The following is a 112,913-nucleotide window of genomic DNA, read 5'->3' as shown; positions in this document are numbered from 1 at the left end:
GACGTCGTCGCCTCCAAGCTGCGCGACGGCGAGCGGCTGGTGTACCCGAAGAAGCGGGGCGCGCTGCTCGCGGCCCTCGGCCTCGACCCGATGCTGTCGCGGCGCGGCCCCGTCCGGGACAAGGTCCTGGTCATCGCGTACGACACCTCAGGCTCCATGCCGGACCACGTCGTCACCTGGCTGACCGAACTGGTCGGCGGGATCGACGGCGTGGAGGCCCACTGGCTCTCCTTCGACGCCGTCGTCATGCCGTTCCGCCCCGGCGAGAGGGTGTATGGAGGCGGCGGTACGAGCTTCCAGTCCGTCGCCGACCACGTGGAAGGGCGCACGCTCGTCGACGGGCGCCCCTTCGACCAGACCCCGGACGCCGTCGTGGTGCTCACCGACGGGTACGCACCGCGGATCACCCCGGCCGAGCCCGACAAGTGGATCTGGCTCATCACCGAGGGCGGCGACGACTGGCCCGAAGCCCACACACCCGCGATGGCCTGCCATCGCGTCACGACAGGATCGAGATGACCACGCCCCGCACCGCCCCATGGCGGCCCAACGCCACCTACCCGCAGCCGCCGGAGGGCTGGACCGGGGTGTCGCGTCTGGAGGCCTTCATCGACGCCATGATCGACATGGGGCAGACCGGTCAGGTCTTCGGCGAGCACGGCATCGGCAAGACGGCGACGTTCTTCTCGCACATCACCGAGGCCTACCCGGACACCGAGCTCGTCCTCGTCCCTGCCGCCAACCTCACCCCCGACGACCTGTTGGCCAACGCGCCGGTACGGGACGAGGAGACCGGCCGGCTCGTGCTGCGGCAGCTGATGATGAGCCGGCTCAAGCCGGGCAAGCCGTTCGTGCTGCTCATCGACGACTCGCTGCAGGCCGGGGAGTCGATCCAGTCGCAGCTGATGCAGATCGCCTGCGACTGGACGCTCGGCGGATACGACCTCCGCGCGCTGGGGTGCGTCGGCGTCTTCCTGACCGACAACGAATCCCTCGCCGAGACCGCCGCCCGCCGCAGCGACCTGGCCATCCTGGACCGCATGGTCACCATCCGTATCACCGCGAACGACACGGCCTGGCGGCACAAGCTCGCGGCCACGTACCGCGGCTGGGACCTCGGCGGGGTCTACTCCCTGTGGGCCTCGCTGAGCCCGGGACTGCGCGAGCTGCTCTCGCCGCGCACGGTGGACCACATCCTCGCCAACGCCCAGGAGGGCTTTCCGCTGAGCTGGGGCCTGCCCCTCGTCAACGGAGAGCGGCTGCGGCTCGCCGAGCAGCGCCCCGACGGCCGCCCGGGGCCCAACCGGACCCAGGAGATCCTGGACCGGATCGCGCACGCGCTGGGCGTGACGAACCCGTCCCGGATCGCCGACCCCGTCCGCAGCGTGGTGCGGGCGGCCCTGCGCAACCGGTGGACCGTGCTGCTCCAGGGCCCGCCCGGCTGCGGCAAGACCCAGCTGGTCCGGCAGACGGTCCGCGAGGGCCTCGGCGGGCGGGAGCCCCTGTACTTCTCGCTGCCCGTGACCAACGTCGAGGACCTCTGCGCACCGATCCCGACGCCCGACGGGTCCCTCGACAACCTGCTCGCGGCCGCGTTCACCGGCTCGGAGCCCAAGGCGATCGTCTGGGACGAGTACAACCGCCCCAAGGACAAGGCGGCGTTCGCCAAGCTGATGGAGATCACGCAGGAGTGGTCGCTCGCGGGCCGCCCCATCGAGGGGCTGAAGGCACAGATCGCCGTGCAGAACCCGCCGTACCACCTCGGCCGCAAGCTGCTCGTGGCACGGAACAACATCGCCCAGGCGTCGCGGTTCACGGCCTCGCTGACGGTGGAGCCCGGGGACATCCCGGCCAACGAATGGCTGATCAAGACGTACGGACCGGTCGCCGAGACCGTGCTCGACTGGTGGAAGCACGACATCGACGACGACGGCCGCGCCTGGATCACGAAGCGGACCATCGAGCGGCTCGTGAAGCTCCACCAGCGGGGCCTGCCACTGGAGATGGGGACCGTCTACCTGGGCGACGGCGAGTACGCCCCCGTGCAGCTGACCAGCCTCGTCGACCGGCTGAACAACCGGCCGGTGACGGGCCTGCGCGACCTGGCCCGGCAGGTCGAGGCCTGGGAGACGCGGCTGCGGCGAGCGGCCGACCAGTCCTCCGAGGGCGGCGACGACAGCGACGTGGTGCACCAGATCATCGCCAACGCCGAGCTCTCGCAACTGAAGAAGCACCGCAAGGCGGTGACCCGGCTGGTCGCGCTGCTGCCGCCGAAGCTGCGCTCGACGTACCTCGTCGGCGCCTCGGAGCAGCACCAGCGGTTCTGGATCGAGGTGTTCGCCGCGATGCCGCGCCGGAACGATGCCGACCGCCAGGGCACGGCCGTCTCCTAGGACGTGCCCCGGCGGTCCCGGTTCGGCCGCACCGGATGCCACGGACCTTCTAGTGCGGCGGGGCCGTGCGGTGGACGCTCCGTACCGCCTCGACATCGGCGGAGACCGCCGGCATCGGCAGATGTGCGCTGAAGGCGTCGAGCCGGCGCCGGACGCTGGTCGCGACGCCCTTGCCGAGGACGAACCGCGTCGGCGTGACGGCCCGGGGCGCGGCGTCCAGGATGCGGTGCGCCTCTCGGCTGCGCACGCCCGTGTGGGCGAGGACCAGGTGCGTGAGACGGTGCTCGCGGGCGGCCAGGCTCTCCCCGATCGCCGTCGTCGCGGCCAGGTCGAGGCGGTTGTCCGGCGCGCCCAGGGTCCCGGCGGCCCGGACCCGGCCGAGATCGAGGAGTTCGACGCCCGCGCCGGCCGCCGCCGCGACGAGCCGGGCCGCGGCCTCGGGCCCGATGCCGTTGCTGGCGACGGAGAGCCGGGCCGTACGGCCGTACGGCGCGCGCTCCAGGGCGGCGGCGAGGAGCAGCGCCCCGTCGTCACCCAGCCGGGCGGCCGAGGCGTACAACTCGCCGACCGCACCGGCCGAGAGCAGCGCGGCGAGCGGAGCGGCGCCGGTGCGGCCGAGGGGGTTGCCGCCGACGAAGAGCCGTTCGACGCGGCGCCCGGCGGCCGCGGCCACGAGCAGGGCCTCGGCGAGGACGGCGAGACCCGCCGGGTCGAGGCCGGTCTGCACGAGGTCGAGGGTGCGCAGACCGGACGCCGCGGCCACCAGGTCCGCCGCGGCTCGCCCGCCGGCCGTGCCCAGCGGGTTGCGCTTGAGCCAGACGCCGCTGACGACGTGCTCGGAGGCCCGCAGACTGTCGGCGATCCGGCAGGCGCCGCCCGCCGTGATGCCGTTGCACCCCAGATAGAGCGTCTCGACCCCGGCGCCGACCGTCTTCCCGGCGACGTCCACCGCGCCGTCGTCGCCGAGCCCGTCGGTCCCGAGGAGCAGATGCCGCACCCGGGGCGTGCCCCCGGTGTCGCCGAGGGCCTCGGCGATCAGCGCGGCGCCCTCGGGGCCGAGGGCCTGCTTGCACAGGTCGAGGCGGCCGTCGGGCATCGCCGTACCCGCCGGGAAGTCGATCCTCCGCTCGGCGGCCGCGCCGCCGCGCAACCAGTCGAGCAGTGGACCGAGCTCGGCGATCGACCGGGGCAGCACGGGCGGCACGCCCGCGAAGGCCGGTGCCGGTACGTTCTCCGGCTCTGGCTCCGTCACCATTCCGCCTCTTGGTAGTCCTTGAGGAAGACGCCGGCCACGGGCGCCCCGGCCTCCCCGCGCACGATCGGGTCGTACACCCGGGCCGCCCCGTCCACGATGTCCAGCGGCGTACGGAACCCCTCGGCGGCGAGGCGGTCCTTCTTCGGCAGCGGGTTCTCGTCGGTGATCCAGCCGGTGTCGACGCTGCACATGTGCACGCCCTGGGCGGCGAGTTCGGGCCCGCTGGTCCGGGTGAGCATGTTGAGGGCGGCCTTCGCCATGTTGGTGTGCGGGTGGCCCGCCGTCTTGCGCCGGACGGCGAAGCGGCCCTCCACGGCCGTCACGTTGACGACGTAACGGTTCGGCCGGGGCGAGGCGAGCAGCAGCGGCAGCAGCCGGTCCACCAGGAGCGCGGGCGCGAGGGCGTTGACGAGCTGGGTCTCCAGGAGCTCGGCCGGGTCGAGCGAGCCGATCCGGGCCGACCAGGAGTTCACCGGAGCGTGGTCGGGCAGCAGCCCCGCCTCGTCGGCCTCCGCGAGGACCAGCGCGAGCGCGCCGCCCGCGGAGGGGGCCTCCAGCGTCCGCGTCGGCGCGTATCCGGGCGCGGCCCAGGCACCACCGGGGAGTACCGCCCTCTCTCCTGCGGCGAGCAGCGCGTACGACTCCGGCGGGCGGCGCACGGTCTGGGCGGCGTTGTTGACGAGGATGTCGAGCGGTTCCCCGTCCGCGCGGAGCCGTTCGCACAGCCCGAGCACCTGGCGCGGGTCGCGCAGGTCGACGGCGACGACGGTCAGCCGGTCGAGCCAGGCCTCGCTGCCGGGCGCGGCCCGGAACCGGCGGAGCGTGTCGTGCGGGAAGCGGGAGGTGACGAGGAGGTCGACGCCGTCCCGGAGCATCATCAGCGCCAGCTGGAAGCCGATCTTCACCCGGCCCCCGGTGAGCAGCGCCCGCCGCCCCGAGAGGTCGGTGGACAGGCCCCGTCGGGCGGTGTTGTCGGCCGCGCACTGCGGACAGAGCGCGTGGTAGAACGCGTCGGCCTGGTGGTAGGGGGACTTGCAGACGTAGCAGCGCCGGGGCCGCCGGAAGACCCCGACCGCCCCCGCATGCTCGGCGGCCAGCGGGGCGTCCTCGCGCCGGGCGGCCGCGCCGGTCGCCGTCGCGGCCATGACAGCGGCGTCGGCCGCGCCACGGGCCTCCTGACGGGACTTACGGCGCCGGACCCGGCCGTCGCGGGCGAAGGACTCGGCGACCTGCTCGGCGCGGAGCCGTACGGGATCGTCGACGGGCAGGGCGCGGAGCCTGCCGACCGTACGGTGGAAGGCGGCCAACTCCTCGTCGCCGAGCGGCTCGCCGACGCCGGGGCGGTGCTCGCCGGCGGCAGGGCGTTGCTCGCCTTCGAGCCGCTGACCGCCGTCGAGCTGTCGCCCGTCGCCGGTCCGCTGCTCGTCGCCGATCCGCGCCATGTCCGTACCGCCCCCGCAGTCGTTCGTCCGGTGGTCCCGGCCGGATTCGAACCGGCGTGTCCCCTCCGAGCAGGAGGGCGCGACTGCCTCTGCGCTACAGGACCGGGCTGCCCGGACGGTCGGATTCGAACCGACGTGTTCTCGACCTGAGAAGTCGGTGCGACTGCCTCTGCGCTACGTCCGGACAGTCTGCCGATCATACCGGCGACGCGCCGGCCGGCCCGCGCCCGGTACCCCGTACAGTGGGGGCGGGCGCGGCGTGATCACGAGGAGTACGAGTGACCGCGGTGAGTCTTGAGCACGCCACCGTCCCCGCCGACACCGGCGAGGTGACCCTGCTGATAGCCCGCCGGGTGGAGCCCGGCCATGAAGCCGCCTTCGAGCGGTGGGCGAAAGGCATCCTCGACAGCGCGGCCGCCTTTCCCGGCCATCTCGGGTACGGGCTCTTCCGTTCTTCCGGAGGCGACGCCCCCTGGTTCCTCGTCCACCGGTTCCGGGACGCGGAGGCCTGCAGGATCTGGCAGGAGTCGCCGGAGCGCGCGGCGTGGTTCGCCGACTGCCAGGGACATCACCACACCGAGATCGCCCGGCGGAAGCTGACCGGCATGGAGACCTGGTTCGCTAAGCCGGGCTCGACACGGCCCGCGCCGCCTCGCTGGAAGATGGCGATCAGCGCCACGCTGGCGATCTATCCGATCTCTCTCCTCGGCAGCTACCTCCTGGTGCCCCGGCTGACCGCGCTGCCGGTCGTGCTGAGCAGCGCGGTCATCGCCTGTGTCTTCAACGTCCTGATGACGTACGTGGCGATGCCGGCCGTGAGCAGGCTCCTGAGGGGCTGGCTCACCCGCTAGGCGTTCCCGCGTTCAGCCGGCCGTGACCCGTGCCTGGTGGACGCGCAGGTGGAGGGTGGCCAGATCGAGGAGTGGAGTGGGTACGGACAGGGCACGCGCGCGTGCCACCAGGTCGCCGAAGAGGTGCTCGACCTCCGTCGGCCGTCCGGCGACCAGGTCCCGGTAGAGCGAGGGCACCATGGACGAGCCGCTCGCGGTCACGATGCCCAGCGTCGCCGCCCGCTCCGGCTCCGGTACGGGATGCCCGGCCGCGGCCGACACCGCCGCCGCCTCCGCCAGGACGGCCGGGCCCAGCTCCGCACCGCCCGGCACGGCGTTGACCTCCCCGACCGTGCCGCGCATCAGGCTCGTCACCGCGCCGAACGTGGTGATGAAGACCCATTTGTGCCACATGGACCTCACCACGTCCTCCGGCACCAGTACGTCGATGCCGGCCTCGGCCAGTACGGACCGGAACTTCTCCACGCGCGCCGTGGGACCCCCGTCCTGCTCGCCGATCGTCAGATGGGCGAGCGGCGCGAGGCGGACGATGTCCCCGTCGTCGTCGAGGGTGGTGACCACCTTGGCGACACCGCCGAGGACCCGCGCGGCGCCGAAGCGGGCGTTCAGGGCGTCGAGATGGGCGAGACCGTTGAGCAGCGGCACGATCGCCGTGTCCGGTCCGACGGCCGGCGCGACGTCCTCCATCGCCTGCTCCAGGGCGGTGGACTTCACCGAGAGCAGGACGAGGTCGTACGGCGTGGTCAGCGCGTCGGCCGTGACGAGCCGCGGTGCGAAGGACCACTCCTCGTCCCGGCCGACGAGACGCAGACCGCGCTCGCGCAGCACGGCGGCGCGGCGCGGACGGGCCAGGAAGGTGACGTCCTGCCCGGAGCGCGCCAGCAGGGCGCCGAAATAGCCTCCGGTGGCTCCGGCGCCGACGACCAGGATCTTCATGAGTGCGGACCTCTCGGGGAGCGTTGCGCGGTGGATGGTACGAGCAGGGGGCGGAGCAGCCGGTGCGGGCGGGCGAGGGCCGCCGTCACCGGGTCGTCGTCCTCGGCCGCGGGGGCGAGGCCGGGGCCGGGTGCCACGAGGATGTCGCCGACGGGGACCGGTGCCCCGCACCCCGTACAGCGGCCGTCCTCGGCGATCGGCGCGTCGTCGGCGGCGTGGCGGAAGACGCGGCGCGGGCCGCCGCCCGCCCCGTAGAACGCGTCGCCCCAGGACGTGAGCGCGCGGACGGCGGGCCAGAGCGCGACGCCCTTGGGCGTGAGGCCGTAGACCTCGCGCCGTCCGGTGTCCGGCAGCCGGGTGAGGACGCCCGCCTCCGTGAGCATGGCGAGCCGGTCGGCGAGGACGGCGCGGGGGAGGCGGAGATGGGCGGCGAACTCGCCGAACCGACGGACCCCGAAGAAGGCGTCCCGCACGATCAGCAGGGTCCTGCGCTCTCCGACGACCTCCATGGAGCGCGAGAGGGCGCAGGTCTGGCCGCCGTAGTCGCGGGGGAGGGGCATGCGGCGACAGTAGTGCAGAGAGTTCGGTGGTTGAACTCTTTTCCGGGAAAGGGGATGACGGAGAAGGGAGCGGAGGGGGATTAGGCTCGGCGCACGATGAAGACGACCCCACCGACCCGGGAGCCGAAGGCCGACAAGGCGAGCGTGCGACGGCACAATCTGAGCCTCGTCCTGCGCACCGTCCATGACGCGGGCGAGACGACCCGCGCGGCCGTCGCGGCGCGCGTCGGCCTCACCCGCGCCGCCGTCTCCTCCCTGGTCGAACAGCTCCTGGAGCAGGGCTTCCTGATCGAGTCGGGCAAGACCTTCAGCGGACAGGCGGGGCGGCCGGGGACGGTCCTCAAGCCGGCCGACACCGGGCCGGCCGGGCTCGGGGTCGAGATCAACGTCGACTACGTGTCCGTGTGCGTCGTCGACCTGGCGGGAGCCGACCGCGTCCGGGTCACCGAACCCCTCGACAACCGCGCGGCCGAGCCGGCCGAGGTCCTGGCGCGCGCCGCCGCTCTCGCGGCCGAGGCCCTGCGCAGCGCGGCGGAGCGCAACCTGCGCCCGGCCGGGGTACGGCTCGCCCTGCCGGGCCTGGTCTCGCACGGAACGGTCCACCAGGCCCCGAACCTCGGCTGGAACCGCGTGCCCGCCGACCGCCTGTTCGGCGAGGCGCTCGCCGCACTGCGGGCTGCCGGGGCGGCCGACGGGCACGAGCCTGCCGGTACGGCCGGGACGCCGCCCGAACTCGCGGTCACCTCGGACAACGAGGCGAACGCCGCGGCGCTTGCGGAGCTGTGGTGCGGCGCCCTCGACGACGTACGGAGCTTCCTGTACCTCACCGGCGAGATCGGCGTGGGCGGCGCGATCGTCGTGGACGGGGAACTGCTGCGCGGCGCCCACGGCTTCGCCGGCGAGATCGGCCACCTGCCCGTGGACGCCGACGGCCCGCTGTGCCGGTGCGGCTCGCGCGGGTGCCTGGAGCAGTACGCGGGCCAGTCGGCGCTGCTGCGGGCGTCGGGAGCCGCCGGGGTGGAGGAGCTGGCGCGCGCCGCCGACGCGGGGGAGCCCCGGGCGGTGGCCGCCGTGGAGGAGGCGGGCCGGATGCTCGGCCTCGCGCTCTCCGGCGCGGTGAACCTGCTCGATCCCGAGGCCGTCGTCCTGGGCGGGATCTACCCCCGCCTGATGGCCCGTCTCGGCCCGGCCGTCGAGGCCGAACTCGCCCGCCGCGTGGTCTCCGGCCTCTGGACCCCGGACGCGGGACGCCTCCGCACCGCCTCCCCCGCGACTCCGGCGTCCCGGGGCGCGGCCACCTTCGTCATCCGCCAGGTCCTCATGGACCCCTCGACGTACACGGCCTGACGCGCGGCCCGACTCTCATCCCACTCTCACGTGGGACTTATCCAGCCATCACCGCGCGCCCCTAGCTTCGCGCACATGTTCTTCACCTACCTCCGGCGCGAGCTGCGCCGTCGCAGAAAGGCGGCGCTCGTCGTCGCCTCCGGCCTCGCGCTCGGCATCGCGTTGGTCATCGTCGTCAACTCCGTGGCCTCCGGCATGAAGCAGGCCCAGGCCCAGGTCCTCGAGTCCCTCTACGGGCTCGGCACCGATCTGACCGTCACCAAGGCCCGCGAGGAGCCCAAGGCCGGGGAGCAGGCGCAGCGGCCACGGTTCCAGTTCGACGCGAAGGAGGACGGCGAGGAGCAGAGCAGCGACCGGCTGATGGTCCAGGGCTTCGAGACCCTGCCCGCCTCCACCGTCACCACCGTCGCGAAGCAGGACGGTGTCGCCCAGGCCGTCGGCGGCCTCAGCCTCACCAACCTCAAGATCGACGGCGAGTTCAAGCGCGGCGAGTTCAAGCAGGTTCAGCCCGCCCGGCCCGGCGGCCCCGGCGGCGGGAACGGGGGCGGCGCCAACGGGGGCGGCGGCCGCGTCGAGGGCGGAGGCGCCGCCTTCGACGTCAACTCCTTCAGCCTCTACGGCACGGACGTCACCGCCCCCGACCTCGGCCCCCTCACCACCTCCACGATCTCCAAGGGCCGTACCTTCACCCCCACCGAGACCGACGCCAAGGCCGTCGTCGTCGACAGCGCCTACGCCCAGCAGGAAGGCCTCGACGTCGGCGAGACGCTCACGGTCAAGGCGGTGAAGTTCGAGGTCATCGGCATCGCCACCGCCGACAGCGGTCAGGCGGCCGCACAGGTCTACCTGCCGCTCCAGCAGGCGCAGACCCTGTCCGACTCCAAGGACAGGATCACCACCGTCTACGTCAAGGCGACCGACTCGACGCGGATCGAGGCCGTCAAGTCGGCCATCCAGAAGAACGTCACCGGCACCACGGTCACCACCTCCGCCGACCTCGCCGAGACCGTCTCCGGCTCCCTCGACACCGCCGCCAACCTGGCCACCAACGTGGGCAAGTGGCTCTCGTACGCCGTCCTGGTCGCCGCCGTCCTCGTCGCCGGGCTGCTCACCTCCTCGGCCGTCAGCCGCCGGGTGCGCGAGTTCGGCACGCTCAAGGCGCTCGGCTGGAAGAGCGGCCGGGTCACCCGGCAGGTCATGGGCGAGGCGCTCGTCAACGGCCTGATCGGAGGCGCCCTCGGCATCGCCGTCGGCCTCGCCGGCGCGTACCTGGTCACCGCCGTCAGCCCCACCCTGACCGCCGAGCTCGGCGGCGGCGCGCTGACGGGCGGCGGCCGGATGCTCGGCGGCCCCGGCATGAGCGCGGTCCGCGGCGGCGCGGGCAACACCCTCGACATCGCCCTCACCGCCCCCGTGAGCGTCACGACCGTCGGCCTCGCCGTCCTCCTCGCCCTCGGCGGCGGGCTCGTCGCCGGCGGCTTCGGCGCCTGGCGCGCCTCGCGCCTGCGGCCCGCGGACGCGCTGCGCCGCGTCGAGTAGCGGTCGCCGGAAGCCCGAACCCCCTTCACGTATCGCAGGAGTTGCACCATGTACGAACTCACCGGCGTCACCAAGCAGTACCGCAGGGGCCAGGAGAGAGTCGACGCGCTCGACGGCATCGACCTGACCATCAGGGACGGCGACCGCCTGGTCATCCAGGGACCCACCGGCGGCGGCAAGTCGACGCTGCTGCAGATGCTAGGCGGCCTGGACCGGCCCACCTCCGGAAGCGTGGTCCTCGACGGCGTCGATCTGGCCAAACTGCCGGAGAGCCGGCTGACGGCCGTCCGCAGCCAGAACATCGGCTTCGTCTTCCAGTCCTTCAACCTCATCCCCACGCTCACCGCCCAGGAGAACGTGGAGACCGCGCTCGTCCCCCTGGGCATCAAGGCGGGCGAGCGGCGCCAACTCGCGGCGGAGGCCCTGGAGTCCGTCGGTCTCGGCGAGCGCCGGGCGCATCTGCCGTCCGAGCTCTCCGGCGGCCAGCAGCAGCGCGTGGCGATCGCCCGCGCCCTGGTGAAGCGGCCCAAGGTGCTCCTCGCCGACGAGCCGACCGGCAACCTCGACGAGTCGATGCGCGACGAGATCGTGGACCTCCTCGAAGGGCTCTGGAAGGAGCACGGCCTGACCTTCGTGATGGTCACCCACGACAGCGCCATCGCCCGCCGCGCCCCGCGCCTGGCGACGATCCGCAAGGGCCGGATCGCGATCAAGGAAAACCGCCACGCGGAGACGGTGGAGGCGTAGGACCGGCCACCCCGGACCCCCCGGTGATGCCAAGATGTGCGCCATCGCGTACGCACGTACGACTCGCACAACGACCCGGGGGGGTTCGTGGGAACGGGAACGATCGGCACCGCGCTGACCGAGTTGAGATCGGCCCAGAAGTCCGCGAAGGGGGTTTCGCTCTACTCCCGGTTCGTCAACCGTCCGGTAGGACGACTGCTCGCGGCCGGCTCGTACGCGGCCGGACTGACGCCCAATCAAGTAACCCTGATCAGCGCGGCGTTCAGCTTCGCCGCCGTCGCGGGCCTGGCCCTCGGCACTCCGTCCTGGACGCTCGGTCTGCTGGTCTGGCTCGGTCTCGCCGTCGGCTTCGCCTTCGACTCCGCCGACGGGCAGCTCGCCCGGCTGCGCGGCGGCGGCAGCCCGGCGGGGGAGTGGCTCGACCACGTCGTGGACTGCGGCAAGATCACCGCCCTGCACATCGCCGTACTGATCGCCTTCTACCGCCACCCCGACCACTTCGGCACGGACGCCGACGGCTGGCTCCTCGTCCCCCTCGGCTTCCAACTCGCCGCCGTGGTCACCTTCTTCGGCGGACTGCTGACCGAGAAACTCAAGCCCCGCCCGGCGCCCGGCACCCCGGCGGCGGGGCCCTCGACCCTCCGGGCGGTGGCCCTGCTCCCCGTCGACCACGGCGTCTTCTGCCTGGTCTTCCTGCTGCTCGGCGGCGGAACCGCGTTCCGCTGGAGCTACACGGCGCTCGGCGCCGCGAGCACCCTGTTCCTCCTCGCCTTCCTCGCCAAGTGGTTCCGTGAACTCAGCGCAGCCCCTCGCTGATCCCACCCGGCCCACCGGCGGCCGTCTCCGATTCCTGCGTCAGGAGGTCGAGCGCCCGCCGGAGCTGGGTGCTGGAGGTGTGCATCGTGTACGGGAAGTAGACGATCTCCACTCCCACCCCCGCGAAGTCCCGCTCCAGCCGTTCCCCCTTGGGCGTACCGCGCCAGTCGTCACCCTTGAACAGCACGTCGAACCGGACCTGTTTCCAGGTCTCCAGCTTGTCCGGAACCGTCTCCACGAAGGCCGCGTCGACGTACTTCACGTTGCGCACGATCTCGAGCCGCTCGACCAGCGGGATCACCGGCCGACGTCCCTTGGCCAGCTCCGCCATCTCGTCCGAGACCACCCCCGCCACCAGGTAGTCGCACTGACTGCGCGCGTGGCGAAGGATGTTGAGGTGTCCGATGTGGAAGAGGTCGTATGCCCCCGGTGCGTAGCCGACGCGATACGGCCTGCCTGCGGTCATGTGTGAATCCCCCCAGGTGCGTTCGCACTCCCCAGCGCGAAGGAGTTCCGACGATAGCGTGCACGTTCCGTTGAGAGTGGGTGAACGACTAGGGTGAAGTCCGATTCGCGCACGGGGGAGAGGGGCGGTCGCGAATGGCTGAAGTGACTTCCGAGGAGAGCGACTTGGGGATGCCGACAGGACGCAGACGCCTGCTTCTGGTCTCCACCAACTACGCTCCGGAGCACGCCGGGATAGGCCCCTACGCCACCCAGATAGCCGAGCACTGGGCGGCGAGCGGCCACGAGACCCACGTCCTCGCGGGGATGCCGCACTACCCCTCCTGGACCCTCGACCCGGCCTACGCCAGGGTCTGGCGCCGCACCGAGGAGCGTGCCGGAGTCGTCGTCCACCGTCGGCGCCACACCGTTCCCGCCCGCCAAACCGCCCTGAAACGTGCCACGTTCGAGGCGAGCGTGCTCGCTCACGGACTCCTCGCGCCGCCCTCCATGGCCCGGCCGCACGCCGTCCTCGCCCAGATGCCCAGCCTCGCCGGGGGCATCATCGGCGCCCGGCTCGCGGCCCGTTGGCGCGTTCCGTACGTTCCCGTCGTCCAGGACCTGATGGGCGCGGCCGCCGCGCAGAGCGGCATCCGGGGCGGAGACCGCGCCGCCGCGCTCGCCGCTCGCGCGGAGACGTACGCCCTGAGCCGCGCCGCGCTGGTCGGCGTCATCCACGAGACCTTCGTCGACAAGGTCGCCGCCATGGGAGTCGACCGGCGTCGTATCCGGCTCGTCCCCAACTGGTCCCACGTGCCCCGACCTTCCGGCTCCCGCGTCGAGACCCGTCGGCGGCTCGGCTGGGGCGACGGCGAGACCGTGGTCCTGCACTCGGGCAACATGGGCCTCAAGCAGGGGCTCGACGTCCTGGTCGAAGCGGCCCGGCGCGACCCGAAGATCCGGGTCGTCCTGCTCGGCGACGGCAACCAGCGCGCCCACCTGGAGCAGTTGGGCGCCGGCATCCCCAACCTCGACTTCCTGGCGCCCGTCGGCGACGACACGTTCCCCGACACCCTCGCCGCGGCGGACGTCCTCGCCGTCACCCAGCGCGCCTCCGTCCTCGACATGAGCGTGCCGTCCAAGCTGACCTCGTACTTCGCCGCCGGACGCCCTGTCGTCGCCTCCGTGGCCGCCGAGGGCGGCACCGCCCAGGAAGTCCTCCGCTCCGGCGCCGGAGTGCTCGTACCTCCGGAAGATCCCGACGCGCTGCTGGCCGAGATCCGTAGACTCGGCGAGGATCCGGCGGCCGCCGAAGCGCTCGGCGCCCAGGGGCCCCGCCACGTCGAGGCCCATCTGACCCGAGCGGCCGGTCTCGCCCGGATCGACGCACTGATCGACGAGGCTCTGGGGGGTCCGGGCACGTGACACACACGCACGTCACCGCGGTCGAGGACGACGAACCGGAGCTGCTGCGCGACCAGTTCCGCCAACTCCTGCGCTACCGCGCGATCATCGGCGCCGGCATCGGCATCGGACTGCTCGGCGGCGTCTGGTTCGGGATGTCGAACGCCGACACCTACGTGGCCACCAGCCAGGTCGTCCTGCGCGCCCCTGTCAACGACCCCTTCAACCCCAGCATCTCCCAGGAAAAGACCCTCAACATGGGGTCCGAGCGGCAGACCGCCCTCAGCAGCAGCGTCGCCGAACAGGCCGCGAAGAAGCTCGGCTGGACCGGCACCGTCGGCCGGCTGCAGAAGGACCTCCAGGTCACCAACCCGCCCCAGAGCCAGGTCCTGCAGTTCACCTACACCGCCGACTCGCCCCAGGCCGCCGCCGACCGTGCCAACGCCGTCACCCAGGCCTATCTCACCCTGCGCGAGAAGCAGTGGACGGACCTGCGAGCCACCATGCTCGCCGGGCAGCAGCGGCAGCTCGACGAGGTGGCCAAGAAACACGACCAGAAGACCAAGGAACTCGACCGGATGCCCGACGGGGCGGCCCGCGACGCCGAGTACGGCGTCAAGACCAACCTGCTCAACCGCATCAACGAACTCGACGCCCGGATCAGCCAGCTCAAGTCGCTCGACATGTCGCCCGGCACCGTCATCCGCGTGGCCACCGCCCCCGGCTACTCCGACGGCCCCGGACTGCCCATGAGCCTCGGCCTCGGCGCCCTCGTCGGCGTGGCGCTCGGCCTGCTCGCCGCCTGGGTCCGGCTCGTCTTCGACCCCGCGCCGCGCTCCGCCGGCGACGTGGCCCGCGCGGTCCGCGCCCCCGTCCTCGGCACCCTGCCCCGAGGCGCCACCGACGTCCTCCTCGCCGACGACCACACCGACGCCCGGGTCGCAGAGGAGTACCGCTCCGTCGCCTTCCGGCTCGCCTACGACCAGCGGTTCGCCGACCGCAGACGCCTGCTCGTCGTCGCCCCGCGCGGCTCCAACGAGGCCGCCGTCGCCGTCGCCTCCCACCTCGCCGCCTCCTTCGCCGAGACCGGCAAGGACGTCCTGCTCATCGAGGCCGACCTGCGCGACCCCACCCTCAAGGGCCGCCTCCGCGCCCACGCGGCTTCCGCGCCGCGCTGGAGCAGCCCGGTGGAGAGCGGGGAGAGCGAGGAGAGCGGCTGGCCCAGCAGGCGCCAACTCTCCGTCGACGCGGGCGAGTCGGGCTCCTTCGGCCTCGTGCCGGGCGAGCGGGTACGGAACGTGGCCCGCGCCCTGACCGGCCCCCGCGTGACCCGGCTCATCGCCGAGGCCGACTCGCCGAACGCCACCGTCGTCGTCCTCGCCCCGCCCGTCCTCAACTACGCGGACGCCCTCGCGCTCGTCGACCGCGTCGACGGCGTCCTCGTCGTCTGCGACCCGCGCTGCGTCCACCGTACGGACCTCCAGCGCATCCGGGAGCTGATAGCGGGCGCGGGCGGTACCGTCCTCGGCGCCGTCGTGCACACCTCGGGCCGACGCCGCCGCGCCGCCAGGCAGGCCGGCCGTCGCGGGTCCGGCAGGGGCGAACGGTACGCGCCCCCGCCCGGTACCGAGGAGTTCGCCGCCGAACCCGAGCAGATCCTTCTCGGCGACGGCAGCGACACCGTGGCCCTGCGCTCGCTCCGCGCGGAGGACCTACGCGGCCGCGACATCCGCGCGGGCGACCGTTGAGACGTGCCGTGACCGTCGCCGCCTCGGTCCTGGACCAGGCGGCGGCCAGTCTCACGAACATCGCCGTCCTGGTGATCGCGGCGCGGGCCTCCAGCGCGGACGGCTTCGCCGCCTTCTCCATGGTGTACATCGTCTTCACCGTGCTCCTCGGCCTCTGTGCGGCCTTCGTCGGCCAGAGCGTCGTCCTGGAGAAGGGCGAGGACCACGAGGTCGGCGCGGCGGTCCGCTCCGCCGTCACGTTCACCGCCGCCGCCTCCACGGCCACCGGGCTCCCCCTCCTGGCGGTCGGCGCCCTCATCGGCGGCCCCACGGGCCTCGCCGTGCTCGCCCTCGGCGCGGTCCTTCCGGTCGTCCTCGTCCAGGACGGCCTGCGCTACGGCTTCTCCGCACTGCGTCGGCCGCACCGGGCCCTCGCGGCCGACCTGCTCCGCCTCGCCTGCGTCGTACCGGCGCTGCTGCTCCAGCCGCACGGCAGCTCACCGGCTCGCCTGGTCCTCGTCTGGGGCCTCTCCGCGCTGCCCGCCGCCCTCCTCGGGCTCGCCCTGCTGTACCCGTCCGTACGCAACCGGCCCGGGGCACCCCGCCGGTATCTGCGCGGGGACCACCTCGGCCGGCGGTTCGCCGTCGAGTTCGCCGTCGGCAGCGGCTCCAGCCAGCTCGCGGTCCTCGGCCTCGGGCTCTTCGCGAGCCCGCTCGTCGTCGGCGCGCTGCGCGGCGCGACCACCCTCTTCGGCCCCCTCAACACGCTCTTCACCTCGGTCAACGCCTTCGGACCGCCACTGCTCGGCCGGACCGGCTCCCCTCGCGCGACGGTACGGGCCGCTGCCGCGCTCGCCGCCGTCCTCGCCCTCGTCGCACTCGGCTGGGCGGCCGTCCTGTACGCCCTCCCCGACCGCGTCGGCCGCCAACTCCTCGGCGCCACCTGGCAGTCCACCGCCGCCCTGCTGCCCGCCACCGGCAGCCAGTACGCGGTGATGGCGGCGGGCACCTGCGCCCTGGTCACCCTGCGCGTCCTCAGCCCCCGCGCCACCCTGTCCGTACAGGTCGTCTTCTCGCTGCTGTCCGTCGCCCTGATGCTCGCCGGACACGCCCTCGCCGGCGCCCCCGGCGCGGCCTGGGGCCTGGCGGCCGGCTCGGCGCTGAAGGCCCTCGCCGCCTGGACCCGTGTGGCGCGCACCCGTCCCGAGCCCGCCGCGCCCAGGCCGGAGGATCAGAGCAGCGCCGCGCCCTTGTCCTGACGCCACGTGGTCACCAGGGCGATGCAGATCAGCGCGATCGCCACCCGGCCGGAGGCCTGGAGCAGCGGGCCGCGCAGCAGGATGAAGGAGTAGCCCGCCACCAGCGGCACCACCAGGGAGATCAGACTGCCCGGCGGAGCCCTGCGGGTGCCCCGGCGGGCGAACCGCCCGTCGACCCGGGCCGCCGCGTAGCCGAGCCCGGTCATCCCGGCGGCCATGCCCACGGCCCCGAAGTCGATCCACAGCTCTGCCCAGACGGGGGAGGAGAGATTGGTGTTCACCGTCCCCATCCACTGGCCCACCATCACCCCGGTGTCGCGCGGCTTGCCCGGCCACACGGAGCGCGGGACCGCGAAGAACACGGACCCGGCCAGCTGACGGCCGTACCGGTGCCGGCTTCCCGAGTTCACGAGCGTGATGGTGTTGGCGAACATGCCCACCTGGTCGTAGTCCTTGAGGGCCAGCGGCTCCAGGACCGAGGTCGTCTCGACCGGCCGGTAGTTCTTCTCGTCGTACCGGAAGCGGTCGGAGAACGGGAAGACGATCAGCGCCATGACCACGCCCAGGCTCAGCGCCGACCGGTACATCGCGGCGCTCACCGGGAAGAGGGTGAAGAGCAGCGAGAACATGACCGTGAGGAACCAGTACCGGGGATTGGAAATGGAGTTGTTCACCACCAGGTTGAGCAGAACCAGGGCCAGGAACACCGCGACCACCAGGGGGCGGCGCCTGGCCCGGCGTGAGGTCACCAGCCAGCGGCAGTACACCAGCAGCGCGAAGAGCGCGGGCACGGTCCCGAAGCCCCGCAGGAACGCCTGGCCGGCCTGCGAGTCCGCCTGGGAGACGCCCGCCTCCTCGATCCCCGCGATGATCTCCTGACGGCTGGAGAAGAACACGGCGGGCCCGCCGAGCTTGACGACGAACAGACCGCTGCACACGAACGCGAGCAGCACGAGCAGATACAGCCGCCGACGGTGCACCAACGCGGGCCGCGCCTCGCTGCGTCGGGACATTCCCGCGCGGCCGCGGGCCAGCAGGGTCCCCACGTCGAACGCGGCGCAGCCGACCAGGACCAGGGCGACCGCCATGGTCAGATCGGAACGCGGACCCACCACCGGTGTCGGCACGCGGCCCAGGACGGCCTGGGCGAGCGGCGCCACCCCCATCGCCATGTAGACGAAGAGCCAGAACGACCCTTGCAGCAGCTTGCGCCGGGTGGTGAGGATCATCGCCGACAGCCGGGCCCCGGCGTACATCGTCAGCGCGATCTGGAGGTAGTACGCGGCGTCGTGCACGCCCGCACCGGGCTGAATCGCCACCAGCAGCGGAAGGAACACCGTGAAGCCGAGCACCAGCGGGATCGACAGGGCTCGCGACAGCAGCGTGCGCGGGGAGACGGCGGGCGCCAGCAGCAACGGCGCCGGCGCGGCGGGTTCCGGTCGTGCCGGGGTCCGCGAACCGTGTACGTCGGTCGTCATCGCGCCCCCTGAAGCCCGGGAGCCACGGCTCCGCGGACGTCGAAGTCCCCACCCCGGCCCATCACTTCGCGCCAGTCTAGCGACGCCCCCCTGTCATCTCCTGTCAACCGATAGTCTGAACGCCGGGCGTCCGGGGAGGCGCCGGTGGGGGTGAACTCATGCGGAATCTACCGGCCTTCACACTGGCCGGATACGACAAGGGCCGCGGCAGACTCGTGCAGGCCCTCTGGTTCGCGGTGATGAACACGCTCTTCATGGCCTGGTTCTGCCCGGCCCGGCTGCGGGTCGCCCTGCTCCGGGCCTTCGGCGCGACCATAGGCGACGGCGTGCTCATACGGCATCGGGTCAGGGTCCTGTGGCCCTGGAAGCTGACGGTCGGCGACCACACCTGGATCGGCGAGGGCGCCTGGCTGCTCAACCTGGAGCCCATCACCCTCGGCGCCCATGTCTGCGTCTCCCAGGAGGCGTTGCTCTGCACCGGGAGCCACGACCACCGGGCCGCCGACTTCCGCTATCGCAACGCCCCGATCACGGTCGAGGACGGCGCCTGGGTCGCGGCCCGCGCCACGGTCCTCGCCGGTGTCACCGTCGGCCGGCACGCGGTCGTCGCCGCCGGTACGACGGTGCACAAGGACCTCCCGGAGCTGACCCTGCACACGGCCGAGGGCCGCCGGCCGGTTCCGGTGCCCGCGTGAGTGGCCTCAGGGTCCTGCACGCGGTCACGCTGCACAGCCCCACCCACGCCTTCGGCGGACCGGTCAGGGTCGCCGTGAATCTCGGCCGGGGCCTCGCCGCCCGCGGCCACCAGGTCCGCCTCACCGCCCTCGGCGACGGCTTCCCAGGCCCCCTGCCCACCGAGGTCGACGGTGTGCCCGCCCGGCTCTACCAGGCCCGCTCCGTCCTTCCGCTGGGCTTCAGCGGCATCACCTCGCCCGCCCTGCTCGCCGGAGCCGGCGCGCTGGTCAAGGACGCCGACGTGGTCCACGTCCACCTCGCCCGGGACCTCGTGACCCTGCCCGTCGCCCTGGCCGCGCTCCGCGCCGGCCGCCCGCTCGTGCTCCAGACGCACGGCATGGTCGACCCGAGCGACAAGCCCCTCGCCAAGCTCCTGGACGCGGTAGCCGTCCGGCGCGTCCTGCGCGGGGCCGCCGCCGTCCTGTACCTGACCGACCACGAGCGGCGCGACCTGGACGCGGTCGTGGGCGGCCCGCTCACCGCAGCCGTACGCCTGGTCAACGGCGTACCGGCCCAGGAGCCGCGTCCCGCCCCGACCGGGCCGCCGCGGATCCTGTACGCGGCCCGGCTCCAGTCCCGTAAGCGGCCGACCGACTTCGTGGCGGCCGTCCCGGAGATCCTGCGCCACCATCCCGACGCCACGTTCGTCCTCGCCGGCCCCGACGAGGGCGAGCGGGCGGCCGTGGACGCGCTCGTCGCCGCACTGGGCGTCGGCGACCGGGTGAGCCTGCCCGGGCCGCTGACCTCCGCGCGGATGCTCGACGAGCTGCGCCGGGCGAACGTGTACGTCCTGCCGTCGGTCGACGAGCCCTTCCCGATGTCGGTCCTGGAGGCCCTGTCGGTCGGCACCCCGGCCGTCGTCACGACCTCCAACGGCCTGGCCCGCGACATCGCGGCGGCGGGCGCAGGCCGGGTGGTGGAGGACGCGGCGGGCCTGGCCCCGGCCGTCTGCGCGCTCCTGGAGCCGGGCGAGAACGACAACGCGTCGGTGGCGGCCCGGAAGCTGGCCGCGGAGGCGTTCTCGATGGACGCGGTCCTGGACACGCTGCTCGGGGTCTACGAGCGGGCGACGGCGACCGCCGCCCGCACGTAGACCCCGTACGCACCGCTACGCGGGCAGCCAGGCGTAGCACCCGCTGGAGGTGAACTCCCGCGCCCCGGCGGGCACGCGGGCCCGCACCGGGCCTTCGGACCCGGTCGTGGGACCGGAGGCGAGGACCGCGCCGTCCGCGCCGAGCGCCTGCCAGGTGCAGGCGGGGTTGGTGGTGAGGGCGCGGTAGCTCCCGGCCTTCGGCGCCTTGACCGTCCCCTCGCCGAAGCCGGTCCTCGCCGCCGTGAGCAGGGGCTGCTGATCGGTGCAGAGATGGGTGATCACCGCCTCGGCGTCAGGGATGTCCCCGGCGAGGATCGCGCCGACGGCCGCGTCCTTGTCCCTCTTGGCGGTGCGCTCCAGACGCTGACAGGACTCCTGGCCGGTCTGGAGCACGGCGGCCGGGTCCGTGTTCTGCGGGACCCGCCCGCTGAGGTACTTCTTCTCCTTCTCCGTGAACGAACCCGTGACCGGCTTGAGCGCCGAGTCGGGGACGACCGGCCCCTTGGTGGCGGACGGTGTGGGACCGGTCGGCACGGCTTCGGCCTGCCGGTCGGGCACGGCCGCCGACCGGGTGGGACCGCCGGCCTTCGGCGCCCCGTCCGCATTCCCGCCCTTGCCCTCGGAGGAGCAGGCGGTCAGGGCGAGCAGCGCGGTGAGTACGGCCACCGCCGCGGCGGGGCGCCGGTGATGAGGTCGACGCATGAGGGAACTCCCGTGGTACGTCGGATGCGGGGCCCGGCCGACCGGGCCCCGCATCCGTGATGGAGGAACGGCGACCGGTTACGGTGCGCCGAAGGTCAGCACCAGCTGCGGAGTGCCCTCCGCCGCCGTCGCCTCGGACGACCAGAGCCACAGCGGGTCGGTCCCGGTGCTGGTCAGCGCCAGGCTGTAGGAGCTGCCGAGCGCCGCCGAGACCGCCGAGGTGTCCAGCGGGGCCGAGTAGAGGGTCGAGCCGTCCACGGCCCCTTGAAGCGTCCCGACCGGATCCGGGCCGAGGGCCGGCCGGTTGTTGTACGTCACCGAGTCCTCGGTCCAGGCCCCCGTGACGGGTACGACCGACGTGGAGTCGGCCGAGCCCGCGCCGGTCATCGTGGTCGTCTTCACCGCGAGCCGGACGCTCTTGAGGACCTTGCCCGCCGGAGCGGCGGGCAGCGGGAACCGCAGGTACGACGCGTACGCCGAGGTGCCGCGGACGGCGAGCGAGCTGGACGTGCCGTAGTTCGTGCCGGGCGCACCCGCGTTGGCGTAGGTGTCCTCCGAGGCCGTGACGGTGGTGACCGTGTCGGCCGGGGCGGAGGCCAGGCTGTAGTGCTGAGCCACCTGCGTGCCGGTGAGCGCCGACGGGTAGACGGCGGCCTCGTCGAGCTGGCCGGCGAAGAAGGTGCTCGTCGGACGCAGTGGCCACCCGCTGAGGTTGTCGGAGCCGACGTGCCAGTAGCCGTCGAACTGCTGGTTGGTGGAGACGCTGTTGGAGCCGACCAGCTTGCCGTCGACGTACAGCCGCATGCCTTCCGGGCCCTGGGTGCCCACGGCGTGGTGCCAGGCGCCGTTGTTGAACGAGCCGAACGAGGTCAGCGTGCGGGCAGAGCCGTTGTACACGCCGAACACGATGTTGCCGGTGTTGGTCATGTAGAGGTGCTTGTCGTAACTGCTGCTGTTACGCGTGGTGTTGTTGCCGAAGCCGATCAGCTTCCCGCCGCGGTTCGTGGTGGTCTTGAACCAGGTCTCGACGGTGAAGGGGCCGGTGACGGTCTGCCGCCGGTCGCTGTGGATCTGCTCGTCCGTGCCGTTGAGCGCGACGGCCGTGGAGGCGCCGGAGACGGCGCCCGGGGTCTGGCGCAGCGCGGGGGCGTTGACGTACAGACCGCTGTTGTTGCTGGAGTGGGAGGAGTCCGCCGCGTACGGCGTGGTCGACTCGTCGAAGCGCCAGTACAGCGAGGCCCCGTCGGCGATCACGCGCGAGGCGTAGGGCTCGGGGGAGGTCGGCACGGTCACGGTGGCCGTCGCGGAGAGCGCGCTGGTGTTGCCGGCCGCGTCACCGGCGGTCACCCGGTAGCTGTACGTCTGGCCCGGGGTGACGTCCGTGTCCTTGATCGACACCTGGGGGCGCGCCCAGTGCAGCGAGTCGCCCTGGACAGTCGCGATCGGTGTCGCGGCACCGTTGCGGTAGACCTTGTACGTCAGCTTCGAGTCGTCCAGGTCAAGGCTCGAACGCCAGCGGACCTGCACCGAGTTCGGGCCGACGGCGGCGGCGCTCGCGACCGGGACGGTCGGCGCGCCGGTGTCGGGGCCGGAGGCGAAACGGGTCAGACCCTGCGCCGGTGCTCCGTTGGTGGTGGTGAACTCGCCGCCCACCCACAGGTACTTGGTGGAGCCGGTGCCCGAGATGGTGAAGGCGCGCGGACCGATGCCCTCGCCGATGCCGTCGTTGGTGTCGGGGAACCAGCCGAGCTTGCCGGTCGACGTCGTCGGCTGGGCGAGCAGGTGGTAGCGGCGGCCGTCGGGGAACTCGCCGACGCTGGCGCAGTCGTGGGCGTGCGAGGCGCTGTAGAGCACGCCCTCGTAGGAGCGGACGGCCTGGGTGGCGCCCAGGCAGGTGTCGCGCCAGCGCTGCTCGAAGTTCGAGAGGTTCAGGGCGATCCGGCCGTCGAAGCCGCCGGTGCCCTCGTTGGCGGTGTAGAAGCCGGTGGCGTCCGTCTCGATGTCCTTGACGACGGAGCTCGACTGGATGAAGCCGGGGTACGCCTTGGCCACGGCGCCGGTCGTGGCGTTCACCACGGCCAGGGCGTGCGAGCTGGCGCCGTTGACGGTGAAGAAGTCGCCCCCGAGCAGGACGTGCTGTCCGTCCGGGGTCACCTCGACGGCGCGGCCCGGCTCGTCGGCGTTGGCGGTGAACGGCAGCAGCTCCCCGGCGGTGGTGATCGCCGCGAACCGCTGCCGGGTCTGCCCCTCGACGGTGCCGAAGTCGCCGGCCGCGTAGATGGTCGAGTCGGTGACGGCGAGCGCCCGCACGGTCGCGGGGAAGCTCGGGGTGAAGGATGCCCTCGGCGTGCAGGTGGCGATGTCGATGGCGGCGAGGCTGGAGACCGGAGTGCCGTTGACGGCGCCGAAGTAGCCACCCGCGTACAGCGTCTTCTTGTCCGGCGAGACCACGAGGGTCCGCACGGTCGCGGTGCCGCTGCCGACGGTGAAGGAGAGGGTGCAGTTGGTGGGCGCGCCCGTGGCCGCGTCCATCGCCGCGAAGTTGACGGCGCTCCGTGGAGTGCCGGCGCCGCCGTCGGGCGGGCGCACCTCGGAGAAGGTGCCGCCGACGAAGACGGTGTCGTTCGCCTCGGCCAGTGCCCAGACGACACCGTTGGTCTGCCAGGTCGGCAGATCGTCCGCGGTGAAGGCCACCGGCGGCGTCAGGGCCGCGGCCGTCGGGGCCAACGAGCCTCCGGCCCCGGCCGCGACGGTCAGCACGAGGGCAGCAGTGAGCCCCCAGGATCTACGCATGTTCCCCCCAGGCGTGATAGCCCAGTCAATGTGGCGTGAAGTGGTGCAACTGCCATGTGATGAATGCGAACTGTACGACGAAGTGACAACCAGAAAAGGCCACTTGGTGAATCTCGTACCGTCAGGCCTCGCGGTCGCCCGGGTCGCCACCGCCCCGAGGGACCCTGCCGCGCCGGAAGCCGCAGCTCAGCGGTCGATGCGCACCGTGACCCCGGCCAACTGCTCCTCCACGAGCCGGACATCGGCGTCGACCATGATCCGGGCCAGCTCCTCCACCTGGACGGTGGGCTGCCAGCCGAGCAGCTCCCGCGCGCGGCTCGCGTCCCCGATCAGCGCGTCCACCTCGCTGGGCCGCTCGTACTTGGGGTCGTACCGGACGTGCTCGGACCAGTCGAGCCCCGCGTGTGCGAACGCCGTCTCCACGAACTGGCGTACGGTCGAGGGGACTCCGGTCGCCACCACGTAGTCGGTCGGCTCGTCCCGCTGGAGCATGCGCCACATCGCGTCGACGTACTCGGGGGCGTACCCCCAGTCGCGTACGGCGTCGAGGTTGCCCAGGTAGAGCCGGTCCTGCAGGCCGGCCTTGATCCGGGCGACGGCCCGCGTCACCTTGCGGGTCACGAAGGTCTCACCCCGGCGCGGGGACTCGTGGTTGAACAGCACTCCGTTCACGGCGAACATGCCGTACGCCTCGCGGTAGTTGACCGTCGTCCAGTACGCGAAGACCTTCGCGGCGCCGTACGGGCTGCGCGGATGGAAGGGGGTCTGCTCGTTCTGCGGCGGCGGGGTCGCGCCGAACATCTCGGAGGAGGACGCCTGGTAGATCCGCGTGTCGATGCCGCTCGCCCGGATCGCCTCCAGGAGCCGCAGCGCGCCCAGGCCGGTCACGTCACCCGTGTACAGCGGGGCGTCGAAGGAGACCCGCACATGCGACTGCGCGCCGAGGTTGTAGACCTCGGCGGGGCGGATGTCGCGGAGCAGGTTCACCAGCGCCACACCGTCCGAGAGGTCCGCGTGGTGCAGGACGAACGAGCGGTTCGCCTGCTGCGGGTCCTGGTAGATGTGGTCGATCCGCTCGGTGTTGAAGCTCGACGAGCGGCGGACCAGTCCGTGCACGGTGTAGCCCTTGGACATCAGCAGTTCGGCCAGGTACGAGCCGTCCTGCCCGGTGACGCCGGTGATGAGCGCGGTCTTGCCCATACGTGCTCCCCCTCTCTGACGGGCCGGCCCTCAGCCGGTCCGTGTCATGCGGATATGGTGCGTTACAGGCCTGAATTCCCGATCTGGTGTACTGCGGCGCCGGTCGGCCTGGCATGATCCGGGCCATGACTGAATCGACGAGCGCCTCCCTGAGCGCATCGATGTCGTACCTGCCCGAGCGGGCCCGGATATTCGTCGCGGGACACCGCGGCCTCGTGGGTTCCGCGATCGCCCGCCGGCTCACCGCCGACGGGCACGAGGTGATCACCAGGACCCGCACCGAGCTCGATCTGCGCGACGCCGAGCGGACCGCCGCCTTCCTCGCGGCGACCCGCCCCGACGCCGTCGTGCTGGCCGCCGCGAAGGTCGGCGGGATCATGGCGAACAGCACCTACCCGGTGCAGTTCCTGGAGGAGAACCTCCGGATCCAGCTGTCCGTCGTCGCCGGCGCGCACGCCGCGGGCGTCCGCCGCCTGCTCTTCCTCGGCTCCTCCTGCATCTACCCACGGCTCGCCCCCCAGCCGATCACCGAGGACGCCCTGCTCACCGGGCCGCTGGAGCCCACGAACGAGGCCTACGCGCTGGCGAAGATCGCCGGGATCGTGCAGATCCAGGCCTACCGGAAGCAGTACGGAGCGCAGTACGTCTCCGCCATGCCGACCAACCTCTACGGCCCCGGCGACAACTTCGACCTGGAGAGCTCGCACGTCCTGCCCGCCCTGATCCGCCGCTTCCACGAGGCCCGCGAGGAAGGCCGGGAGGAGATCACCCTCTGGGGCTCGGGCACCCCCCGCCGCGAGTTCCTGCACGTCGACGACCTCGCCGCCGCCTGCGCCGTCCTGCTGCGCGGCTACGACGGCGACGAACCGGTCAACATCGGCTGCGGTGAGGACCTCACCATCCGCGAACTGGCCGAGGCTGTCGCTGACGTGACGGGCTATCAGGGCAGGATCTCCTGGGACACGAGCAAGCCCGACGGCACCCCGCGCAAACTCCTCGACGTGTCCCGGCTCACCGGCCTCGGATGGAAGCCGGCCGTCGCGCTGCCGGACGGGATCGCCGCCACCTATGCCTGGTGGCGGGAACAGCACTGATCTCATGCGGCGGCCGGCCCGTCAGTACGCTCCGCGACCGTCGACGACGGCGCGGAACGTACGGGCCATGACATCCACGTCGCTGGTGAACGACCAGTTGTCCACGTAGTGCAGATCGAGCTCCACCGTCTCGTCCCACGACAGGTCCGAACGCCCGCTGATCTGCCACAGCCCGGTCATCCCCGGCCGCACGGCGAGCCGGCGCAGTTCCACGTCCCCGTACCGCTCCACCTCCTCCGGCAGTGGCGGACGCGGCCCGACCAGCGACATCGAACCGAGCAGGACGTTGATCAGCTGGGGCAGCTCGTCGAGCGAGGTGCGGCGCAGCAGCCGGCCCACCCGGGTCACCCGCGGATCGCGGCGCATCTTGAACATCAGCCCGTCGTGCTCGTTGGCCCGCTCCAGCTCCGCCCTGCGGGCGTCGGCGTCAAGGAACATCGTGCGGAACTTCCACATCACGAACGGCACCCGGCCCTGGCCGATCCGCACCTGCCGGTAGAACACCGGACCCTGCGAGCCGAGCCGCACGGCGGCGCCGATGACCAGAAACACCGGCGACAGCAGGAGCAGACCGAGCGCCGCGCCCGCCCGGTCCATCACGGACTTCAGGACGGTCTGGACCCCGCTGCGCAGCGGCGGAGCGACCCGCAGCAGCGCGAGCCCGGCGGCCGATGTGGTCTCCAGACGTTTGACCGCGCACTCCACCAGGCCCGGGGCCAGGGCGAGTTCGGTACCGGCGTCGTGCAGCCCCCAGGACAGACGGCGCAGCCGTTCGCCCGCCATGCGGGGGCCGGCCGCGACGAGAACGATGTCCGCCTCCAGCTCACGGGCGGCGGTGAGGACGTGGCAGGTGTCGCCGTCGGCGGTCTCCGGCGGCTCGGTCCCCAGGCGCGCCGCGACCGGAGCGCCGGTACGGACCGGTCCCTCGCCGATCGCGACCACGCCGACCACCACGTACGGGTGATCGGTCCGTCCCGCGAGATGCTCGGCGACGTCCCCGGCCGCCGTGGGTTCGCCGAGGACCAAGACACGGGTGACCACCTGCGCCTCCCGGCGAGCGGCCACCAGGTGATGCCACGTCAATTTCACGCAGGCAAGCGTGAGTACGGGCGCCGGAAGCAGTACGGCGAGGCAGAGCAGAGCCGGGTGGTGCAGATCGGCGGCGGCCCGCAGGACGGCGAGGACGCCGAGCAGGATCAGCCAGTCGTGCAGCACGGGCAGACTGCCCCGTGACTCGCCCAGTTCGCGCCGCGCGTACCTCCGGCGCAGCGCCCGCACCGCCACCCAGGACAGGGCGGCGACGGCAGCGCCGGCGTAGGCGTACGGCTGGTGCTCGATCCGGAGGATCAGCGCCACCGGCGCGCCCGCCCCCAGGACGTCGACGGTCAGCGCGACGACCGGGTACCAGCTCGCCTTCGTGCGAGAACGCGGCGCGGATTCCGGTGAACCGTCTCTGGATTCGGTGGAGTTGGTCTCAGTGGTGCGGGCATGCCACATGTACCCCCCAGGCACGTGTCGACGTTCGCCATCCTGTTCATCGACCCCCAGATCGACGAACAAGCGTCGCAACGCCGGAACAGTACGACATACACGCGCACGTCCGCTGCAGTTCACGCGAACGACCGCAGAAGGTGATGGCGTATTCATCTCGTGACATCGAGGCCGGTGTGGACGCGGCCGCCCGCATGATACGTCTGTGCACAGGGAGTTGGCGCACGTGAGGCCGTGGAAGGAAGGGACGGGGACGTGTCGCAGGGGGACGAGAACGCGATGGGGGAGAGCCCCACGGATGTGGCGGAAAGCACACCATCTGTCACGCCGCGTAAGCGCCGAGTGAGCCCGAAACGCGTCCTGTTGGCCGCGCTCGCCCTCCTCGGCATCGGAATCCTGCTGGCCGGCGGCGCCGGCTGGTGGGCGGTCGAGCACTACACCGGCAAGGTCGACCGCATCCCTGGCGCCTTCCCCACCCATGTCCCGCCCGCCGAACAGCCCGCCCCCTCCAAGGGCGGGCAGACCTTCCTCCTCGTCGGCGTCGACAGCCGCTCCGACCTGCCCACCACCGGACGCGACGCCAAGGCGCCGACCTGGACGTACGGAGCCCAGCGCAGCGACACGATGATGCTGGTCCAGCTCCCGGCCGACCACTCGGGCGCCTACGTGGTCTCGCTCCCCCGTGACTCGTGGGTCGACGTCCCCAGACACGGCAGGGCCAAGCTCAACGCCGCCTTCTCCTGGGGCGGCCCACCCCTGCTCATCGACACCGTCCAACGCCTCACCGACGTTCGCGTCGACCACCTCGCGGTCATCGACTGGGAGGGGTTCAAGCAGCTCACCGACACCGTCGGAGGGGTCGACCTCCGGGTCGACGGCACGGTCCGGCACATGAACGGCGAACAGGCCCTGGCCTACGTGCGCGAGCGCAAGAACCTGCCGCGCGGCGACCTCGACCGCACCCACCGCCAGCAGAACTTCCTGCGCGCCGTCCTCACCAAGGCCATGACCACCCGGAACCTGACCAACCCGGTACGGACCGCCGAACTGCTCGACGACCTCACCGCGAGCGTCAGCGTCGACGACCGCCTCAGCGACGGCGATCTGCGTGAACTCCTCTGGGACAACAAGTCGGTACGCCCCGCCGACATGGTCTTCATGAACGCGCCCGTCGCCCGGACCGACACGATCAAGGGGCAGTCCGTCGTCCTCCTCGACGCCAAGAAATCCGGCGCGCTGTGGGCGGCGATGCGGAACGACACCATGGCCGCGTACACCGCCGCTCACCGCACCGACCGGCTCGGAAGCGGTACGCGGTAGGCAGGCCGGACCCGCCCGCCACACGCCCGACGGTGGTTGTTCCACCGCCGGTCATCGGCTGTACTACAGCCAGCCCGCACGGACGAGAACCCGTTCGCGGGACCGGCGAAAGATCCGAACGACCCTAAGGACGCCCATGGCTGACAGGTCCTCAGACCCGGCCCACCGGGCGCCCGGACGGCGCAGACTCGTCCCGGGAATCGCCCTCGGCCTCCTGCTCCTCGGTGCCTGGGCCGGCATCGGCACGGCGGGCGCTCTGCGCGCCGACGCCCCCGCCGACACGGCCTCGGCGCCCCCGAAGGCGTACAGCACCGCCCTCCCCTTCGACCTGCCGCCGACCGCCACGCTGCGCCGCTCGGACAAGCTGGTCCTCGCCCACTACTTCACGCCGTACCCCCTCTCCCTCGACAACGAGCCCGCCGACCGCGACTACTACACGCGCAACTACCTGACCCCGGACGGCGAGAAGGGCAAGCACCGCGCCTACGGAGGACTGCTCCGCGACCGCCCGCTCCCCGCCGCGCCCGAGACCGGGAACTGGGAACTCGCCCACCTCCGCCAGGAGATCCGCACCGCCCGCGACGCCGGACTCGACGGCTTCACCCTCGACCTGCTCTCCGCCGGCGGACGCCACCGGGACCGCGCCGAACTGCTGCTCCGGGCCGCGCACGAGGAGGACCCCGGCTTCCGGATCCAGCTCATGCCGGACATGACCGCCCTCACCGGCGCCACCCCCGTGACCCTCGCGGACACGCTCGCGGATCTCGCCCGGCACCCCTCGGCGCACCGGCTGCCCGACGGCCGGCTCGTCGTCTCCCCGTTCAAGGCCGAGGAGAAGGAACCGGAGTGGTGGCGCACGATGATGCGCGAACTGGAGACCCGGCACGGCATCAGGACCGCACTCGTCCCGCTCTTCCTCGACTTCACCCCCGACCGGGAACGGTACGCGGCGATCAGCCACGGGCTCTCCGAGTGGGGCGCCCGCAGCCCCGACCGGCAGGCCGGCGCCGCGGCCGACGCCGAACGGGCCCACGCCCTCGGCAAGATCTGGATGCACCCGGTCTCCGTCCAGGACGCCCGCCCGAACCAGGGCGTCTTCGACGAGGCCGGCAACACCGAGACCCTGCGGGCGAGCTGGGAGGCGGCCCTGACGGCCGACGCCGACTGGGTCCAGCTCACCACCTGGAACGACTACTCCGAGGGCACCCACATCGCGCCCTCACTCCACAACGGCCACGCCTACCTCGACCTCTCCTCCTACTACCTGACCCGGTTCAAGACCGGCGCCTGGCCGAAGATCCTGCGCGACACGCTCTACCTCACCGCGCGCGTCCAGTTCGTCGACGACGTCCCGCCGGCCACGCGCCAGCCCCAGGTGATACGGCCCCGCCCGGGCACGGCCACACCCCGCGACGCCGTCGAGGTGCTCTCCTTCCTCACGGCCCCGGCGGACGTCCGTACCAGAACGGGGTCCACGTCGGGCGGCTATCGCGCGCCGTCCGGGGTCCACGCGCGGCTGCTGCCCCTGCGCACCGGCCACAGCTCCGCGAGCGTCGTACGCGGCGGGACGACCACGACGACGGTCAACAGCCGCCATCCGGTCCGGCGGCCGGTCGACCGGCAGGACCTGCAGTACTACGCGGTGACGAGCGGTCGCGCCCAGCGCTGAGTCGAGTGGGTTTTCGTCCCCCGGACGGTTGTCGGTGGCGGGTCCTACCGTGGGGACATGACGACGAACCGGGGGACCTTCGAGGCGGCGACGGGAGACGACCCGCCGCTGCCGGAGACAGACAGGGAGCAGCGATCGCGTGAGGTACGGGCAGCTGTCGAAGGCCTGCTCCAGATCCGGCGGCTGACCGGCGGCGAAGGCGCCGGCGACGCACGGCGGCGGCCCGCCGAGTGGGAGCGAAGGCGGCCCGTCCGGGCGGTGGCGCTCGCCCTGGAGGCGGCGGGCCTCACGCCCTCCGCCCTCGACGCCTCGGGCGCGCGGGTGGCCACGGGGTACCGGGTCACGGCCGGGGAGCGGCCCGGCACGGCCGTCGTGGAGTGGGTGGGGCCGCCCGGAAGCGGGGCCGCCCAGGAGGAGGAGTCCGCCCTGGGAGCGTGCGTGCCCGCGCTGGAGCGGCTCGGCTGGGAGGCGCTGCTCTACCGCGGGCCGCGCCGCAGACGGTTCCTGGAGGTGGAGCCACTGAACGCGTAGCGGCGGGAGCCTCGGTCAGGCGATGGAGGCGGAGACGATCGCGGAGACCGCGATGTTGCAGGAGGCCGTCACCCAGACCGCCGGGTGCGGCTGCGGGTCGACGAGGGTGGCGCCCAGCTTGCCCGGCGTGACCAGGTCCACGACCAGGAAGGCCACGGCCATCATGGCCAGGCCGAGCAGACCGAAGGCGGCCGTCGAGGCGAGACCCTTGCCGAAGTCGTCGTACGTCGTCCAGATGGAGGTGAAGACGATGCCGCCGATACCGAGCAGAGCGGAGCTCAGCAGCGTCGCGGCGTTGCGGTTGCGCTCCTCCCAGATCTGGCGCCCGAGCTTGCCCGGCGTGAGCACGTCCACCAGGACGATGCCGAGTATCAGCAGCACCACGCCGAGGGCGCCGTAGGCGGAGGCCCGGCCGAGGCCGTTGACGATGTCGCTCATGTGTTGCCGGCTCCGAGAAGTGAGGGATCGTGAGTGATCGCGGTCAAGGACCGGCAAAATGTAGCGCATGCGCCGAAGGCCCCGGCCGGGTGGCCGGGGCCCAGGGGTGGGGGAGGCGGTTCAGAGGCCTGGCGGCAGGGCCTTCGCACGCGAGCGCACCTGGATCGCGGTGCCGATCTCGACGGCCCCCACGACGAGCAGCCACACGCCGCCCAGGACGGTGAGGACGGTCGCCGATTCGAGCGGTGAGACGATCAGGACCGCGCCGGCGAGGGCGTTGACGACCCCGAGGAAGACCTGCCAACCACGCGCGGGCATCCCCGGATCGGAGGCGGCCGCCACGGTCTGGGTGATCCCGCGGAACAGCCAGCCGATGCCGATCCAGAGCGCGAGCAGCAGGATCGACTGCGTCGCGCCCTTGAAGCAGAACAGGCCCAGCAGGATCGACAGCGCGCCGCTGATGAACGCCATCACCCGCAGCGCGGTCGACGCGTGCGTGCCGAAGGCGGCCACCAGTTGCATGACACCGCTGAACAGCAGGTACAGGCCGAACAGCACGCCCGCCACGAACAGCGAGGCACCCGGCCAGACCAGCACCAGAACGCCGAGGACGAGTGAGGCGAGACCGGCGACGAGGAGTGCCTGCCAGGCCGCCCCGGCGAGGACGCCGAGGGGCCCGGGTGGCGCGTCCCGGTCCCTGTCCCGGCTCCCGAAGGGGTCGGACTCGTCGGACGGCGGTGAAGGGGTCTGCGTCATGGAGAACTCCCGTCCGCTCAGAGCGGTGTCGCGTACGTGCTGAGGAAGAGCGCCTCCGCCGGCGCCAGGTGCTCGATCTCGCCCGGGTCCACGCCCTCCGACTCCTGGGTCCCGGCGGACATGCGCACCACGCACCCACGTCCTTGCGGCCTGCCCCCGAGCGGCAGAAGCCCTCCCACTCAAGCAGTAGGGAACAAAGGCCGCAAAACATCCCCATGTGGAGCAACAACACCGAGGCTCCGGGGCCCTCGGCGGCGACAGTGGAGAACGTACGCCTTCGACCCTGCGCAGGGAGACCCCAGATGACCACCTTCAACCGCCGCGACCTCGGGCTACTCGTCCTCCGGGTCGGCGCCGGCGCCGTCCTCGCCGCGCACGGTACGCAGAAGCTCTTCGGCTGGTTCGGGGGCGGGGGCGTGGAGGCCACCGCGAAGGGGATGGAGGCGATGGGGTTCCACCCGCCTCGCGAGAGCGCGATCGCCGCCGGACTCGGCGAGGCGGGCGGCGGGGTCCTGCTGGCCCTCGGCCTGGCCACCCCGGCGGCCGGCGCCGCCGCTGCCGGAGCGATGGCGGGCGCGGTGGCCGTCCACGTCCCGGCGGGCTTCTTCGCCGCGAAAGGCGGCTACGAGTACCCGGCGTTCCTCGGCTTCACGGCGGCCGCCATCGGCATCACGGGCGCCGGCCGCTACTCCCTCGACCACGCCACCCACCACGTCGTGGACCGCCCCTGGGTCGTGGCCACCGCCTTCCTCGGCAGCGCCCTGGCGGCCGCCGCCGTCGTGGGCCGCCGAGCCCAGGGCCGTGCGCAGGCGGCGCACGAGGCGGCGACGGCCGAGGCCCAGGAGAGCACCACCTGACGAGGCTCGCGACCGGGGGAGGAACGCGGTCAGCGGCCGTAGGCGCTCCGGCACAGTTCGAGGACGCCGGCAGGGACGGCACCGGACCCTTCGGCCTGCCGGCACAGCGCGCGCATCCCGGTGGGCGACTCGGTACGTGGGGGCTTCCTCGGCCCGCGCGTGCGCACCGAGTCCTTGCGGCGAGGGGGTGGTTCGGGGGAGGCCTTGCGACGGGGGGAGGGCGACGGTGGCACCGACGCCTTCGCCTGGGGACGACTCCGTGGAGGTACGGGGTCGGGCTCGGTGGCCGCGAGTGTCTCCCGGGGCGCGGCCTCCTGCGGCACCGGCCACTCGGGCAGCGGCGTGGGCGGCCGCACGGCGGCGGGCGTGACCTCACCGCCCCGGGCGGAGGGCCCCGGGGCGGAAGGCGGCGGGACGGCGACGCAGCCACTCGTGAGCAGCGCGGCGAGCAGGACGAGAGTCGTTCGGCGGTCCATGCGGCCCACGTTGCCCGAACCCGGCCACCGAAGCCGTGCGCACGGCCCCCGGCCACCATGACGAGTGAACGCCGGTGGCCCGCGCGGACCGTGTGAGGCTCCGGACGCCGACGCCGACGCCGACGCCGACGCCGACGCCCCGACCCGCTACGCCCGCCGACCCAGTGCCCACACGCTCAGGCCGAACATCAGGACCCCCAGGGGGACATGGAGCGCCGTCATGTGCGCTATGCCCAGGACCACCTGCGCCGAGGCGAGGACGAGGAGGCCGGACGCGTACAGGACGGGCCGGGGCGAACCGCCGCCCGGTCGCCACGCGAGGACCGCGGCGAGCACGTACAGCATCGACGCGCCGTACATCACGCGCGATCCGACGTCGTGCAGCACGTGGCCGTGGGACGAGGAGAGCAACAGTCCGGCGGTGACCGCCTGGAAGAAGAGCGACGCGGTCTGCAGAACGACCGCGATCTGGAGGGACGTGACGTTGCTGCGGACTTCCGTCGTCGATGTGGCCATGACGAGATCCTTTCTCTCGGTATCGTCTCGGAAGTCCGACGACGCAGACCTCTGAAATGTCAGGCGCGGTGTTTCGGCGAAGTGGCGAGCGGCGCGTGCCGAGAGGCGGGCGCCGGGAGCCGTGGCGGGACGGGACGAGCCAGGAGACGGGGTCACGACCATGAACAGCCCGACCGAGCCGGGCCTCGGCGTGCTGGTCGCCGAGCGGCGTCAGCTGACGAATCTCGCCTACCGGCTGCTCGGTTCGCTCGCCGAGGCCGAGGACGCCGTACAGGAGACCTACACCCGCTGGTACGCGATGTCGCCCCGGCAGCGCGAGGCCGTGGAGTCGCCCGGCGCATGGCTGACGACGGTGGCCGGTCGCATCTGCCTGGACGTGCTCGGCTCGGCGAGGGCCAGGCGCGAGCGCTACGTCGGCGCGTGGATACCGGAGCCGCTCCCCGACCGTACGGAGTGGAACGACGGCCGGCCGTGGGGCGGGCGCGCCGAGCCGACCGACCCCGCCGACCGGATCACGCTGGACGAGTCGGTGAGCATGGCCTTCCTCGTCGTACTGGAATCCATGACGCCGGCCGAACGTGTGGCCTTCGTCCTGCACGACGTCTTCCAGTACCCCTTCGCCGAGATCGCCGCGATCGTCGACCGGACGCCTGCGGCCTGCCGGCAGCTGGCGTCCTCCGCCCGGCGGCGGATGCGCGCCGCGCGGGACCAGCCTCCTCCGGCGGCCGGACAGGCCGCGCTGGTACGGCACTTCAAGGAGGCCTGGGAGCGCCGTGACATCGAGGCTCTCGTCGGCCTCCTGGACCCCGACGCCGCGATGGTCGCCGACGGCGGCGGCCAGGTCGGAGCCGTCCTGCGCCCGGTCGAGGGCAGCGAGCGCATCGCCCAGTACGTGATCCACATCGCCGACAAGGCCCCAGGGCTCAAGCTCCTGGAACGCACGGTCAACGGCCGCCCCGGCCTGGTCGCCCAACGCGCCGACGTCACGGTCACCGTGGCCGCGTTCGACATCACCGGCGCCCGCATCACCCGCATCTGGGCGGTCCGCAACCCGGCGAAGCTCCGCTCATGGAACGAGATCCCGGCAGCCGCGTGCCCAGAGGATGCCGTGCGGCGGCGCTGACCGCAGCATGGGCGTATGGATGAGCGACATGACACCGCACGGGCCCTTTGGCGGCAGACGGACTCCGAGCACGGGCAGGCACCCGCCGGCAGGCCCCTGCTGGAGAAGGCGCGCGAGGCTGTCAGCTCGGACGGCTGGCATCTGATGGCCCCGGAAGCCGTGTGTGCGTGTCTGGGAGCCGACCCCGACGTGTGGCGGCGTCTTGCCGCCCACTGGGAGGACCTGGCGCTCGACCCGTACGCGGCCCAGACGGGTACACGCCGCTTTCGGCGCTACGGGCACTTCCTGTTGTCCAGGTCCGGGGAGATCACGGCGATGCCGCACGAGGTGTTCGTACAGCCGCAGGAGAGCAACCCCCTCTACGTGGATGTCGAGCGGCGCTTCGAGCCGCTGACCGAGGCGTTCGAGGCCGAGCCTGTGCTGGGGGCTCTCATCCGGATGCTGGGCGAGGTCGCCGCCGACCTGGACGACGCGGAGGAGTGGAACGTCAAGGTCCACCCCTTCCGAGTCGTGGCGCAGGCGGACAGCCTGGGGCAGCCCACCCCTGAAGGCCGGCACAAGGACGGCGTCACCCTCGTCTCCTCGTTGCTGATCGGCCGCGAGGGCGTCACCGGCGGGCAGAGCACGGTCTACGACGCGGACGGCCAGGAGGTCGCGGCCACGACCCTCGGCGAGCCCGGGGCCCTTCTGCTGAGCGACGACCGGGCGACCTGGCACGCCGTCTCGCCGCTCCACCCGCGGGACGCCGACCGCCCCGGTCACCGGGACGTCCTGGTCACCACCCTGGCGGCTCGCTGACCTCAGCCCTGGACGCCGCGGCCCCGGGCGGTGGCGAGCACGAGCCGGTCGACGACGGCCCCCGGTCCGCCCCGCCCGGCCCAGGCCCGCTGCCGGACCGCTCCGTCACCGCGGTCGGCCAGCCGCCGCAGCAGCGCGGCGACCTCCTCCAGGTCGCCGGCCTCCTCCAGTGCCGGGCGCAGGAGAGCCGGCAACTCGGCCCCGAGTTCGGCGACCGGCCGGGACCGGCCCGTCGCCGGATCGAAGCCGTCCCCGCTCCAGCCGTCGCGTGCGGCGCGCCAGCACGCGGCCCGGAGCACTTCTCCCTGCCAGGCCGGGCCGGGATCACCGCCGCGTGCCGCGGCGGCCGCGGTCACGACGAGGGCGCGCAGGAGCACGGCGACCGCGACGGTGTCCTCCACGTCCTGCAGCACGTCCATCGCCCGGATCTCCAGGGTGGGCAGCTTCGGGTTGGGGCGCAGGTCCCAGAACGGCATGCCGGCGTCCAGCATCGCCTCGGTGTCGGCGATGGCGACGGCCAGCCGCTCGTGGTCCTCCAGCGTGGCGGCGAACGGCGGCGGGCCCAGGCACGGGAAGCGGCTGCGGATGACCGAGCGCCAGCTGGCGTAGCCGGTGTCGATCCCCCGGTGGAACGGCGAATTGGCGCTCAACGCGATCAACAGGGGCAGCCACGGCCGCAGATGGTTCGCCGTCAGGACGGCGAGTTCGCGATCGGGCAGGTGCACATGGACATGGAGGGCGCTGATGGCGAAGTCGTCCATCATGGTCCGGTACTGGAGGCGGCCCGCCTGGTAGCGCGGATGGTCGGCCACCTGCGCGGGGCCGTCCTCCTGCAGCACCGCCGTCCCCGACGCGCACAGATGCACCCCCTCCGCCCGGGCGGCCGCGACGAGCGCCCCGCGCACCCTCTCCAACTCCCTCCGCAGCTCGCCCGCCGACCGGCACGGCGGCGTGCGCCCCTCGACCTGGCACAGGGCGAACTCCGTCGTCGCGAGATCCCCCACCTCGGCTGCGGCGCGGGCGGCCACCGCGGGCCCGGCGGGAACGATGAGACGCGTGTGCGGGTCGACGAGAAAGAACTCCTCCTCCACCCCGATCGTCGGAATGTCCCGGGCGGTGGCGGGGCGGGAGGGGGAGTCATGGACCGTCATCCCTCCAGCATGCCCGCGGCCCGGGGTGGCCGCTGGAGGCTCGTCGCGGCGTGTTGCGCGGGCCGACTCGTCGAAGAGGGAGGCGTACGCACATCAGATCGTGAAGGGTCTCCTGCTACCCGGGGTCGGGCTGGGTGAACGCTCGGCGGCTGTGCACGAGCAGCTCACGCACCGCGGGGCTGTGCGTGCTCCTCCAGACCAGGGCGAGCAGGGCGGGTGTGTCGACGTCGTCGATGGTGCGGGCGGTGATCCGGTCGCGACAGCTCGCGGCCATCGACTCGCTGAGGACGGCGACGCCGAGTCCGCGGGCGGCGAGGTCGGCAATGGCATCGGCGGCGCTGGCCTGCAACGCGATCGCGGGGTGGAGGCCCTGCGCGGCGCAAGCACGGTCGAACACCGTGCGCAGCCCGGTGCCGGGCGGCATGCACACGATCGGGTGGGCGACCAGGTCGCGCAGGGTGACCCGTCGCTGTGTCGCCAGAGGGTGCCCTTCCGGAACCGCTGCGACGAGCCGCTCACGAATGATCGTCAGCGCCTCCAGCCCGTCGGGGGTGGCGGTTGCGGTCCCGATGAGAGCCAGGTCGAGGGTGCCCGCGCGCACCCCCTCGACGAGCCGGTCGGAATTGTCCTCCAACAGGGAGATCTCCACCCCGGGATGCGCCCGGTGGAACACGGAGAGTGCGTCGAACAGAGGCGTGAGAGCGCAGCCGATGACCATCCCGACCGTGAGTCGCCCCCGGATCAGGTCGGTCACCTCACTCACCGCCTGGCCCACCGACCCAGCCGCGGCGAGCGCCGCGCGGGCGTGTTCGAGTGCGGCCTTGCCCGCCACGGTGAGGGTGGCGGTGCGGGCCGACCGGTCGAACAGCTCGGCACCCAGCTCACGTTCCAACTGGCGGATCTGAGCGCTGACGCCGGACTGGCTGATGTGCACCCGCTCGGCCGCCCGGGTGAAGTTCTGCTCTTCGGCGACCGCGACGAAGTACTCCAACTGCCTCAGTTCCATGAGTGGAAATTCTAGCTTCCATCAGAATCATCTGTTGGACTTCTGATTGCCGGGCGACGACGCTGGAACCACCGAAGCCCGACAACAGGAGGAACCCGTGGCGGAATACGAGAAGGCCAAGCGCCCCGAAGACATCACCCGCTTGTTCGTGGAACGGTCCAACGCCGGTGACGCGGCTGGGGTTGCCGCGCTCTACGAGGAGGACGCGGTCGTCGCCTACCCGCCCGGGGAGCAGACGGTGGGTCGGGAAGCGATCCGTGCGCTATGGGAGAAGGTTCTGGCCAACCGCCCCCGTTTCGAACCGGAACAACCACTGCCGACGCTGGTCACCGGCGACATCGCCCTCACCTCGACCCCGCCGAAGGACGGGTCCGGCGCCCGGGCACAGGTTGCCCGGCGCCAGCCCGACGGAAGCTGGCTGCGCGTGCTCGACCAGCCGGAGTTCATCCGACGCGACTCGGCCACCACGGCACAGGCGACCTAGCTCGTGTCAGGAAGCGTGGCCCGGATCGCCCGCCCGGCTTGCCGGCCCGGATCGAGGTGGCGGCGAGCCGTGCGGCCGAGCGTCACGACGTACCACGCGACGCGTAGGCGCGGATGTCGGCGTCCGGGTCCGTTGTGGCCGTGGCGAGGGCGGTGCGCGCTTCCGGGTCGGTGCGGTGGGCGAGGAGGGAGAGGACGGCGGCCTTGCGGACGTCCGCGTTGGGGTCGCGCAGGGTGCCGGCGAGGGCCGGGACGGCCTGGGCGAGCGGGGCGGCGCGGAGGGCGGTCGCGGCACCGACACGGACCTGCCAGGCCGGGTCGTCCAGGGCGGCTGCCGCCTGCCCGGCGTAGCGGGGCGGGCAGCCGGTGGCGGCCAGGGCGGCCAACGCGGCGCCGCGGACGAGCGGGTCCGGGTCGTCCAGCAGCGGGGCGAGCGGAGCGGGCGCAGGGGCGTGCACCGCCGCGAGACCGCGGGCCACCGCGACCCGGACCTCGCGGGCCGGGTCGGCGGCGGCCACCGACAGTTCCGCGACCGCGTCCACCGAGACGAGGGCACGGACGGCGGTGATGCGCACCTCGATGTCGGTGTCGTCGAGCGCGGCGGCATACACCCCGGCGTCGCCCAGCCGCAGGGCGCGCAGCACGTCCAGCGCGGCCGCCCGGACCGTGGCGTCCGTGACGGTCAGCGCCTCACGTAGCCCGGCCCCCAGCTCCGCCTCGGCGGGCAGCACTTCGACGAGCTCGCGCAGCACCGCCGCGGCGGCGGCCCGGACCTGCGGTGCGGCGTCCCGCAGACGCCGGGCGAGCGCTGGCCCGGCGCCGGCCGGCACCGTCTCGCCGAGTGCGGCCACGGCCGCCGCCCGCACCGCCGGGTCGGTGTCGGCCAGGTAGGGCAGGAGCGCCTCCAGGTCGGGGGACTCCTCGGCGAGGGCGAGGAGGCGCAGGAGAGCGGGGCTGTGCGTGGAGGTTTCCGGGGTCCCGGCAGCCGCCGTATCCGCCGCCGGTGCGCCCCGGCGGGCGGCCGGGGAGGCGTCCCGCGGGCCGGCCGTGGCCACCGGGACCAGCGTGACCTCGCCCAGCCGCCGCTCCGGCCCCGGCGTGGGCTCGAACTCCGGCACCGGCACCACGTACGGCTCGACCGGCCGCGCGGTGAACTCCATCGCCCCGGAGGCGGACTTGCGCAGGTCGAGGTGGAACAGCCAGCCCGCGTCGTCCCGCCCCGGATGGTCCAGCCGCTCGTGGTACAGGCCCCATCGGGACTCGGTGCGCGCCAACGAGGACCGGGCGGCCATCTCCGCGCAGTCCCGGATGAAACTGACCTCGGCGCAGCGCATCAGTTCGTGCGCGGTGCGCGCCCCCATCCCGGCGATCTCCCCCGACATCCGCGTGAACGCCTCGACGGCGAGGGAGAGTTTCGCCCCCGTCTTCGGAGGCGCCACGTAGTCGTTGACGAAACGACGCAGCTTGTACTCGACCTGCGGCTGCGGTGCCCCGTCGGGGTTGCGCAGCGGCCGGTAGACGAGCTCGTGGGCGGCGGTCAGCTGGTCGTGGGGCAGTTCGCCTTCGTACGCCCGGTACTGCGCGGCGTCCTCGCCGGCCAGATCGCCGAAGACGAACGCGCCGATCATGTAGTTGTGCGGTACGCAGGCCAGGTCGCCGGCCGCGTACAGCCGGGGCACGGTGGTACGGGCGTGCGCGTCCACCCGTACCCCGGAGGCGGAGTGGCCGCCGCAGAGCCCGATCTCGGAGATGTGCATCTCGATGTCGTGGGTGCGGTAGTCGTGGCCGCGGTTGGCGTGGAAGGTGCCGCGGGTGGGCCGTTCCGTCGAGTGCAGGATCGACTCGACGGCACCGATCGTCTCCTCGGGCAGGTGGCTGAGCTTGAGGTACACCGGGCCACGGTCGGAGGCGAGTTCGGCCGCGAACTCGGCCATCATCTGCCCCGACCAGTAGTCCGACTCCACGAACCGCTCGCCGTGCCGGTTGACCTGGTAGCCGCCGAACGGGTTGGCGACGTACGCGCAGGCGGGCCCGTTGTAGTCCTTGATCAGCGGATTGATCTGGAAGCACTCGATACCGGTGAGCGCCGCCCCCGCGTGGTAGGCCATGGCATAACCGTCGCCCGCGTTCGTCGGGTTCTCGTACGTCCCGTACAGATAGCCGGAGGCGGGGAGGCCGAGCCGGCCGCAGGCCCCGGTGGCCAGGATCACCGCGCCCGCCCGGACGGTGACGAACGCCCCCGTGCGGGTGTTGAACCCCGCCGCGCCGACGGCCCTGCCGTCCTCTGGGTGGGTGAGCACGCGGACCGGCATGACCCGGTTCTCGATGCGGATCCGCTCCCGCATCTCGCGCCGCCTCAACTGGCGGTAGAGGACCTTCTTGACGTCCTTGCCCTCGGGCATCGGCAGGACGTACGAGCCGGACCGGTGCACCTGGCGGACCGCGTACGCGCCGTGCTCGTCCTTCTCGAACTTCACCCCGTACGACTCCAGCCGTTCGACCATGGCGAAGCCACGGGTCGCGGTCTGCCGGACCGTGGACTGGTCGACGATGCCGTCGTTGGCGCGGGTGATCTCGGCGACGTAGTCGTCGGGTTCGGCGCGGCCCGGGATGACGGCGTTGTTGACCCCGTCCATGCCCATGGCCAGGGCGCCGGAGTGCCGCACGTGCGCCTTCTCCAGCAGGAGCACGTTCGCGCCGCGTCCGGCGGCCGTCAGCGCGGCCATGGTGCCGGCGGTCCCGCCGCCGATGACCAGGACGTCGCAGGACAGTTCGGTCGCGTCGGCGAGGGCGGGGATCGCCAGGGGGGTGTCCACCAGGGTGTCCACGGGGTGCCTTTCGGGTGGCTGTCAGAGGGATTCGAGGATGCGGCGGCGCAGGGCGACCGTGGCGGGGGCGTGCAGGGCTTCGCGCTCACGTGGGTGCGGCACGTCCAGCACCTGCCCGGCGCCGAGCAGGAAGACCCGGTCGCCGAGGTGCAGGGCCTCGTCCACGTCGTGGGTGACGAAGACGACGGTGGCTCCGGTGCCCTGCAGGATCTCCACCAGCAGGTCCTGCATCCCGGCGCGGGTGTGCGCGTCCAGCGCGCCGAAGGGCTCGTCCATCAGGACCGCGCGGGGCCGTCCGGCCAGCGCGCGGGCCAGTTGCACGCGTTGCCGCTGTCCGCCGGACAACTGGTGCGGCAGCTTGTGGGCATGCCCGGCCAGGCCGACCCGCTCCAGCCAGTCGGCCGCGGAGCGGCGCCGTTCGGCCCGGGGGACCCGGCGGATCGCCAGCGGCAGCTCCATGTTGGCGCGGACCGTCCGCCAGGGCAGCAGGGCGTCGTGCTGGAACACCAGCGCCCGGTCGGCGGCGGGCCGGCCGATCGGCTCCCCGTCGTGGGTGACCCGTCCGTCCAGCGGGGGCAGCAGCCCGGCGAGGGTGCGCAGCAGGGTCGACTTGCCGCAGCCGGAAGGCCCGACCACCGCCATCAGTTCGCCCGGTGCGATCCGCAGCGTGACCGAGCCGGGTACGGCGGCGCCGTCCGGATGGCCGAGCCGTACGCCGTCCAGGGCGAGTTCGGCGCCGGCCGGCGCGGGCGCGGTCGGCACGGACGTGGCGCTCATCGGACCGGTTCCTTCCGGGCAGTGGCAGTGGCAGTGGCGGTGGGGGTCGGGGCGGCGGGTTCGTCGGGGTGGGCCGCGGTGCGGGCGGGGGCCGGGTCCGTGGGGCGGAGCACAGGGGCACCCCTGCGGAACAGCGGGCGCGTGGCGCCGGAGGCAGCCCCCGCCGGGCGGGGCAGCCACGAGGTGGCGTGACGGCCCATGACCTCCACCGCGGTCGAGGTGAGCCATCCCAGGGCGCCGATCGTGGCCATCCCGACGAACACCCCGGGGTAGTCGACGATCGTGTAGTCCTGCCAGGTGCGGTAGCCCACCCCGTACTCCCCGGAGATCATCTCCGCGGAGATCACACAGATCCACGAGACGCCGATGCCCACCGACAGGCCGCCGAAGACACCCGGCAGGGCGCCCGGCAGCACCACCGAGAACAACACCCGCAGCCGGCCGCCGCCCATGGTGAGCACGGCCTCCTCCCAGACGGGGGTGAGCGCCCGGACGGCGTGCCGCGTCGACACGAGGACCGGGAAGAAGGCGGCGGTGAAGGTGATGAACGCGATGCCCTGCTCGTTGGTGGGCAGCAGCAGGATGGCGACCGGGACCAGGGCGATGGCGGGCACCGGCCGTACCACCTCCACCAGCGGGCCCAGCAGGTCCGCGACCCACCGGGACCGGGCGACGGCCGTGCCGGCCGCCACCCCCAGCACCGCGGCGAGCAGGAAGCCCACCAGGATCCGGCGCAGGCTGTGGCCGAGGTCCTGCCAGTAGGGGCTCGTGCCGACCCGGTCGGCGAAGGCGGAGGCCACCTCGCCGACCGTGGGAAACTGCTCGAACCGCAGCCACAGGTTGATGTCCAGAGAGGTCAGCAGTTGCCACAGCCCGAGAGCTGCGGCCAACGAGGCCACGCGGAGCAGCCGGCGGCCCACGCTCATGACGCCAGCCTCAAGGCGTCCGAGTATCCGACGATCCGGGCATCGGGGCGCCCACCGGCGTACTTCTCGGCGGCTGCCCGCGTGACGAACGCACGCAGCTGGGCGCCGTCCGCGACCCACACCGCCTTGTCGGCGAACCAGAGGGTGCCGGTCAGCGCGTCCGGGACGTAGGCGGCCCGGACATCCGCGTTCTTGGCGGCCTTCAGCAGTTCCTCGGGGCTGTCGAAGACGCGCGTGGTGGTCGCGCCTCGCAGCCACAGTTCGGGCTTGGCGGCGGTCGCCACGGGGTAGGCGGGGGAGTTCACGGCCCGCTTCAGCGGCGCCGGGTCGACGAACGCGTCCACGTCGACGTCGCGCACCAGCCCGGCGGACTTCAGCACCGGCACATCCTCCTTCAGCGCGGCGATCAGCTCCGGGCGCAGCTCCGGGTCGAAGGTGGCGATGCCGTGGGCGCCGTTGTAGAGGTAGACCACCTCCGCCGGCAGCCCGGTCACCTTTGCCACCGACTCGGCGGCGGTGACCGGGTGGGCGCGCAGATGGTCGGTGGCCCGCCGCTGCGCCCTGAGGAAGTCGTCGAGGACCCCGGCCTGTTCCTTGGCGAACTTCTCCCGGACGGTGACCCCGTGGAACGTCGGCAGGTTCAGTTCCGCCCCGTCGTACAGAGCCGTGGCCTTGCCCTCGAACGCCAGCTTGCCGGGCCAGGCGACGAACTGGGAGAGCGCGTCGACGCTGCCTGCGGCGAGGGCCGAAGCGCCCACGGTGGGCTGCTGGTTGAGCTTGCGGACGTCTTTGTCCGGGTCGATGCCGGCCTGCTGGAGCGCCCGCACCAGGTTGCCGTCGGCGGCCGAACCGACGCTCGTGGACACCTTCTTGCCGCGCAGGTCGGAGAGCGACCGCAAGGGCGAATCGGGGCTGGTGACCACGGTGTTCAGCCCGCCGCGGAGGTTGTACCCGGTGACCGCGACCAGTCGCGTCGGCTGCTTGAGCTCCTTGCCGCGGGCCGCGTTGACGAGCAGCGGGAAGTCGCCCATCGAGCCGATGTCGATCTTCCCGGCCGTCATCTGGGCGGTGATGGGGGCGCCGGTGGCGTAGTCCTGCCACTCGACCTTGTAGGTGACGCCGTTCTTCTTCCCGCGGGCCGCGAGCGCCTCCTCGAAGTAGCCCAGGGAGCGCAGCAGCGTGCCGGCGGTGACGGTGTTGATGGTCTTGGACTGGTAGCCGACGGTCACCGTGACGGTCCTGGCGTCGTCGCCCTCGGCACCTGCCGTACCGCCGCACGCCGTGGCCAGGGGGAGCAGCAGCGCGGCCGGAAGCAGTGGAAGGAGGTGGATTCTCTTGCGGATCACGGGAGTTCGGCCTTTCACCGGAGCAGGTAGGGCATGTTGACGGTCACCGCGCCGGTGGGGCAGCGCGCCGCGCACGGGCCGCAGTACCAGCACTCGTCCACGTGCATGTACGCCTTGCCGTCGTCCTCGCGGATGGCGAGTGAGTCGAGCGGGCACATGTCGACGCAGAGGGTGCAGCCGTCGATGCACTTGGACTCGTCGATGGTCACGGGCACGTCGGTGCGCTGCGGAACTAGAGGCATGGCTGTCTCCAAAGGCCCGGAAGGGCGGGGAACTGGAACGGTGGAAGGAAGGGAGCCCCGGTGAGCTCCGGCGAGACGGTCAGAGGGTGCGGCGCAGGACGCCGCTCATGGTGATGCGGTCGCCGCGGAACCGGATGAACTCCAGGTCCACCGGGCGTCCGTCGGGCAGACAGGTCAGCCGCTCCAGCATCAGGACGGCCGCCCCGCGCGGGGCTTGGAGCACCGCGGCGGAGTGCGCGTCGGCGTTGACCGCCTCCAGGGTGATCTCGGCATGGCCCAGCGGACCGCCGGTCAGCGACTCCAGGAGCCGGAAGACATCCGTGTTCTCCAGGTCGCAGCCGAGCAGTTGACCCCCCACGTCCATGGGGAGGTACGACAGGTCCAGCGACAGCGGCAGTCCGTTCAGGCGGCGCAGCCGCTCGATACAGAGCACGTCGGTGTGGTCGGGCAGGCCCAGCCGGTGGGCCACCGGGCCGGGGGCCGTGACCGGCCCGACGGTGCGGACCTCGTTGGTGACCCGGCCGTGCTCGTGCAGGGTCTCGGCCAGGCCCTGGAGGCGGTCCAGGCCGTGCGGGTACTTCTCGCACACCACCACGGTGCCGACGCCGGGCTGCCGGTCGACGATCCGCTCGCCGCGCAGCAGGTCCAGAGCCTGCCGCACGGTGTTGCGGCTGGTGCGGTAGTCGGCGGCGATGACGTCCTCAAGGGGCAGGACACCGCCGGGGAAGCCACCCGCCAGGACCTGGTGACGCAGCACGTCGGCGAGCTGCCGGGCCCGGTCCGCACGCAGCCGTCGACGGCGCGCGGCGGCGACGGGGCGGGCTGCGGGAGTGGGTTCGGCTGGCATGGCAGGGAACGTACCGGGGGAGCCCTTCCGGTGGTGTTGCCGCTACATTGCGCCACCTGACGATCCGTATGAACCGCTCTGACCTGTGTCTTTCCGTGCAAGGGAGGCGAGATCCGCCACTTGGGCGTCCACATGGTGGACGAAGGGCGCTCACCATACGAGCGGGTCGGCCTTGGGCGCCGGCCGGGGCGACGAGGGAATGTCCCGGTGGGAGGGCCTGCGGGTAGATGTGAGGCCTCAGCCCGTCTGCAGCGGCGACGGCATCGACGTCAGGGGGGCCACGGTCACCGTCCGGCGCACGTCGGTCAGCGGTCCCACCGCCGCCACCACCGGGCAGAAGGCCACCGTCGGCTGCGGCGAGGGCGACGGGAAGCTGGTCGGCGGCGGCGCCATGGGGCTTACGGCTTCTGGAAGCCGGCGTCCTGGAGGATCTTCTGGCCCTCGGGCGAGGACAGCCAGGCGACGAACGCGGCGGCGGCCGCGGTGTTCTTCGAGTCCTTCAGCGTGGCGGCCGGGTACTGGGCGACGGCGTTCTGCGCGTCAGGGATCTCGACGGCGTCGACCTTGTCCTTCGCGCTCTCGGCGTCCGTCTTGTAGACCAGGCCGGCGTCCGCCTCGCCGAGCTCGACCTTGCTGAGCACGGCGCGCACGTTGGGCTCCTGGGAGACCGGCTTGACCGTGATCTTCTGGGCCTCGAGGATCTGCTTGCTGTACTTGCCGGCCGGGACCTCGGGCGCGGCGAGGACGACCTTGAGCTTGGCGTCCGCGAGGTCCTTCAGGTCGCCGACCTTGTGCGGGTTGCCCTCGCCGGTGGCGACGACGAGCCGGTTCTTCGCGATGATCGTCGGCGCGCTCGTGTCGGCCTTCACCTTGTCCATGCTCTTGGTGTCGGCGGTGACCAGGACGTCGGCGGGCGAGCCCTGCGACACCTGGGCGACGAGCTCCTGGGAACCGGCGAAGGAGAAGGTGATCTTCGTGCCCGGGTGGGACTTCTCGTAAGCGGCGCCCGCGGTCTTGAACACGTCGGAGAGTGAGGCGGCAGCGAGGACCGTGAGGTCGGCCTTCGACGCGGCGCTCGCGGATCCCGAGGCCTTGGACGCGCCGGCGTCGTCGTTGCCGCAGGCGGCGAGCGGGACGAGCAGGGCCGCGGTGAGGGCGGCAGCGGCGGCACGACGTCTGGTGCACGTGAGGGACATGGTGTAGGGCGGCATATGCGACACCGTAGGGCTCCTACGCGCGCATCTGCAACAACGTGGTCGGACTCTCCATGGCGAATGCGAGGTTGGTCGTAGGAAGGGACGAGCGGAGCCGCCCGGCGGTCTCAGTCCTCGGACGGAGGGGTTCCAGGAAAGCGGTGGGCGCTGATCCAGATCCCGGTGACCGTGCTGACACTGCGGGCGCCGCAGCGGCCCGACGAAGGTGTGGTGCCGCTGTCCCGCCGTGGCGCAGTCGAAGACCACTTCGGTCGTGGGTCACCGGCAGCTCCGTGAAGCGGCCGCGCCCCGGGAACGGTCCTGCACGCCGGTGCGAACAACGGGGTCGCCGCCAGCCCCGCGGCGTTGAACGCGGTGCTCGCCGAGGCCCGTTACGCGCCGGCGGCCGCCCGCACCGCGACACCGTCGTCACCCGCCGTCGCCGGCCTCGGCGACCCCCGACGGGCTGGGCCTGCTGATGGCGGGCATCCCCGCCCGCGTACGGAACGCGTACCGCCACAAGGAGTTCCGGACGGAGGTCGGCACGTCGTCCTCCAAGACGGCGTGGAGTCCGGCGCCCCGCTCCTGCGCGAAGGGGGCCAGGGCCGTTCCCTCGATGACCCGCTTGCCGGACCTGTCCCGCTCCATGGCCGGCTTGCCGCCGTCCGCCCACCGGCGAACGGTCTTAGAACTCACTCCGAGTAACTGCGCGGCCTCCCCATGCTGTACGAAGGCACACCCGCACTCTAGGCCACGCCCGCACCACGACGAGTCGGCAGGAGGTCGGTGTGAGTCCTGGCGCACTGCGCGTCGAGCGCCCGCAGCAGTGCCCGGGCGACCGCGTCGTTCTGGCGGAAGGCGGGGGCGTTGGTGCGGGGACGGGCGAACGCGGCCACGGCACGGTTGTCGGTGGGGGCGCCGAGGGCGAGGCGGCGGGGGTGAGGGCCGCCGAGTCCCGGGTCGATGATGTGGGCGTCCGCGGGGGCGACGGCGAACCGGCCGGAGCGGTGGGCATGGTCCGGATCGGTGATGACCTCCTCCGCGAGCGCGCCCACGCCGTGCAGATGCCGCAGCAGCGGATCCTCGGTGCGTGCGAGCTCCGGGCCGGGCAGGTACGCCTCGATCAGTGCCGTGGCGCGGACCTTGTGGCCGGGCACCGTGGGGCTCGTCGCGGTGAAGGTGCCCGTGGCCTCGTCGGTGTCGACGCGGAGGTCGCCGCCGAGGAAACGGACGATCCCCGCACGGGAGAGGGCGAGGAGCTGGCGCAGTCGGAAGCCGGGCGGGCCGGAGGCGAGGAAGCTGAAGAAGCCGTGCCACCAGCCGTCGAGGCCGTCGCCGAGCGAGCGGGCCGTGAGGCGGCCCGTGGCGACCAGCCGCGGCAGCTGCCCGTACACCGACAGCAGAGCGAGGAACGCCCCGAGGTCGGCGCTGAACGCGGCGTCCTGGCGGCGGGCGACGTCCTGGGAGACGCGGTCGCGCAGATGGGCCTGGAAGGCGTCCGTCGTCGGGAAGGCGAGGCCGTCCAGGGGACGGTCCAGGGCCTCGAAGTCCAGGCGGTCGGCCACGTCGGGGACCGCGGTGGCGACCAGGTCCGTCATCGCGTCGGAGTACCAGTCGAGCCGACCGTACGCGGTCAGGAACTCGTCCCAGGGCATCGCCGTCCGCTCCGGGTGGGCGTGGAACAGCTCGTGGTAGTGCCCGAAGCCGATCTCCTTGGCCACCAGTGGCCAGACATCGCGGCGGAGGTCCAGCGGACGCTCTTCGGCCCCGAGCGCGTCGATCACGCCGAGGGCATCGATCTCCTCGGGGCCGAAGAACCGGGGCAGCGGCGGCCGGGGGCCCTGGAGCCGGTAGCCGGTCTTGGCGTGGTACGGCACTCCGCGCCGCGACCCGACGTGCAGGATGGGCTCGCGGCCGGAGGGGAGGTAATGCAGCGTGCCGTCAGGCTCCGTGCGGTAGGAGCCGCCCCGGCCCTCGGTGAGCAGGACCATCAGGTCGATGAAGGCAAGACCGAACCCCCGCAGGACGACGTGCTCGCCGGGCCGCAGTGCGGACAGGTCGGTGTCGGCGGAGAAGTCCGGCGGGAGATGGAAGAGGCCGTGCCGGCGGGCGAAGGCCGCGCGGGCGCGGTGCGAGGGGCTCGGCGCGGATGCCAGGTGGCCCTGGGCGAGGACCACGAGGTCCGCGCTCAGCGGCGTGGCGCGGTCCGCCAGGTGCACCTGCTGGGGGCCGTCCGGGAGGCCCGTGACGGCGGTCGCGGTCGTGCGGTGCCACTCGACGGTGACCGACGGCGGGAGTTCGGCCAGCACCCGTCGGAACACCCAGTCGAGGTAGGCGCCCTGGGCCCGGCGGCTGGGGAAGTCGGTCCCGGCGAGCGTGCGCAGCTCGGCCAGGACCTGCGGGTCGGCCGGTTCCGCGTACGGCGCGAAGCGAGGGGTGCCCGCGTCGGCGAACTGGGTGGCCCACTCCGCCAGGGAGGGTCCCGGCCGTACGGGGCCGGCGACGGTGGACGTCTCGTCGGTGAACATGGTGACGTCCTCGGCCATCGAGTTCATCCGCAGCAGTGGGGACTGCTCGTGCCGCCAGATCCGCCCCGGGCCTGGGGGATGAGGGTCGACGAGATGGATGTGCAACTCCTTGTCGCCCTGCCACAGCTCCGGGGCGTTGGCGGCGACACGTTCCAGCAGCCCGGTGGCGCGCGGTCCCGCGCCGACGACGACCAGGGTGGCCGTGGACCTCGCGCTCACCGGTCACCGCCGGCTGCGGGCCGGTCATCGTCGGCGGTCGCCCGGCGCGACCGCCGACGCAGGGCGGTCGGACGGGTACGCAGCCGCTCCAGCGGCGTGGGCGGAAGTCTGCGCGCCGAGCCCCGTGCGTAGTACCGCTCCACGTAGTACTGGCCGACGCCGAGCACGGAGGTCACCGCGACGTACCAGAGCGTGGCGACCATCAGCAGGGGGATCACCTGGTACGTCTGGTTGTAGACCAGTTGCACCGAGTACAGCAGGTCGTGCACGGCCAGGACACTGACGATGCTGGTGCCCTTGAGTGTGCCGATCAGCATGTTCCCGGCGGTCGGGACGATGGAGCGCATCGCCTGCGGGATGACGATCCGGCGCAGCGTACGGGGCCTGCTCAGGCCGAGTGCCTGGGCGGCCTCGGTCTGGCCCGATTCCACGGAGAGGATGCCGCCGCGCACCACCTCGGCGGCGTACGCGGCCTCGTGCAGGGTCAGGCCGATGACGGCGGTGAAGGTGGGACCGAGCATGTTCACCGTCTGGACGGTGAGGAACTGCGGCCCGAACGGGATGCCGAGACCGAGCGTCGGATAGAGGGCACCGATGTTGAACCAGAACAGCAGCTGCACCAGCAGCGGCGTGGACCGGAAGATCCACACGTAACCCCAACTGAGCGTGCGCAGTACCAGGTTGCCCGACAGTCGCATCACCGCGAGCGGGATGCCGAGCAGAAAACCGAGCACCATCACCACGGCGGTCAGCCACAGGGTCAGCAGTAGTCCGTCGAGCACGGCGGCGGTGGTGAAGTACCGGCCGACCACGTCCCATTGGAACGCGTCGTTGCGGACGACGGAGTTCGCCACCATGGCGAAGAGCGACAACGCCACGGTGGCGGTCGCCCAGCGGCCGACGCGGCGGCGCGGCACGATCCGCGGCAGGTCGGCGCCGGGCGGGCCGCCGGCCTTCGGAGGGTTCTGAGGGGGAGTGCTCAGGGGTGTGACGACGGTGGGCGTGACCATGGTGAGGTACTCCGGGGAAGGGAGGTGCGTGCGTGGGCGATCATGCGGGCACTCGTACGCGGGTACGGTGCGCCGGGGGCGGTGTCGTCACGCTCGCCGCGTCCCTCAACGCGGCCGGACAGGGCCACGCGCACAGCGGGAGCCCGTCCTGCGTCCATCGTATGTGTGGACGGCTCGCGAACTGTCAACCACGTATGACGGGCCTGTGAACACCGTTGCGACGTACGGCCGTTGGTTGACGAGACGCACGATGTACTGCTCAAGTACATGCATGGATGTCCTTCAGTGCCTGGTCTCGCGCGACCACATCGACTTCGGTCGGGTGTGGTCCGCCTCCTGTTGCGCCTGACGCGGCAGCGGGCCGTCCGACCGGCCCTTCCCTCCCTCGGTGACCCCGTCGCGGGCCGAGTCCTCTCTTCACGCGCGCTGCCGCAACTCCGGTGATCCCGACGCCCTGCGTCGTCACGCTCGCTCACCGTTTCCTCCGTCTTTACTGACGGACCCTCACTCCTGCCTCGCGCCATGCCGCTTCGCCCTGCCCGCGTCCTGCAACGCCTCCGAAAGGCTTCTTCTGTCATGCCCGTGGAGTTCCTCGGCATCGCCGCCACCAACGATGGATCCGAAACCACCCCGCGCTCCGGCGCCGCCTTCGACAAGGAGTACACGCTCCGGCTCGCCCGGGCACACGAGGACCACGGCTGGGACCGGGTGCTGTTCGCCTACGGCTCCGGTTCCCCGGACCCCGCGCCGGCCGCCGCGTACGTCGCGAGCCGGACCGAGCGGCTGCAGATCCTGCTCGCTCACCGGCCCAACGTCTCCTACCCCACCTTCGCCGCCAAGACCTTCGCCACCCTCGACCAGCTCAGCGAGGGCCGGCTCACCGTGCACTTCATCACCGGCGGCAACGACCACGAGCAGGGGCGTGAGGGCGACACCCTCACCAAGGACGAGCGGTACTCCCGCACACGCGAGTACATCCAGCTCGTCAAGAAGATCTGGACCACTCACGAACCCTTCGACCACGAGGGCGAGCACTACCGCTTCCACGACTTCGTCAGCGACGTCTTCCCCGTCCAGCAGCCGCGCCCTGGCGTCTCGTTCGGCGGATCCTCACCCGCCGCGTACGCCGCCGGAGGCGCCGAGGCCGACATCTACTGCCTGTGGGGCGAGCCCCTGGCGAAGACCGCCGAGCAGATCGAGGCCGTGAAGGCCGCAGCCCGGGCGGCCGGCCGGATCGACGTGCCGCGCATCCAGGTGGCCTTCCGCCCGATCATCGCCCCGACCGAGGAACTGGCGTGGGAGAAGGCGCATCGCACGGTCGGCGCCATCCGGGAGCGGCGCGGGTCGGCGCTCGTCCGACACCACCGGGGTGACGCACCCGAGGCTGCGTCACCCCAGAACGTCGGATCGCAGCGGCTGATCGCGATAGCCGAGGCGGGGGAGCGCTACGACCGCGCCCTGTGGACCCCGACCGCCGCCGCGACCGGCGGAGCCGGCAACTCCAACGCCCTCGTCGGCACCCCCGAGACGGTCGCCCAGGCGCTCCTCGACTACTACGACCTCGGCGTCGACATCCTCTCCGCCCGCGGCTACGACCTGCTGGACGACGCGATCGACTTCGGTCGGTACGTGATCCCCCTCGTCCGTGACGAAGTCGCCAAGCGCGACGCCGAGCGAGCGGCCCGCGGCCCCCTGACGCTCACGGCGGTGGGCGAGTGAGCTGCGCGGCACCGCTCCCCGAGCTGACGGTCGTCCACGTCCCGGTCTCCGACCCGCGTGTGGAGCCCCTGCTGAGGGAACTCGGCCACGAGTACTCCACCCGCTACGGCAAGGACGCCCACGCCGAGCTGGCCCGTTATCCCGACGAGGAGTTCACCGCTCCGTACGGGGGAGTCCTGCTCCTTCTCCTGGAGCGCGGCCAGGCCGTCGCGGGCGGCGCCTTCCGCCGGTACGACACGACCACGGCCGAGCTGAAGAGGATCTGGACGCACTCCGCCCACCGCCGCCGCGGCCTCGCCCGGCGGGTCGTGGCCGAGCTGGAGCGGGAGGCGACCCTCCGCGGCTACCAGCGGATCTACCTCACCACCGGCCCGCGCCAGCCGGAGGCACGCAGCCTGTACCTGGCCACCGGCTACGCACCGCTGTTCGCCACCGATGCCGACCCGGAGTCCATCGGACCGCTCCCGTTCGAGAAGCACCTCCCCGCCTCGGCACGGACAGGAAAGGCCGCCGACCTGTGAAACCCGCGACCATCAACCGCCTGCGCGCCGCAGCCGCCCTCGCACTGCTGTCGCTCCTGGCCCTGACCGCCTGCGGCACCGACGGCACCGCGACGGTGGGCGCCCAAGCGCCCACCGCACCGGCCGACGACCCGGTCGGCGGCGTACGGAAGGTGGACGCCGTCGCCGCCCTGCTGCCCGCGGACATCCGCGAGGCGGGGACGCTGAAGGTCGGCAGCTCGATCGGATTCCCGCCCGGTGCGTACTACCCCAACGGCACGGACAAGGCACCCGCCGGCCAGGACATCGACCTCGCCGACGCGGTGGCGAAGGTCCTCGGCGTGAAACTGGAACGCCAGGACGCCTCCTTCGAGACGATCCTGCCCGCCCTCGGCAGCGGCAAGTACGACGTCGGCACAGGCAACTTCGGCGTCACCACCGAGCGCCTGAAGACGATCGACTTCGTCACCTACATCAACGACGGCCAGGGCTTCGCCGTGAAGAAGGGCAACACGACACTCGGCGACCGGGTCACCGACCTGACCCAGCTGTGCGGGCTGTCGATCGGTACAGGCGCCGGCACGACCTTCGAGGCCACCCTCACCGCGCGCAAGGGGGTCTGCGCCGAGGCCGGCAAGAAGCCCTACGACGTGAAGGTCTACTCGGAGAACGCAGCCACCCTCACCGCGCTCCAGCAGGGCCGCATCGACGTCGTGATGTCGACCATCAACGGCCTGCGCCACCAGGCGGCGCAGCCCGCCGCCCAGACCGTCTTCCTCGGCGAGTACCACCGGCTCGACGTCGGCTTCGCCTTCAAGAAGGGCTCCCCGCTCACCCCGGCCTTCCAGGCCGCGGTCGACCAGCTGATCAAGGACGGCACCTACGCCCGGATCCTGAAGAAGTGGGGCACCACCGCCTCCGCGATCGACGCGTCGAAGATCAACCCGCCCGAGCACAGGTGACCCATGAGCAGCGACACCATCGTCCCACCGGCCGCGAGAGCGGCCGAAGACCCGGCCACCACCCTCAAGGTCGTGCCCGCCCGCCACTACGCCCGCTGGGTCGCGGCCGCCGCCGTGATCGTGCTGCTCGCGCAGTTCGCGCACGGCCTGGCCACCAATCCCGTCTGGGAATGGCACGTCTTCCGCGACTACGTCCTGTCCGAGACCATCGTCCAGGCCGTCTGGGTGACCCTCCAGCTCACCGCCTACGCCACCGTCCTGGGATTCCTGCTGGGCACCGTCCTGGCCTTCATGCGGCTGTCGCACAGCCCGGTGCTCAGGACCGTCGCCTGGGGATACGTCTGGATCTTCCGGTCCATCCCGATGATCGTCCAGCTGGTGTTCTGGTTCAACCTCAGTGCGCTGTATAAGGAGTTGGGTGTCGGCATCCCCTTCGGGCCGGTTTTCTGGTCCGTCGACAGCAACGCCCTCATCGGCACCATCGGTGCAGCGATCATCGGCCTGACGCTGCATCAGGCGGCCTACGCGGCCGAGATCGTCCGCGGCGGCGTCCTCGCGGTCGACCACGGCCAGCTCGAAGCGGCCGCGGCACTCGGCATCCCCCGGCTGCGGCAGATCCGCCGCATCGTGCTGCCGCAGGCCATGCGCGCCATCCTGCCCACCGCCGGCAACGAGATCATCGGCCTGCTCAAAGGCACCTCGGTGGTCTACGTGATGTCGATCGGTGAGCTGTTCTACCAAGTGCAGGTCGTCTACGGCCGCAACGGCCGGGTGATCCCGCTGCTGCTGGTCGCCACCGCCTGGTACGTCGTCCTCACCACCCTGCTCTCGGTCGCCCAGTACTACGTGGAGCGCCGTTACGCCCGGGGCGCCGACCGCATGCGGCCACCCACCCCCCTCCAGCGCGCGCGGCGCCTCCTCCGCACCCTGTCTCCGGGAGAGAGCCGATGAACACCGACGTGATGGTGGACGTACGCGCCGTCCACAAGAGCTTCGGCACCCTGGAGGTGCTGCGCGGCGTCGACCTCCAGGTGCGCGCCGGCGAGGTCACCGTGATCCTCGGCCCGTCCGGCTCCGGCAAGTCCACCCTGCTGCGCACCATCAACCACCTCGAGAAGGTCGACCAGGGCTGGATCAGCGTCGACGGCGAGCTCATCGGATACCGGCGCCACGGCGACAGGCTGCACGAGCTGAAGGAGAAGGACGTCCTCAAACAGCGCACCCACATCGGGTTCGTCTTCCAGAACTTCAACCTCTTCCCGCACCTGACCGTGCTGGACAACCTGATCGAGGCCCCCGTCTCCGCACTGCGCCGCCCACGCAAGGAAGCCGAGGAGACCGCCCGTCGGCTCCTCGCGCGGGTCGGCCTCGCCGACAAGGCCGACGCCTACCCGCGGCAGCTCTCCGGCGGCCAGCAGCAGCGCGTGGCCATCGCCCGTGCGCTCGCCCTGGAACCGAAGGTGCTGCTCTTCGACGAGCCGACCTCGGCACTCGACCCGGAACTCGTCGGAGAGGTCCTCGACGTCATCAAGGACCTGGCCCGCACCGGCACCACCATGATCGTCGTCACCCACGAGATCGGCTTCGCCCGCGAGGTCGCCGACACGGTCGTCTTCATGGACGGCGGAATCGTCGTGGAACAGGGCTCGCCCGCAGCCGTCTTGGACGACCCGCAGCACGCACGTACCCGCGCCTTCCTCTCCAAGGTCCTCTGACCAGCCCGTACGGCCGCCCACCTTCACGCAACGCAAGGAGAACCACCGTGTCCACCACCCTCGCCGGCCGCGCCGTCGCCGCCGTGCTCGGACTCGCCTCGGCCGTCGTCCTCGCCGCCTGCGCCAACCCCTCCGACGGCGGTACGACCGAAGTCGCGGCCGCGAAGGGCGGCACGAGGAAGATCAACCTCAGCCCGGACCAGGACCGCGTCACCACCGCCAAGGTCGACTCCATCGCCGCCCAGGTACCGGCGGAGATCCGCAAGCGCGGCACCCTGGAGATCGTCGACTCCTCCGGCTCCGCCGCACCGCTCACCTTCCGCGCCACCGACAACAAGACCGTGATCGGTGTCGAGACCGACATCGCCCACCTCGTCGCCGACGTCCTCGGCCTCAAGCCGCACATCAACACCGTCTCCTGGGAGAACATCTTCGTCGGCCTCGACAGCGGCAAGTACGACGTCGGCTTCAGCAACATCACCGTCACCGAGGAACGCAAGGAGAAGTACGACTTCGCCACCTACCGCGAGGACAACCTGGGCTTCGAGGCGAAGAAGGGGAGCGGTCTCACGGTCCGCGGGCCGAAGGACGTGGCGGGCCGGACCGTCGCCGTCAGCAGCGGCACCAACCAGGAGAAGCTGCTCGTCGAGTGGAGCGAGGAGAACGAGAAGGCCGGCCGCAAGCCGGTGGACATCAAGTACTACCAGAACGACAGCGATACCTACCTCGCCCTCCAGTCCGGTCGCATCGACCTCTACCTCGGGCCCAACCCGACCGCCGCCTACCACGCCGCCACCACCGGCAGGACGGAGGTCGTCGGCACCTACTCCGGGGCCGGCGCCACACTCCAGGGCCTCATCGCCGCCACCACGAAGAAGGACAACGGCCTGGCCAAGCCGCTCGCCGAGGCCCTCGACGAGGTCATCGAGAACGGCACGTACGCCAAGGTCCTGGAGCGGTGGGGCCTCTCCGAGGAGGCCGTGACCACGTCGCAGGTCAACCCGCCCGGCCTGCCCAAGACCAACAAGTAGGCACGAGGGAGGTTGCGCATGAGGTTTCAGGTCCTCACGATCGTCGGCCACGCCCCCCACGCGCTGTCCGGTGAACTCGGCTCCGCCGCCGACCGGCTGGCGGAGGTCGTGGAGACCGGTGTCGCCGCCGAGGAGCTCGGCTTCGACGCGTACGCGGTCGGTGAACGGCACGCCGGGGCGTTCCTGTCGTCCAGCCCCACGGCGCTGCTCGGCGCCGTGGCCGCCCGCACGTCCCGCATCCGGCTGCTCACCGGTGTCACTGTCCTGGCCATCGCGGACCCGGTGCGCATCGCCGAGGACTACGCGACTCTCCACCAGCTCTCCCGTGGCCGGCTCGAACTCGTCATCGGCAAGGGCGCGGAGGCGGGCCACTTCGACCTCTTCGGCCTCGACGAGGGCCTCCAGTGGGACTACCAGAGCGAGAAGTACGAGCTGCTGCGCAGGCTCTGGCGCGAGGAGAAGGTCACCTGGCAGGGCAAGTTCCGCCCGCCGCTGTCGGACACGACCACCGTGCCCCGGCCCTACGAAGGACGTCCGCCGCGCGTCTGGCACGGCTCGGCCACCAGTCTCCACTCCATCGAGTTGGCCGCCAGGCACGGCGACCCGTTGTTCAGCGCCAACGCCATCCAGCCCCGCGACGCGTACGCACGGCTGATCGCGCGCTATCGCGAGCGCTTCGAGGCGTACGGGCACGACCCGCGCACCGCCCACGTCGGTGCGGGATCGGGAGGACTGTTCGTCGCCGACACCACCCAGGAGGCGATCGCCCGCTTCAAGGACTTCTACGAGGCCCGGGTACTGCAGACCTACAAGCCGCACCTGGAGGGCAAGCCCGGCTACAACACACCCTTCCGCACCATCGAGGAGGCCGTCGCGGACGGCCCTCATCTCATCGGCAGTCCCCAGCAGATCATCGACAAGACCTGGCCTTCCACCAGGCATACCGCCACGACCTGCAGTCCATCACCGTCGACAGCTCGGGTCTTTCGTCGTCCGAACAGGTCGACCAACTGCGCCGATTCGCCGAGGAGATCGCTCCGGTCGTGCGGCGCGAGGCCCCCACCACTCTGTGGCAGCAGCCGTAGACGCCTTCCGAAATCCCCGCCCGGCACTGAAAGGTCCGCCCATGGCCACCGTCCTGTCCGTCTCCGGAAGTCCCTCCGCCACCTCCCGCACCGCATGCCTCCTGCGCCACCTGGACCGCCGTCTCGCCGCCGAGGGGCACGAGGTGATCCCGCTGGACGTCCGTACTCTGCCCGCCGAGGCCCTGCTCGGCGCCGACGTGCGCCACCCGGCGATCGCCGAGGCCGCCGCGCTCTTCGCACGCGCGGACGGCATCGTGATCGGCACACCCGTCTACAAAGCCGCCTACTCGGGCCTGCTCAAGTCACTGCTCGACGTGCTCCCGCAGTACGCCCTGACCGGCAAGACGTTGCTGCCGCTGGCCACGGGCGGCAGCACGGCCCACGTGCTGGCCATCGACTACGCGCTGCGCCCGGTGCTGAGCTCCATGGGCGCCGCGCACATCGTCCAGGGCTGGTTCACGCTCGACAAGGACCTCCACGTGGGGGACGACGGCATCCTGACCGTCGCGCCGGGCCCGGCCGAGGGGCTCGCCCATGTCACGGACCAGTTCTCCGCCGCCCTCGGCGGGCGTACGGCCCTGCTGGCCGCCGTCGGCTGAGCACGCCGGCCCCGCGTTCCTCCTCACCCTCTTCACCCTCTTCCGACCCCGCTTGAAAGGCAGGACCCCGTCCATGACCTCCACCGCCCCCGCTCCCTCCGTCCCGCAGAGCGCCGGAATCACCGTCGCGAAGGTCGGCGGCCGTATCGGTGCCGTGATATCCGGAGTCCGCCTCGGCGGCCACCTCGACGAGGCGACCGTGGCCGCGATCCGCCGCGCGATCCTCGACCACAAGGTGGTCTTCTTCCGTGACCAGAACCACCTGGACACAGAGAGCCACGAGGCGTTCGCCCGCCTCCTCGGGACCCCGGTCGCGCATCCCACCGTGCCGTCCGTGGACGGCCGTTACGCCCTCGGCATCGACAACGACCACGGCGGCCGCGCCAACCAGTGGCACACGGACGTCACCTTCGTCCCCGCCTATCCGGCCTTCTCCATCCTGCGTGCGGAGGTCGTGCCGCCCTACGGGGGCAACACCCTGTGGGCCAACACCGCCGCCGCGTACGCCGAGCTGCCCAAGCCCCTGCGGGTGCTGGCCGACAGCCTGCGCGGCGTCCACACCAACGACTACGACTACGCGGCGGTACGCCCCGACGCCCCGTCCGAGGCGCTGGAACAGCACCGTCAGGTGTTCACCTCGACCACGTTCCGCACCGAGCACCCCGTCGTGCGCGTCCACCCCGAAACCGGTGAACGCGCCCTGGTCCTCGGCAACTTCCTCCAGCGGCTCACCGGTTTCAACGGCCCGGACTCCCGTGCGTTGACCGGTGTGCTCCAGTCCCACGTGGAGCGCCCGGAGAACACGGTGCGCTGGCAATGGCGCGCGGGCGACGTCTCCATCTGGGACAACCGCGCCACGCAGCACTACGGCGCGGACGACTCCGACGACCACGAGCGGACCCTGCGCCGCGTCACCGTCGACGGAGACGTCCCGATCGGCGTGGACGGCCGACCCTCGGTTCTGCTGTCTCCGGAGACGGTGCCCGAGCCGGCCTACGGCATCGCCTCCGGCGCATCCACCGACGGCGCACTCGTGGAGGTCTGACCCCTACCGCGACCGCCCGGCGCGTACCCGATCCGAGGGCCGCGCCGGGCGGTCGCCTGCGTGGAAACGTGCCTGTGCGGTGCGCTCTTGACGTGGTTGCGGAACGCCCCGACACTGCGGAATGAGATTCCTAGTGACAAGGTGGGAAATCATGGGCTGCTCGGTTCCGAACCCTGCCGCGGGCGCTTGCACTCCGGTCGCTGACCCTGCTGACATCCCGGCGTCACATCGACCTGCTGCGCGTGTGCAGCGCGGCCGATTCGCAGCGCGGCCGGGGTGCGCAATCCCCTTCGACCGGCGGAGCCTGAACTCCACGTCGGAGTCGCTGCATTCTTCGGCCGGAGTCAGAGCCGCACCGGAACTCCCCATCCCTCGCGGAGAGCACACGCCGACGCCGGCGCGCTCCACCGCCGTCCGTCCCCAGCGCGACCACCTCAAGGGAGACGCATGCCCGCCCCGTACCCGACCGTCGTGCCGCCCTTCCGAGGCAGGATCGGCGAAGACGCCCGCAGCGGCTACCCCGCCCAACCGCACCGGTACCGGCTTCACCTCGCGTTGTCCTGTCCGAACTGTCTCCAGATCGCCGTCACGCACAGCCTGATCGGCCTCGACGACACCCTTCCCGTCGTGCTGCTGCCGGCCGTGCCCGACGCACGCGACGGCGGACACCTGGCGCTGCGTCCGCTGTACGACGCGAGCGCGCACCGGCATCCCGGCCCGGCGGCGGCGCCGGTGCTCAGCGACGACTGGACCGGACGGATCGTCAGTACCCGTGCCGCCGACATCCTCAGCGACCTGGCCCGGAGGTTCGCAGGCCACGGGCTCGATCTGCATCCCCACGCGGTCGACGACGAGATCGCGGCCATCGGCCGACTCTGCCGACAGGGGATCAACGGCGCCGCGCAGCGCGCCGGCCGAGTCGACACGGACGCGGGAGCACGGGGGGAGGCGCTACGGACCCTGCTGCACGGCCTGGACGTGCTCGAGCGCCGTCTGTCCCGCCACGATCACGTACTCGGTGACGGCCTCACCCTCGCGGACGTGCAGGTGTGGGTGACACTCGTGCAACTGGACACGGTGCACCGCTGGCACCTGGACGCCGCCGCGGTCCACCGCATCACCGACCACCCTCACGTGTGGGCCTACGCGCGCCGCCTCGCGCGGCACCACGCCTTCGGCGCCCACCTCGACCTGGACGCGATCGTGCTGCGGCACCACCTCCACTGCCGCGGCCAGGAGGCCGCCGGCGCGGCGATCCGGATCGTGGACTGGGAGGCGGGACGGGCCCAGGGAGCGGGCCGACGGGCCGTCGAGCGCCTCGAACCACTCGAAGAGCGCTCCGGTCGCTGAGAACGCGGCCGCAGCCCGGAAACGCCAGTGGGGGTGACGAACGTGTCGTCACCCCCCTACACGTACGTCCCCGACCACCCGTAGCCCTTCAGGAGGTGATGGGCAGGGCAGCGCCTTCGTTGCCCGGGGCGGCGAGGGGCGGGCCGACTGCGAGGCGGGCGCCGGGGGTGCGGCCGCGGCCCCAGCCGATGTCCCGGCGGTAGCTGCCGAGCAGACCGGCATCTACGAGGCGGTGCTCGTCGCGGACGTCGGCTTCGCCGGGCAGCGGCAGGGCCTGCGGGGCCACGTACAGGGCGTCCACGGGGCAGTTGGCCTCGCACTGGAAACAGGTCTGGCAGTCGGACTGCCGGGCGATGACCGGGACGCCGTCGGCGCCCCGGTCGAACACGTCTGTCGGGCAGACCGCGATGCACTTGTCGCAGGTGATGCAGCGGTCGGCGGAGACCAGTTCGATCATCGGGTCACCTCCTGGAACGGGGGTACGGGGTCGTGCCGGGTCCACACGCGGTCCACGCCGCCCGTCACCACGCGGTGGCGCTGCGCCGGGTCCAGCTCGGGATGGTCGAGCCGCTTCGCCATCCCGCGGGTCTCGGTGCGGGCCAGGGCCGCGGTGTACATCCAGCGGGCGTGCGCGGTCATCGCCGCCGCCTCGCGGGCCTTGAGCAAGTCGCGCCCGCTCCCGTGCAGAGTGGCCCGGACCTCGGCCCACACGGCGTCGAGCGCCGCCAGTGAGCTGGTGAGTCCGTCGCCGGTGCGGAAGTAGTTCTTCTCGTACGGCAGCACTTCGCCTTGTACGGCGGAGATGACGTCCCGGAATCCGTCCGCCGGGCCGCGCGCGGAGGTCGGCCGCAGCCCCGCCCCGCCGGCCGGCCGCATCTCGCGCGTGCCGGTCCGTCCGCCGAGCGACAAGGCGTGGCGGGCGGCGCCGGTACCCGCCCAGATGCCGGAGGAGATCGCCCAGGCCGCGTTGTGGCTGCCACCGCCGGTGAAGCCGCCGCAGATCGGCTCGCGCGTCGCTGCGTCCCCCGCCGCGTACAGGCCGGGCACGGTCGTGGCGCAGTCGTCGCCCGTGAGCCGGATGCCGCCGGTGCCGCGCACGGTGCCCTCCGCGAGCAGGGTGATCGCGAACAGCTCGGTGAACGGGTCGATGCCGAGCCGGTCGAAGGGGAGGAAGAAGTTCGGCTGCGCGAGCCGCATGGAGCGCCGGGCGCCGGCATCGGCACGGTCGAGCCGCGCGAAGACCCTGCCGTCGAGGAGCGCACGGGCGATCACCGAACGGGAGGTGACCGACGCTCCCTCCAGGAGCCGTCGGTCCGCGTCGTAGAAGGTCGCGAAGGCGTAGAAGGCGTTCTTGGTGACGGACGTGCCCTCCGGAGCGATGCCGTACGCGTTGGAGAACTCCATCCCCGACAGCTCGGCGCCCGTCTCCGCGGCGAGCAGGGCCCCGTCACCGGTGTTCACGTTGCAGCCGATTGCCCCGCTGAGGAAGGCGCACCCGCCGGTGGCCAGGACCACGGCCCCGGCCTGGACCCGGTACGGCTTCCCGCCCTCCTGGCGCCGCAGCCCCTGGGCCCCGGAGACGGCGCCGGAGGTGTCGGTGAACAGCTCTGTCACCGGGCTGTGGTCCAGGATGCGTATCCCGGCCTTCCGGATCCGGATTCGCATGCGCCGCATGTACTCCGGCCCTTGGAGCCCGTTGCGCAGCGGCGTGCCGTCGGGCGCGGTGGGGAAGGGGTAGCGCCCCTCGTCGGCCAGCTCGTTCATGGCCGCGTACGTCTCGTCGAGGACGCGCTCCTTCCAGTGCCGCTCGGCCAGGTGCCCGCCCAGTGCCTGCCGGCTCGCCATCGCCGCCTCCCGGGCGGCGGGCTCGGGCGGGACGTACCAGACCCCGGTGCCGCCGGCCGCGGTCGCGCCGCTGGTGCCGCAGTACCCCTTGTCGGCGAGGACGACATCGGCTCCGGCCTGCGCGGCCCGCAGCGCCGCCCACGTGGCGGCCGGGCCGCCGCCCACGACCAGGACATCGGTGGTCAGGTCGGTGACGTCATGGCGGAGAGGACCGCCTCCACGTCCGGTCATGCCGGCGCTCCCACGGGCGCGCCGGCGGGCCTCGGTAGCCCATAGTGCTCACGGAGCGTCCGGCCGGTGTACTCGGTGCGGAACAGGCCGCGGGCCTGGAGGATCGGGACGACCTGATCGACGAAGTGGTCGAGCCCGCCCGGCAGATAGGGCGGCATGATGTTGAAGCCATCCGCCGCCCCCTCGGTGAACCACTCCTCGATCTCGGCGGCGATCTGCTCGGGCGTGCCCGCGACCACGCGGTGACCGCGTCCACCGCCGAGCCGGGCGATCAGCCGGCGCAAGGTGAGCCCGTCGCGCCGTGCCAGCTCGGCGACGAGCGTAAAGCGGCTCTTGTTGCCGTTGATGTCCCGCTCGTCGGGCAGGTCGGGCAGCGGCCCGTCCAGCGGCAGGCCGGTGAGGTCGGTGCCGAGCATGCCGGAGAGCTGAGCAAGCCCGTACTCGGGGACCTGGAGATCGGTCAGTTCCTGCTCCAAGGCGCGGGCCTCCTCCTCCGTCGAGCCGATCACGGGGCAGATGCCGGGCAGGATCCTCACGTCCCCCTCCGAACGCCCCTGGCGTACGATGCGCGCCCTGAGGTCCTTGGCGAACGCCTGCGCGTCGGACAGGGTCTGCTGCGCGGTGAACACGGCCTCTGCGTACCGTGCTGCGAACTTCCTTCCGTCCTCCGACGACCCGGCCTGCACCAGCAGCGGTCTGCCCTGCGGCGAGCGGGGCACGTTCAGCGGACCGCGCACCCTGAAGTGCGTCCCCCGGTGGTCGACGGGCCGGACCTTGTCGGTGTCCGCGTAGACGCCGCCCGCGCGGTCGAGCACGATCGCGTCGTCCTGCCAGCTGTCCCACAGCTTCACGGCCACGTCGACGAACTCCCGCGCCCGCTCGTAGCGCAGGCCGTGCTCCAGGTGCTCGTCGCGGCCGAAGTTCCGGGCCTCGTCGACGGTCCCGGACGTCACGATGTTCCAGCCGGCACGGCCTCCGCTGAGATGGTCGAGTGACGCGAACGCGCGGGCCACGGTGAACGGCTCGTGGAACGTGGTGGAGACGGTGGCGATGAGTCCGATGCGCTCGGTGGCGGTGGCCAGCGCCGAGAGCAGCGTGAGAGGTTCGAAGCCGCCGAGCGCGTTGTACCGGGCGTTGCCCCACAGAGCGAGACCGTCGGCGAGGAACACCGAGTCGAGCAGCCCGCGCTCGGCCGTACGGGCCAGCTCCTGGAAGTACGTCACGTCGATGACGCGCTCGGGACTGGTCAGCGGGTGCCGCCAGGCGGCATCGTGATGGCCGGCGTTCATGAGGAAGGCGTTCAGGTGCAAGTGGCGGGGCGGTGCGGCGGGCATGGCGAGTCCTTGATGAGGAGGGCGGGTACGTGAAGGGCGGCCGGTGGACGGAACGGCCGGCGAGGTGACGTGCGGGGAGGAACGGCCCGGGCGGGTCAGCCGTCCGTGGCGGGCCGCCAGGAGCTGAGGCGCCGTTCCAGCGCCACGAGGAGCTGGTTGAAGGCCACACCCACCGCGGAGATCGTGATGATCCCGGCGTACATCTGCGGGATGGCGAAGTTGTACTGAGAGGCGTTGATCAGATGGCCGAGGCCCGCCTTGGCGCCGATCATCTCGGCCGCGACCAGTACCAGGATGGAGACGGCCCCCGCGAGCCGGACGCCGGTGAACACGGCGGGCACGGATGCCGGCAGGATCACCTTCTGGAACAGGCGTAGGGCGGGAAGGTCCAAGGAGCGGGCCAGGCGCAGGAGCGTCGGATCCACGGACCGCACGGCGCTGATCGTGCTGAGCAGCACCGGCCAGGTGCAGGCGTACACGATGATCGAGATCTTGGACGTCTCGCCGATGCCGAGCAGCAGCACGAACACCGGCAGGAGCGCGAGGGCGGCGGTGTTCCGGAAGACCTCGAGGAGCGGGCCCAGGAGGTCCGCCACCCGCCGATACCAGCCGATCAGCAGGCCGAGGGGTACGGCCAGTGCCACCGCGATCCCGAACCCGGTGAACGAACGGGTGAGGCTGGCCCGCGCGTTGTCGGCGAGCTGACCGTCGGCCGCGAGCTGCCACCACGCCTGTGCCACCTCGCTGAACGGTGGCAGGAACGTCCGGTCGACCAGGGCCAGTCGGGGTGCGGACTCCCAGAGCAGCAGCAGTGCGAGGACGGCGACCGACTTGGTGCCCGCCTTGAGCAGTCCGTACGCGAAGGCGCGGGCCGACCACGCGAGGCGCCGGCGGCGCGGCGCGACCGAGGGAGCGACGGGTCCCTGGGCTTGGGCTACCGGGTGCGCGTCGGGAGCGGCCCGATCGCTCAGCGGGAGACGGGCTTCGGCCTCGGTGACCGAACTCGTGGATGTCACGGAACTCACGGGGCGACTCCTTCCCTCTCCTCCTGCTGGGCTCTGGACACCTCGTCGCGCAGCAGGGACCAGATCCGATGCCGGAACCGCGCGAACTCCGGGCTGGAGCGCGGATCGTCCTCGCCCGTCGGCTCCGGAAGTTCGATCGGCACGACCTCCTTGATCCGGCCGGGGCGTGACGTCATCACGGCCACGCGCTGTCCCAGGCGGACGGCCTCGTCGATGCCATGCGTGATGAAGACGACCGTCTTTCCCGTGCGCCGCCAGATGCGCAGCAGCTCGTCCTGGAGGGACTCCCTCGTCTGGGCGTCCAGCGCCGCGAACGGCTCGTCCATCAGCAGCACGTCCGGGTCGTAGGCCAGGCTGCGGGCGATGGCGACCCGCTGACGCATGCCGCCGGACAGCTCGTGCGGATGGTGTCCCTCGAACCCGCTCAGGCCGACCAGGTCGAGGAACTCCCTGGCTCGCGCGGCCCGTTGGCGCCGAGGTGTGCCGACGGCCTCCAGTCCGAACTCCACGTTGCCCAGCGCGGTGCGCCACGGGAGGAGCGCGTACTGCTGGAAGACGATGCTCCGGTCGACACCCGGTCCGGTGACCGGCGCACCGTCGAGGAGTATCCGACCGGCAGTGGGCCGTACCAGGCCGCCGAGCAGGTCGAGGAGGGTCGACTTGCCGCAGCCGCTGGGACCTACGACGACGAGGAACTCGCCGGCGCCGACGGACAGGTCGATCCCGTCGAGCGCGGTGACCACGGACCGTCCGTCCGCTCTCTTCGGGAGAGCGAACTCCTTGCGTACGCCGTCGAACACGATCTTCGCGGTGTGACCCACGCGCTTCACCTCCCGCTCGGCGTCGCGGCGGGGGACGCCACGGCGGCGTTGAACTCGTTGGTGTAGAGGGCTTCGAGCCGGACCTTGCCGTTCGGTATGTCGCCCCGCTCGGTCAACCAGTCGAGCCAGAGCTTGAGTTCGGCGCCCGTGATGCGTCCGCCGGGCTCGCTCACGCCGTACGACTTCCAGTAGCGCAGCGTGTCGACGTCCTCGTTCCGCTTCCGCTTCTTCACGATGTCCGTCATGCGGGCGACCACCTCCTCACGCGGGGTGGTGCGCGTCCAGTCGAGGGCACGCGCGACGCCGGTGACGAACGTGCGCACGGTGTCCGGGTTCTGGCGGATGAACCGTTCCGTCATGACGTACGTCCCCGCGCTGAAGTCCCCGAGAAGCTGGTGGTCGGTGAAGAGCGACCGGATCCCGCCCTTCGCCAGCGCCTTGTCCCGGAGGACCCCGCCCAGCACGGCGACGTCGATCTGTTTCTGGCGCAGGGACTGCTCGGTGTTGACCGGAGGCACGACGAGGGGCTCGACCTTGTCCGCGTCCGCCGACGACAGCCCGCCGCGCTGGAGGTAGATGTCGAGCATGGCCTCGGAGTGCGCGCCCAGGGTGTTCATGCCGACCTTCCTGCCGACGAGGTCGCGGGCGGAGCGGATCGGGCTGGCGGCGAGGACGTAGTAGCCGCTGAACGCGTGCTGATCGGAGCCGTAGTAGCTGATGACGGCCTTGATCGGGGCGCCGCCCGCGGCGAGTTTGACCACGGCGCCGTTGAAGGCACCGCCGAAGTCGGTCTGGCCGGTGGCCGCCGACTGGATGTCCTGCGGGCCGCTGATCGTGTTGCCGACCCACTCCAGCTTCACGTCGTCCAAATACCCCAGATCCGCGGCGAGTTCCGCGGGAAGCACCTGGCCGGCCCACCCCTGGTACCGCAGCGTCTTCGTACCGCCCTTGCCGGCGGAGCCGCCGCCCACGGCGGTGCCGCAGCCGACGGCAACCGCCGAGAGGCCGATCAGTGCGAGGATCTGGCGACGGTTCGCCAGCGGCGAAGTACTCATGAGGATGTCCTGTTCAGAGGGGACGGACGGGTGGCGCGGAGAGGTGGTTCCCGCGGACTGCGGCGAGGACGAACGGGCCTGCTCGCACGGGAGCCGACGGCAGCGCGGGTGAGAACGTCCAGCGTCCGCGAGCGCGCGGATTCCTTCGCGCGTGGTGCGGGGGAGAGTCGGACGGCAGTGGGCGAGGCTGCCGAGGGGTCGCCTAGCAGCCGCAGGAACGGATCACACAGAGGGCGCTGGCTTGCCGTCGAAGATCGACGTGCAACCGCGCGGTGAAGGTCGCTGGCTGGCTCACACCGACGAGGCTGGCAGTGGCGATCAGCCGCGTCAACGCGGGAAACGGACCTGTCTCACATGCTGGGTGTACTGCCATACTCCAGAAGCGAGTCGTTCACAAAGAGCGGCGCAACCTGGCGCGGGCAGCTGGGCAGCGTGCACCGACGGGGCAACGATCGTCGGGATCGGTAGCCGCATGGAGGGCGTTCACCGTGACCCCCGTGAAGAGCGGGGCCGGGCGCGCCGGCCGGCCCCGCTCCTTCGTTCAGCGCAGGTCGAACCGGTCGAGGTTCATCACCTTGTCCCACGCGGCCACGAAGTCACGCGCGAACTTTTCTCCTGCGTCGGCCGACGCGTACACCTCCGCGAGCGCGCGCAGCTGCGAGTGCGAACCGAAGACGAGGTCGACGGGGGTGGCGGTCCACCGGACCTCGCCCGTCGCGCGGTCGCGTCCCTCGAAGACGTTCTCGTCGGACGTCGACGCCTTCCACTCCGTGCCCATGTCGAGGAGCTGGACGAAGAAGTCGTTGGTCAGCGACTCCGGCCGGTCGGTGAAGACCCCGTGCCGCGACCGCCCGAACCCGGTGTCCAGCACCCGCATCCCCCCGACGAGCACCGTCATCTCCGGCGCCGTCAGCGTCAACAGGTTGGCACGGTCGAGGAGAAGGGTCTCGGGCGACAGCTTCTCCCCGGCCCTGAGGTAGTTGCGGAACCCGTCCGCGCGGGGTTCGAGCACCGCGAACGCCTCCACGTCCGTCTGCTCCTGAGAGGCGTCCGTGCGGCCCGGCGCGAACGGCACCGTGATGTCGTACCCAGCGTTCCTCGCGGCCCGCTCGACGGCCGCGCACCCGCCCAGCACGATGAGGTCCGCGAGCGAGATCCGCGCCCCGCCCGCACCCTCGAAGTCCGCGCGGATCCCTTCGAGGGTGTCGATCGTCTGCGCCACCTCCGGCGCGTCGTTGACCTCCCAGTCCCTCTGCGGGGCGAGCCGGATCCGCGCCCCGTTCGCGCCGCCGCGTTTGTCGGTGCCGCGGAAGCTCGCCGCGGACGCCCAGGCGGTGGTGACCAGCTGGGAGAGGGACAGCCCCGAGTCGAGGACGCGGGCCTTGAGGGCGGTGACGTCCGCCTCCCCGACCAGCGCGTGGTCGACGGCGGGGACGGGGTCCTGCCAGAGCTGCGGCTCGGGGATCCACGGGCCGAGGTAGCGCGAGAGAGGACCCATGTCGCGGTGCAGCAGCTTGTACCAGGCCTTGGCGAACGCGTCCGCCAGCTCGTCCGGGTTCTCGTGGAAGCGCTTGGCGATCGGCGCGTAGACCGGGTCGAGACGCAGCGAGAGGTCCGTCGTGAGCATCATCGGCGCATGCCGCTTCGACGGGTCGTGCGCGTCGGGCACGGTGCCCTTCGCCGCCGCGTCCTTGGGGGTCCACTGGTGGGCTCCGGCAGGGCTGGTCGTCAGCTCCCACTCGTACCCGAACAGGTTCTCCAGGTAGCCGTTGTCCCACTTGGTGGGCTCGTTGGTCCAGGCGCCCTCCAGCCCGCTGGTGAGGGTGTCGGCGCCCTTGCCGCTGCCGTACGCGTTCTTCCAGCCGAGGCCCTGCTGTTCGACGGGGGCGGCTTCGGGCTCGGGACCGATGTACTGCGGGTCGACCGCGCCGTGACACTTGCCGAAGGTGTGGCCGCCGACAATGAGGGCGACGGTCTCCTCGTCGTTCATCGCCATGCGTCCGAACGTCTCCCGGATGTCCCGGGCGGCGGCGAGCGGGTCCGGGTTGCCGTTGGGGCCCTCCGGATTGACGTAGATCAGGCCCATCTGCACGGCCCCGAACGGGCCGGTGAGCTCCCTGTCACCGCTGTAGCGCTCGTCCCCGAGCCAGGTGTCCTCCGGGCCCCAGAAGATCTCCTCCGGCTCCCAGACGTCGGGGCGCCCGAAGCCGAACCCGAAGGTCTTGAACCCCATGGACTCCATGGCGCAGTTGCCCGCGAAGACCAGCAGATCGGCCCAGGAGATCTTCCGCCCGTACTTCTGCTTGACCGGCCACAGCAGCCGGCGCGCCTTGTCGAGGCTCGCGTTGTCCGGCCAGCTGTTGAGCGGGGCGAACCGCTGGGCGCCCTGGCCGCCGCCGCCCCGGCCGTCCGCGATGCGGTACGTCCCCGCGGCGTGCCAGCTCATCCGGATGAAGAGCGGCCCGTAGTGGCCGTAGTCGGCCGGCCACCACTCCTGGGAGTTCGTCATCACCGCGAAGACGTCCCGCTTCAGCGCGTCGACGTCGAGGCCGGCGAACTCCTTCGCGTAGTCGAAGTCCCCGCCCATCGGATCGGACAGGGGCGAATGCTGATGCAGGACCTGCAGGTCCAGCTGGTTCGGCCACCAGTCCATGTTGGATTTCGGCCGGGTCTCGGTGGGGGTGGGTGCGGGAATCGCCGGGTTCTCGCTGTCGCTGCCGGGCACGTGGGTCCTTCTTCCGCTCATCGTGACGGTTTCGGCGTCCGTCATGCTCGCGCACGGCGGACCGCGCGGCCGTGAGAACACGCAGAGCCCCGCAAACCTCAGGAATGATCAGAAGGAAGGACTTTCCGGCGCGCCTTCCGATCTCGGAGCGGAGGACGAGTGCAGCCGCGCCGTGGTCGAACGCGGCTACCGCTTGAACCACTCGGCAGGAGGGGGCACGGCTACGCCCCCGAGCGATCCGGGCCCTGATCCACAAGGGGTTCACGGACCTGTCAGGAACGGAGGCACCGCGAGCCGTGTCCCGCACGCGCCGCCGTGATAGCCGTCCGGAGCGCAGGGAGCGCAGGGAGCGCACTGCGGTCGCGACCGCTCGGCAGGATGATGGGACCATGAAAGGGCTGCCTTTCCCTCTTCCCGCCGGGGCGGATGAAGGCGGGCGGCTGGGTCCGCCCCCGGCCGCCTTCGCCCTGCTCGCCGCAGACGGAGTGCTGGTCGGGTGGAGCCGCGAGGCCGAGGCCCTGCTGGGGTATCCCGCCGCGCAGGTCCTGGGGCGCCCGGCGGCCGACCTGCTCGTCCCCCCGCACACCGATCGCCACGGACCGGACGAGCGGCGGCCGGACCAGCGGCTGTGGTTCGACGGGACACGCAGCGCCGTCCTGGACGTGCGCCATCGCAGCGGACACACCGTACGTGTGGCGGTGACGCTGCGTCCCCTGACCCCCGGTCCCGACGGGGACCCCACCGGTCTGTCCCCCTGCGCCGTCCTCATGGCGGCCGAGCTGGAGGAGCTCCGCTGGTGGGAGACCAGGCAGGCGATGCTGCAGGGGCTCGTGACCCAGTCGCCGGTGACACTGACCATCTACGGCCCGGGCGCGCGCCTCCTGTGGGCCAACGCGTCCAGCGTCCGAGAGCTCGGCGGCGACCTCACGGCGTCACTGGGCCGCTCCATGACCGAACTCTTTCCCGGCGATGTCCTCACCACCCAGCATCTGGTGCCGCCCGAGGACTTCGTCCAGCAGATCCTCGACACCGGTGAACCGGTCATCGACGTGCATTTCCGAGGCCGGGCCCCGGCCGACCCGCGCCAGGAGCGCGTCTGGTCCTCGTCCTACTTCCGGCTGCTGGACGGCAGGGGAGAGCCGGTGGGGGTGTGCGAACAGTCCATCGACATCACCGACCACTACCGTGCGCAGCAGCGCCTCGCGCTCCTCGCGGAGGCCGGTGCGCGGATCGGTGCGTCGCTCGACCCGTCCGGAACGGCGGCGGAGCTCGCCGAGACCGCCGTGCCGCGGTACGCCGACGCCGTGCTGGTCGACGTGGCGGCGGAGGTGCTTGCGGGCGAGGAACCAAGGCCCGTCACGGCGTGGGACCTGGTACGCGTGGCCGATTCCGACGGAGAGCCCTCCCGGGTGGGCGAGCGGGTCGCGTACGCCGCGGGAACGGCGCAGGCCGAGAGCCTGGCCGGGCGCCGTGCGACCACGGACGCCGAGGTCGCGCCGACACGGCTGTACGTCCCGCTGATCGTGAGGGGGACTCCCTGGGGCCTCGTCACCTTCGTGCGAGGCGACGACTCGGATCCCTTCGACGACGGCGATCGGGCGGTGGCGGAGGAGCTGGCGTCGCGGACCGCTGTGTGCATCGACAACGCCCGGCGGTACCGGCGGGAGCACACGGCCGCGTTCATGCTCCAGCGCAGTCTGCTGCCTCGGTCGCTGCCCGAGCTGAGCGCCGTCGAGGCGGCTAGCCGCTACCTGCCCGCCGACAGCCACCTCGGCGCCGGCGGCGACTGGTACGACGTCATTCCGCTGTCCGGCGCGCGTGTCGGACTCGTCGTCGGGGAAGTCGTCGGCCACGGGCTGGGGGCCGCTGCCACCATGGGGCGCTTGCGCGCCATGGTGCGCACCCTGGCGGAGCTGGACCTGGCGCCCGACGAACTCCTGGCCCGGCTGAACGATCAGGTCGGCAGGGACGCGATCGACCAGAACGTGCAGGGAGCGGACGACAGCGGCGCCGTCGGAGCGACGTGCGTGTACGGAGTCTATGATCCGGCTTCCCGGACTGGCACCTGGGCGGCGGCGGGACACCTGGCGCCGGCTGTGGTGCAGCCGCACGGCGCCGTCGGCTTCCTCCGTCTGCCGCCCGGGCCTCCTCTGGGCGTGGGACGGCTTCCGTACGAGAGTGCGGAAGTGGAGCTCGCCGCCGGAAGCCTGGTCGTGCTGTTCACCGACGGCCTCGTGGAGGCCCGGGGACAAGGCGTCACAGAGGGATCGGACCGCTTGGCGGCTGTGCTCGGGGAGCAGCGAGGATCGTCGGCGGATCTGTTGTGCGCCCAGATCGTCGCGCAGCTGGTGCCGGAACATGTGCGTGACGACGTGACGCTGCTCGTCGTGCGCACCCGTGCGCTGGACGCACGCCAGGTGGCGGCCTGGGAGCTGTCCCCGGACCCCGCGCTCGTCGCGCGCGCACGTGCGATGGCCGCGGAACAGCTCGGGCGGTGGGGACTGGACGATCTGGCCTTCACCACGGAACTGGTGGTCAGCGAGCTGGTCACCAACGCGATCCGTCACGCCTCCGGCCCGATCGGTGTGCGCCTGATCCGGGACCGCTCCCTCATCTGTGAGGTCTCCGACTCGCAGCACACCTCACCGCATGCCCGTTACGCCGGCAACGACGAGGAGGGCGGACGCGGACTGTTCATGGTCGCCCAGCTCACCGACCACTGGGGTACGCGATACATGCCGGCAGGCAAGACGATCTGGGCGGAACAGGCCTTGCCCGTGCCGTGACGGCCCACGCCACTCGCCGCCGCCCGCCCGCCGTGCGGGTCATGTTGTACGCAGACGCATGGCCAGGGCGGCGGTGCCGTCGTCGGACGGGCGAGTCGAGGGCGGCGGTGTCCGGTACGGGGGAGCACCGTCGCCCATGAGGAGCGATGTTCCTCACAAAGATCCGCGACGTCGTCGCCCACGGGGCGGCCCCCATCTTCGGGCTGCCCGATCCGCATCGACCGCCACCGCGGCACACCCCCGGCCGGTGTCCTCGAGCTGCCCGCGAACCGCGACGGATGCCCGCCGGAGCCGTCAGAGCCGGACCGTCCAACTGACCGTGGACCTCATCGTCCGGGCGATGGCGCGGTCCCGCACCGAGGGCGTACGGTCCTCGGCGGTGAGAGACAGCGTGTGGGTCCGAAGGCCGAGCAGCCGCAGGGCCGGGTCGGACACCCGTACGTCGGTGCGGCCCGCGAGGGACTTCACCTCCCGCCCGTCCAGGTACCAGCGGATCGTGAGTTGACGCCCGTCCGCCCCGGTCAGCCGGGGCACGAGGGCTTTGGCGGTGTCGCCCCAGCGGAGGGCGCGATCGGTGGGCGTGACGGGGGAGGCGATGCGCGCGTCGCGGTAGAAGCCGGCGATCATCGCCTCCGCTCCGGGCAGATTGAAGGGCTTGCCGAGGGAGCGCATCATGGAGTTCTCGGTGGGACGCCGCAGTCCGGTGACGTAGTAGCCGCCGCCCTCGTATGCGCCGACGGTGCCGCCGTCGGGAGACTGCTCGCCGAGCCAGCGGTGCCACTTGGTGCCCCGGTCGGCCATGCCGTCGGCGGTGAGGGTCGTGATGTTGGAGTCGGCGGGCTCGGGGCCCACGTAGCGCTCGTAGCCGGGGTAGTCGGGGTAGAAGTACTCGTCGGCGAGCTTGCCCAGGGAGTGGCCGGTCTCGTGGATCGCGACCTGGCCGGATTTCTCGTTGCCCGCCGAGGCCGTTGATATGCCCTCGTAGCCGAGGGTCTTGCTGGGCTCGTTGTAGCCCGCGCCGCCGTACTTGGTGCTGTTGGCGAGGACGAGGACCAGGTCTGCCTCGGGGGCCTTCGCCACGTATCCGTCGACCTTGTCCTGGTCGACGCAGAGCAGCCGCTCGATGCCGTCGCACCAGAAGTACGAGCCGAGAGCCGTGTCCCTCAGGGTGCCGGGAGAGGGGTCGCCGGAGACGCCGGACTGGTTCGAGACGGCGTCGACGGTCCAGACGTTGAAGAGGTTGCGGTAGGTGGTGTACGGCTCGACGGCCGTCAGCTCGGCCCATTTCTGCTGGGCGTCGGCGTGGAAGCGGGGCAGTTCGGCGATGGTGTAGCCGTCTCCGACGACGACGATGTCGAGCCGGTCGGCGACGGGGCCGTTGTCGACCACCTTGGCCACCTCGCCGTCGGCGACCGCCTCGGTCGCCGTCAGGCGGGAGGCCGGCTGGTTCCGGCCCTCCGGCGGCACACGCGTGTGGCCGGATCCGGCGAACGTCCCGTGTTCCGGCCCGGGTATCTCGACCTCGACTCCGGCCGTGGGGGGTGCCGTCGGGTCCGCGGCGGCGCTGCCGGGTGCGGCGGCGAGGACGGCCGCGAGGGCGACGGTCACTCCGGCCGCCATGGCTCCGCGTCGTGCTGAACGCATGAAATCAGCCCCTTGTCAGGCGAGTTAACCGCCTCAGTAAATGTGCTGAACAAGTGGCTTAACCTAGAGGGAAGGCGAGTGGTGCGCAATGCCTACTGCTTCTGGATACTGGGGAGTTCACGAACCAGGGGGTCCGCATGGACGATCCGGCCACGATCGGCCACCGAGTACAGCGCCTGCGCGCTCAACGCGGGCTGACACAAAGGCAGTTGGCCGAGCCTTCGTACACCCCCGCGTACGTGTCGACGCTGGAGTCGGGCAAGGTCAGGCCCTCGGAGACCGCACTGCGCTTCCTTGCCGAGCGCCTCGGTACGTCGTACGAAGAACTGGCTACCGGCCGCCCCGCACACCTCGCCACCGAGCTGCGGCTCGCTCTCTCCGACGCCCATCAGCAGCTGGCCACCGGGACGGCGGACGAGGCCGCCGTGCGCTACCGCCGGCTCCTCGCCGACGCGGAGCACCTCGGACTCGTTGCCGAGCAGGCCGAGGCGTTGCTCGGGCTCGGCGAGTGTTCCCTGGAGACCGGTGAACTGGTCGATGCGGGCCATCACTTCCAGGCCGCCGAGCGGCTCCTCGCCGAGGAACCGCTGCCCCGCCGCGCACGCGCGATCCGGGGCCGTGCCGTCGCACACCTCCTGGCGGGGGAGCTGCGTTACGCCTGCTACCTCCTCGAATCCACCATCGACGAGCTCGGCGCGAGCGGCATGGCCGACCCCGAGGCTCTGGTCATCCTGTACGCAGCCGTGATCGGCCCGTACATCGACATGGGTGCACACGCCCGTGCCGCGCACGCCGCCGAGCTCGCCCTGACGCTGGCTCCGCAGGTCGACGATCCGGCGCTGGTGGCAGGCATGCACCGGCAGGTGGCTCGCACCTTCCTCGCCGAGGGGCGCACGGCCGACGCCGACGCCTCACTGGCCAAGGCGCAGGCGATCTACCAGCAGCTGAGCCTGTGCACCGATCTCGCGCACTGCCACTGGATGCGCGGCTACGTTCAGGCGCAGAAGGGCGAACTGGCTTCCGCTGAGAAGGAGTTGCGAGCCGCCCGGGACATGCTGAATGCCAAGCGCGCGGCTCTGTTCACCGCGCAGGTGGACGTGGAGTTGGCCGATGTCCTCCGGCGGCTCGGACGGCACGACGAGGCGTCCGATCTGCTCTCTGCATTTCTTGAGCTGGGTGACCGGCACGGCGCGGTGCACGCGGGGGGTGCGCACAGGCTGCTCGGGCTGATCGCCGAGGAGCGGGGGGACAGCGAGACCGCCGAGGAGCACTACGTCATGGCGCTCGGACTGCTGGAGCGCAGCGGCGCGAGCGGCGACCTCGCCGATCTGTGCCGTCTGCTGGGCGACCTTCTGCGCCGCGGCGGCCGCACCGAGGCCGCGCTGGACGCGTACCGTACGGGGCTGGGCCACCGCTCGCCCCCCGGCACGACGACGCTGGGGCCGGCTCCGACGGCACTGGCGTTCCCGCGGCACTGAACGAGCAGCTCGGGCAGCGCGTTCGGCAGGTTACGAGCAGCGGCATGCCGGCCCGACAGCGCGGTGCGTTCAGGCTGGCGTACCGGTTGTTGAGGCTGGCCGCCGAGACGGGCGAGCGGGGCGGTGACGTCGTCGTGCGCGGCTACTTGGCTCCGGCTCCGGCGCGGAGGTCACAGATCCTGGTGCCCGCCGGGTGGGGCTGCCCGGCTCTCGGCGGTGCCGGGTGGATCCGGCGAGGGCTCGCCCGCCGCGAGGTGCTCCAGGACCTCCGCCAGTTCCTGGCAGGCGCGGCGCACCGACCGGCGGGTCGCATGCTGCTCGGTGATGACGGAGGCGAGGAGCAGGGCGGTCAGGGCGGCGGAACCGTTGAACGCCTGGAGCTTGGTCATGATCTCGACGTCCGTCAGGTGGAGGAACGCGCCCCGCCCGGAGGTCGCCTCGAAGGTGGTGAGCACGGAGGCGAAGAGCGCGCACAGCATGCTTCCGGCGAGCTGGAAGCGGAGCGCTGCCCAGATCAGCAGGGGGAAGACGAGGAACAGCATGCTCATCTGGCTGAGCACGGCCATGGGCATGAGGACCAGGGTCGTCAGCCCCAGAAAGATCGCCTCCTTCCAGCGCCGTACCCGGAACCGTCCGGCCGGCCCCGCGAGGACGAGCAGGAGCGGGGCGACGAGCAGCACCCCCATCGTGTCGCCCACCCACCAGGCCAGCCAGACGGGCCAGAACTCGCTCGTGTCCAGGGAGCCCTTCGCCACCTGCAGCCCGACCCCCGCGGTCGCGCTGATCAGCATGGCGCCGAACCCGCCGAGGAAGACCAGGGAGAGCCCGTCCCGCAGCCGCGCCATGTCGCGCCGGAAGCCGGCCCGTCTCAGCAGCAGGAAGGCGCAGAGCGGCGCGACGGTGTTGCTCGCCACGGTGACCACTGTGGTGGGCCCCGGAGCGGTGAGGGAGGCGATGACGAGGAAGGAGCCGAGGGCGATCCCGGGCCAGACCCGCACGCCAAGCAGCAGCAGGGCGGCGACGGCGACGCCGGTGGGCGGCCAGATGGGGGTGACCACCGCGCCTTCGACGACGAGGCGGCCCATCAGGCCGAGTCGTCCGGCCGCGTAATAGCAAACCGCCACGGCCAGCGACATCAGAGCCGCCTCCGTAGAGGGCCGGAACTGCCGAATATCCAACACGTCAGCCATCAGACACCGGCCGGGCCGCCACGACCGGGCAAGGACCCTGCGTGTCGGGCGCCGCCGTACGGCACGGGCCCGGGCCGGTCCGAGGACCAACCTGGCCCGAGGCGCGCCCCCTCTCCTCACTCCTCGGCCGCCGACGGGGTCGGACCGCCGTCATGGCCGACGACCAGGACGGCCGCGTCGTCCTCGTGCCCCACCGTGGCCGCCAGCTTCATGACGGCGGTGGCCAGCGCGTCGACGTCCAGCCCGGCGACGGCGGTGATCCCGGCGAGCCGCGTCACCCGGTCCAGCCCCTCGTCGACGTGGAGCGAGGGCCCCTCCACCACGCCGTCGGTCAGGAGGACGAAGACACCGTCGGCGGTGAGCCGGTGGCGCGTGGCCGGGTAGTCGACGCCCCGGAGCACACCGAGCGGAGGCCCGCCCTCGCTGTCGTCTATGCCGGAGCGGCCGTCGGTGGTGGCCCAGATGTGGGGGATGTGACCGGCCCGGGCGCACTCCAGGATGCCGGCAGCGGGGTCGAGCCGCAGGAAGGTGCAGGTGGCGAAGAGGTCGGCGCCCAGAGAGATCAGCAGGTCGTTGGTGCGACCGAGCAGCTCTCCCGGGTCTCCGGTGACGGAGGCCAGCGCGCGCAGTGCGACGCGGACCTGTCCCATGAAGGCAGCGGCCTCGATGTTGTGCCCCTGCACATCACCGATGGACATGCCGATCTGTCCACCGGGCAGGGAGAAGGCGTCGTACCAGTCACCGCCGACGTTGAGCCCGTGATTGGCGGGCTCATAGCGGACGGCCAGCCGGGCGCCCGGAAAACTGGGCAGGTCCGAGGGCAGCATGCCGCGCTGCAGGGCCACGGCGAGCTCGACACGGGAACGCTGCGTCTCGGCCAACTCCCGCGCACGGGCGGTCAGCGACCCGAGCCGGACCAGGAGGTCCTCGCTGTTGTCGGCCGGCCGTCTGCGGAACATCGATCACTCCGACGTCACGACAATCCTCGCATCAGTCCGTCCCGTCTCCAGCACGCGGGACCACAGGGCTACCACCTCGGTACGAACAGGTCCTTCCCCACTCTGCCCGGAGGGGACGGCGTCCGCATCTCATCGGCGGAGAACGCGGCGGATCCCAGCGGGGTCACCCCACACCGCCGGAAACGAACAGCGGTTCGGCGAGATCGACGGCATCGCCCCGCCCCTGGCCTCCGTCCGGACCGAGCAGGCCGACGCCGCGCGACTCGCCCGGCGGTCACCCGCCGCACGGGGACGCGCGCCCCCGCCGGGTGCAGGGTGCGGCCGTCCGCGCCGAACGCGAGCGACAGGACGGCGTCCCCCGCACCGGGCAGGGCGGCGCCCAGCGGCTGCTGGGAGGCCACGTCCCGCAGTCGCATGGTGCCGTACGACCCGGCCGCGGCGAGGACGGAGCCGTCGGGTGAGAAGGCCACGGTGGTGGTCTCCTCCGGTATGCCCGGCATCCCCTTGGACAGGCCCTGTGAGGCGGTCAGGCGCCGTCTCGCCGAGCTCCTCGACCTGATCGTCAAACGGTGAGCACGGCCTGTAGTTGGGCCGGACAGCGGCCGTGAGTGCCGTGGCCACCGGTGTGAGGCCCGGACGGGCGGGTCACGCCTGGCCCGCAGCCCCCGCCCTCAGCTCGAGACGGCCTCGGCCCAGCCGCGGTTGACGGTCTCTCTGGCCTTCTCCGTCTGCGCCTCCGTCGGAAACGTCGGCGTGCCCTCGACCGTCGGCAGTTTCTCCGCGGCGGCCTTGTCGAGGGTGCCGTCCTTCTCCATGGCGTCCATGAGGACGGGGCGTGCATAGGCGCCGAGCCGGAGGTTCTGGCCCTCCGGGCTGAAGACGTACTCCTGCCACAGACGTGCCGCCGCGGGGTGCGGAGCGTCCTTGTTCACCCCGTTCGCGTAGTACTGAGCGAAGCTGCCGTCGAAGGGGATGGCGGTCCGCCAGTCGACGTCCGTGCCATTCTCGCGGAATTCGTCGGCGTATCCGAGGTTGAGGAAGTCCCAGTCGATGCTGATCGGGGTCTGGCCCTTGGCGATCGTGGCCGGGGTGGATTCGACCGGGATGAAGTTGCCGTTCTCGCTGAGCTCGGCGAAGAAGTCGATGCCGGGCTGGACGTCGTCGAAGGAACCCCCGTTCGCCAGGGCCGCCGCGTAGACCCCGGCGAAGGCGGAGCCGGACTTGGTGGGGTCGCCGTTGAGCGCGACCTTGCCTTTGTACTCGGGCTTGCGCAGGTCGGCGAAGGTCGCGGGGCAGGTCTTGACGCGCTTGGCGTCACAGCCGATCGAGACGTAACCGCCGTAGTTGTTGTACCAGCGGGCCCGGTCGTCCTTCTGTTCCTTGGGGATCTCGTCGTACGCGGCGACCTTGTACGGAGCGAGCAGGCCCTGCCGTGCCGCGGACTGCGCGAACGAGTCCCCCACGTCGATCACATCGGGGGCGCGGCCTTCGCCCCTGTGCTCCTTCAGGGCGTTGATCTCGTCCTGGCTGGTACCTTCCGGGTTCTCCACGATGACCTTGATCCCGTACTTCTTCTCGAAGCCGTCGATCAGTGCGCCGTAGTTGGCCCAGTCGCTCGGGAGCGCGATCGTGTTGAGCGAGCCCTCTTTCTTCGCCGCTGTGGTCAGTGCTGCCATGCCGCCGGCGTCCGCGGCGGAGGTGGCCACCGCGGGTGCCCTGGGCGCGGTGGTGGGCTTGTCTCCGCAGGCGCCGAGGGGCGCCGCGAGGACCAGGCAGGCGGCGACGAAGGCTGTCCGGAGACGAGGTGCGGGCACAAAGGCTCCATAACGGGCGGTCGCGTACTGATCGAGGCCAGCGTACGTTCGGCCGCCTCGGCAGCGCAGTCCCAGACGGTGGTGTCCGCTGTCTTCCCTGCGGCTGCCGTACCGGCGCGTTCTCAGAACCCCTCGTCGTCCCACCCGGCCAGGAGCGCCTCCCCGAGATCCATCGCGGGCGGTGCGGCCCCGTCGTGGAGGGCCTGCTCGCTCCAGATGATCTTGCCGCGGGCGGTGTAGCGGGTGCCCCAGCGCTCGGCGAACTGCGCGACGAGGAACAGGCCGCGACCGCCCTCGTCGGTGGCCTCGGCCCGGCGCAGGTGCGGGGAGGTGCTGGACCCGTCGAAGACCTCGCAGATCAGGTTGCGGTCGTACAGCAGCCTCACCCGGATGGGCTCGGTGCCGTAGCGGATGGCGTTGGTCATCAGCTCACTGAGGATGAGTTCCGTGGTGAAGGCGATGTCCTCAAGGCCCCAGTCCGCCAGTCGGCGGGCGCAGGCGTTGCGCACCGGGGACACCGCCGCGGGGTCGGGGGGTACGTCCCACTCGGCGATCCGCGCGGGGTCCAGTCGGCGGGTGCGCGCCACCAGCAGCGCGACGTCGTCGCTGGGCCTGGTGGGCAGCATCGCGTCGATCACCACGGTGCAGGTGTCCTCCGGGGTGCGGGCGGGCCCGGCCAGAGCGGCGCGTAGCGCTGCCAGGCCCGCGTCCGGATCGCGGTCGCGGCTCTCGATCAGCCCGTCGGTGAAGAGTGCCAGCCGGGAGCCTTCGGGCAGGGTGACCGTCATGGTCTCCATGGGCAGGCCCTCGCCCAGGCCCAGCGGCGGGGAGACCGGCACCTCGGGGAAGGACACGGTTCCGTCGGGAAGGATCAGAGCGGGGCCCGGATGCCCGGCGGTGGCGGCCGTCACCTGCCCCGAGACGGGATCGTAGAGGGCGCACAGGCAGGTGGCTCCGGTGATCCCCTGCCACTCCTGCTCGTCGGTGTCGATGTGGGCGACGAGCTCGTCCAGGTGGCTCAGGAGTTCGTCCGGGGGCAGGTCGAGGGTGGAGAAGTTGTACACGGCGGTGCGCAGGCGGCCCATGGTGGCGGCGGCGTGGAGACCGTGGCCGACGACGTCGCCGACCACCAGGGCCACTCGGGCGCCGGGCAGCGGGATGACATCGAACCAGTCACCGCCCACACCGGCCTGGGCGGCCAGATAGCGGTGCGCGACCTCAACGGCGGACTGCTCCGGTACGCCCCGGGGCAACAGGCTGCGCTGCAGGGTGACGGCCATGGTGTGCTCGCGGGTGTAGCGGCGGGCATTGTCGACGGACAGCGCCGCCCGGGCGGTCAGCTCCTCGGCGAAGGACACGTCCTCCTCGTCGAAGGGCGGGGAGTCCTGGGTCCGCCAGTAGCCGGCCATCCCCAGCACCACGCCCCGGGCCCGCAGGGGCACGGCGATCAGGGAGTGGATGCCGCGGTCCAGGATCTGCAGGGCGTTGGCCGGGTCCTGGGTCCGCCAGCCGTGGGTGGCGCGCAGGTCCGCCTCCAGGACCGCGCGGCTGCCGGCCAGCCCGGCGGCCATGGGGCTGGTGGGAACGAACCGGATCAGCCGGCCGACGGGGTAGAGGGGGTGGTCGCCCTGAAGGCCGACGCGGGCCGTGCGGCGCATCTCGGTGGTTGCTTCGGGCGGCTCCTCGCCGCGCAGCACCGGGTCCAGCAGGTCGACGGTGACGACGTCGGCGAACCGTGGGACCGCCACCTCCGCCAGTTCCTCCGCCGTGCGCTCCACGTTCAGCGTCGTTCCGACCTGCGTCCCCGCGTCGTAGAGCAACTTCAGTCGCTCGCGGGCCACCTCGGCCCTGCCGGAGAGTGCCCGCAGCTCGGTGGTGTCGCGCAGCGTGACGACGGTCCCGGCCTGCCCGTAGGGCGCGGTGGGCCGGATGTTCACCGCCAGCAGCCGATCGGCTGCCATGTGCAGCTCGTCGGTCGCGGAACGGCCCGACGCGATCGGATCGGCGATCCCCTCTTCCAGGCCAAGGTCCGTGACGGGGAGCCCTTCCGCGTCCACCGGCAGGTCCAGCAGCCGCCGCGCCTCGTCATTGGCCAGCAGCAGCCGTCCGCCGCCGCCGACGATCAGTACGCCCTCTCGCACCGCGTGCAGCACCGCGTCGTGGTGCTCGTACATCCTCGTCATCTCGGCCGGTCCCAGGCCATGCGTCCGGCGCAGCAGCCGACGGCTCACCAGAGCGGTTCCGCCCGCGGACAGGGCGAGCACCGCGGCTGCACTGCCGAGGACGACCGGAAGCTGCCGGTTCACCATGCTCTGCACGTTCTGCACCGTGACCGGGGAGGAGACGATGGCGATGACGCGGCCGTCGGAGTCCTTGACGGGGACCACCGAGACCACGGACTGCCCCAAGGACCCTTCGAAGGTCTCGGTGAAGGATTGGCCGGCCACCGCCTTGGAGAAGGGGCCGACGACGTGCTTCCCGATCTGCCGTGGGTCGCTGTGGGCGAGGGTGACCCCGGAAAGTGTGTACACGTTGATGCCGTCGACCCCGGCGATCTTCCGGGCCGCCTCGGCGCTCGGCTGTAGCACTGCGCTCGGATGGGGGCTGCGCAGGGCCGCGACGATTCCCGGAGATTCCGCGAACGTTCCGGCGGCGGCGAGCGTACGGTGCCGGGCGTCCACCATGCCGGCGCTCCGGGCTTGCACCACGAGCGCCACCACCGCGGCGGCGACGAGCAGTACCACGACGGCCAGCTGCAGGAGGAACACCTCGCCGGCCACGCTGCGCACGCTCAGAAGGGAGGACAGACGCTGCGGCCGCCGTGCCTCTCCCTCGGGGGGCGGGGCGTGCTCCTGACGCTCCTGGTGGCTTCCTGGGCGGGGACGCCGAGAGGAAGAGGAAGAGCTCGCGGTTGAGCCGAGCAGCCGACGTCGGACGCGTCCAAGTAGGTGGCTCATACTCCATCTTCCAACCTCTATGAGCCGTCGGCAGCGGGGAGCGACGGTCGCCGAGCCGGCGATCCGGGCTCTTCCGCGGAGCGAGGGTGTGGCACGGCCCGTGGGGGCGCGGGCGGGATCCGGGCAGTCGCCGCGCCGATGGGGATCCCCCGCCCACACGCCGTGCAAGAAGTCATGCTGGTTCAGAAAGATGGAGGGGTGGACGGGACGAGTTCAACGACGTGCCGGCCGCCGTTACCGCCCTGCTGCGCCGAGCCGGCCACCGGCGGCCGGGGCGTTTCCCCTGGCTCCATCCTCGCCACGGCGCACTTCGCGCCGCGGAATGCCCATGGTGTCCGGATAATGGATGGAACGGAGAGTGGAAGGGGACATCTCGTGCCATCGGCTCGGCCGGGGGGCGAGGAGACCCACGGCCCGTTCTGGTCCGAGCCGGGGACGCTGCTCGAGCACGTGCCCGTGGCTGTCTTCGGCCTCGATGACGGGGACCTCGTCTGTTACTGGGGGCCCGGCGCGCGGGACCTCTTCGGACATGACGCCACCGCCGTCCTGTCGAGGCCCGGCGCCGTTTTCTTCGCCGACGGGCCCCAGGGCGCCCCCGATCCGTGCGAGCGGCTGACCGAGCGAGGCCGGACCCAGGGTTACTGAAGGGGGGCGGCTGCCGGTAGGTTCCGACCCTGGACGTTTGACAGGTCTGCGGTATGTGGACGCGGACAGGGCTCGCTCGGTTGATGGCTCATCAGGTAAGTCGGCATTCGGTCAGCATGAGCCGCGGAGCGTTCCCGGGGAATTGCCCGAACAGCCGCCGGTGACGGCGTGAAAGCCCAGGTGAGGGCCGTATCTCCTGACCAGAGCGACGTTCCTCACAATCCTCGGAGAGCACGTGCCGGTGTACAGTCGAGACCGCCCTTGACCTGCAACGAGCAGGCAGGGAGCCGTCTTAGAGGAGTCCGTAGTGCTGCGCACCATGTTCAAGTCCAAGATCCACCGTGCCACCGTCACCCAGGCCGATCTGCACTACGTCGGTTCCGTCACCATCGACGCCGAGCTCATGGAGGCGGCCGATCTGCTGCCCGGGGAGCTCGTGCACATCGTCGACATCGACAACGGGGCCCGGCTCGAGACGTACGTCATCGAGGGGGAGCGGGGGTCCGGGGTGATCGGGATCAACGGGGCCGCCGCGCATCTCGTGCACCCCGGGGATCTGGTGATTCTCATCAGTTACGCCCAGGTCGAGGACGCCGAGGCCAGGGCGCTCGTGCCGCGCGTCGTGCATGTGGACGCGGACAACCGGATCGTCGAGCTCGGGAGCGACGCCTCGGCGCCCGTGCCCGGGAGCGACACCCGGCGCAGCCCGCAGGCCGTCGCCGCGCACGCCTGACCTGTCGAACCTACGAGAGGGAGAGGGCCGCATGGCTCCTGCGCTTGAGATCCGTGACGACCGGGAGAAGGGGCGCCTGGAGGCGTTCGAGGACGGCCGGTACGTCGGGGTCGTCGTCTACTTCGTCCTGGACGTCGAGCCGCACGCCCTCGTGGCGGTGCACACCGTCGTCGAGGAGGGCAACGAGGGCAAGGGCATCGCCGGGTCCCTCGTACGGGAGTTCTACGCGATCGCCGCCCGCGCGGGCGTCCCCGTCGTGCCCCTCTGCCCCTACGCCGCGAAGTGGGCCGAGAGGCACCCCGACGAGGCACCCGTACCGCCCGAGGACGTCGTGCACGCGGCAAAGGCCCAGCTCAAGGCCACCCCCGAGCTGTGGTGAGCCTCGCCCTCCTGCACACCTCCGCGGTCCACGTGCCCGTCTTCGACGGGCTCCGCGACCGCCATCACCCCGGTCTCGATCTGCGGCACGTCGTCGCCGAGGAACTGCTCGTACGGGCACGGGCCGAGGGCCCGGAAGCCGTGGCCGGTGCCGTCCGTGAGGTCCTCGCCGAGGCCGTCACGGACGGCGCCGCCGCCATCCTCTGTACGTGTTCCACGCTCGGCGGCGTCGCCGAGCGCCACGCGGCCGAGCTGGGCGTGCCCGTCCTTCGGGTCGACCGGCCGATGGCGGCCGAGGCGGTCCGCGCCGAAACGATCGTGGTCGTCGCGGCCGTCGAGTCCACCCTCGTCCCCACCCTCGACCTGCTCCGCGAGGAGGCGGGCGACCGGACGCCGACCGTCACCACCCTCCTCGTGGACGGCGCCTGGGACCGCTTCCTCGCCGGCGACCACGACGGCTACCTGGACGCCGTCGCGGCGGCCGTGGACCGCGTCGACCGCGCCGAAGGCGGCGTGGTCGTCCTGGCCCAGGCGTCCATGGCGGACGCCGCCGAGCGGACCACGACCCCGCTGCCCGTCCTCTCCAGCCCCCGCGTCGGCCTGGCCGCCGCCGCGAGAGCGGTACGCGGCCACGGATGAATGGCCCTGGCGGGCGCGGGCAGACGCTCCGGGAGAGCCTGGAGCCGTACGGCCCCCGTCGACCGAGAGGCCCGACCCGCCATGACCCATCCGTTCCCCGATCCGGTGCCGCCCGGCCCGATCCCGCCGCCCGGTCCGCCCCCGAACCCGCCGGCCCCGGTGCCCGAACCGCCTCCCGTACCGCCGCCCAACCCGGTTCCCGAGCCGCCGGGCCCCGCGCCCGTCCCGGAACCCGAACCACAGCCCCAACCCGGGCCCGCAGGGCGCTGATCGAGCCCTGAACCCTTGTCACGGCCTGTGACCTTCCCCTACCTTGGGCGACTGCTGATGCGTTCAGCGCACGCGCTCAAGGGGGGGCCATGGCCTTACGGGGACGACACCGCCGGTACCAGCCGAGCCGCATCAACCGGGCCTCGCTCACCGTCACGGCGGGCGGCGCCGGCATCGCGCTCCCGCTCGTCGGTGCCGGGGCGGCCCAGGCGGCCTCCCTCGACGTCTGGGAGAAGGTCGCGGCCTGCGAGTCCTCCTCCAACTGGCGCATCAACACCGGCAACGGCTACTTCGGCGGGCTCCAGTTCAGCCAGTCCACCTGGGAGCGGTACGGCGGTACGCACTACGCGCCGCGCGCCGACCTCGCCTCCAAGGACCAGCAGATCGCCGTCGCGGAGAAGGTCCTCAAGGGCCAGGGGCCGGAAGCCTGGCCGACCTGCTCCTCGCGCGCCGGGCTCGCCCCGCAGGGGAACACGGGCGTCACGCCCGTCTCCCTGCCCCAGCAGCGGTCCGCCGCCACCCGGACCCCGGCGACACAGGCGACGCCGACCACCGTTCCGCAGGTCCGCGAGATGTACACCGTCACCCCGGGGGACTCGCTCTCCCGCATCGCCCGCGAGGCGCGGGTGAAGGGCGGCTGGCAGCGGCTGTACGAGGCGAACCGCAAGGTCGTCGGTGACGACCCCGACCTGATTCACCCGGGCCAGAAGCTGACCCTCCGGATCACCGCCCCGAGCCCGAAGAAGCCCCCCACGACCGGCACTGCCCCGAGCAGGACGGCCCCCGGAAAGACCGCTCCGAGCACGACCGCCCCCAAGGCGAAGCCCCCGGCCACCCAGGCACCGGCCACCAAGGCGCCCGCGACGAAGGCCCCCGCGCCCAAGGCCCCGGCCACGAAGGCCCCCGCGCCCAAGACCACGCCGGCCTCGAAGAAGCCCGCCGTCAAACCGGCCGTCAAGCCCGCAGCCCGGCCCGAGGCGCGCTCCGACAGTTTCTCCGCCCCCGTCTCCGCCTCCATCGGCACCCGCTACCGCGTCTCAGGCTCCTCCTGGTCCAGCGGCTACCACACGGGCGTCGACTTCCCGGTGCCCACCGGTACGTCCGTGAAGGCTGTGGCCCCGGGTCGGGTCGTGTCCGCCGGGTGGGGCGGGGCGTACGGCTACGAGGTCGTCATCCGGCACGACGACGGGCGCTACAGCCAGTACGCGCACCTCTCCGCGCTCACCGTGCGTGAGGGGCAGCGGGTCAACGGCGGGCAGCGGATCGCCCGTTCAGGATCGACCGGCAACAGCTCGGGGCCGCACCTCCACTTCGAGGTGCGCACGGGTCCCGGGTACGGCTCCGACATCGATCCCCTCGCCTACCTGCGTGCGCGAGGCGTCTCGATCTGACACCGACGGATCTGACACCGACGGATCCGACACCGACGGATGCGACACCGACGTCTCCGACACCGACGTCTCTGACACCGACCGGGAGTCGGACGGACCCGTCAGCCGCTCCACCGTGAGCTGGACGATGCCGAGCGCCGCCACCGCGCCGCAGATCAGCGCCGCGACGGTGCCGGCCGCGCCATGACGGAAGGTCTCGCCGAACAGGGTGAGGCCGACCGTCGCCGCCACCACGGGGTTGACGACGGTGACCGTGGCCAACGGCGCCGCGAGGCCCGCGCCCCGGTACGAGGCCTGGGAGAGCAGGAGCCCGGTCACGGCGAGGGCCGACAGGACCAGCAGGCTCGGCCACTGCGCCAGCGGCGCGCTCGCCGTCCACTCCACCGCGACGGTCTTGGTGAAGACCGAGGCGATCCCGAACGCGACGCCCGCCGCGGCCGCCAGGGCGATGCCGCGCAGCACCGAGCGGCCCACCACGTGTGCGGCGGTGAAGAGCACGGCCACCAACCCGAACGTTCCTGCGGCGAGCAGCCAGCGCTCCGTCCCCGCCAGGGACTGCGCCTCGGCGCCGCCCGTCAGGCTGAGCAGACCGGCGAGGCCCACCGTCGCCATCAGCGCACCGCGCCAGGCGGTGCGGCCGGCCCTGCGGCCGACGAAGAGGGCCGCCATGGGCAGGGCGAAGACGATGGTGAGCGCGCCCAGCGGCTGGACCAGACTGAGCGGGCCGTAGGCGAGCGCGGCCACGTGCAGCGCCGCCCCGAGACCGTTGAGCAGCACGGACCCCCACCAGGCGGGGCTGCGCAGCGGCGCGTACGTGAGGCCGGAGGCGGAGGCCGCGACCCGCTCCTGCACGATCGCCGCGGCCGCGTAGGCGACCGCCGAGACCAGTGACAGGAGTACGGACAGCACGAGGGGGCTCATACCTACAACGATCTCTCTTCCGGGCGTTCACGTCGTCGTACCTGGGAACGCCTTCGGACGTACTGCCGCCGCAGTACGGGACCGTGCCGTACACCTGGGGATGTACAGCCGCGCAGGTCACACGGGGTGCAATGCGACCTTTTCCGCTATCCGGGTCGAAGCGGACAGGGCTGATCCGTCCCTCCGGAACGTTCTCGATCCGAGCCGGTCGCCCCCGGACCCGGGCCACATTGGCCCGCCGCCCGACGGCTACGGTGACCACCCGAGAGCGAAGAGGCACGGAAGTACGGAAGCGTCTGTGCGCGGGGAGGCTGTGGCGGTGGATCTTGTCGAGAGCGGCTCGGTGGGCGGGTTCTTCGCCCTGCGGACGACGCCGCCGGAGACGGGCGGCGCGCACCTGCCGCTCGCGCGCCTCTACGCGGGGGAGACGGCACCCCTGTCCGCCCGCGTCGACCGGGTCGGGGACCGTCTCGGCGCGCCCGAGCGGAGGGTCGCCGCCTCGATCGCGCACCTCGGGCTCGCGGCCCGCCTCTGGTCGACCGCGCTCGGACCGGCTGCCCTCTTCGGCAGGTTCCCCGTCCTCGATCCGGCGGAGCTGTACTGGGACGGTGTCCAGGCCTCGCCCGACGACCTGTGGTGGGCGGGCACCGCCACCCGGCCCGCCACCGTGGACGACCTGCGCGAGGCGATCCAGGCCGCGCATCTCGCCCCGCTGCACGAGGCCTTCCACCGCGACGGGCGGATCTCGCCCCGGCTGCTCTGGGGCAACGCCGGCTCGGCCCTCGCCGGAGCGCTCCGCGAGCTCACCCGCTGGGCCCGCGCGCGGCACCGGCCCGAGGTCGCCGCCCGCGCCGCCGACCTCGTCTCCGGGCTCTTCGCCCATCCCGACCTCGCCCGCACCGTCGAGGGCCCCGCCCTCCGCCGTACCAGCTGCTGCCTCTACTACCGCTGTCCGGGCGGCGGCCTCTGCGGCGACTGTGTGTTCGACCACGCTCCCGGTAAGGGTTTGGAGACACGGCCCCCCGCTCCGTAAAATCCATTTTTTGGATGTGTGGGCGCGCGCGAGCGTACGAGTGATCGAGGAACTGCAGACGCCATGACGGTGACCGAAGAAACCCAGGAGTACGGGCCGGGTATCGACCCCGATCGCCTGGCCGTCTGCCTGAGCGTGCTCGACGAGCTCGACAAGCTGGACGTCGACCACCCGGACGCGATCGCCGTCCGGCGCGCCACCGCCGGTATCTACCGCACGGTGAAGCAGCGCCGCCGCCAGGAGCGCCGGGCCGCGAAGACCGCGCACGACAAGGCGGTCACCGAGTCGACCGCCACCGGATCCGCCCAGCGCATCGACGACGAGACCGAGGGGCTGCTGCCCTCGTCGGTCACGGAGGCCGGCCGGATCGCCGGGATACTCCAGCGTCCCCGGTCCTGCTACACCTGCAAGACGCGGTACGTCGAGGTCGACTACTTCTACCACCAGCTCTGCCAGGAATGTGCCGCGCTGAACCGGGGCAAGCGCGACGCCCGGACCGATCTCACCGGCAGGCGCGCGCTGCTCACCGGCGGCCGGGCCAAGATCGGCATGTACATCGCGCTGCGGCTGCTGCGCGACGGCGCGCACACCACGATCACCACCCGTTTCCCCAAGGACGCCATCCGCCGCTTCAAGGCGATGGAGGACTCGGCGGACTGGATGCACCGGCTGGAGGTCGTCGGCATCGACCTGCGTGACCCCGCGCAGGCGGTCGCCCTGGCCGAGCAGGTCGCCGAGCGCGGCCCGCTGGACATCCTCATCAACAACGCGACGCAGACCGTGCGCCGGCTGCCCTCCGCGTACGCCGCCCTCGTCGAGGGCGAGAGCGCGCCGCTGCCCGCCGGGGAACTCCCCGCGCACCACGTCATCGGCGCCTTCAACTCCGGCGCGGTCGACGGCCTCGCGGCCCTGCCCGTCGGCGTCAGCGGCCTGGACGCGCAGAAGGTCGCCGACCTCGCGCTGGTCGCGGGCAACGCCAGCGTCGAGCGCCACCGCGAGGGCAGCGCCATCGACGCCGGCGGGCTCGTCCCGGACGTCGTCGAGACGAACACCTGGGTGCAGACCATCGAGCAGATCTCCCCGGTGGAGCTGCTGGAGACCCAGCTGTGCAACTACACCTCGCCGTTCATCCTGATCAGCGCGCTGCGGCCGGTGATGGCCGATGCCGCGAGGAAGGCGCCCAGCGGGCGTTCGTACATCGTCAACGTCTCGGCGATGGAGGGCGTCTTCGGCCGCGGCTACAAGGGCGCGGGGCACCCGAACACCAACGCCGCGAAGGCGGCGATGAACATGGTGACGCGGACCAGCGCCCAGGAGATGTTCCAGACCGACGGCATCCTCATGACCTCGGTCGACACCGGCTGGATCACCGACGAGCGCCCCCACTTCGACAAGCTGCGCCTGGCCGAGGAGGGTTTCCACGCCCCGCTCGACCTGGTCGACGGCGCCGCCCGCGTCTACGACCCCGTCGTGCGCGGCGAGGCGGGCGAGGACCTGTACGGCTGCTTCCTCAAGGACTACAAGCCGGGCAACTGGTAAACACCCCAGGTCGCGCGGCCTAAACCGCCCGCATGTCCGAAATTCACTCGATCGCGTCACACTTTTGAGCCCCATAGAGCGTTGGCGCGCTCATTTGGTTAGTCTGATGTCCACGGCCGGCCACCAGGGTTTCACCAAACCCTCACGGTCTGCCTGGGGACTGGCCTTCCACCAAGGCCGCGGTCCCGCCCGAAGAACGGCGCCACCGCGACCGAACGGCCATGTCCTCATTGGTACGCGACACAAGGGAGTGCGCGGTGACACCAGAACTGACGAAGCAGGAACAGCGACCGGCCGAGCGTCCGGAGCGGCCCCACCGCCCCGGTGAGCTGGGAAGCCTGGACGTGTGGGCCCATGCCGCCCCGATCCGGCTGGCGGGCTACGAGGACGACCTCGCGGAGCCGCACATCCTCCCGGGCATCGACTGACCTGCCCCGGTACCGACCGAGTCGTACCGCTTCACCCGTGCCCCCGACCGCCTCCGCGGCCGGGGGCACGGGTCTGTCCAGGGGCCTCGAGGGCGACCGGCGGCAGGTACTCCCGCACCAGCGTGCGATGCCACCACGCCCCGGTCTCCCGCAGCTCGCGCCAGGTCGTGAACCGGTAGCGGTAGAGACGGGCCCGGACGAGCGCAGGTGGCGCGTCGGGGAAGGGGTTGTGGCGCAGCAGCCGCAGGGTGTCCCGGTCGCCGTCGAGTAGCCGCTCGAGGAACGGCCCGAACCATTCGCGGGCGTACACGGGGGAGAGCGCCGCGAACCACATCAGCCAGTCGAGCCGCAGATGGTACGGGGCGAACTGGCGCGGCAGCCGGCGCGGGTCGCCGGGCTTGCCCTTGAAGCCGTACTCCTTCCACACCGTGCCCGCGTGCGGGAGCGGGTCGTCGGTGCCCTCGACCACGATCTCGTCGCGGATCCGGCCGACCGTGCCGAACGCTCCGTAGGAGTTGACCAGGTGGAAGGGGTCGTAGGAGCGGTTCATCGCCTGGCGCCGCGAGAGCAGGTTGCGGGCCGGGCGGTAGCTGCGGAACAGGACCAGGGCCGTCACGGCGGCGACCACGACCACGAACCAGAGCGGCGGGTCGGGCTGGGGGTGCTCACCGACGACGAGCGAGCCGTCCATGGCGGAGAGCGCGAGGACGATCGTCAGCCAGTTGAGCCAGGCGAAGTTTCCCGACAGCACCAGCCAGAGCTGGGTCGCGACCATCAGACCGGCGGCCACCGTCGCCACCGGCTGCGGGGTGAACAGCAGGACCGGGACCAGAAGCTGGACGACGTGGTTGGCCGCCACCTCGACCTTGTGCAGCGGTCGCGGCAGATGGTGGAAGAACCAGCTCAGCGGGCCGGGCATCGGCTGGGTCTCGTGGTGGTAGTGCAGGCAGGTCAGGCTCCGCCAGCAGCGGTCACCGCGGATCTTGATGAGCCCTGCGCCGAACTCGACGCGGAAGAGCAGCCAGCGCAGCAGCCACAGGACAAGGACGGGCGGCGCGGTGTCGTCGTTGCCGAGGAAGACCGCGAGGAAACCGGCTTCCAGGAGCAGCGACTCCCAGCCGAATCCGTACCAGGTCTGGCCGACGTTGACGATCGACAGGTACAGCGCCCACAGCACCGCCCACCACAGCATCGAGACCGCGAGCGGTACCGCGTCCCCGGCGCCGGCGACCAGGGCGAGCGCCAGCGCGACGCCGCTCCACGAGACCGCCGCGAACAGCCGGTCCGAGTAGTGCCAGTGGAAGAGGCTGGGGGCCTGGCGCGGCTCGACCCGGCGCAGATACTCCGGTACGGGGAGCATGCCGCGCTCGCCGATCAGGGCCCGGAACTGGAGAGCGGCCGAGAGGAAGGCCACGAGGTAGAGCCCGGCGAGCCCCCGCTGGAAGACGATCCGGCTCAGCCAGTAGTCCGGTGCGGTGAACCACTCCATCGCTTCCAGTATCGGCGCCGGCCGGGCCGGGCGTCAGCCCTTCTCCTCCTCGTCCAGGGTGCGCTGGCCCTCCGCCTGGGACGGCGTCGTGCGGTCGGTCGCGGGGTGCCGGTGGTCCCGCTGGAGCGCGTCCAGGTCCTCTTCGAGCCGCTCTCCCTCGGCCTGGGAGGGAGTGCTGTACAGGTCGTACTGGTACTGGCTCACGGCCGCCTCCTGGGTCGGAACGTTTGCCTACAAAGGGAGCGTAACCCCGCAGGTCATCCCGAGACGACGCGTCGTAGCGCGCGGCCGAGCCGGCGCGCGTAGGCGCGCTGGAGGACGGGCACGAGCGGTCCTGCGAGGCGTGTGTACCAGGCGGCCGGGCGGCTGAAGGCCGTGACCGTGAACCAGACCGTGCCACCGGGGTGGAGGTCGACCATGAAGGACTCCTCGCCCCGCTCGGGGTGGCCCGCGCGCGTCCCGTAGGCGAAACCGATGCGGTCCTTCTCGTACGCCGTCCAGATCACCTCGCACGGGGCGGTGAAGCGGACCGGGCCGAGGCCGAGCGAGACCTCGACGAAGGCGCCCGGTGCGGCGCGGACGGCCTCGCTGCGGACCTCGGCGCCCGTGGCGCGGTGCATCCGCCATGTCGTGACGGCGGCCCCGGCGGCCTCGAAGGCGTCCCTGCCGCGGCCTATCCGGACCGTGTGGTGGAGGTGGTGATACCCGCCGGGGAGGAAGTCGCGCGCGGTGGCGCCGACCTCGCGGTAGTTGAGGGGTGTGGTGGGCGTGACGAGGTCACGGATCAGACGGACCATGGCGTGGTCTCCTTCGAGGGGATGGCCGCCCGCAGGCGGCGCCAGGCGAGCAGCGAGCAGAGCGCGAATCCGAGGGCGTTGCCGACACCGTGGGTCGCGGCCATCCAGGCCAGGTCCGGGTGGGGCAGTCCGGTGGCTTCGCCGAGCGCCCAGCTCAGGGCGAGCAGCATGGTCGCCACCAGGACGACGGCGGAGACGGCGAGGAGCGCGCGGGTCGTGCGGTCGGGCGCGCCGGGCCGCAGGTCGCGCCAGGCCGCCAGGGCGACGGCCCACATGCCGGCGGTCAGGACGACCGCTCCGGCCAGCTCGGCCCAGTCGTCGACGAAGTAGCCGGCCAGCACGAGCAGGGTGCCGAGCGGGACGCTGAGCGCGGCGAAGCGCGCGGCAAGCCCGTCGGACGTACGACAGACCAGGCCGGCCACCAGGGCGGCGGCGAAGCCGGCGAAGTGGAAGTGAGGCACGGTCAGGGCAAGGATGTCGAGGTCGAAGCCGAGGAGTGAGTGTCCCGCGCGTTCGGCGACGAGGGAGATACCGGCCACCGACGGGGTCACCAGCGCCGTGAGCACGGCGATCTCGGACGGGGCGAAGGGGCGGACCGAAGGCCCCTCGGCCGGATGCCGGCGGACGCGCGCCGCGAGCCGCGCCGGGGCGCAGAGCGCCAGAGCCGCCGTGGCCAGCGCGTAGACGGCGGCGAGCGCGGCGGCGGTGGAGGAGCGGGGAAGCCACAGGGCGACGGCTCCGGGCAGGGCGAGCGTCGGCCAGAGGCGCTGGAGCGTGGCCAGGGCACGCGGCCGGGGACCGCCGATCAGGCTCATGCCGAGCGGGACGACGACGAACATCCCCAGCATCACGACGAGTCCGACGAGCACGGACATGAGCCACCCCCCTGTTGAACGCGTTCAAACTTGCTGGACCCGAGCGTAGGGGCTTTGTTGAACGCGTTCAAGTCGCTTGCTCGCCCGGTCGGCCCCGCCCCGCTTGCGGCGGTCCGCGCGGTGCGACAGACATGAAGGAATGTCTCGGAGTGGAAAGAGGCGGGAGAACCACGTGCGCTCACCCATCCGCCGGCCGGCACGGCCCCACGTCACCGCACTCGCCGCCGGAGCGCTGGCCTCGGCCCTGTTCCTGGCGGGCTGCTCGTCGGGCGACGGAGCCGGGGGCAACGGCGCGGACCGGACCACCGCCGCGGCCGCCGCCAAGGAGGTCCTCCTCCAGCCGCTCGCCGCTCAAGGCCCCGACCCGTTCACCGCCTCCACGGCCAAGGCCACCCGGCCCCCCGCCACCACCCCACCCGACACCCCCGCGCCCACCGCCACGGCGGGAACGGTCCACGAGATCACCGGCTCCACCCCCGGCCTCTACGGCGGCACGCACTCCGTCGCCAGCTGCGACGTCGAGCGGCAGGTCGACCACCTCTCCGCAGACCAGGGCAAGGCCCGTGCCTTCGCCGAGGCGGCCGGCATCCCCGAGGGGTCCCTCGCCGACTGGCTGCGCGGCCTCACCCCCGTCGTCCTGAGCGCCGACACCCGCGTCACCAACCACGGCTACCGCGACGGCGGAGCCACCGCCTACCAGTCCGTACTCCAGGCAGGCACGGCCGTCCTCGTCGACCAGTACGGCGCGCCCCGCGTCCGCTGCGCCTGCGGCAACCCGCTGCGCTCACCGGCCGCCGCCCAGGGGGCCACCCCCAAGGGACAGCCGTGGCGCGGCTACCACCCCGACCGCGTCGTGGTCATCAGGCCGACGACCACGGTCGTCACCAGCCTCGTCATCGCGAACCTCGCCAACAACACCTGGATCGAGCGGAAGACCGGCACCGACGGCGAGCAGGACACCCGTCCGGCCGTGATCCCGCCCTGCGACCCCGCGGCGTGCGACCTCACCGGTACGCCCACTCCCGTACCGACCCCGTCCGTCCCCGACGGCTCGCCCCCGCCGGGAGACCCCACCCCACCCGCGCCCCCCGAGAGCGACGTCCCCCCGCCGCCTCCCTCCCCGGAACCGCCGGTCGAACCGCTGCCGGAGACCGAACCGGCCCCCGAGTCGGACGGGCCCTCCTTCGAGGACCTCTTCCCCACCGACACGGCTCCCGAGCAGCCCGAGACCTTCGAGGGCTGAGGCCTCCGAGCGTTGATCTCCGCCGTGCGCACCGCCGGGCCTGCGCCTAGCGTGGCCCCATGAGCGCGGGAAGCGGGGGAGGTGCCGCGGCCGAGCCCTGCCGCTGCGGATCGGGTCCAGGGGGCCCGATGTGCTGCTTCCTCCGGGACCACGGCCGGGCCTTCCGGATGGGCAGCTTCGACTGGGACCTGGTCACCGGTGTCATGGTCATGGACGAGGGCGCCCTCCTGGTCTTCGACATGGACCCCGAGGAGTACGACGGCGACCCCACGACCCTCAGCAGCCGCGTCACGCCAGGCGAGGGCCGGCAACTCGACACGCTCGTCAGCCACGCGCTGAAGGACGGCAGCCACCACTACGGCGCGTACTTCCGCGTCCGCCTGCGGAACGGCACACCGCGCTGGACGCATACCGAGGGCCATATCGAACGGGACGACACCGGCCGCCCGGTCCGTATCGTCGGCATCGTCAGGGACGCCTCGGAGGAGGTGACCGAGCAGGCCGCCCGGCTCGGCCTGGACGAAGGCAGACGCCGACGCACCAGCGTGGTGGAGAGCACCACCGCGGCCCTCGCCCACGCCCGCACCGTCCAGGACATCATCGACCTCCTCAACGACTCGCACGGCCTGGAGTACTTCGGCGCCACCAGCCTCGTCATGGGGCTCCTGGAGTCGGGCAGGATCCACCTCGTCGCCGAGGGTCCCGCCGGCGCCTTCGTACCCGGCACGCGCTTCACCCGGGTGGACGAGCCGTACCCGATGGGCGAGGTGATCCGCACCCTCACGCCCCGGTTCATCGAGTCGCCGCAGGACTTCGCCGCGTCGTACCCGATCCTGTGGCCCCACATCAGCGGCCTCGGCATCACCTCGGCGGCCTACCTCCCGCTGATCGCCCAGGCCCGGCCCGTCGGCGCGCTCGGGCTGCTCTACAGCGACCGGACCGGCTTCAGCGCCGACGAGCGCAACCTGCTGGTCGCGCTCGGCAGCAGCATCGCGCAGAGCCTCAAGCGCGCCATGCTCTACGAGCAGGAGCACGATCTCGCCGAGGGGCTCCAGCAGGCGATGCTCCCGCGCCGCATCCCCGAGGTGCCCGGTGCCCAGATAGCGGTCCGGTACCGCTCGGCCCGCCTCGGCCAGGACATCGGCGGCGACTGGTACGACGTCATCCCGCTGCCGGGCGGCCGGGTCGGCGCCGTCATCGGGGACGTCCAGGGGCACGACACCCACGCGGCGGCCGTGATGGGGCAGCTGCGGATCGTGCTGCGCGCCTACGCCGCCGAGGGGCACAGCCCGGCCACGGTCATGGCGCGGGCCTCCGTCTTCCTCCACGAACTCGACACCGACCGCTTCGCCACCTGCACCTACGTCGAGGCCGACCTCACGACGGGCGCACTCCACGTGGTCCGCGCCGGGCATGTCGACCCGCTGCTCCAGGACACCGACGGAAGCTGCCGGCGCCTGCCGGTGGACGGGGGCCTTCCGCTGGGCCTCTCGGCCGAGTTCGGCCGCCTCGACTACCCGGCGACCACGCTGGAGCTGTCCCCGGGACAGACCCTGGTGCTGTACACCGACGGACTGGTGGAGAAGCCGGGCGTGGACCTCGACGAGGGGATGCGGTGGCTGACCTCGCTGGTACGGGGCGGACCGCGCGAGCTCCAGGACCTCGCCGACCAGCTCTGCGAGGTCGTCGACGAGCGGGGCGGCGAGGACGACGTGGCGCTCCTGCTGCTGCGGCGGCAGGGGGCGTACTTCCCGCAGTCCGGCGGCAGGCTCCAGCAGCACGTGGCGCAGAGCGACCCCGAGGCGCTGCGCTCGGCGCGGCACATGATCCGCGCCGCCGTACGGGCCTGGGGCGCGGGGGAGCGCTCGGACGAGATCGAGCTGGCCGCCGACGAGCTGATCACCAACGCGCTGATGCACACCGACGGCGGGGCGATCGTGACCCTGCGGATGCTGGCGGGGGTGGAACGGCGGCTGCGAGTGGAGGTGGAGGACCGTTCCAGCGCACTGCCGAGGCGCCGCGAGGCGGGCGAGGCAGGGGTCTCGGGCCGGGGCCTGATGCTCGTGGACCGGATCTCGGACGTCTGGGGCGTCGAGTCGCGAGGCAGCGGCAAGTGCGTGTGGTGCGAGTTCATTATTAACCCTGCGTACACGGATCGTACTTGACCGTAACGGATCGTACGCGATTGACTGCGGTTTCCGGCCACCCGATCGCCCAGCCCACACCGCCCATGGGGACATCTTTGAGCAGCGAGCTACTGGCACCTCTCGACCTGGCCTTCTGGCACCTCGAGTCCACCGACCACCCCATGCACCTGGGCGCCCTCGCCCACTTCGGCCCCCTCCCCGCCGACGGCGACGCGGCCGCCGTCCTGGAGCTGCTGGGCAGTCGCGCCGCCGCGATTCCCCGCCTGCGGATGCGGGTCCGCGACGTCCTGCTGCCCGTCGGCGGCGCCGCCTGGAGCACGGACAAGCACTTCGACGTACGACGCCACGTACGGCAGATCGCGCTGCCCGGCGCCGACTTCGGCGCCGAGGCGGCCCAACTGGCCGGCGAACTCATGGAGCGGCCGGTCGAACGCGGGCTTCCGCCGTGGGAGATGTACCTGCTCACCGGCGCGCCCGACGATTCGTTCGCCGTCCTCGTCAAGCTCCACCACGCCCTCGCCGACGGCATGCGGGCCGTCGCCATCGGCGCCGGGATCTTCGACGAGATCGCCGCCGTCACCCGCCGGGCGGGCCGCGCGGCGGGCGGCCGCAGGCCCCTCGCCGTACCGCCGCGCTCCTGGCTCCCCGGCCCCGGCCGGATCATGGGCGCCGCCCGTGAGCGGCTCGGCGACCTCGGCCGGGCCGTCGAGGTCGGGGCCTCCGTGGTCGGTGCCTCCGTCGCCCGGGCCGGCCGGCTCGACGCCCCCGCGACGGCCGCCCTCGCCGCCGAATCCAGCGGGACCCGCCGGGTCGCCACGGCCGTGCTCGACCTGGACCGCGTCCACCGGATCCGCCGCGGCTCGGGCGGCACCGCCAACGACGTACTGCTCGCCGTCGTCGCCGGGGCCCTGCGCCGCTGGCTCGACGGGCGCGGCGCGCCGCCCCCGGCCACCGACCCACGCGCCCTGGTGCCCGTCTCCCGCCGACGGCCCGGCGGCCCGGCGGGGATGGGCAACAGCCTCTCCGCGTACCTCCTCGCCCTCCCCGTCACCGAGCCCGACCCGGCCGCCCGGCTCGCCGCCGTACGCCGGGGCATGGACCGCAACAAGGCCGACGGGCCGCTGCGCGGCGCCGGAGCCGTCGCCGTCCTCGCCGACCAACTTCCCCCGCTCGCCCACCGCTTCGGCGCCCCGCTGGCCGGGGGCGCCGCCCGGCTCCTCTTCGACGTCCTGGTCACCAACGTGCCGCTGCCCCGCTCGGCCCTCTCCCTCGGCGGCGCCCCGCTGCGCACCCTCTTCCCGATGGCGCCGCTCGCCCGGGGCCAGGCCCTCGCCGTCGCCATGTCCCCGTACGGCGGCCGGGTCCACGTCGGCCTGGTCGCCGACGGGAAGGCCGTCCCCGACCTCGACGCGCTTGCCGCCGCCCTCGCCGACGAACTCGACCTCCTCGACGAGGTCGGTTGAGCGCGCGTACGGGCGACGGCTGCGGCAGGGTGGTGCCATGCCCGAACTGCCCGAGGTGGAAGCCCTCCGCGCGTTCCTGGACGAGCATCTGGTGGGCAAGGAGATCGCCCGCGCGCTGCCCGTCGCGATCAGCGTGCTCAAGACGTACGATCCGCCCCTGAGCGCCGTCGAGGGCGCCACCGTCACCGGCGTCGCCCGGTACGGCAAGTTCCTGGACCTCGCCACCGACGGCCCGGCGGGGAGGCTCCACCTCCTGGTCCATCTGGCCCGCGCGGGCTGGCTCCAGTGGAAGGACCCGCTGCCCTCCGGCCCGCCGCGCCCCGGCAAGGGCCCGCTGGCCCTGCGGACCGCGCTCACCGGCGGCGACGGCTTCGACCTCACCGAGGCCGGCACCACCAAACGCCTCGCCGTCCACCTGGTCCGCGACCCGCAGGAGGTGCCCGGTGTCGCCCGCCTCGGCCCCGACCCACTCGCCGAGGACTTCGACCTGGCAGCCTTCCGCGCCCTGCTCGCCAAGGAGCGCCGCCAGATCAAGGGCGCCCTGCGCGACCAGAGCCTGATCGCCGGCATCGGCAACGCCTACAGCGACGAGATCCTCCACGCGGCGAAGATGTCCCCCTTCAAGCCGACGCAGAACCTTGACGAGGCCGAGACCGCGCACCTCTACGAGGCCGTCCGCACCACGCTCGGCGAGGCCGTCGAGCGCTCCCGGGGCGTGGCCGCCGGCAAGCTCAAGGCCGAGAAGAAGAGCGGCCTGCGCGTCCACGGCCGGACCGGCGAACCGTGCCCGGTCTGCGGGGACACCGTCAGGGAGGTCTCGTTCCACGACTCCTCCCTGCAGTACTGCCCCACCTGCCAGACCGGCGGCAAACCACTCGCCGACCGCCGCACGTCCAAGTTCCTGAAGTAGCTCCCGCCACGCCCTCCCAGGAGCTCCCTTAGACTCCGCCGCATGCTGCGCGTACTGGCCGTCGACGACGAGGCACCGGCCCTCGGGGAACTGCTCTACCTCCTCCGCGCCGATCCCCGGATCCACAGCGCCGAGGGTGCCACCGACGCCACCGAAGCCCTGCGCAGGATCGGCCGCGCACTGGAGGCGGGCCCCGACGGGGACGAGGCCATCGATGTCGTGTTCCTCGACATCCACATGGCCGGGCTCACCGGGCTCGACCTCGCCCGGCTGCTCGCCGGCTTCGCCCGGCCGCCGCTGATCGTCTTCGTCACGGCGCACGAGGGCTTCGCCGTGCAGGCCTTCGACCTCAAGGCCGTGGACTACGTCCTGAAGCCGGTACGCCGCGAACGGCTGGCCGAGGCGGTCCGCCGGGTCCGCGAACTGGTGCACGCCTCCACCGCGCCCACCGCGCCCACCGCGCCCACGGCCCCCGTCGCCGCGCCCGAGCAGATACCCGTCGAACTCGGCGGGATCACCCGCTTCGTGGCCGTCGACGACATCGCCTACGTCGAGGCCCAGGGCGACTACGCGCGCCTGCACACCGACGAGGGCAGCCACCTCGTCCGCATCCCGCTCTCCACGCTGGAGGAGCGCTGGTCCGCGCGGGGCTTCGTCCGCATCCACCGCAGCCACCTCGTCGCCCTCGCCCGCATCGACGAACTCCGGCTCGACGGCGGCGCCACCTCCGTCCGCCTGGGCGCCACCGAGCTGGCCGTCAGCCGCCGCCATGCCCGCCAGCTCAGGGACCTCCTCATGCGCCGCGCGAGCGGCTGACCGGACCCGCGGAGAAGCGAGTGACCCGACGCGGGGAAGGTGCTGACCGGACCTGGCCCGGGGGCCGACCGGTCGGTGGCCGGAGCCTCTACCGTGCGTGAACACCGCTGCGTAGACTCCGTTGCCTCCCCAGCCCTGCGAGGTCGCCCGATGCCGGAGCGGACACCGACGTCCGAGGAACCCACGCCGCGCCGGCCCCGGCGCGAGACCGTGACGCGCGCCACCGCGCTGCGGGCGGGCGGCGCGGCCGCCCGTCGTTTCCCCGGCCAGCCCCCCTCCTCCAGCCTCCGGCCGGGGGGACCCCCACCTCGCTGCGCTCGCTCCGAGATCGGCGAGCAGACCACCCTCGGCCACACCTATGTCCGCTCCCTGATGCGCAGCCAGCTCAGGGCCGCCCTCACCGCGCTCGGCGCGCTCGCCCTCTTCGTCGGACCACTCCCGCTGCTCCTCGCGCTCCCCGCGCCCGAGGCCGTCGTCTGGATCGCGCTCGGCGTCGGCGTGTACCCGGTCATCTGGGCCGTGGCCCACTGGTACGTCCGCCGCGCCGAACGCAACGAACGCGACTTCACCCGCCTCGTCGAGGGCCGCTGAGCGCGAGGCCGGACATGAACCACACCTACGCGGTGACCGCCGTCACCGCCGTCGTCCTCGCCACCGTGCTCATCGGCGCGCTCGGCCTGCGGATATCCCGGACGACCTCCGACTTCTACGTCGCCTCCCGCACCGTCCGGCCCGGCCTCAACGCCGCCGCCATCAGCGGCGAGTACCTCTCCGCCGCCTCCTTCCTCGGCATCGCGGGCCTCGTCCTCGTCCAGGGCCCGGACATGCTCTGGTACCCCGTCGGCTACACCGCGGGCTACCTCGTCCTGCTCGTCCTGGTCGCCGCCCCGCTGCGCCGCTCGGGGGCGTACACCCTCTCCGACTTCGCCGAGGCCCGGCTCGAATCCCCGCCCGCCCGACGGCTCGCCAGCCTCTTCGTCGTCGGCGTCGGCTGGCTCTACCTCCTCCCGCAACTCCAGGGCGCGGGCCTCACCCTGGAGATCCTCACCGGGGCGCCCGACTGGGTCGGCGGCCTCCTCGTCGCCCTCGTCGTCACCGGCATCGTCGCCGCCGGCGGCATGCGCAGCATCACCTTCGTGCAGGCCTTCCAGTACTGGCTGAAGCTCACCGCCCTGCTCGTGCCGGCGCTCTTCCTGACCGCCGCCTGGTTCGGCGACGACGCGCCCCGCGTCCGCTTCGACGCCCCCGCCGTCTTCCGCGAGCACACCGTCGTCAAGGTCGCCGACACCGTACGGATCGAGCTCGACGCCCCGCTCACGCTCACCGTCACCGGCAGCGTCGACTCCCTGCCGTACGAGGGGAGCGCCGTCACCCTGGACGAGGGCCCGCACCGCGTCGAGGGCGGCACCTCGCTCGCCTTCCCCGAGGGGGCGGCCGTCCCCGCCCGCGCCTCCACCGGCGCCGACCCCCTCGGCTGGTCCCAGCCCCTGGCCGGCGGCCGTGACGGGCACCAGCTCTACGCCACGTACGGGCTGATCCTCGCCACCTTCCTCGGCACCATGGGCCTGCCGCACGTGGCCGTCCGCTTCTACACCAGCCCCCACGGCCGCGCGGCGCGCCGCACGACCCTGGTCGTCCTCGGACTCGTCGGCGCGTTCTACCTCCTGCCGCCGGTCTACGGGGCGCTCGGCCGGATCTACGCCCCCGAACTCGCGCTCACCGGAGCCGCCGACGCCGCCGTGCTCGTCCTGCCCGAGCGGATGCTCGGCGGCGTCCTCGGCGACCTGCTGGGCGCGCTGCTCGCCGGAGGGGCGTTCGCCGCCTTCCTCTCCACCGCCTCCGGACTGACGATGGCGGTCGCCGGTGTCCTCACCCAGGACGTGCTGCCCTCCCGGGGCGTACGGCACTTCCGGCTCGCGACGCTGCTGGCCACGGCCGTGCCGCTGACCGCCGGGGTCTTCGCCTCGAAGGTCCCGGTCGCCGACGCCGTCGGCCTCGCGTTCGCGGTCTCCGCCTCCTCCTTCTGCCCGCTGCTCGTCCTCGGCATCTGGTGGCGCCGGCTCACTCCGCCCGGGGCGATGGCCGGGCTGCTGCTCGGCGGCGGCTCCGCGCTGACAGCCGTGATGGCGACCCGCGCGGGACTGCCGGACGAGGGCTGGCCGCACACGCTGATGGCCTGGCCGGCGGTCTGGTCGGTGCCGCTGGGCTTCCTCACGATGATCCTCGTGTCGCTCGCCACCGCGCGGCACATCCCGGCCGGAACCCCGGCGCTCCTGGCCCGCCTGCACCTCCCCGAGGCGTTCACGCGCCGCGCGGCCGAGCCGGGCCGCGCGGCGGACGCGGGGCGGGCGGAGGCGGCGCGCGCCCCGCAGCGGCGCGTCGAGGCCGGCCCGCGGGAGGCCGAAGGATGAGCGGCATCGAACTCGCGGCCGTCGCCGCCGTGGGGGCCGTGCTCCTCGCCCTCGGCTTCGTCCTCGGGCGGCTCGCCACGCGCCGCGGGGACAAGGCGGGCGACCTCGACCTCGGCACGCCCGTGGAGCGGGCCACCTTCCACACCCTGCACACCGCCTCGCTCGCCGCCCCGCCGCTGCGCGCCGGACTCACCGAGGACACCGCCCGCAAGGCGGTACGGCGGCTGCGCCCGCTCCTCGGCACGGAGGCGCTCTGTCTGACCGACCGGTCCGCCGTCCTCGCCTGGGACGGGCCGGGCGAGAGGCACCATCGCGACCACGTCATGGAGCGGGTCACGCCCCTCCTCGCCTCCGGCCGCAGCCTGTCCGCGCACACCGACTGCGCCGACGTCACCTGCCCGCTGCGCTGGGTCGTGATCGCCCCGCTGACCGGCGAGGACGGGGTGCTCGGCGCACTCGTCGCCTATGGATCGCGAGAGTCCGCCGTGCTCGTGCGGGCCGCGACCGAGGTCGCCCGCTGGGTCTCCGTCCAGCTCGAACTGGCCGAGCTGGACCGCTCACGGACCAGGATCGTGGAGGCCGAGATCCGGGCCCTGCGCGCCCAGATATCCCCGCACTTCATCTTCAACTCCCTCGCCGCCATCGCCTCGTTCGTCCGCACCGACCCCGAGCGGGCCAGGGAACTGCTCCTGGAGTTCGCGGACTTCACCCGCTACTCCTTCCGCAGGCATGGCGAGTTCGCCCAGCTCGCCGACGAACTGCGCGCCATCGAGCAGTATTTGGCGCTCGCCGGAGCCCGCTTCGGCGAGCGCCTGAAGGTCACGCTCCAGATCGCGCCCGAGGTGCTGCCGGTGACCCTGCCGTTCCTCTGCCTGCAGCCGCTGGTGGAGAACGCCGTCAAGCACGGCCTGGAGGACAGCGTGCACGCCTGCCGGGTCACCATCGCCGCCCGTGACGCGGGCGCGGAGGCCGTCGTCGTGATCGAGGACGACGGCGTGGGCATGGACCCGGAGGTGCTGCGCGCGGTCCTGCTCGGGGAGCGGCCCACCGGCTCCGGCATCGGCCTGTCCAACGTCGACGAGCGGCTCCGGCAGGTGTACGGCCCCGAGTACGGCCTGGTCATCGAGACCGGCGTCGACGCGGGGATGAAGGTGACGGTACGGATCCCCAAGTACCGCCCAGGAGTGCACCCGACGGCGCCCTAGGAGGTGCCTACCCGCCCCGGATCAGTAGAGGTGCAGGGCCAGATGGCCCAGGGGCAGGCCCAACTGCCAGGCGGGTACCCAGGCCTGGTCGCACTCGTCCACCGGGAATCCGAAACCGGGGGGCGGCAGGCCACCGAGGTCGGCCGCCCGCACGGTGGTCGCCTCCAGGAGCCGCCAGGTCTCCCGGGCCATGGCGAGGTCCGGCCCGTCCTCGCCCGCGCGGGCCCGCTCGGCGAGCCGCTCGCGGACCCACTGCGGCCAGGGATGGTCGTACGCGGTCCGGGAGAGCCATTCGTCGAGCCGGCCCACGGTCCGTGCCCCGCCGTGGGCGTCCGCGCCCTCGCAGAGATGGATGGTGAGCGCGAGCGCCTGCCGGCCGGCCCGGTACTCCAGGCTGCCGGGCTCCACCAGGCAGCCCGCGCGCAGCAGATCGTCCGCCAGGAACTCGGCACACAGCCATGCCATCGGGACGGCGAGGCCGCCCCCGCTGGTGCCGTTCGTACTCTCGGGCAGCAACGCTCCCACCTTCTCCCGGACATGTCGGTCGGCGATCCCGACCACGAGCCTCCACCGAGGAAGACGCGCGTGGGTCGCTCTTTACTCAACTCGCCGGTGTGGTTTCGGATACGTTTCCCCGCCGGATCGGTGCCCCTGGGGCACCAGGGGGGAGCGGGGGCGCCCGAGGCGGTGGGGGCGACGGGAGCGAGACGTTCGCGCGTTCCCCCGGTGCCTCAGCCGAGGAGCGCGTACACCGCTGTCGCGTGCGCTGCCGTCTCCTGCGTGCCCTCGGCCGTCATCGTGATGTCCGCGAAGGCCATCCGCTTGCCCGCCTTGGTCAGCCGCGCCCGTACCAGGACGTCCGTGCCGAGCACCGGCCGCTGGAAGCTGATGGACTGCTGCACCGTCGTCATCGGGACGAAGCCGCCGCGGGCGGCCGCGACCGCGATCACCGTCGCGGTGTCGGCCGCGGCCATCAGCGCCTGGCCCGAGAGCCCCCCGCCCTCGCGGGCGAGCCGGTCCGACCAGGGGAGGCGGAGCACCGCCTCCTGACCGTCGACCGAGACCACCGTGAGCCCCAGATCGAGCACCCAGGGGGCGAAGTTGTCGGCGAGTACCTTGTCCGCGGCGGCGGGAGTCAGCGTCTGCGTCTGCGTCACGCGGTCATTGTGGGGCCGTGGCACGCGGCCGGGCAACGGCGCGACGGCGCGGCCGGTAGCCGGGCAGCTGGTGGCCGAGCTGGCGGAGCGCGTAGTGCGAGCGCGACTTGACGGTCCCGGCGGGGATGCCGAGGTCCGCCGCGGCCTCGTTGACGGTCAGGCCGTGGAAGTAGAGCCGGACCAGGACCGCGCGGTGTTCCGGGCTCAGGCCCCGGACGGCGGCGCGGACGTCGAGGGCGGCGACCGCGGACTCGGTGACGTCGGCCGGGTCGGGGGTGGCGGCGAGCATCCCGTCGCCGATCTCGGTCGGCCGGGCGAGCCGCGAGCGCCGGGCGTCGATGGCGAGGCGCCGGGCCACGGTGAAGAGCCAGGGGCGCATCGACTCGTACGGCCCGTCGAAGGCCTCCGGGTGGAGCCAGGCCCGTACCAGCGTCTCCTGGACCAGGTCCTCGGCACGCTGGCGGTCGCCGGAGGTCAGGCCGAGCAGGAAGCCGAGGAGCGCCTGGCCGTGGTCCCGCTGGAGCTCCGCGAGGGCCCGCTCGTCCGTGGTCGCCGTCCTCGCCCGCCCCGACCGCCTCGTCACCGTCGCCGTCGTCATGCTCCCCACCTCTCCTGCCGGCCCGTCGTCCCGGGGCGTATACGAACGCATCCGGGCGACGAGGGACAGGGCGCGCGCGACGGTCTGCGACGAGCGGTCGCACCGAGCGGCGAATGGTGCGACGAGCGGTCGGACGGACGCCCTTCGTCCGTTTCGGCGGGTTTAGGGTCTACTGCCGGCTTTGACCCTTGACTAGGGCATTCATCCCCTGTGAATTCATCAGGACAGATGTTCATCCTATGAATCAGGCGTTGCGGGATTATCCCCAAACTTAGTATACCGGGGGGGGGGGCTTGCGGGCCCGTCGTGCTCCGGGGGGCCCCGGGTTGCGGCGGGGGTGCCGCCACCCCCGCCGCCCCAACCGCGCGCCAGGACACGGGGCGCCCCGCCGCCCCCTCGGCCGCCCCGGGGGGAGCCTCCGCCCGGACCGGCTTCACCCTCGTGGCCACCGGCGACGTCCTGCCGCACGACTCGATCATCCGCAAGGCCGCCGCCGACGCCAACGGCCAGGGGTACGACTTCCGCCCGATGCTCTCCGGGGCCAAGAGCGTCGTCTCCGGAGCCGATCTGGCGATCTGCCACATGGAGACCGTGTACGGACCGGAGGGCGGGCCCTACACCGGCTATCCCGCCTTCAAGTCCCCGCCCGAGATCGCCCCCGCCCTCAAGGAGACCGGGTACGACTCCTGCTCCACCGCCTCCAACCACACCCTGGACGACGGCGCCGCCGGCCTCGCCCGGACCCTCGACGCCCTCGACAAGGCGGGCGTCCAGCACGCCGGCTCGGCCCGTACCGCCGAGGAGGCGGCCCGCCCCACCTTGCTCAAGGCCGGCGACGCGACCGTCGCCCAACTCGCCTACACCTACGACACCAACGGCTACCCGCTGCCCGAGGGGCAGCCCTGGGCGGTCAACCTGATCGACGAGGGCAAGATCGTCGCCGACGCGCGGGCGGCCCGGAAGGCCGGCGCGGACGTCGTCGTGGTCAGCATCCACTGGGGCACCGAGTGGCAGACCGCGCCCGACGAGCGCCAGCTCACCCTCGCGCGGTCCCTGACGGCCTCGCAGACCGGCGGCAGGCCGGACATCGACCTGATCCTCGGCACCCACGCGCACGTCCCGCAGGCGTACGAGAAGGTCAACGGCACCTGGGTGATCTACGGCATGGGCGACCAGATCGCCGGCGACATGATCAACCACGCCGGCTCCTTCGACCCCCGGGGCAACCAGTCCAGCCTGGGCCGCTTCACCTTCACCCCGCCCACGGCCCCGGGCGCGCGGTGGGAGGTCGCCAAGGCGGAGTTCCTCCCGCAGTGGTTCGACACCGGCCGCGGCCGGGTCGTCGACCTCAACGCGGCCATCAAGAAGGGGGAACCCCTCACCGCCGTACGCGACACCATCCGCGACGTCGTCCTCGACCGGGGCGCGGCGAAGGACGGTCTGGTGATGGGGGAGTAGCGCCCCTCGGCCGTCGCCCGTCGGCTCTCGGCGTTCAGCCGTCGAGGCCATCGGCTCATCGGGTGGTTTCGGGCGGCGGGCCCGGTGTGGATGAGGGGTGCGGGCCTTCGGCCATGCGAGCTGTTAATCATGAAAAAGGATCAGATGCCTACGGGGCGCCGGACGGTCCTGCGGATCGCCGCCGCCCTCGGGGCCACCGCCACGGTGGGAGTCCTCGCCGCCGACCGCTTCGGCGCCCCGCCAGGAGCCCCCTCGGCCCTCGCGCCGGACGCCGCCGGCGGTCCCGCCCCCGGGTCCCCCGGCGGCCCCGCCGCGGGTGCGCCCGCGAGCAACCGGCTACGGCCCTCCTCGTACCGGCTCCAGCCGATGACGGCGTACGCCCCCCCGGCCTTCCGCCGGGCGGTCCCGCCCGTCCGGCAGCGGCCGTTCCTCCAGATGTCCGGTGTCGGCCGGTCGATGGTGCTGACGTTCGATGACGGCCCCGACCCCCGCTACACGCCCGACATCCTCGCCACCCTGCGGCACTACGGATGCCGGGCGATGTTCTTCGTCTGCGGCGAGATGGCGGCCGTCCACCAGGACCTGGTACGGGAGATGGCGGCGGACGGGCACGTGGTCGGCAACCACTCCTGGTCGCATCCGCTCATCCCCAAGCTGAGGCCCTCCCGGATCCGTGAGGAGCTCGGCTCCACCAGCGACCTCGTCGAGGGGATCCTCGGCTCCGCCCCGCTCTGGTACCGCGCCCCCTTCGGGGCCTGGAACCGGCACTCCTTCGAGATCGGGGCCGAACTCGGCATGGAGCCCCTCGCCTGGACCGTCGACACCCTCGACTGGAAGGAACCGGGCACCGGCAGCATCGTGCGCCGGGTCCTCGACGGGGCGGCGCCCGGCGTGGTCGTGCTCTCGCACGACGCGGGCGGCAACCGCGCGCAGAGCGTCGCGGCGCTCAAGGAGTACCTGCCCGAACTCCTCGACGCCGGCTACAGCATCACCGTCCCCCGCCGCTGAGCGGCGCACGTACGGAGCAGGCCCCCGGACTCCGGGGGCCTGCTCCGCCTGCCGTACGGGTCAGCGCGAGCCGACCATCCTCGCGAACACCACGACGTTGCCGTCGTAGCCGGTGGCCCGGTTGTAGCCGCCGCCGCAGGTGATGACCCGCAGCTCGGCCTCCCCGGTGTCGCCGTAGACCTGGACGCCCGGGAAGTTGTTCTTGGCGTACACCTCGACGCCGTAGATCTCGAAGACGGCGACCCTGCCGTCGTACCGCTCCACCTCGACGTGCTGGCCCTTGTCCAGCGAGCCGAGGTTGTAGAAGACCGCGGGGCCCGCCGCGTTGTCGACGTGCCCGACGATGACGGCCGTGCCGCGCTGCCCTGGCGCGACGCCGTTCTGGTACCAGCCGGCCAGGTTGGGATCCTCCGGCGGCGGCGCCGCGATCCAGTCGTTCTGGTCCAGACCCACCTCCGTGATGGGTGCCTGCACCCGGATCGCGGGGATCCGGACCCGCGAGGCCGGGGCGAACGGCAGCGGCTCCAGACCGTCGGGCGTGGTGGGGGGAGCCCCGATCGGGCGGGTGGCGGGAGCCGCGGCGGCCGCGGGCTGCGGCGGGCCGAGCTCGACGTCGACTCCATTGCGCATCATCGCCAGGCCGGACAGCATGACGAGTGCGAGAACGCCCCACGGGGCGCGTCTCCTCGGCTCAAGGACGCTGAAGTCCTTGGGGCTCATGGTTCTCCCTTCGTGGCGTCGTCAGAACGGTAAGGGTGACCGGCCCAGGTGGCGATCAGGGCGGGGCGAACGGGTGGCGCGGGGGTGCACGGGCACGGACGAGGTGTCCCGGCTCTGTGGTACCCGAGGTGCGGGCGGGTGACGGGGACGATGACCCATCCGAGTATTCGTCAGATAAGCAGTGTGACGGTCTGTGACCTGCGACTCCGTCAGATTTGAGGGCTTTCGCCCGGCGTGTCGGCTCACCGGGGTGGACCAGTGCCGAAATGCGCGGATCGCTCCGAGTTGTGATGGTTCGTCATGGAAGGCGTACTCGTCGAACTTCCCGGAGCACCGCTTTGGGGCGTCTTCCACTGGAGGTTCAACCATGCGTGCTGCACGCACTCTGGCGGTGACCGCCACCGCGATCGCGGCGGTCGGCCTCGCGGCCCCCCTCGCCGCCGCCACCCACGGTCCCAGCAGTGTCACTGTCGGCTCCTCCGCGGTCCAGCGGGGAGGTGACGGCTCCCACAACGTCACCGTCACCCCCTCCGCGGTCCACCAGGGGGCGACTCTCACGATCACCGTCAAGGGCTGCGCCGCGGGCACCGTCTCGTCCGCCGCTTTCCCGACGGTCAGCCTCTCCGCGCCCTTCGGCGGGGTTTCCAGCGCCGTCGCCCGCATCCACAACAACGCCACGCTCGGCGAGCACACCCTGACCGTCCACTGCACCAGCCCCAACCGGGTGTTCACCCAGCGGTTCCGTGTGCTGGCCGGTCCCCCCGCCGGGGGCGGTATCGGCGGCTCGCTGGCCCCCACCTCCGCGGAGATGGCCGTCGGCGGTTCGCTGGCCGCCGCGGCCGCGCTCGGCGGCGGTCTGTTCATCGCCCGCCGGCGCCGCATGGCAGGCGCCCAGGTCTGACCGGCCGAACCTCCCGGTCGGCCGCAACGCCCGTCGCCCCCGAACCCGGGGTGTCAGGATTCGGGGGCGACGGGCGTGTGCGAGGGGTGGGGCGGGGGCACCGTCCGGCGCCGTCAGTGGCGGCGGCCGCGGTCGAGCGACCTGCGGCGGACGGTGAAGACGGTTCCGGCGACGGCCACGGCCACCAGAGCGGCCCCGGCCGCCAGCGTGCCCGTCCCGACGCCCTTGACGGAGCCGCCGATGCCGCCCTGCACCCCGCGCGGGGTGGTCAGCACGGTGGAGCTGGCCGTCGGGGTAGCGGTGGTGCCGCTGATGGTCAGGTTGACGGTGTCGGTGATGCCGCCGGTGCAGCGGAACGTGACCGTGTAGACGGCACCCCGCTTGGCGTCCAGGTCCACCAGGGCGGTGGCCGAGGAGCCGGGAGGGATGGTCACGGTGTCGAAGATGCCTGCCGAGGCCGTGGCCGTGCTGGCGCAGCCCGGAGCGGTGAGCGTCACCCGCCCGCCCGGCGCCACCAGCGAAGGCGTCACGACGAAATCGCCCGGGGCCTTGGCCTTGGCCGCCTGGGGGTTCGGTGCGGGAGCACCGTCCGCCGCGACGGCCACGGGAGCGGCCAGGGCGAGGGTGGCCGCCCCCAACAGGGCAGTGGACGCGGCACGTATCGCGCGCATGGAATCCTCCGGTCCCCGAGGAGCAGCAGCGGAAGCGGTTTCCGCACAAGGACAGGGCGTGCACCTCGATGACCGAAACGCTAGGAGCGCACTATCACAGCCGCGATCCCAGAGGGGCGAATGGGGCACGCATGTCCCCCGTACGGCCCATACGCGCGTCGTGCGGAGGCTACGGGGTCAGGTTCGGGAACAGGTCGGTGAACGGTGTCGCCGTCGCCGAGATCCCGCGCCCGAACGGGGCGTCGAAGTCCCAGATCAGGAAGAGCAGGAAGGCGATGAGCGCGCTGAACAGACCCGCGAGCAGCAGCTCCCTGCCCGAACGGCGGATCTGCAGGGTGAAGATCAGCCCGACGGTCACCAGCGCTCCGATGATGAGGCCGAACCACACCACCCCGGGCATCGTCGCCCCCGCGCTCTGGCCGCGCGCTCCCCGCGCGTCGTCCACCACGCCCACCTGGTCCACGAGCGGCTGGTAGGCCTGCCCCTCGTGGTCGGTGGCCGGCTGGTAGTCGGTCACCGACCGGCGCACGCGCTCCAGGAGCTGGGTGCCCTTCTCGCTGAGCTCGCCGTGCTCGGACATGTGGCGCCACTCCTCGTCGACCACGTACGAGACGTACGCGTCGACGTCGGCGCGGATCCGGCTCCGTACGTCCGCCGGGTACACCTCGACGCGCGCCGAGATCTCGTGCAGCGCCTGGGCCTCCTGGCGCACGGTCTCCTGGGCCGCGCCGCGCGCCTCCCAGACGCCGGCGATGGCGAGACCGAGCACGATCGCGTAGATCACGCCGATCATCATCGTCATGTACTCCATGACGTCAGGGGTCTCGCTGGGGTCGTCGTCGTCCGGGACACGGCGGTTGTTGATGACGACGATGGTGAGGACGACCGCGCAGGCGGCGGCCATCGCGATGGTCAGAACGAGCCATTCGGACATGGTGATTCCTTCGGCGGGGCTCAGCGGGAACGGGGGCGCAGGATCGCGGTCGCGAGCACTGCCGGGGCGGTGACCAGCAGCATCATCGTCACGGGCGACGTTCCGCCCTCGGTCTTGGGCCGGGCGGCCCGGCGGTAGGCGGGCAGGGCGACCGGGGTGGCGACCGGCGGCCGGGGACGCAGCGACGGCGTCGGGGAAGGCGGAGGGGGCGGAGGAGGCGGGGGCGGGGGCGCCTCGGGCGCGGGCGCGGGCTTCGGTGGCGGCGCCGGCGCGGGCTCCGGCGGAGCCGGGCGGGGTGGGGGCGGCGGATCCTCCCGTACGGGAGGAGGGGGCGGCGGTGGGGCGGGCTTCGGCGGCTCGGGTTCCGGCGTGGGCGACGGAGGAGGCGGGGGAGGGGTGGGCGTGGGCGAGCACGCGCCGGGCCCGATGACCGCGACCGAGGTGTTCGAGCCGCCGGGCCCGGTCGTGGCGTAGGCGCAGGCGTCGGCGGCCGCGGGCGCCGGTGCGGCGAGCAGCCACAGCAGCGCGGCGGCCGCCAGGGGCCGTGCGAGGTGGGATCCGTACAGAGACACGCCGAAGAGCATGATCAGGGCCCTGGCGCACCACGCCGGTAATCGCGGGGATTCGCCGGATGGTGGGGATCTGGGTGCCCGCCGGTTTGAGGATCTCCGGAAGATTTTCGCCCTCCGTTGAGCACGACGCCCGCGTGACCCGTATCCAATGCCAGGAAGCGGCCGCAGGGGTCGCACCAACAAGCTTTAGAGCAACGGGAGTTGAGATGAAGACGTGGGGGAACGCGGCACTCGCACTGACGGCGGCGGCCGTGCTCGCGCTGACGACGGCGTGTGGTCAGGAGAAGGGCGACCAGACACTGGGCGGTCAGCCCGCGGGAGCCGCCAACCCGGCGGGCGCGCCCGCCGAGAGCGGCTCCGGCTCCGGCGGATACGCCTCCGGTGGCTACGGATCCGGCGCCGCCGACGGCGGCGGGGCCGAACCCGCCGGGCAGTTGGCGGTGTCGGCGACCAAGCAGCTCGGCAAGGTGGTCACCGACAGCGAGGGCTTCACCCTCTACCGCTTCGACAAGGACTCCTCCTCCCCGCCGACGGCGACCTGCGAGGGCGACTGCGCCGCGGTGTGGCCCGTGGTGAGCCCCGAGGGGGCCAAGCCCCCGGCCGGGGTGGACGCTTCGCTGCTCGGCGAGGTGGCCCGGCCCGACGGCAGCAAGCAACTGACCATCGGCGGCTGGCCCATGTACCGGTACGCCAAGGACACCAAGCCGGGGGACCTCAACGGGCAGGGTGTCGGCGGGACCTGGTTCGCCTCCGCCCCCGACGGGAAGAAGGCCGCGCCGGCCTCCGGTGAGGGCGGGGAGGAGGCGCCGGGAGCGGACGCCGAGGAGGGGGCGGGAGCGGACGCGGCGGGCCTCTCGGTGCGCAAGGATCCCAAGCTCGGTGACATCGTGGTCGATTCGCGAGGAATGACGGTCTACCGGTTCAAGAAGGATTCCGCCTGGCCCATGAAGACGGCCTGCACGGGCGCCTGCCTGGAGAAGTGGCCGGTTGTCGCCCCTGTCGACAAGAACGACATCGAGGGCATCACCAAGAAGGGCTTCGTCACCTTCGCCCGGCCCGACGGCATCAAGCAGCAGACGATCGACTGCTGGCCCCTCTACACCTTCGCCGGCGACAAGGAGCCCGGTGAGACCAACGGCCAAGGTGTGGGCGGTACCTGGTACGCCGTCTCCCCCGAGGGAAAGCTGGTCGGAGCGCCCAAGTAACTCCCCCGCGCAGCGCTTCCGACCGGTCGGGGGGGGCCGGGCCCCCCCCCCCCGACGCCGCCCGCCCCCCGCGCGCAAAAGATCTAACAAGAAAAGCGGATCATAATATATAAAAGTGTTAAACGAGACACAGAAAATGT

At 72.3% G+C, this 112,913-nt stretch carries 103 protein-coding genes, 2 tRNA genes and 1 pseudogene (1 of these 106 running past the window's edge); 53 read left to right on the top strand and 53 right to left on the bottom strand.

Going from position 1 to position 112,913, the window contains the following annotated elements; all coding sequences use genetic code 11:
• Both ACWF79_RS01785 and ACWF79_RS01780 read left to right on the top strand, forming a co-directional pair.
• Nucleotides 1-519 carry the final stretch of a DUF2201 family putative metallopeptidase gene (locus ACWF79_RS01785; protein ID WP_453726058.1) on the top strand. 897 nt of this gene lie to the left of the window's left edge, so only the last 519 of its 1,416 coding nucleotides appear in the window; the start codon falls outside the window, past its left edge; its stop codon occupies nt 517-519.
• Nucleotides 516-2,393 (top strand): ATP-binding protein, encoded by a 1,878-nt coding sequence (locus ACWF79_RS01780; protein ID WP_453726057.1) that lies wholly within the window; start codon nt 516-518, stop codon nt 2,391-2,393. Before ACWF79_RS01785 ends, ACWF79_RS01780 begins: the two co-directional genes overlap by 4 nt.
• Nucleotides 2,394-2,442: 49 nt before the next feature.
• Here the strand turns inward: ACWF79_RS01780 and ACWF79_RS01775 are convergent, their stop codons facing one another.
• From ACWF79_RS01775 to ACWF79_RS01760, 4 genes are all read right to left on the bottom strand, one after another.
• Entirely contained in the window at nt 2,443-3,648 is a 1,206-nt protein-coding gene (locus ACWF79_RS01775; RefSeq protein ID WP_453726056.1) for a ribonuclease inhibitor, read from the bottom strand.
• Nucleotides 3,642-5,090 carry an SDR family NAD(P)-dependent oxidoreductase gene (locus tag ACWF79_RS01770; RefSeq protein WP_453726055.1) on the bottom strand — a complete coding sequence of 483 codons (1,449 nt, stop codon included), beginning with the start codon at nt 5,088-5,090 and terminating at the stop codon, nt 3,642-3,644. The genes ACWF79_RS01775 and ACWF79_RS01770 overlap by 7 nt, the downstream gene beginning before the upstream one ends.
• Nucleotides 5,091-5,121: 31 nt before the next feature.
• A tRNA-Ser gene (locus ACWF79_RS01765) sits at nt 5,122-5,194 on the bottom strand.
• A 6-nt stretch (nt 5,195-5,200) separates the two neighbouring features.
• Nucleotides 5,201-5,274, bottom strand: a tRNA-Glu gene (locus ACWF79_RS01760).
• Between the two features lie 94 nt (nt 5,275-5,368).
• Between ACWF79_RS01760 and ACWF79_RS01755 the strand changes: the two genes are divergently transcribed.
• The gene (locus tag ACWF79_RS01755) at nt 5,369-5,941 is read left to right on the top strand and encodes an antibiotic biosynthesis monooxygenase (protein ID WP_453726054.1); all 573 of its coding nucleotides are present in this window, start codon (nt 5,369-5,371) and stop codon (nt 5,939-5,941) included.
• A 12-nt stretch (nt 5,942-5,953) separates the two neighbouring features.
• Here ACWF79_RS01755 and ACWF79_RS01750 read toward each other — a convergent pair whose 3' ends face one another.
• Both ACWF79_RS01750 and ACWF79_RS01745 read right to left on the bottom strand, forming a co-directional pair.
• Nucleotides 5,954-6,877, bottom strand: coding sequence for a ketopantoate reductase family protein (locus ACWF79_RS01750; RefSeq protein WP_453726053.1), 924 nt, complete (start codon nt 6,875-6,877; stop codon nt 5,954-5,956).
• Nucleotides 6,874-7,437 (bottom strand): winged helix-turn-helix transcriptional regulator, encoded by a 564-nt coding sequence (locus ACWF79_RS01745; protein ID WP_453726052.1) that lies wholly within the window; start codon nt 7,435-7,437, stop codon nt 6,874-6,876. The genes ACWF79_RS01750 and ACWF79_RS01745 overlap by 4 nt, the downstream gene beginning before the upstream one ends.
• Nucleotides 7,438-7,533: 96 nt before the next feature.
• On the opposite strand from ACWF79_RS01745, the gene ACWF79_RS01740 reads away from it, so the two are divergent.
• The 4 genes from ACWF79_RS01740 to ACWF79_RS01725 all read left to right on the top strand — a co-directional run bounded on the left by ACWF79_RS01740 (nt 7,534) and on the right by ACWF79_RS01725 (nt 11,886).
• Nucleotides 7,534-8,784: an ROK family transcriptional regulator gene (locus ACWF79_RS01740; protein ID WP_453726051.1), complete on the top strand. Its 1,251-nt coding sequence runs from the start codon at nt 7,534-7,536 to the stop codon at nt 8,782-8,784.
• A gap of 75 nt (nt 8,785-8,859) precedes the next feature.
• Nucleotides 8,860-10,323, top strand: a complete 1,464-nt coding sequence (locus tag ACWF79_RS01735; RefSeq protein ID WP_453726050.1) for an ABC transporter permease — start codon at nt 8,860-8,862, stop codon at nt 10,321-10,323.
• A gap of 48 nt (nt 10,324-10,371) precedes the next feature.
• Nucleotides 10,372-11,070, top strand: coding sequence for an ABC transporter ATP-binding protein (locus ACWF79_RS01730; protein WP_453726049.1), 699 nt, complete (start codon nt 10,372-10,374; stop codon nt 11,068-11,070).
• 87 nt (nt 11,071-11,157) lie between these two features.
• Nucleotides 11,158-11,886 carry a CDP-alcohol phosphatidyltransferase family protein gene (locus ACWF79_RS01725; RefSeq protein ID WP_453726048.1) on the top strand — a complete coding sequence of 243 codons (729 nt, stop codon included), beginning with the start codon at nt 11,158-11,160 and terminating at the stop codon, nt 11,884-11,886.
• Here the strand turns inward: ACWF79_RS01725 and ACWF79_RS01720 are convergent.
• The gene (locus tag ACWF79_RS01720) at nt 11,867-12,352 is read right to left on the bottom strand and encodes an adenylyltransferase/cytidyltransferase family protein (protein ID WP_453726047.1); all 486 of its coding nucleotides are present in this window, start codon (nt 12,350-12,352) and stop codon (nt 11,867-11,869) included. The genes ACWF79_RS01725 and ACWF79_RS01720 overlap by 20 nt on opposite strands.
• Nucleotides 12,353-12,522: 170 nt before the next feature.
• Between ACWF79_RS01720 and ACWF79_RS01715 the strand changes: the two genes are divergently transcribed.
• From ACWF79_RS01715 to ACWF79_RS01705, 3 genes are read left to right on the top strand one after another with little or no spacing between them, the layout of a single operon-like run.
• A complete protein-coding gene (locus tag ACWF79_RS01715; protein ID WP_453726165.1) occupies nt 12,523-13,755 on the top strand; it encodes a glycosyltransferase family 4 protein in 1,233 nt (410 codons plus the stop codon).
• Nucleotides 13,752-15,482 (top strand): lipopolysaccharide biosynthesis protein, encoded by a 1,731-nt coding sequence (locus ACWF79_RS01710; RefSeq protein WP_453726046.1) that lies wholly within the window; start codon nt 13,752-13,754, stop codon nt 15,480-15,482. Before ACWF79_RS01715 ends, ACWF79_RS01710 begins: the two co-directional genes overlap by 4 nt.
• On the top strand, nt 15,479-16,720 hold the full coding sequence (locus ACWF79_RS01705) for a hypothetical protein (RefSeq protein WP_453726045.1): 1,242 nt from the start codon (nt 15,479-15,481) through the stop codon (nt 16,718-16,720). The genes ACWF79_RS01710 and ACWF79_RS01705 overlap by 4 nt, the downstream gene beginning before the upstream one ends.
• Here the strand turns inward: ACWF79_RS01705 and ACWF79_RS01700 are convergent.
• Nucleotides 16,693-18,198 carry a hypothetical protein gene (locus ACWF79_RS01700; RefSeq protein ID WP_453726044.1) on the bottom strand — a complete coding sequence of 502 codons (1,506 nt, stop codon included), beginning with the start codon at nt 18,196-18,198 and terminating at the stop codon, nt 16,693-16,695. The two genes, ACWF79_RS01705 and ACWF79_RS01700, sit on opposite strands and share 28 nt — an antisense overlap.
• Nucleotides 18,199-18,356: 158 nt before the next feature.
• Between ACWF79_RS01700 and ACWF79_RS01695 the strand changes: the two genes are divergently transcribed.
• Both ACWF79_RS01695 and ACWF79_RS01690 read left to right on the top strand, forming a co-directional pair.
• Entirely contained in the window at nt 18,357-18,893 is a 537-nt protein-coding gene (locus ACWF79_RS01695; RefSeq protein ID WP_453726043.1) for a WcaF family extracellular polysaccharide biosynthesis acetyltransferase, read from the top strand.
• Nucleotides 18,890-20,026, top strand: a complete 1,137-nt coding sequence (locus ACWF79_RS01690) for a glycosyltransferase (protein WP_453726042.1) — start codon at nt 18,890-18,892, stop codon at nt 20,024-20,026. Before ACWF79_RS01695 ends, ACWF79_RS01690 begins: the two co-directional genes overlap by 4 nt.
• A gap of 15 nt (nt 20,027-20,041) precedes the next feature.
• Here the strand turns inward: ACWF79_RS01690 and ACWF79_RS01685 are convergent, their stop codons facing one another.
• The 3 genes from ACWF79_RS01685 to gmd form a co-directional block, all read right to left on the bottom strand.
• Complete coding sequence (locus tag ACWF79_RS01685) at nt 20,042-20,728, bottom strand: hypothetical protein (protein ID WP_453726041.1); 687 nt, start codon at nt 20,726-20,728, stop codon at nt 20,042-20,044.
• A gap of 78 nt (nt 20,729-20,806) precedes the next feature.
• Nucleotides 20,807-23,521, bottom strand: a complete 2,715-nt coding sequence (locus tag ACWF79_RS01680) for a CBM96 family carbohydrate-binding protein (RefSeq protein WP_453726040.1) — start codon at nt 23,519-23,521, stop codon at nt 20,807-20,809.
• A gap of 186 nt (nt 23,522-23,707) precedes the next feature.
• A complete protein-coding gene (gene gmd, locus ACWF79_RS01675) occupies nt 23,708-24,721 on the bottom strand; it encodes a GDP-mannose 4,6-dehydratase (RefSeq protein ID WP_453726039.1) in 1,014 nt (337 codons plus the stop codon).
• Nucleotides 24,722-24,846: 125 nt separating this feature from the next.
• Between gmd and ACWF79_RS01670 the strand changes: the two genes are divergently transcribed.
• The gene (locus tag ACWF79_RS01670) at nt 24,847-25,815 is read left to right on the top strand and encodes a GDP-L-fucose synthase family protein (protein ID WP_453726038.1); all 969 of its coding nucleotides are present in this window, start codon (nt 24,847-24,849) and stop codon (nt 25,813-25,815) included.
• 21 nt (nt 25,816-25,836) lie between these two features.
• Here the strand turns inward: ACWF79_RS01670 and ACWF79_RS01665 are convergent, their stop codons facing one another.
• Nucleotides 25,837-27,327, bottom strand: a complete 1,491-nt coding sequence (locus ACWF79_RS01665; protein WP_453726037.1) for a sugar transferase — start codon at nt 27,325-27,327, stop codon at nt 25,837-25,839.
• A gap of 321 nt (nt 27,328-27,648) precedes the next feature.
• Between ACWF79_RS01665 and ACWF79_RS01660 the strand changes: the two genes are divergently transcribed.
• The 3 genes from ACWF79_RS01660 to ACWF79_RS01650 all read left to right on the top strand — a co-directional run bounded on the left by ACWF79_RS01660 (nt 27,649) and on the right by ACWF79_RS01650 (nt 30,826).
• Entirely contained in the window at nt 27,649-28,626 is a 978-nt protein-coding gene (locus ACWF79_RS01660) for an LCP family protein (protein ID WP_453726036.1), read from the top strand.
• A gap of 136 nt (nt 28,627-28,762) precedes the next feature.
• Nucleotides 28,763-30,295, top strand: a complete 1,533-nt coding sequence (locus ACWF79_RS01655; RefSeq protein ID WP_453726035.1) for a glycoside hydrolase family 71 protein — start codon at nt 28,763-28,765, stop codon at nt 30,293-30,295.
• A 57-nt stretch (nt 30,296-30,352) separates the two neighbouring features.
• Nucleotides 30,353-30,826 (top strand): hypothetical protein, encoded by a 474-nt coding sequence (locus tag ACWF79_RS01650; RefSeq protein WP_453726034.1) that lies wholly within the window; start codon nt 30,353-30,355, stop codon nt 30,824-30,826.
• A 15-nt stretch (nt 30,827-30,841) separates the two neighbouring features.
• On the opposite strand, the gene ACWF79_RS01645 is transcribed toward ACWF79_RS01650, so the two are convergent.
• Nucleotides 30,842-31,264: a DUF350 domain-containing protein gene (locus ACWF79_RS01645; protein WP_453726033.1), complete on the bottom strand. Its 423-nt coding sequence runs from the start codon at nt 31,262-31,264 to the stop codon at nt 30,842-30,844.
• 120 nt (nt 31,265-31,384) lie between these two features.
• Nucleotides 31,385-32,020, bottom strand: coding sequence for an HdeD family acid-resistance protein (locus ACWF79_RS01640; RefSeq protein ID WP_453726032.1), 636 nt, complete (start codon nt 32,018-32,020; stop codon nt 31,385-31,387).
• Between the two features lie 302 nt (nt 32,021-32,322).
• Between ACWF79_RS01640 and ACWF79_RS01635 the strand changes: the two genes are divergently transcribed.
• Nucleotides 32,323-32,877, top strand: a complete 555-nt coding sequence (locus ACWF79_RS01635; protein WP_453726031.1) for a DoxX family protein — start codon at nt 32,323-32,325, stop codon at nt 32,875-32,877.
• Nucleotides 32,878-32,906: 29 nt separating this feature from the next.
• Here ACWF79_RS01635 and ACWF79_RS01630 read toward each other — a convergent pair whose 3' ends face one another.
• Both ACWF79_RS01630 and ACWF79_RS01625 read right to left on the bottom strand, forming a co-directional pair.
• Nucleotides 32,907-33,353, bottom strand: coding sequence for a hypothetical protein (locus ACWF79_RS01630; RefSeq protein WP_453726030.1), 447 nt, complete (start codon nt 33,351-33,353; stop codon nt 32,907-32,909).
• Between the two features lie 147 nt (nt 33,354-33,500).
• Nucleotides 33,501-33,869, bottom strand: a complete 369-nt coding sequence (locus tag ACWF79_RS01625) for a hypothetical protein (protein WP_453726029.1) — start codon at nt 33,867-33,869, stop codon at nt 33,501-33,503.
• Nucleotides 33,870-34,029: 160 nt separating this feature from the next.
• On the opposite strand from ACWF79_RS01625, the gene sigJ reads away from it, so the two are divergent.
• Both sigJ and ACWF79_RS01615 read left to right on the top strand, forming a co-directional pair.
• Nucleotides 34,030-34,992, top strand: a complete 963-nt coding sequence (sigJ, locus tag ACWF79_RS01620; protein ID WP_453726028.1) for an RNA polymerase sigma factor SigJ — start codon at nt 34,030-34,032, stop codon at nt 34,990-34,992.
• Nucleotides 34,993-35,007: 15 nt separating this feature from the next.
• On the top strand, nt 35,008-35,790 hold the full coding sequence (locus tag ACWF79_RS01615; RefSeq protein ID WP_453726027.1) for a 2OG-Fe dioxygenase family protein: 783 nt from the start codon (nt 35,008-35,010) through the stop codon (nt 35,788-35,790).
• Between the two features lie 2 nt (nt 35,791-35,792).
• Here ACWF79_RS01615 and ACWF79_RS01610 read toward each other — a convergent pair whose 3' ends face one another.
• Nucleotides 35,793-36,941 (bottom strand): carboxylate-amine ligase, encoded by a 1,149-nt coding sequence (locus ACWF79_RS01610; protein ID WP_453726026.1) that lies wholly within the window; start codon nt 36,939-36,941, stop codon nt 35,793-35,795.
• Between the two features lie 115 nt (nt 36,942-37,056).
• Nucleotides 37,057-37,947, bottom strand: coding sequence for a LysR family transcriptional regulator (locus ACWF79_RS01605; RefSeq protein WP_453726025.1), 891 nt, complete (start codon nt 37,945-37,947; stop codon nt 37,057-37,059).
• 97 nt (nt 37,948-38,044) lie between these two features.
• On the opposite strand from ACWF79_RS01605, the gene ACWF79_RS01600 reads away from it, so the two are divergent.
• Nucleotides 38,045-38,431, top strand: coding sequence for a YybH family protein (locus tag ACWF79_RS01600; RefSeq protein ID WP_453726024.1), 387 nt, complete (start codon nt 38,045-38,047; stop codon nt 38,429-38,431).
• Between the two features lie 82 nt (nt 38,432-38,513).
• Here ACWF79_RS01600 and ACWF79_RS01595 read toward each other — a convergent pair whose 3' ends face one another.
• The 10 genes from ACWF79_RS01595 to ACWF79_RS01550 all read right to left on the bottom strand — a co-directional run bounded on the left by ACWF79_RS01595 (nt 38,514) and on the right by ACWF79_RS01550 (nt 50,346).
• Entirely contained in the window at nt 38,514-41,246 is a 2,733-nt protein-coding gene (locus ACWF79_RS01595) for a fumarate reductase/succinate dehydrogenase flavoprotein subunit (RefSeq protein ID WP_453726023.1), read from the bottom strand.
• A gap of 33 nt (nt 41,247-41,279) precedes the next feature.
• Complete coding sequence (locus tag ACWF79_RS01590; protein ID WP_453726022.1) at nt 41,280-42,035, bottom strand: ABC transporter ATP-binding protein; 756 nt, start codon at nt 42,033-42,035, stop codon at nt 41,280-41,282.
• Nucleotides 42,032-42,961, bottom strand: coding sequence for an ABC transporter permease (locus tag ACWF79_RS01585; RefSeq protein WP_453726021.1), 930 nt, complete (start codon nt 42,959-42,961; stop codon nt 42,032-42,034). The genes ACWF79_RS01590 and ACWF79_RS01585 overlap by 4 nt, the downstream gene beginning before the upstream one ends.
• A complete protein-coding gene (locus ACWF79_RS01580) occupies nt 42,958-44,307 on the bottom strand; it encodes an ABC transporter substrate-binding protein (RefSeq protein ID WP_453726020.1) in 1,350 nt (449 codons plus the stop codon). Before ACWF79_RS01580 ends, ACWF79_RS01585 begins: the two co-directional genes overlap by 4 nt.
• Nucleotides 44,308-44,321: 14 nt before the next feature.
• Nucleotides 44,322-44,549, bottom strand: a complete 228-nt coding sequence (locus ACWF79_RS01575) for an indolepyruvate ferredoxin oxidoreductase subunit alpha (protein WP_100109755.1) — start codon at nt 44,547-44,549, stop codon at nt 44,322-44,324.
• A gap of 79 nt (nt 44,550-44,628) precedes the next feature.
• Nucleotides 44,629-45,396: a GntR family transcriptional regulator gene (locus tag ACWF79_RS01570; RefSeq protein ID WP_453726019.1), complete on the bottom strand. Its 768-nt coding sequence runs from the start codon at nt 45,394-45,396 to the stop codon at nt 44,629-44,631.
• A 398-nt stretch (nt 45,397-45,794) separates the two neighbouring features.
• Nucleotides 45,795-46,592, bottom strand: coding sequence for a molybdate ABC transporter substrate-binding protein (gene modA, locus ACWF79_RS01565; RefSeq protein ID WP_453726164.1), 798 nt, complete (start codon nt 46,590-46,592; stop codon nt 45,795-45,797).
• Between the two features lie 426 nt (nt 46,593-47,018).
• Complete coding sequence (locus ACWF79_RS01560) at nt 47,019-47,285, bottom strand: hypothetical protein (protein ID WP_453726018.1); 267 nt, start codon at nt 47,283-47,285, stop codon at nt 47,019-47,021.
• Nucleotides 47,286-47,335: 50 nt separating this feature from the next.
• Nucleotides 47,336-49,336 carry an FAD/NAD(P)-binding protein gene (locus ACWF79_RS01555; protein WP_453726017.1) on the bottom strand — a complete coding sequence of 667 codons (2,001 nt, stop codon included), beginning with the start codon at nt 49,334-49,336 and terminating at the stop codon, nt 47,336-47,338.
• Complete coding sequence (locus tag ACWF79_RS01550) at nt 49,333-50,346, bottom strand: amino acid ABC transporter permease (protein ID WP_453726016.1); 1,014 nt, start codon at nt 50,344-50,346, stop codon at nt 49,333-49,335. Before ACWF79_RS01550 ends, ACWF79_RS01555 begins: the two co-directional genes overlap by 4 nt.
• A 576-nt stretch (nt 50,347-50,922) precedes the next feature.
• Here ACWF79_RS01550 and ACWF79_RS01545 point away from each other — a divergent pair.
• From ACWF79_RS01545 to ACWF79_RS01500, 10 genes and pseudogenes are all read left to right on the top strand, one after another.
• The gene (locus ACWF79_RS01545) at nt 50,923-52,065 is read left to right on the top strand and encodes an LLM class flavin-dependent oxidoreductase (protein WP_453726015.1); all 1,143 of its coding nucleotides are present in this window, start codon (nt 50,923-50,925) and stop codon (nt 52,063-52,065) included.
• The gene (locus ACWF79_RS01540; RefSeq protein ID WP_453726014.1) at nt 52,062-52,586 is read left to right on the top strand and encodes a GNAT family N-acetyltransferase; all 525 of its coding nucleotides are present in this window, start codon (nt 52,062-52,064) and stop codon (nt 52,584-52,586) included. The genes ACWF79_RS01545 and ACWF79_RS01540 overlap by 4 nt, the downstream gene beginning before the upstream one ends.
• Entirely contained in the window at nt 52,583-53,527 is a 945-nt protein-coding gene (locus ACWF79_RS01535) for an ABC transporter substrate-binding protein (RefSeq protein WP_453726013.1), read from the top strand. Before ACWF79_RS01540 ends, ACWF79_RS01535 begins: the two co-directional genes overlap by 4 nt.
• Nucleotides 53,528-53,530: 3 nt before the next feature.
• Complete coding sequence (locus tag ACWF79_RS01530) at nt 53,531-54,478, top strand: amino acid ABC transporter permease (RefSeq protein ID WP_453726012.1); 948 nt, start codon at nt 53,531-53,533, stop codon at nt 54,476-54,478.
• A complete protein-coding gene (locus tag ACWF79_RS01525; protein ID WP_453726011.1) occupies nt 54,475-55,242 on the top strand; it encodes an amino acid ABC transporter ATP-binding protein in 768 nt (255 codons plus the stop codon). The genes ACWF79_RS01530 and ACWF79_RS01525 overlap by 4 nt, the downstream gene beginning before the upstream one ends.
• Nucleotides 55,243-55,289: 47 nt before the next feature.
• On the top strand, nt 55,290-56,273 hold the full coding sequence (locus ACWF79_RS01520) for an ABC transporter substrate-binding protein (RefSeq protein ID WP_453726010.1): 984 nt from the start codon (nt 55,290-55,292) through the stop codon (nt 56,271-56,273).
• Between the two features lie 18 nt (nt 56,274-56,291).
• A pseudogene (locus ACWF79_RS01515) lies at nt 56,292-57,358 on the top strand (LLM class flavin-dependent oxidoreductase).
• A gap of 41 nt (nt 57,359-57,399) precedes the next feature.
• Nucleotides 57,400-57,957 carry an NADPH-dependent FMN reductase gene (gene ssuE / locus ACWF79_RS01510; protein WP_453726009.1) on the top strand — a complete coding sequence of 186 codons (558 nt, stop codon included), beginning with the start codon at nt 57,400-57,402 and terminating at the stop codon, nt 57,955-57,957.
• 73 nt (nt 57,958-58,030) lie between these two features.
• Nucleotides 58,031-59,002 (top strand): TauD/TfdA dioxygenase family protein, encoded by a 972-nt coding sequence (locus tag ACWF79_RS01505; RefSeq protein WP_453726008.1) that lies wholly within the window; start codon nt 58,031-58,033, stop codon nt 59,000-59,002.
• Nucleotides 59,003-59,449: 447 nt separating this feature from the next.
• Nucleotides 59,450-60,352 carry a glutathione S-transferase C-terminal domain-containing protein gene (locus tag ACWF79_RS01500; protein ID WP_453726007.1) on the top strand — a complete coding sequence of 301 codons (903 nt, stop codon included), beginning with the start codon at nt 59,450-59,452 and terminating at the stop codon, nt 60,350-60,352.
• A gap of 88 nt (nt 60,353-60,440) precedes the next feature.
• On the opposite strand, the gene ACWF79_RS01495 is transcribed toward ACWF79_RS01500, so the two are convergent.
• The 8 genes from ACWF79_RS01495 to katG form a co-directional block, all read right to left on the bottom strand.
• The gene (locus tag ACWF79_RS01495; protein ID WP_453726006.1) at nt 60,441-60,809 is read right to left on the bottom strand and encodes a 4Fe-4S dicluster domain-containing protein; all 369 of its coding nucleotides are present in this window, start codon (nt 60,807-60,809) and stop codon (nt 60,441-60,443) included.
• Nucleotides 60,806-62,428, bottom strand: coding sequence for an FAD-binding protein (locus ACWF79_RS01490; protein ID WP_453726005.1), 1,623 nt, complete (start codon nt 62,426-62,428; stop codon nt 60,806-60,808). The genes ACWF79_RS01495 and ACWF79_RS01490 overlap by 4 nt, the downstream gene beginning before the upstream one ends.
• Complete coding sequence (locus ACWF79_RS01485) at nt 62,425-63,762, bottom strand: LLM class flavin-dependent oxidoreductase (RefSeq protein WP_453726004.1); 1,338 nt, start codon at nt 63,760-63,762, stop codon at nt 62,425-62,427. The genes ACWF79_RS01490 and ACWF79_RS01485 overlap by 4 nt, the downstream gene beginning before the upstream one ends.
• Nucleotides 63,763-63,857: 95 nt before the next feature.
• Complete coding sequence (locus ACWF79_RS01480; RefSeq protein ID WP_453726003.1) at nt 63,858-64,787, bottom strand: ABC transporter permease; 930 nt, start codon at nt 64,785-64,787, stop codon at nt 63,858-63,860.
• Nucleotides 64,784-65,608: an ABC transporter ATP-binding protein gene (locus ACWF79_RS01475; RefSeq protein WP_453726002.1), complete on the bottom strand. Its 825-nt coding sequence runs from the start codon at nt 65,606-65,608 to the stop codon at nt 64,784-64,786. Before ACWF79_RS01475 ends, ACWF79_RS01480 begins: the two co-directional genes overlap by 4 nt.
• A 5-nt stretch (nt 65,609-65,613) precedes the next feature.
• Nucleotides 65,614-66,663 (bottom strand): ABC transporter substrate-binding protein, encoded by a 1,050-nt coding sequence (locus tag ACWF79_RS01470; RefSeq protein ID WP_453726001.1) that lies wholly within the window; start codon nt 66,661-66,663, stop codon nt 65,614-65,616.
• A gap of 202 nt (nt 66,664-66,865) precedes the next feature.
• Complete coding sequence (locus tag ACWF79_RS01465) at nt 66,866-67,036, bottom strand: putative leader peptide (RefSeq protein WP_453726000.1); 171 nt, start codon at nt 67,034-67,036, stop codon at nt 66,866-66,868.
• 168 nt (nt 67,037-67,204) lie between these two features.
• Nucleotides 67,205-69,409, bottom strand: a complete 2,205-nt coding sequence (gene katG / locus ACWF79_RS01460; protein ID WP_453726163.1) for a catalase/peroxidase HPI — start codon at nt 69,407-69,409, stop codon at nt 67,205-67,207.
• A 368-nt stretch (nt 69,410-69,777) separates the two neighbouring features.
• On the opposite strand from katG, the gene ACWF79_RS01455 reads away from it, so the two are divergent.
• Nucleotides 69,778-72,174 carry a SpoIIE family protein phosphatase gene (locus tag ACWF79_RS01455; RefSeq protein ID WP_453725999.1) on the top strand — a complete coding sequence of 799 codons (2,397 nt, stop codon included), beginning with the start codon at nt 69,778-69,780 and terminating at the stop codon, nt 72,172-72,174.
• A 294-nt stretch (nt 72,175-72,468) separates the two neighbouring features.
• On the opposite strand, the gene ACWF79_RS01450 is transcribed toward ACWF79_RS01455, so the two are convergent.
• Nucleotides 72,469-73,818 (bottom strand): M64 family metallopeptidase, encoded by a 1,350-nt coding sequence (locus ACWF79_RS01450; RefSeq protein WP_453725998.1) that lies wholly within the window; start codon nt 73,816-73,818, stop codon nt 72,469-72,471.
• Between the two features lie 137 nt (nt 73,819-73,955).
• Here ACWF79_RS01450 and ACWF79_RS01445 point away from each other — a divergent pair, with 137 nt between their 5' ends.
• Nucleotides 73,956-75,296, top strand: coding sequence for a tetratricopeptide repeat protein (locus tag ACWF79_RS01445; RefSeq protein ID WP_453725997.1), 1,341 nt, complete (start codon nt 73,956-73,958; stop codon nt 75,294-75,296).
• 170 nt (nt 75,297-75,466) lie between these two features.
• Here the strand turns inward: ACWF79_RS01445 and ACWF79_RS01440 are convergent, their stop codons facing one another.
• On the bottom strand, nt 75,467-76,432 hold the full coding sequence (locus ACWF79_RS01440; protein WP_453725996.1) for an MASE1 domain-containing protein: 966 nt from the start codon (nt 76,430-76,432) through the stop codon (nt 75,467-75,469).
• Nucleotides 76,433-76,602: 170 nt separating this feature from the next.
• A complete protein-coding gene (locus ACWF79_RS01435; RefSeq protein WP_453725995.1) occupies nt 76,603-77,445 on the bottom strand; it encodes a PP2C family protein-serine/threonine phosphatase in 843 nt (280 codons plus the stop codon).
• 414 nt (nt 77,446-77,859) lie between these two features.
• On the opposite strand from ACWF79_RS01435, the gene ACWF79_RS01430 reads away from it, so the two are divergent.
• On the top strand, nt 77,860-78,018 hold the full coding sequence (locus ACWF79_RS01430) for a hypothetical protein (RefSeq protein WP_453725994.1): 159 nt from the start codon (nt 77,860-77,862) through the stop codon (nt 78,016-78,018).
• Between the two features lie 98 nt (nt 78,019-78,116).
• On the opposite strand, the gene ACWF79_RS01425 is transcribed toward ACWF79_RS01430, so the two are convergent.
• Nucleotides 78,117-79,259, bottom strand: coding sequence for an ABC transporter substrate-binding protein (locus tag ACWF79_RS01425; protein ID WP_453725993.1), 1,143 nt, complete (start codon nt 79,257-79,259; stop codon nt 78,117-78,119).
• Nucleotides 79,260-79,381: 122 nt separating this feature from the next.
• Nucleotides 79,382-82,048 (bottom strand): SpoIIE family protein phosphatase, encoded by a 2,667-nt coding sequence (locus tag ACWF79_RS01420; RefSeq protein ID WP_453725992.1) that lies wholly within the window; start codon nt 82,046-82,048, stop codon nt 79,382-79,384.
• Between the two features lie 543 nt (nt 82,049-82,591).
• On the opposite strand from ACWF79_RS01420, the gene ACWF79_RS01415 reads away from it, so the two are divergent.
• The 5 genes from ACWF79_RS01415 to ACWF79_RS01395 all read left to right on the top strand — a co-directional run bounded on the left by ACWF79_RS01415 (nt 82,592) and on the right by ACWF79_RS01395 (nt 86,272).
• Nucleotides 82,592-82,861, top strand: a complete 270-nt coding sequence (locus ACWF79_RS01415; protein WP_453725991.1) for a hypothetical protein — start codon at nt 82,592-82,594, stop codon at nt 82,859-82,861.
• Between the two features lie 307 nt (nt 82,862-83,168).
• Nucleotides 83,169-83,594: an aspartate 1-decarboxylase gene (panD, locus tag ACWF79_RS01410; protein ID WP_453725990.1), complete on the top strand. Its 426-nt coding sequence runs from the start codon at nt 83,169-83,171 to the stop codon at nt 83,592-83,594.
• 31 nt (nt 83,595-83,625) lie between these two features.
• Complete coding sequence (locus ACWF79_RS01405) at nt 83,626-83,973, top strand: GNAT family N-acetyltransferase (protein ID WP_453725989.1); 348 nt, start codon at nt 83,626-83,628, stop codon at nt 83,971-83,973.
• Nucleotides 83,970-84,611 carry an arylsulfatase gene (locus ACWF79_RS01400; RefSeq protein WP_453726162.1) on the top strand — a complete coding sequence of 214 codons (642 nt, stop codon included), beginning with the start codon at nt 83,970-83,972 and terminating at the stop codon, nt 84,609-84,611. The genes ACWF79_RS01405 and ACWF79_RS01400 overlap by 4 nt, the downstream gene beginning before the upstream one ends.
• Nucleotides 84,612-84,970: 359 nt before the next feature.
• Nucleotides 84,971-86,272: a transglycosylase family protein gene (locus tag ACWF79_RS01395; protein ID WP_453725988.1), complete on the top strand. Its 1,302-nt coding sequence runs from the start codon at nt 84,971-84,973 to the stop codon at nt 86,270-86,272.
• Here the strand turns inward: ACWF79_RS01395 and ACWF79_RS01390 are convergent.
• On the bottom strand, nt 86,153-87,193 hold the full coding sequence (locus ACWF79_RS01390) for a DMT family transporter (protein WP_453725987.1): 1,041 nt from the start codon (nt 87,191-87,193) through the stop codon (nt 86,153-86,155). The two genes, ACWF79_RS01395 and ACWF79_RS01390, sit on opposite strands and share 120 nt — an antisense overlap.
• 319 nt (nt 87,194-87,512) lie before the next feature.
• Here ACWF79_RS01390 and ACWF79_RS01385 point away from each other — a divergent pair, with 319 nt between their 5' ends.
• The 3 genes from ACWF79_RS01385 to ACWF79_RS01375 all read left to right on the top strand — a co-directional run bounded on the left by ACWF79_RS01385 (nt 87,513) and on the right by ACWF79_RS01375 (nt 90,193).
• On the top strand, nt 87,513-88,226 hold the full coding sequence (locus ACWF79_RS01385; RefSeq protein ID WP_453725986.1) for a (2Fe-2S)-binding protein: 714 nt from the start codon (nt 87,513-87,515) through the stop codon (nt 88,224-88,226).
• A 63-nt stretch (nt 88,227-88,289) separates the two neighbouring features.
• Nucleotides 88,290-89,765, top strand: coding sequence for an SDR family NAD(P)-dependent oxidoreductase (locus tag ACWF79_RS01380; protein WP_453725985.1), 1,476 nt, complete (start codon nt 88,290-88,292; stop codon nt 89,763-89,765).
• 257 nt (nt 89,766-90,022) lie between these two features.
• A complete protein-coding gene (locus tag ACWF79_RS01375; RefSeq protein WP_361431199.1) occupies nt 90,023-90,193 on the top strand; it encodes a hypothetical protein in 171 nt (56 codons plus the stop codon).
• A 31-nt stretch (nt 90,194-90,224) separates the two neighbouring features.
• Here ACWF79_RS01375 and ACWF79_RS01370 read toward each other — a convergent pair whose 3' ends face one another.
• Genes ACWF79_RS01370 through ACWF79_RS01355 form a run of 4 tightly spaced genes read right to left on the bottom strand, consistent with a single transcriptional unit; the run spans nt 90,225 to nt 93,354 of the window.
• On the bottom strand, nt 90,225-91,682 hold the full coding sequence (locus tag ACWF79_RS01370) for a lipase maturation factor family protein (RefSeq protein ID WP_453725984.1): 1,458 nt from the start codon (nt 91,680-91,682) through the stop codon (nt 90,225-90,227).
• 33 nt (nt 91,683-91,715) lie between these two features.
• Nucleotides 91,716-91,886 (bottom strand): hypothetical protein, encoded by a 171-nt coding sequence (locus ACWF79_RS01365; RefSeq protein WP_453725983.1) that lies wholly within the window; start codon nt 91,884-91,886, stop codon nt 91,716-91,718.
• 53 nt (nt 91,887-91,939) lie between these two features.
• A complete protein-coding gene (locus tag ACWF79_RS01360; protein ID WP_453725982.1) occupies nt 91,940-92,479 on the bottom strand; it encodes a DUF1990 family protein in 540 nt (179 codons plus the stop codon).
• Nucleotides 92,467-93,354: a YndJ family protein gene (locus ACWF79_RS01355; protein WP_453725981.1), complete on the bottom strand. Its 888-nt coding sequence runs from the start codon at nt 93,352-93,354 to the stop codon at nt 92,467-92,469. The genes ACWF79_RS01360 and ACWF79_RS01355 overlap by 13 nt, the downstream gene beginning before the upstream one ends.
• A 172-nt stretch (nt 93,355-93,526) precedes the next feature.
• Between ACWF79_RS01355 and ACWF79_RS01350 the strand changes: the two genes are divergently transcribed.
• The 8 genes from ACWF79_RS01350 (at nt 93,527) to ACWF79_RS01315 (ending at nt 103,549) form a co-directional block, all read left to right on the top strand.
• Nucleotides 93,527-94,597 (top strand): DUF6777 domain-containing protein, encoded by a 1,071-nt coding sequence (locus ACWF79_RS01350; RefSeq protein WP_453725980.1) that lies wholly within the window; start codon nt 93,527-93,529, stop codon nt 94,595-94,597.
• Nucleotides 94,598-94,725: 128 nt separating this feature from the next.
• Nucleotides 94,726-96,762 carry a SpoIIE family protein phosphatase gene (locus ACWF79_RS01345; RefSeq protein WP_453725979.1) on the top strand — a complete coding sequence of 679 codons (2,037 nt, stop codon included), beginning with the start codon at nt 94,726-94,728 and terminating at the stop codon, nt 96,760-96,762.
• A 77-nt stretch (nt 96,763-96,839) separates the two neighbouring features.
• Nucleotides 96,840-98,207 carry a wax ester/triacylglycerol synthase family O-acyltransferase gene (locus tag ACWF79_RS01340; RefSeq protein WP_453725978.1) on the top strand — a complete coding sequence of 456 codons (1,368 nt, stop codon included), beginning with the start codon at nt 96,840-96,842 and terminating at the stop codon, nt 98,205-98,207.
• Nucleotides 98,208-98,244: 37 nt separating this feature from the next.
• Nucleotides 98,245-99,117 carry an Fpg/Nei family DNA glycosylase gene (locus ACWF79_RS01335; protein ID WP_453725977.1) on the top strand — a complete coding sequence of 291 codons (873 nt, stop codon included), beginning with the start codon at nt 98,245-98,247 and terminating at the stop codon, nt 99,115-99,117.
• Nucleotides 99,118-99,159: 42 nt separating this feature from the next.
• The gene (locus ACWF79_RS01330) at nt 99,160-99,933 is read left to right on the top strand and encodes a LytR/AlgR family response regulator transcription factor (protein WP_453725976.1); all 774 of its coding nucleotides are present in this window, start codon (nt 99,160-99,162) and stop codon (nt 99,931-99,933) included.
• A gap of 150 nt (nt 99,934-100,083) precedes the next feature.
• Entirely contained in the window at nt 100,084-100,524 is a 441-nt protein-coding gene (locus ACWF79_RS01325; protein ID WP_453725975.1) for a hypothetical protein, read from the top strand.
• 14 nt (nt 100,525-100,538) lie between these two features.
• Nucleotides 100,539-102,344, top strand: a complete 1,806-nt coding sequence (locus ACWF79_RS01320) for a sodium/solute symporter (protein WP_453725974.1) — start codon at nt 100,539-100,541, stop codon at nt 102,342-102,344.
• On the top strand, nt 102,341-103,549 hold the full coding sequence (locus ACWF79_RS01315) for a sensor histidine kinase (RefSeq protein WP_453725973.1): 1,209 nt from the start codon (nt 102,341-102,343) through the stop codon (nt 103,547-103,549). Before ACWF79_RS01320 ends, ACWF79_RS01315 begins: the two co-directional genes overlap by 4 nt.
• Nucleotides 103,550-103,570: 21 nt before the next feature.
• On the opposite strand, the gene ACWF79_RS01310 is transcribed toward ACWF79_RS01315, so the two are convergent.
• From ACWF79_RS01310 to ACWF79_RS01300, 3 genes are all read right to left on the bottom strand, one after another.
• Nucleotides 103,571-104,065, bottom strand: coding sequence for a hypothetical protein (locus tag ACWF79_RS01310; protein WP_453725972.1), 495 nt, complete (start codon nt 104,063-104,065; stop codon nt 103,571-103,573).
• A gap of 215 nt (nt 104,066-104,280) precedes the next feature.
• Complete coding sequence (locus ACWF79_RS01305; protein WP_453725971.1) at nt 104,281-104,706, bottom strand: PaaI family thioesterase; 426 nt, start codon at nt 104,704-104,706, stop codon at nt 104,281-104,283.
• Nucleotides 104,707-104,710: 4 nt separating this feature from the next.
• Nucleotides 104,711-105,304 (bottom strand): sigma-70 family RNA polymerase sigma factor, encoded by a 594-nt coding sequence (locus ACWF79_RS01300; protein ID WP_453725970.1) that lies wholly within the window; start codon nt 105,302-105,304, stop codon nt 104,711-104,713.
• A gap of 306 nt (nt 105,305-105,610) precedes the next feature.
• On the opposite strand from ACWF79_RS01300, the gene ACWF79_RS01295 reads away from it, so the two are divergent.
• Nucleotides 105,611-106,762 carry a CapA family protein gene (locus ACWF79_RS01295; RefSeq protein ID WP_453725969.1) on the top strand — a complete coding sequence of 384 codons (1,152 nt, stop codon included), beginning with the start codon at nt 105,611-105,613 and terminating at the stop codon, nt 106,760-106,762.
• Nucleotides 106,763-106,906: 144 nt separating this feature from the next.
• Complete coding sequence (locus ACWF79_RS01290) at nt 106,907-107,770, top strand: polysaccharide deacetylase family protein (protein WP_453725968.1); 864 nt, start codon at nt 106,907-106,909, stop codon at nt 107,768-107,770.
• Between the two features lie 60 nt (nt 107,771-107,830).
• Here the strand turns inward: ACWF79_RS01290 and ACWF79_RS01285 are convergent, their stop codons facing one another.
• Nucleotides 107,831-108,490 carry a class F sortase gene (locus ACWF79_RS01285; protein ID WP_453725967.1) on the bottom strand — a complete coding sequence of 220 codons (660 nt, stop codon included), beginning with the start codon at nt 108,488-108,490 and terminating at the stop codon, nt 107,831-107,833.
• 367 nt (nt 108,491-108,857) lie between these two features.
• On the opposite strand from ACWF79_RS01285, the gene ACWF79_RS01280 reads away from it, so the two are divergent.
• Nucleotides 108,858-109,391, top strand: coding sequence for a hypothetical protein (locus ACWF79_RS01280; RefSeq protein ID WP_453725966.1), 534 nt, complete (start codon nt 108,858-108,860; stop codon nt 109,389-109,391).
• A gap of 113 nt (nt 109,392-109,504) precedes the next feature.
• Here the strand turns inward: ACWF79_RS01280 and ACWF79_RS01275 are convergent, their stop codons facing one another.
• From ACWF79_RS01275 to ACWF79_RS01265, 3 genes are all read right to left on the bottom strand, one after another.
• Nucleotides 109,505-110,062, bottom strand: a complete 558-nt coding sequence (locus ACWF79_RS01275) for a hypothetical protein (protein WP_453725965.1) — start codon at nt 110,060-110,062, stop codon at nt 109,505-109,507.
• Between the two features lie 169 nt (nt 110,063-110,231).
• Nucleotides 110,232-110,996, bottom strand: a complete 765-nt coding sequence (locus ACWF79_RS01270) for a bestrophin-like domain (RefSeq protein WP_453725964.1) — start codon at nt 110,994-110,996, stop codon at nt 110,232-110,234.
• Between the two features lie 20 nt (nt 110,997-111,016).
• Nucleotides 111,017-111,568 carry a hypothetical protein gene (locus tag ACWF79_RS01265; protein WP_453725963.1) on the bottom strand — a complete coding sequence of 184 codons (552 nt, stop codon included), beginning with the start codon at nt 111,566-111,568 and terminating at the stop codon, nt 111,017-111,019.
• 206 nt (nt 111,569-111,774) lie between these two features.
• Between ACWF79_RS01265 and ACWF79_RS01260 the strand changes: the two genes are divergently transcribed.
• Nucleotides 111,775-112,773, top strand: a complete 999-nt coding sequence (locus ACWF79_RS01260; protein ID WP_453725962.1) for an SCO0930 family lipoprotein — start codon at nt 111,775-111,777, stop codon at nt 112,771-112,773.
• The last annotated feature ends 140 nt before the right edge of the window (nt 112,774-112,913 follow it).

The organism is Streptomyces sp. NPDC054975, assembly GCF_053609105.1.
Note: the sequence above shows the minus strand (reverse complement) of the source record. Positions and strands in the feature narration are given on the sequence as shown.

Coding starts and splice junctions, on each gene's coding strand:
- ACWF79_RS01780 (WP_453726057.1), top strand. CDS start 516: ATGACCACGCCCCGCACCGCCCCATGGCGGCCCAACGCCACCTACCCG.
- ACWF79_RS01775 (WP_453726056.1), bottom strand. CDS start 3,648: ATGGTGACGGAGCCAGAGCCGGAGAACGTACCGGCACCGGCCTTCGCG.
- ACWF79_RS01770 (WP_453726055.1), bottom strand. CDS start 5,090: ATGGCGCGGATCGGCGACGAGCAGCGGACCGGCGACGGGCGACAGCTC.
- ACWF79_RS01750 (WP_453726053.1), bottom strand. CDS start 6,877: ATGAAGATCCTGGTCGTCGGCGCCGGAGCCACCGGAGGCTATTTCGGC.
- ACWF79_RS01745 (WP_453726052.1), bottom strand. CDS start 7,437: ATGCCCCTCCCCCGCGACTACGGCGGCCAGACCTGCGCCCTCTCGCGC.
- ACWF79_RS01740 (WP_453726051.1), top strand. CDS start 7,534: ATGAAGACGACCCCACCGACCCGGGAGCCGAAGGCCGACAAGGCGAGC.
- ACWF79_RS01735 (WP_453726050.1), top strand. CDS start 8,860: ATGTTCTTCACCTACCTCCGGCGCGAGCTGCGCCGTCGCAGAAAGGCG.
- ACWF79_RS01730 (WP_453726049.1), top strand. CDS start 10,372: ATGTACGAACTCACCGGCGTCACCAAGCAGTACCGCAGGGGCCAGGAG.
- ACWF79_RS01720 (WP_453726047.1), bottom strand. CDS start 12,352: ATGACCGCAGGCAGGCCGTATCGCGTCGGCTACGCACCGGGGGCATAC.
- ACWF79_RS01715 (WP_453726165.1), top strand. CDS start 12,523: ATGCCGACAGGACGCAGACGCCTGCTTCTGGTCTCCACCAACTACGCT.
- ACWF79_RS01700 (WP_453726044.1), bottom strand. CDS start 18,198: ATGACGACCGACGTACACGGTTCGCGGACCCCGGCACGACCGGAACCC.
- ACWF79_RS01695 (WP_453726043.1), top strand. CDS start 18,357: ATGCGGAATCTACCGGCCTTCACACTGGCCGGATACGACAAGGGCCGC.
- ACWF79_RS01685 (WP_453726041.1), bottom strand. CDS start 20,728: ATGCGTCGACCTCATCACCGGCGCCCCGCCGCGGCGGTGGCCGTACTC.
- ACWF79_RS01680 (WP_453726040.1), bottom strand. CDS start 23,521: ATGCGTAGATCCTGGGGGCTCACTGCTGCCCTCGTGCTGACCGTCGCG.
- gmd (WP_453726039.1), bottom strand. CDS start 24,721: ATGGGCAAGACCGCGCTCATCACCGGCGTCACCGGGCAGGACGGCTCG.
- ACWF79_RS01670 (WP_453726038.1), top strand. CDS start 24,847: ATGACTGAATCGACGAGCGCCTCCCTGAGCGCATCGATGTCGTACCTG.
- ACWF79_RS01655 (WP_453726035.1), top strand. CDS start 28,763: ATGGCTGACAGGTCCTCAGACCCGGCCCACCGGGCGCCCGGACGGCGC.
- ACWF79_RS01650 (WP_453726034.1), top strand. CDS start 30,353: ATGACGACGAACCGGGGGACCTTCGAGGCGGCGACGGGAGACGACCCG.
- ACWF79_RS01645 (WP_453726033.1), bottom strand. CDS start 31,264: ATGAGCGACATCGTCAACGGCCTCGGCCGGGCCTCCGCCTACGGCGCC.
- ACWF79_RS01640 (WP_453726032.1), bottom strand. CDS start 32,020: ATGACGCAGACCCCTTCACCGCCGTCCGACGAGTCCGACCCCTTCGGG.
- ACWF79_RS01635 (WP_453726031.1), top strand. CDS start 32,323: ATGACCACCTTCAACCGCCGCGACCTCGGGCTACTCGTCCTCCGGGTC.
- ACWF79_RS01630 (WP_453726030.1), bottom strand. CDS start 33,353: ATGGACCGCCGAACGACTCTCGTCCTGCTCGCCGCGCTGCTCACGAGT.
- ACWF79_RS01625 (WP_453726029.1), bottom strand. CDS start 33,869: ATGGCCACATCGACGACGGAAGTCCGCAGCAACGTCACGTCCCTCCAG.
- sigJ (WP_453726028.1), top strand. CDS start 34,030: ATGAACAGCCCGACCGAGCCGGGCCTCGGCGTGCTGGTCGCCGAGCGG.
- ACWF79_RS01615 (WP_453726027.1), top strand. CDS start 35,008: ATGGATGAGCGACATGACACCGCACGGGCCCTTTGGCGGCAGACGGAC.
- ACWF79_RS01610 (WP_453726026.1), bottom strand. CDS start 36,941: ATGACGGTCCATGACTCCCCCTCCCGCCCCGCCACCGCCCGGGACATT.
- ACWF79_RS01605 (WP_453726025.1), bottom strand. CDS start 37,947: ATGGAACTGAGGCAGTTGGAGTACTTCGTCGCGGTCGCCGAAGAGCAG.
- ACWF79_RS01590 (WP_453726022.1), bottom strand. CDS start 42,035: ATGAGCGCCACGTCCGTGCCGACCGCGCCCGCGCCGGCCGGCGCCGAA.
- ACWF79_RS01585 (WP_453726021.1), bottom strand. CDS start 42,961: ATGAGCGTGGGCCGCCGGCTGCTCCGCGTGGCCTCGTTGGCCGCAGCT.
- ACWF79_RS01575 (WP_100109755.1), bottom strand. CDS start 44,549: ATGCCTCTAGTTCCGCAGCGCACCGACGTGCCCGTGACCATCGACGAG.
- ACWF79_RS01570 (WP_453726019.1), bottom strand. CDS start 45,396: ATGCCAGCCGAACCCACTCCCGCAGCCCGCCCCGTCGCCGCCGCGCGC.
- modA (WP_453726164.1), bottom strand. CDS start 46,592: ATGTCCCTCACGTGCACCAGACGTCGTGCCGCCGCTGCCGCCCTCACC.
- ACWF79_RS01550 (WP_453726016.1), bottom strand. CDS start 50,346: ATGGTCACGCCCACCGTCGTCACACCCCTGAGCACTCCCCCTCAGAAC.
- ACWF79_RS01545 (WP_453726015.1), top strand. CDS start 50,923: ATGCCCGTGGAGTTCCTCGGCATCGCCGCCACCAACGATGGATCCGAA.
- ACWF79_RS01530 (WP_453726012.1), top strand. CDS start 53,531: ATGAGCAGCGACACCATCGTCCCACCGGCCGCGAGAGCGGCCGAAGAC.
- ACWF79_RS01525 (WP_453726011.1), top strand. CDS start 54,475: ATGAACACCGACGTGATGGTGGACGTACGCGCCGTCCACAAGAGCTTC.
- ssuE (WP_453726009.1), top strand. CDS start 57,400: ATGGCCACCGTCCTGTCCGTCTCCGGAAGTCCCTCCGCCACCTCCCGC.
- ACWF79_RS01505 (WP_453726008.1), top strand. CDS start 58,031: ATGACCTCCACCGCCCCCGCTCCCTCCGTCCCGCAGAGCGCCGGAATC.
- ACWF79_RS01500 (WP_453726007.1), top strand. CDS start 59,450: ATGCCCGCCCCGTACCCGACCGTCGTGCCGCCCTTCCGAGGCAGGATC.
- ACWF79_RS01495 (WP_453726006.1), bottom strand. CDS start 60,809: ATGATCGAACTGGTCTCCGCCGACCGCTGCATCACCTGCGACAAGTGC.
- ACWF79_RS01490 (WP_453726005.1), bottom strand. CDS start 62,428: ATGACCGGACGTGGAGGCGGTCCTCTCCGCCATGACGTCACCGACCTG.
- ACWF79_RS01485 (WP_453726004.1), bottom strand. CDS start 63,762: ATGCCCGCCGCACCGCCCCGCCACTTGCACCTGAACGCCTTCCTCATG.
- ACWF79_RS01470 (WP_453726001.1), bottom strand. CDS start 66,663: ATGAGTACTTCGCCGCTGGCGAACCGTCGCCAGATCCTCGCACTGATC.
- ACWF79_RS01465 (WP_453726000.1), bottom strand. CDS start 67,036: ATGGCAGTACACCCAGCATGTGAGACAGGTCCGTTTCCCGCGTTGACG.
- katG (WP_453726163.1), bottom strand. CDS start 69,409: ATGAGCGGAAGAAGGACCCACGTGCCCGGCAGCGACAGCGAGAACCCG.
- ACWF79_RS01455 (WP_453725999.1), top strand. CDS start 69,778: ATGAAAGGGCTGCCTTTCCCTCTTCCCGCCGGGGCGGATGAAGGCGGG.
- ACWF79_RS01450 (WP_453725998.1), bottom strand. CDS start 73,818: ATGCGTTCAGCACGACGCGGAGCCATGGCGGCCGGAGTGACCGTCGCC.
- ACWF79_RS01445 (WP_453725997.1), top strand. CDS start 73,956: ATGGACGATCCGGCCACGATCGGCCACCGAGTACAGCGCCTGCGCGCT.
- ACWF79_RS01440 (WP_453725996.1), bottom strand. CDS start 76,432: ATGTCGCTGGCCGTGGCGGTTTGCTATTACGCGGCCGGACGACTCGGC.
- ACWF79_RS01435 (WP_453725995.1), bottom strand. CDS start 77,445: ATGTTCCGCAGACGGCCGGCCGACAACAGCGAGGACCTCCTGGTCCGG.
- ACWF79_RS01430 (WP_453725994.1), top strand. CDS start 77,860: ATGGTGCCGTACGACCCGGCCGCGGCGAGGACGGAGCCGTCGGGTGAG.
- ACWF79_RS01405 (WP_453725989.1), top strand. CDS start 83,626: ATGGCTCCTGCGCTTGAGATCCGTGACGACCGGGAGAAGGGGCGCCTG.
- ACWF79_RS01395 (WP_453725988.1), top strand. CDS start 84,971: ATGGCCTTACGGGGACGACACCGCCGGTACCAGCCGAGCCGCATCAAC.
- ACWF79_RS01390 (WP_453725987.1), bottom strand. CDS start 87,193: ATGAGCCCCCTCGTGCTGTCCGTACTCCTGTCACTGGTCTCGGCGGTC.
- ACWF79_RS01380 (WP_453725985.1), top strand. CDS start 88,290: ATGACGGTGACCGAAGAAACCCAGGAGTACGGGCCGGGTATCGACCCC.
- ACWF79_RS01370 (WP_453725984.1), bottom strand. CDS start 91,682: ATGGAGTGGTTCACCGCACCGGACTACTGGCTGAGCCGGATCGTCTTC.
- ACWF79_RS01360 (WP_453725982.1), bottom strand. CDS start 92,479: ATGGTCCGTCTGATCCGTGACCTCGTCACGCCCACCACACCCCTCAAC.
- ACWF79_RS01355 (WP_453725981.1), bottom strand. CDS start 93,354: ATGTCCGTGCTCGTCGGACTCGTCGTGATGCTGGGGATGTTCGTCGTC.
- ACWF79_RS01345 (WP_453725979.1), top strand. CDS start 94,726: ATGTGCTGCTTCCTCCGGGACCACGGCCGGGCCTTCCGGATGGGCAGC.
- ACWF79_RS01335 (WP_453725977.1), top strand. CDS start 98,245: ATGCCCGAACTGCCCGAGGTGGAAGCCCTCCGCGCGTTCCTGGACGAG.
- ACWF79_RS01330 (WP_453725976.1), top strand. CDS start 99,160: ATGCTGCGCGTACTGGCCGTCGACGACGAGGCACCGGCCCTCGGGGAA.
- ACWF79_RS01325 (WP_453725975.1), top strand. CDS start 100,084: ATGCCGGAGCGGACACCGACGTCCGAGGAACCCACGCCGCGCCGGCCC.
- ACWF79_RS01320 (WP_453725974.1), top strand. CDS start 100,539: ATGAACCACACCTACGCGGTGACCGCCGTCACCGCCGTCGTCCTCGCC.
- ACWF79_RS01315 (WP_453725973.1), top strand. CDS start 102,341: ATGAGCGGCATCGAACTCGCGGCCGTCGCCGCCGTGGGGGCCGTGCTC.
- ACWF79_RS01300 (WP_453725970.1), bottom strand. CDS start 105,304: ATGACGACGGCGACGGTGACGAGGCGGTCGGGGCGGGCGAGGACGGCG.
- ACWF79_RS01290 (WP_453725968.1), top strand. CDS start 106,907: ATGCCTACGGGGCGCCGGACGGTCCTGCGGATCGCCGCCGCCCTCGGG.
- ACWF79_RS01285 (WP_453725967.1), bottom strand. CDS start 108,490: ATGAGCCCCAAGGACTTCAGCGTCCTTGAGCCGAGGAGACGCGCCCCG.
- ACWF79_RS01280 (WP_453725966.1), top strand. CDS start 108,858: ATGCGTGCTGCACGCACTCTGGCGGTGACCGCCACCGCGATCGCGGCG.
- ACWF79_RS01275 (WP_453725965.1), bottom strand. CDS start 110,062: ATGCGCGCGATACGTGCCGCGTCCACTGCCCTGTTGGGGGCGGCCACC.
- ACWF79_RS01270 (WP_453725964.1), bottom strand. CDS start 110,996: ATGTCCGAATGGCTCGTTCTGACCATCGCGATGGCCGCCGCCTGCGCG.
- ACWF79_RS01260 (WP_453725962.1), top strand. CDS start 111,775: ATGAAGACGTGGGGGAACGCGGCACTCGCACTGACGGCGGCGGCCGTG.